This is a genomic window from Pseudomonas sp. p50(2008) (genome assembly GCF_015351605.1).
Classification (GTDB): domain Bacteria; phylum Pseudomonadota; class Gammaproteobacteria; order Pseudomonadales; family Pseudomonadaceae; genus Aquipseudomonas.
In genome coordinates this window covers 573,363-688,705 of record NZ_JACMYF010000001.1, presented here as the reverse complement: position 1 = coordinate 688,705, position 115,343 = coordinate 573,363, and the positions used below count along the sequence as shown (strand labels likewise).

Sequence of the window (115,343 nt, the reverse complement as noted above, 5' to 3'; positions counted from 1 at the left end):
ATTCGTGTGTACACATCTTCAGTCTCGCAGGGTTCGCAGATTACGCCTTGGACTTGCTGATGATGTTACCGGCATGCAATCCGCATTCTTTCTGCGTCGCTTCTTCCCACCACCAGCGACCTTCTCGCTCGTGCTGGTTCGGCAGGACCGGGCGGGTGCAGGGTTCGCAGCCGATGCTGATAAAGCCGCGTTCATGCAGGCTGTTGTATGGCAGCTCAAGCATGCGGATGTAGCCCCAGATCTCTTCGCTGGTCATTTGCGCCAGCGGGTTGAATTTGTACAGGGTGCGTTCCGGGGTGGAGAACGCGGTATCGATTTCCATCACGGCGACAGCGCTGCGGGTGCCAGGGCTCTGATCGCGACGCTGGCCGGTCGCCCAGGCGGTCACGCCAGACAGTTTGCGCCGCAGCGGCTCGATCTTGCGGATGCCGCAGCATTCGCCATGGCCATCCTTGTAGAAGCTGAACAGGCCTTTTTCCTTCACGAACGGTTCAAGTTTCGTGTAGTCCGGCGAGACCAGCTCGATGTCGATCTTGTAGTGCTCGCGCACCTGATCGATAAAACGGTAGGTCTCGGGGTGCAAGCGGCCGGTGTCGAGGCTGAACACTTTGACGTTCTTGTTCAGCTTCCAGGCCATGTCCACCAGCACCACGTCTTCGGCACCGCTGAAAGATATCCACAGGTCATCGCCAAACTCGGCGAACGCGAGTTTCAGGATGTCCTGTGCAGATTTATTGGCATAGGTCGTGGCGAGTTCCACGACATCGAACGATGGGCTCATCAGGGCGGCTTCCTACAGGTCGGTGGCGCTGGGCGCTCTATATGGGCCAGATGGTAACAAAATCCTGCAGTCGCTGGCGCGCCCTCTGCGTTGCGCCGGCCCGTGCGAGTCGCTAGAGTTCGGCAGTCTTTTTACTCGCTCGACTCAATAAACAATACAAATGGGAGTGTCTTGTGGAAATTGCCTGTCTGGATCTTGAAGGTGTATTGGTCCCGGAAATCTGGATCGCCTTCGCCGAAAAAACCGGGATTGAATCCCTCAAGGCCACTACCCGGGACATTCCCGACTACGACGTGCTGATGAAGCAGCGCTTGCGGATTCTCGACGAGCACGGCCTCAAGCTTTCCGATATCCAGGAAGTGATCGCCACGCTCAAGCCGCTGGACGGCGCCGTCGAGTTCGTCAACTGGCTGCGTGAACGCTTTCAGGTGGTGATTCTGTCGGATACGTTTTACGAGTTCTCCCAGCCGCTGATGCGTCAATTGGGCTTCCCGACCTTGCTCTGTCATCGTTTGATTACCGACGATACCGGTCGGGTGACGAGCTACCAGTTGCGTCAGAGAGACCCCAAGCGCCAGTCGGTCCTGGCCTTCAAGAGTCTCTACTATCGTGTGATCGCGGCGGGGGATTCGTACAACGACACCACCATGCTGGGTGAGGCGGATGCGGGGATTCTGTTCCATGCGCCGGACAACGTGATTCGCGAGTTCCCGCAGTTCCCGGCGGTGCATACCTTTGAAGAGCTGAAGCAGGAATTCATCAAGGCTTCCAATCGGGCGCTCAGCTTGTAATTACGGCCGCTGATCGTTCCCACGCTCTGCGTGGGAATGATCAGGAAAGCTAGAGGTTTTGCAGGGTGTCGAGCAGTACCTTCACCTTGGTAATCGACTCCTGATACTCCGCTTCCCACTGCGAATCCGCGACGATCCCGCCACCGCCCCAGCAACATACCTGTCCATCCTTGACCAACAAACTGCGAATCGCGATGGAGCTGTCCATCTCGCCACACACGTCCAGGTACAACAAAGAACCGCAGTACAACCCGCGCCGGGTGGGCTCCAGCTCGTCGATGATCTGCATCGCGCGAATTTTCGGCGCGCCGGTGATCGAGCCGCCGGGAAAGCTGCCGGCAATCAAGTCCAGCGCATCCCGATCGTCCGCCAGATCACCGGTGACGCTGCTCACCAGGTGGTGCACGTTCGGGTAGCTTTCCAGGCTGAACAACTCCGGCACCCGCACCGAACCGATGCGACAGGTCCGTCCGAGGTCGTTGCGTAGCAGGTCGACGATCATCAGGTTCTCTGCCCGGTCCTTGGGGCTGGCCAGTAGCTCGGCGGCATTCGCCGCGTCTTCAGCGGCAGTCAGGCCCCGTGGTCGGGTGCCTTTGATCGGGCGGGTTTCAACCTGGCGTTCACTGACTTTAACGAAGCGTTCTGGGGACAGACTGAGGACCGCACCGCCGTCGGGCAGGCTCTGGAACCCGGAAAAAGGCGTCGGACAGGCCGCGCGTAACGCGCAGTACGCCGCCCATGGATCACCTGAGCACTGTGCCCGGAACCGCTGGGCGAAGTTGACCTGGTAGCAGTCACCGGCCTGGATGTAGTGCTGGATGCGCGCCAGCGCCTGGCGATATTCATCAGCACTCAGGTCGGCGCTCATCGGGCCGTTTAGCTTGAATGGCTCGACGGCATGAGCCGCAGGCTGGCTGAACAGTGTGATCAGCCGTTGGCGCTCGGTATCGTCCAGTTTCGGGTGAAACACCAGCTGACTGGTCGCGCAATCGTGGTCACTGATCAGCGCCCATGCGTACACACCAAAACGCGCGTCGGGCAGGTTCAGGTCGTCCTGTGCCTGGCTTGGAAGGTTTTCCAGGTGCCGGCCGAAGTCGTAACTGAGGTAACCGATCAGGCCCCCGGCGAAGGGCAGGTCCAGAGGGACAGTCGCTTCACCGAGTTGTGCCAGCTGGTCGCGCAGGCGTTGCAGGAAATCGCTGCCGCTTTCGTCAGGCAGCACCGCCAATTCTTCCAGCGGCCAGGCGCTGAGCAGGTCATAGCGACCGCGATCAGCGATGGGCCGGCCACTGTCGAGCAGCACGGCACCGGGGGCGTGACGAATCACCGCGAAGTACTCGGCGGGGTTGGCGCAATAGGGCAGCGGGTGTACGGAACAGGTCAACATGGGAGGGGCAGATCAGCCAGCGAGGCGGGGTGGCGATTGTAGTCCTCTCGGGGAGTTGCTCCTAGAGGGGATGTCGGGAAAAGACACCTCAGGAGCGGCTAACGACACCTGTGGCGAGGGGATTTATCCCCGTTGGGCTGCGAAGCGGCCCCAAAAAAAAAGGGCCTGCTACGCTGGCCAACGGGGCGGTGCGACGTTTCGCTAAATCCCCTCGCCACACAGCTTTCGGTTCAGCCCTCGACGCCAGGAATATGCCCAAACATCTCCTGGACGAACGCAACCCGCTCTTCAACCGTCTCGGTCACACCGCGGGCCTTCAGGTCCTCCAGCCGCGCCTCGACCGCATGGGTGCGCAGCGTCAGGCCGCAATCGTTGGCAATCTGAATGTTCAACCCAGGCCGGGCATTCAGCTCAAGAATCAGCGGACCCTTTTCCTGGTCGAGTACCATGTCCACACCGATGTAACCCAGCCCGCACAGCTCATAGCAACCGGCCGCGAGCTTCATGAAACCGTCCCAGTAGGGCAGTTGCACGCCGTCCACTGCGTTGGTGGTGTCTGGGTGTTTGGTGATGATGTTGTTCAGCCAGGTACCGCGCAAGGTCAGGCCGGTGGCGAGGTCGACACCCACGCCGATGGCGCCCTGGTGCAGGTTGGCCTTGCCGCCGGACTGGCGCGTGGGCAGGCGCAGCATGGCCATGACCGGATAGCCCATCAGCACGATGATGCGGATATCCGGCACGCCTTCGTAGCTGATGCTCTTGAAGATCTGGTCCGGGATCACCCGGTATTCGATCAGCGCACGGTCACGGTGGCCACCCAGGGAGTACAGGCCGGTGAGGATGCTGGAGACATGGTGCTCGATTTCCTCATGACTGATGATCTTGCCGGACACCGTGCGATAGCGGCCCTCGAAGCGGTCGGCAATCACAATGATGCCGTCTCCGCCCGCGCCTTGGGCCGGTTTGATCACGAAGTCGCTGCGTCCGCCGATGATTTCGTCGAGCTTGTCGATTTCTTTCTCGGTCGAAATCACGCCATACAGTTCCGGCACATGGATGCCGGCAGCGGTGGCGCGTTCCTTGGTGATGATCTTGTCATCGACAATCGGGTACAGGCTGCGCTTGTTGTACTTGAGTACATAGTCCGCGTTGCGCCGATTGATCCCCATGATGCCCCGGGCTTCCAGGGCTTTCCAGGTCTTCCAGAAACCGAACATCAGGCGTCAGCCTTCTTCAGGAACGCCTTGAAACGAACCAGTTCAGTCAGGCGGTAGCCGCGATAGCGACCCATCGCCAGCATGAAGCCCACCAGAATCAGCAGGATCGCCGGGAAGGTGAACACGAAGTACACCAGTTCCGGCACGCTCATGATCAGGTGCGCCAGGGAAGCGGCGAACAGCGTGCCGATCGCCACTTTCATGGCATGACCGCCGCCACGTTCTTCCCAGGTGATCGACAGGCGCTCAATGGTCATGGTCAGGATCACCATCGGGAACAACGCCACCGACAGCCCGCGTTCGAGTCCGAGCTTGTGGCTGAACAGGCTGATCGCCGCGATCAGCACCACCACGAACGTCAGGACCACGGACAGCCTCGGCAACATCTGCAGCTTCAGGTGTTCAAGGTAGGAACGCAGCGACAGCCCCAGCGCCGTGATGATGGTGAACAGCACGATCCCGAAGCCGAGCTGCGTCTCCCGGAAGGCGAGGGCAATCAGCACCGGGGTAAAGGTACCCAGGGTCTGCAGGCCGATCAGGTTGCGCAGGATCAGGATCACCAGCACACCGATCGGGATCATCACCATGATCATGAACGTTTGCTGGGTCTGCAGCGGCAGGCCGTACAGCGAGTACTCGAGGAAGTTGGCGTCGGTGTTTTCGTCCGTCAGCTTGGCCAGGCGAATGGCGTTCATTTCACTGTTGTTCAGGCTGAACGTCACGTTGGCTTTTTTGCCGCCATCGACGGTGATCAGGTTTTCGTCACCGGTCCACCACAGCAGGCGGTCAGTCGGCAGGCCCTGTTCGCCGGTTTCCGGGTTGAAGTAAAGCCAATCGGTGCCGTTGAAGCTGCGCAGCCACAGCTCAGGGGTTTGCGGTTGGTCAGCCACCAGGCGAATGGTATGGACTTTTTCTATCGGCACATGGGCGATGGACAGCAGCAATTCGACGATGCGCGCCTTGTGCACGGTGGACGGATCGCCGCCCAGCAGCAGTTTCACGTTGTCGTCATTAACGTTGTTGACCCGCTTGATCGCTTCGCCGATGAAGGTTTCGACGTCAGCCGAGTGCTGGCGAATCGGCGCGAGCAGGGCCTCGGCGGCGATTTTTTCCGGACCTTCCACCACGATGCTGTCGCGGAACGTCGGGCCTTTGATCTTGGCTTTCTCACCGGTGTAACGCTTGGTCAGCACCAGGCGGTAATACAGCGTCTGGTTGCCCTTGGCCCGGCGTGCCGACCAGGTGACCTTGCGGTTACCGTCGACACGGTTCACGGCCACGCCGTAGTTATTGGAGATAAAGCTCTCGTTGAGGCTGACGTAATCGCGGCTCAGCGGCGGCACGAACATCTGGATCTTGACCGGGTCTTTGGCACTGGCGACGAACTCGACCTTGGCGTCGATGTTCCACAAGTCGTCGGTGGCGTCTTCGGTCACGGGAATGCCGAGTACGAAAATCTGATAGGCCGTAACTGAAATGCCCAGCACCACCAGGATGGCGATCAGCATTTTCAGATGGAGGGTAAGAGAGCGCATTGGAATTACTCTGCGGTATGTGCGTCGGTGGCGCAGGCGGGTTTGCCAGCAGCGTATTTAAGACTGGGATCGACCAGCGCATCGAAGCGCTTCAAGGCTTCGGAGCCGATCAAGAGCGGGTATTGGAAGGCGCTGCGGTCGGTTAGGTTCACTTCGATGCTGCGTAAAGCCGAGCCCATGCAGATATCCAGCTCGATCACCGGACGAGCGGTGTACTTCTTGCCCTCTTCGGGGTCGTAGTCGCCGGCGCGCCGCTTGATCTTGCTGACGCGTGCCAGCGGTCGCTCGATCGGGTGCGAATGCGCGGCATCGATGGCCAGGTAAAAGCGCACCCAGGACTCGCCATTGCGTTTGAAGCGCTTGATGTCGCGGGCACTTAATGAGGCGGTTTTCGCGCCGGTGTCGAGTTTGGCGGCGACTTCCAGGTTGATACCATCCAGAGACGCGTATTCATTAAGGCCGTACACAGTCTTTTCCCCTGCCACAGCGAAACCGGGCAGGCAAAGAAGATAAAGGAATGTCGGGAAGGGCTTGAGTCTCATAAATCCTGGTGCGCAGCGGTCCGTGTTTCGATTCAAGGCCCTGGCATCGCTGCGCAAGCTCCCTCGTATGCCTGTCAGCCAATGATGACAGGCAGTGCAGATGTCACAAACAAATGCGGGCGGCATTCTAGCACGGTGGTTTTATGGCGCCACCGCTGGCAGGGGGCTATAACCTTCCTTGTGCCGGTTTGGCATGCTAGAGGCGTTTATTAGACGATTGTCGACAATCTGTATTTTTCCTTTGACTGTTAGTCCTGTTTTCGCTAGTTTTTGCGGCATCCGCTTTCAAGGTGTCGACAATATGCTGGATCAACTCGATCCCCCGGTCATGGCTCAAGACGATTCGGAGACGCTCTCCGAGAACGTCTTCCGACGCATTCAGGCGGCCATCGTCAAGGGCGAAATTGCCCCCGGTAGCAAAATCTCCGAGCCAGAGCTGGCGCGCACCTACGGCATCAGCCGCGGCCCGCTGCGCGAGGCCATCCACCGCCTGGAAGGCCAGCGCCTGCTCGTGCGCATACCGCATGTCGGGGCGAGGGTGGTGTCGCTCAACCACGCCGAGCTGGTGGAGCTCTACGAAATCCGCGAATCCCTGGAAGGCATGGCGTGCCGGCTGGCCGCCGAGCGCATGAGCGTCGAAGAAATCGACGAACTGCGCCGGGTGCTGGAAACCCACGAACGCGACGCAGCGTTTCAGGCCGGTGTCGGCTATTACCAGCAGGAAGGCGATTTCGACTTTCACTACCGAATCATTCAGGGCAGCGGTAACCGCACCCTGACCCAGATGCTGTGCGGCGAGCTCTATCAGTTGGTGCGCATGTACCGCATCCAGTTCTCCACCACGCCCAACCGTCCGCGGCAGGCGTTCGCCGAACACCACCGAATTCTCGATGCCATCGCCGACCGTGACGGTGAACTGGCCGAGTTGTTGATGCGCCGTCACATCGGCGCCTCCAAACGCAATATCGCCCGTCACTACCAGGACGGCGCTAACCCGACAGCCACAGAACGAGGTGAGTCATGAGTTCCAACAAGAGCACTCCAGGCCAGCGTTTCCGCGATGCGGTCGCCAGCGAGCATCCGCTGCAAGTCGTTGGCGCGATCAACGCCAACCACGCATTGCTGGCCAAGCGCGCCGGTTTCAAGGCGATTTACCTGTCGGGTGGCGGGGTAGCTGCCGGCTCCCTGGGCGTGCCTGACCTGGGCATTACGGGCCTGGATGATGTGCTGACCGACGTGCGCCGTATCACCGACGTTTGCGATCTGCCGCTGCTGGTGGACGTGGACACCGGTTTCGGTTCCTCAGCGTTCAACGTGGCGCGCACCGTGAAGTCGATGATCAAGTTCGGCGCCGCAGCGATCCACATCGAAGACCAGGTCGGCGCCAAGCGCTGTGGCCATCGTCCAAATAAAGAAATCGTGTCCCTGCAGGAAATGGTCGACCGCATCAAAGCGGCCGTCGATGCGCGCACCGATGACAGCTTCGTGATCATGGCGCGCACCGACGCCCTGGCGGTGGAAGGCCTGGAATCGGCACTGGATCGCGCTGCGGCGTGCATCGAGGCGGGCGCCGACATGATTTTCCCGGAAGCCATCACTGAACTGGACATGTACAAGCTGTTCGCCAACCGCGTGAAAGCGCCGATCCTGGCCAACATCACCGAGTTCGGCGCAACGCCGCTGTACACCACCGAACAACTGGCTGGCGCCGATGTGTCCCTGGTGCTGTACCCGCTGTCGGCCTTCCGCGCGATGAACAAGGCCGCGGAAAACGTCTACACCGCGATTCGCCGCGACGGCACGCAACAGAACGTCATCGACACCATGCAGACTCGCATGGAGCTTTACGATCGCATCGACTACCACACCTTCGAGCAGAAGCTCGATGCGTTGTTTGCTGCGAAGAAGTAATCAACACCGCACTTTTGTAGCAGCTGCCGAACCTGCGAGGCTGCGTCCGAGGCCGAAGGACTCGCCAAACCGGGCAAACGCGCTTGCAGGTTTTACGAATGCAGCCGGACGCAGGCTTCGCCAGCTGCTACAGAGATGCACTGTGAACCTGATGAATAAAAACGTGCCGATTCCCTAATAAATTCAAGATTGGAGGCAGAAATGGCCGAAGCAAAAGTACTCAGTGGCGCCGGGCTCCGTGGCCAGGTTGCCGGGCAAACCGCACTGTCCACCGTGGGCCAGTCGGGTGCAGGTCTGACCTATCGCGGTTACGACGTTCGCGAACTGGCGGCAGACGCGCAGTTTGAAGAAGTCGCTTACCTGCTGCTCTACGGCGAGCTGCCGACCAAGGCGCAACTGAACGAATACATCGCCAAGCTGAGCAAACTGCGCGACCTGCCGCAAGCACTGAAAGAAGTGCTGGAGCGCATCCCCGCTGACGCCCACCCGATGGACGTGATGCGCACGGGTTGCTCGTTCCTCGGCAACCTGGAGCCTGAGAAAGACTTCTCCGAGCAACACGACAAGACCGACCGTCTGCTGGCCGCGTTCCCGGCGATCATGACCTACTGGTATCGCTTCAGCCACGAAGGCAAGCGCATCGATTGCGTGAGTGACGAGCAGTCCATTGGCGGTCACTTCCTGCACCTGCTGCACGGCAAGAAGCCGAGCGAGTTGCACGTCAAGGTGATGAACGTTTCGCTGATCCTGTACGCAGAGCACGAGTTCAACGCTTCGACCTTCACCGCACGTGTTTGCGCGTCGACCTTGTCCGATCTGTATTCCTGCATCACCGCTGCCATCGGCTCCCTGCGTGGTCCACTGCACGGCGGCGCCAACGAAGCTGCGATGGAAATGATCGAACGCTTCAGCTCGCCGGAAGACGCCGTCAAAGGCACCCTCGGCATGCTCGAGCGCAAGGACAAGATCATGGGCTTCGGTCACGCGATCTACAAAGACAACGATCCGCGCAACGAGGTGATCAAGGGCTGGTCGAAAAAACTCGCTGACGAAGTGGGCGACACCGTGTTGTTCCCGGTTTCCGAAGCCATCGACAAGACCATGTGGGAGCAGAAAAAACTGTTCCCGAACGCCGACTTCTACCATGCCTCGGCGTACCACTTCATGGGCATTCCGACCAAGTTGTTCACACCGATTTTCGTTTGCTCGCGCCTGACCGGCTGGGCAGCGCACGTGTACGAACAACGCGCCAACAACCGCATCATCCGCCCGAGCGCCGAATACACCGGCGTCGAACAGCGCAAGTTCGTGCCAATCGAACAACGCTGAATGGTGAGGGCCGGCTGAACCGGGAACCTGTAGGAGCCGAGCTTGCTCGCGATGACAGACTGACATTCAACATTGATGTCGACTGATACACCGCTATCGCGAGCAAGCTCGGCTCCTACAGGGGACCGTCCTCACTTCAAATACCAGGCCCCACCTTTTGAAACTACCGTGACCGAGTCCTGACGATGAACACTGAATTCCGCAAACCACTGCCTGGCAGCCATCTGGATTACTTCGACGTCCGTGCGGCTGTCGAAGCCATTCAACCTGGCGCCTACGACACCCTGCCGTATACCTCCCGCGTGCTGGCGGAAAACCTGGTGCGTCGCTGTGACCCGGCCACGCTCACCGAATCCCTCAAGCAATTCATCGAGCGCAAGCGCGACCTCGATTTCCCCTGGTTTCCTGCTCGCGTGGTGTGCCACGACATCCTCGGCCAGACCGCTCTGGTCGACCTCGCCGGCCTGCGTGATGCCATCGCCTTGCAAGGCGGTGATCCGGCGCAAGTGAACCCGGTAGTGCCAACTCAACTGATCGTCGACCACTCCCTGGCCGTTGAGCGCGGTGGCTTCGATCCAGAGGCGTTCGAGAAAAACCGCGCCATCGAAGACCGTCGCAACGAAGACCGTTTCCACTTCATCAACTGGACCAAGAAGGCGTTCAAGAACGTCGACGTGATCCCGCCGGGCAACGGCATCATGCACCAGATCAACCTGGAGAAAATGTCTCCGGTGATCCAGGTGCGTGACGGCGTAGCGTTCCCTGATACTTGCGTCGGCACCGACAGCCACACCCCGCACGTTGATGCGCTGGGCGTGATCGCCATCGGTGTCGGTGGTCTGGAAGCCGAGAGCGTGATGCTCGGTCGTGCATCGTGGATGCGTCTGCCAGAAAGCGTCGGCGTTGAGCTGACCGGCAAGCTGCAACCGGGCATCACCGCCACCGACATGGTGCTGGCACTGACCGAGTTCCTGCGTAAGCAAAAAGTGGTCGGTGCATGGCTGGAATTCTTCGGTGAAGGCGCTTCCGCGCTGACCTTGGGCGACCGCGCAACCATCTCCAACATGGCCCCGGAATACGGCGCCACTGCCGCGATGTTCTACATCGACCAGCAGACCATCGACTACCTCAAACTCACTGGCCGTGAAGACGAGCAGGTGCAGCTTGTAGAGCACTATGCCAAGACCACAGGTCTGTGGGCTGACAGCCTGAAAGGTGCGCAATACGAGCGCGGGTTGACCTTCAACCTGTCCTCGGTGGTGCGCAACATGGCAGGCCCGAGCAACCCGCATGCCCGCGTCGCGACGTCCGATCTCGCGGCTCAAGGCATCTCCGGACAGTGGGATGACGTGCCGGGCCAGATGCCGGATGGCGCGGTGATCATCGCCGCCATCACCAGCTGCACCAACACCAGTAACCCGCGCAACGTGATCGCCGCTGGCCTGCTGGCGCGCAACGCCAACAAGCTCGGCCTGACCCGTAAGCCATGGGTGAAGTCGTCCCTGGCGCCGGGTTCGAAAACCGTCGCGCTGTACCTTGATGAAGCCGGCCTGACCGACGAACTCGAGCAGCTCGGATTCGGCGTGGTGGCGTTCGCGTGCACCACCTGCAACGGCATGTCCGGCGCACTGGATCCGGTGATTCAGCAAGAGATTATCGACCGCGATCTGTACGCCACCGCCGTACTGTCTGGTAACCGCAACTTCGATGGCCGGATTCACCCGTACGCCAAGAATGCGTTCCTCGCTTCGCCACCGTTGGTGGTGGCTTACGCCATCGCCGGGACCATCCGTTTCGATATCGAAAAAGACGTGCTGGGTCTGGATGCCGAAGGTCGGGAAATCCGTCTGAAAGACATCTGGCCGAGCGACGAAGAGATCGATGCGGTGGTCAAGGCATCGGTCAAGCCGGAGCAGTTCCGCCAGGTCTACATCCCGATGTTCGCCATCCACGAAGACACCGGCCCGAAAGTGACGCCGCTGTACGACTGGCGCGAGATGAGCACCTACATCCGTCGTCCGCCGTACTGGGAAGGCGCATTGGCCGGTGCACGTCCGCTCAAGGGCATGCGTCCGTTGGCGGTACTGCCGGACAACATCACCACCGATCACCTGTCGCCGTCGAACGCGATCATGCTCGACAGCGCCGCCGGTGAATACCTGGCGAAAATGGGCTTGCCGGAAGAGGACTTCAACTCTTACGCGACTCACCGGGGTGACCACCTGACCGCGCAGCGCGCGACCTTCGCCAACCCGAAACTGTTCAACGAAATGGTCGTGGAAAACGGCAAGGTCAAGCAGGGCTCGCTCGCTCGCGTCGAGCCGGAAGGCCAGGTCATGCGGATGTGGGAAGCCATTGAAACCTACATGGACCGCAAGCAGCCGCTGATCATTATTGCCGGCGCTGACTACGGTCAGGGCTCGTCCCGCGACTGGGCCGCCAAAGGCGTGCGTCTGGCGGGTGTGGAAGCGATTGCCGCCGAAGGCTTCGAGCGCATTCACCGTACCAACCTGGTGGGCATGGGCGTGTTGCCGCTGGAGTTCAAGCCGGGCACCAACCGTCACACCCTGGCCATCGATGGCAGCGAAACCTACGACGTGATCGGCGAACGCACGCCGCGCGCCGAACTGACGCTGGTGATCAATCGCAAGAACGGCGAACGCGTCGAAGTGCCGGTGATGTGCCGCCTCGACACCGCCGAAGAAGTCTCGATCTATGAAGCGGGCGGCGTGTTGCAACGCTTCGCCCAGGACTTCCTCGAAGAGTCGGCGGTCGCCGTCTGACACACGCAGCACAGACACGGGACCTTGAGTCCCGTGTCTTCTTTCAAGGTCAGGAGTAACGAGCACCATGGCTCACGCACAGCAGATCAAGATACCTGCCACCTACATGCGTGGCGGCACCAGTAAAGGCGTGTTCTTCAGCCTGCAAGACTTGCCGGAAGCGGCACAGTTTCCGGGCCCGGCCCGCGACGCATTGTTATTGCGCGTGATTGGCAGCCCGGACCCGTACGACAAGCAAATCGACGGCATGGGTGGCGCAACGTCCAGCACCAGCAAAACCGTGATCCTGTCGAAAAGCATGAAGGCCGACCACGACGTCGACTATCTGTTTGGTCAGGTGTCCATCGACAAACCTTTCGTGGACTGGAGCGGCAACTGCGGCAACCTGTCGGCGGCAGTCGGTTCGTTCGCCATCAGCAACGGTTTGGTGGACGCCAGCCGAATCCCGCACAACGGCGTTGCCGTGGTTCGCGTGTGGCAGGCCAACATCGGCAAGACCATCATCGCCCATGTGCCGATCACCAACGGTGAGGTGCAGGAAACCGGCGATTTCGAGCTCGACGGCGTGACCTTTCCGGCCGCCGAAGTGCAGGTCGAATTCATGGACCCGGCGGCGGAAGAAGAGGGTGGTGGCGGTTCGATGTTCCCGACCGGCAACCTCGTGGATGACCTGGAAGTACCCGGTGTCGGGACCTTCAAGGCGACCCTGATCAACGCGGGCATTCCGACGATTTTCGTCAATGCCGAAGACATCGGTTACACCGGCACCGAATTGCAGGGCGCCATCAACGGTGACCCGAAAGCCCTGGCGATGTTCGAGACCATTCGGGCCTATGGCGCGTTGCGCATGGGGCTGATCAAGGACCTGGACGAAGCGGCCAAGCGTCAGCACACCCCGAAAGTCGCGTTCGTTGCCAAACCCGCCGAATATGTTTCTTCCAGTGGCAAAGTGATCAAGGCCGGTGATGTGGACCTGCTGGTGCGCGCGTTGTCGATGGGTAAGTTGCACCATGCAATGATGGGAACTGCAGCAGTCGCCATCGGCACGGCCGCTGCGATTTCCGGCACGTTGGTGAACCTTGCAGCGGGCGGCACCGAGCGCAATGCCGTGCGTTTCGGTCATCCGTCGGGCACCTTGCGCGTCGGCGCCGAAGCCAGTCAGGTCAACGGCGAATGGACCGTGAAAAAAGCCATCATGAGCCGCAGTGCGCGGGTGCTGATGGAAGGTTACGTCCGTGTGCCAGGTGATTCTTTCTAAACCCCACACCAAGCCAATGTAGGAGCGAGCCTGCTCGCGATTGCGGAGTGTCAGCCGACATCGATGTTCGATGTGTTGACGCCATCGCGAGCAGGCTCGCTCCTACAGTTGAATGCACTTCAAAACAAGAAATGGGTAAACAACCGGAACTGCCCCTGAACCGAGGTCCCATCAACGAACCACTTCACGAGTGAATCGAACATGAGCGCCAACGTCGACCAGAACAACCGCCCCGACTACGACACTGTCCTGCAGGACATTGCCGATTACGTCCTGAACTTCAAGATCGAGTCCAGAGAAGCACTGGACACTGCCCGCAATTGCCTGATCGACACCCTCGGTTGCGGCCTTCTTGCCCTGCGTTTCCCCGAATGCACCAAACACCTGGGCCCCATCGTCGAAGGCACCGTCGTGCCTTTTGGCGCTCGGGTGCCCGGCACCAGCTACCGCCTCGACCCGGTGAAAGCCGCATGGGACATCGGCTGTATCGTGCGCTGGCTCGATTACAACGACACCTGGCTCGCTGCCGAATGGGGCCATCCGTCTGATAACCTTGGTGGCATTCTCGCGGTCGCCGATCACCTCTCGCAAAAGCGCCTGGCCAATGGCGACGCACCGCTCACCGTCCGTGCCGTGCTCGAAGCCATGATCATGGCTCACGAAATTCAGGGCGTTATCGCACTGGAAAATTCCTTCAATCGCGTGGGTCTCGATCACGTCATTCTGGTGAAAGTGGCGTCGACCGCGGTCACCGCCAAGCTTATGGGCGCAAATCGCGAGCACCTGTTGTCGGCGTTGTCCCACGCGTTCGCCGATGGCCAGGCCCTGCGCACTTATCGGCACGCGCCGAACGCCGGTTCACGAAAATCCTGGGCAGCCGGCGATGCCACCAGTCGGGGTGTGCGCCTGGCCGATATCGCCATGCGCGGCGAGATGGGGATTCCCGGTGTCCTGACCGCCCGGCAGTGGGGCTTTTACGACGTGCTGTTCAGCCACACCAACAATGATCTGGCGCTTAAACCGCAAGACAAACGTGCCTTCAGTTTCTCGCGTCCGTATGGCAGCTACGTCATGGAAAACGTGCTGTTCAAGATCAGTTTTCCCGCAGAGTTCCACGCGCAGACGGCCTGTGAAGCGGCCGTGACCTTGCATCCGCACGTGCGAAATCGCCTGCATGAAATCGACAGGATCGTCATCACCACCCATGAGTCGGCGATTCGCATCATTTCCAAGGTCGGCCCGCTGGCCAACGCGGCTGACCGCGACCATTGCATTCAGTACATGACCGCGGTGCCGTTGGCGTTCGGCAATCTGGTGGCCGAACACTACGAAGATGATTTCCACGCGGCGCACCCGATCATCGATGTGCTGCGCGACAAGATGGTCATCGTCGAAAATCCGCAGTACACCCGCGAGTACCTGGAACCCGACAAACGCTCCATCGCCAATGCGATCCAGGTGTTTTTCAAGGACGGCTCGAGCACCGAAAATGTGTTGGTGGAATACCCGATTGGCCACCGCCGTCGACGCGCCGATGGTATCCCGCTGCTGGAAGACAAGTTCAAGGCCAACCTGGCGACGCGGTTTACTGCTCAGCGCAGTGCCGAGATCTTTGCCTTGTGCAAGGATCAGGCTGCGCTGGAGAAAACCCCCGTCAACCGCTTCGTGGACTTGTTCGTGATCTGACGCCAACCCCTCCCCGGTGGGAGCAAAGCTTGCTCCCACCGGGGGCGATTTTCAGCTCTTTAGCCACTTTTCCACAGGCATTTTGGTGATGGCGAATCCCGCCAGCAGGATCGCCGAATACAGGATCAATTCCCGCGAAATACTGTGCCCTTCATACCAGGCGCCGATGATCACGGCGAACACCGGGAAAATGATGAAAACAAACGACAAAATGATCGGGCTCAGCCGTTTGAGCAGCAGGAAATAAACAATGAATCCACCCACCGACGCCACCAGTCCCAGGTAGAGCAGGGCGCTCCATGAGCGCAGGCTTATGTCGGAAAATACGGGGGATTCAAATTGCAGGCCGGCCACAAATAGCATCAGCCCGGCAATACCGATGGGCAATGTGTTGTAGGTGATCACGCTGATGGCGCTGCCGTGTTTTTTGGTCACCACGTAGCACAGCGCATGCATCACCGCCGCGCCTAGAATCGCCAGCACACCCAACAGCTCCGCGTGATCCAGATGCAGGCCCTGGCCGCGAATGATCATGAACAGGCTGCCAAAGCCGATGGCGATCCCCAACACTTGTGACGGATAGATTTTCTCCCGCAGAAACAGTGCGGAAAAAATCAGGATGAACACGGGCATGCAACTGAACAGCAGCGCTGTCAGTCCGGACGAAACGTGCATCTCGCCGTAGTTCAGCAAGTAGTAGGGCAGGCTGAAATACGACAGCGTGACGAACACGAAAAACCAGCGACTTTTCTTCGGAAACAGCAGCGGCTCACGACGCATCAGCGCAAAACTCAAGAACAACGGAAAGGCAATCAGGAAGCGCAGGCCCGCAGCCGTCAGTGGCGGCACACTTTCGACCGCAATCTTGATCCCCAACCAGGTTGTGCCCCAGCTCAGGCAAACAATCAGGAACAGCGCACTGGTCACCCATGCGGCCATCCGTTGTTTCGCAGTGCTTGAAGTGGCAGGTATGGCAATGGACATGATGTAGCTCCCCTGAAAGCTGGAATTGACCTGATGGCGGAATAGGTCTATCCCTGATTGAACCTGTTTCAAGCACGCTATTCGGGGTTGCAATGACTGTCAAAGTAAGTATTGCCATGGTGTCAATCCTGCGCGACGGCCTCGCCAATGGGGTGGGCGTGAAATACAAACGCCTGGCCGACGCTGTTCAGAAAGGAATCGAAGAAGGGTTGATCGATGCGGGTAGCAAGCTGCCGCCCCATCGGCTGCTGGCCGATAGCCTGGGTGTCACCATCGGCACGATCAGCCGAGCCTATGGCGAATTGGAGCGAGTGGGATTGGTCGTCGCTCGTGTAGGAGACGGCACTTACGTCCGTCAACGTGGGATGGAACGGCCGAGAGACAGCGGGTTTCGTAATGTCAGCGATGAACCGCAAGTCTTCCTCGATATGAGTCGGAACCAACCAATCCCGGGGCAGGACGCTGGCTTCCTGAGCCAAAGCCTGCAAGCGCTGGCCAATGATCCACGCACCTTGCAGCAGTTGACCGGGTATACCGCTGAGAGTGGTCTACTGAGGCATCGGGAGGCCGGTGCGCGGTGGCTGAGTCATCAGGCATTTGTCCCGAGCGCCGAACAAGTCGTGTGCGTCAACGGCGGCCAGCACGGCCTGTTATGCGCGCTGATGGGCTTGCTCAAGGCTGGCGACACCCTGGTGACTGAGCATCTGACTTACCCAGGATTGATTGGCGTCGCTCGCCAACTGGGGATCAAGCTGATTGGCGCCGAGATGGACGGCGAAGGATTGCTGCCCTCGGCGCTGGAGGACATTTGCCGTCAGCATCGGGTGTCTGCGTTGTATTGCACGCCGACCCTCCAGAATCCAACCGCTGCAGTGATGTCCGTCCCACGAAGGGCGGCGATTGCCGAAGTATGTCGGCAGTACAATTTGTTGATTTTCGAAGATGAGGCTCACGCCGTTTTGGCACGACAACGCCCGTTGCCGCTAAGTGATTTCGCCCCGGAGCGCTCGGTGTTGATCGGCAGCCTGAGCAAAGCGGTTTCGGCGGGTTTACGGATCGGTTTTTTACATGCGCCACAACCGTTGATCGGGCGTTTGCACGCGGCGGTTCGTGGGACAAGCTGGATGGCGAATCCATTGGCAATGGAGGTGGCGAGCCGATGGATAGAAAACGGGACCGCCGAGCAGCTGTTGGGTCAGCAGATTGCGGAAATTTCCCGGCGCAAAGAGCTGGTCAGTGGCGCGCTGGAGGGGCTGGTCTATACGTCCCATGCCCACAGTCCGCACTTCTGGATCGAGGTGCCCGAGCCTTGGCGGGCCTCGCAAATCGCCGCTGAGCTCAAGGAAAAAAACTATCTGGTGGCGACAGCGGAGGCGTTTGCGGTGGGGCATGCGGCGGTGCCGCAATGTATTCGGGCGAGTGTGTGTAATTCGGCAGGGGATGATCGGTTGCTGGTCGGTGGATTTCAGGCGTTGGCAGCGGCACTCAACGAGACTGTGTGATCGTTCATCTTCGGAACGCCGCCCGGGGCGGCGTTCCGACGATGGCGGCCTGGCAGGCAAAACAGAATTATTTGAAGCGCCGCTCCACGCCTTTCTCCACCAGAATTTTCGCCGAGATCTCCTCCACCGAAAAATGCGTGGAGTTGATGTGCGGAATGTTCTCGCGGCGGAACAGGTTTTCCACTTCGCGCACTTCGAATTCGCACTGGGCGTAGCTCGAGTAACGGCTGTTGGGCTTGCGCTCATTGCGAATCGCGGTGAGGCGGTCGGGGTCGATGGTCAGGCCGAACAGCTTGTGCTGGTGGGCGCGCAGGGCCGCCGGAAGTTGCAGGCGTTCCATGTCGTCTTCGGTCAGCGGATAGTTGGCCGCGCGAATGCCAAATTGCATGGCCATGTACAGGCAGGTCGGTGTCTTTCCGCAACGCGACACGCCGACCAGAATCAGGTCGGCCTTGTCGTAGTAGTGCGTGCGTGCACCGTCGTCGTTGTCCAGGGCAAAGTTCACCGCCTCGATGCGCTCCATGTAATTGGAATTGGTGCCGATCGAATGGGATTTGCCGACGGTATAGGAAGAATGCTCGGTCAGTTCCTGCTCGAGCGGCGCCAGGAACGTCGAGAAAATGTCGATCATGAAACCATTGGAGGTTGCGAGGATCTCACGGATGTCCTGATTGACGATGGTGTCGAAAATGATGGGCCGGAAGCCGTCGGTTTCGGCGGCTTTGTTGATTTGTTGTACCATGGCCCGCGCTTTATCCACGTTGTCGATGTACGGTCGCGTGAATTTGCTGAAGGTAATGTTTTCGAACTGCGCCAGAAGGCTTTGGCCGAGGGTTTCGGCTGTGATGCCGGTGCCGTCGGAAATAAAGAAAGCAGATCGTTTCATTTGCACCTTGGGCCTTAAGCTAGTGACGAATCTTGGATATGATAGGCGCGATTTGCTGGCCGCCAGTGGCCCGCATTCTCACTTATTTTCCAGGTCCAGGCCATACAGCTGGCAAACGCTCCTTTTGAGCAGCCGGCTTCTGAGCTTTTCCAACACAGTTAGTGGAGAGATCACCTTGGTAGAGTACGTAGTTTCCCTCGACAAGCTCGGCAAAGACGACGTTGAGCACGTGGGGGGCAAGAACGCATCCCTGGGCGAGATGATCAGTAACCTTGCAGGTGCCGGTGTATCGGTGCCCGGTGGCTTTGCCACGACAGCTCAGGCTTATCGTGATTTTCTGGAACTGAGCGGCCTTAACGATCAGATCCATGCCGCCCTCGACGCCCTGGACGTCGACGATGTCAACGCCCTCGCCAAGACCGGCGCCCAGATCCGTCAATGGATCATGGAAGCCGAGTTCCCCGAGAAGCTCAACGCCGAGATTCGCACCGCGTTCGCCACGCTGTCGGCCGGCAACCCTGACATGGCCGTGGCCGTGCGTTCTTCCGCTACCGCCGAAGACTTGCCGGACGCCTCCTTTGCCGGTCAGCAGGAAACCTTCCTGAACATCCGTGGCGTCGAAAACGTCATTCGCGCTGCCAAAGAAGTGTTCGCGTCGCTGTTCAACGATCGCGCCATTTCCTACCGTGTGCACCAGGGCTTCGATCACAAGCTGGTGGCCCTGTCGGCCGGTGTGCAGCGCATGGTTCGTTCCGAAACCGGCACCGCTGGCGTGATGTTCACCCTCGACACCGAGTCGGGCTTCCGTGACGTGGTGTTCATCACCGGCGCTTACGGCCTGGGTGAGACCGTTGTTCAAGGCGCGGTGAACCCGGATGAGTTCTATGTCCACAAAGGCACGCTGGCAGCCGGTCGCCCGGCCATCCTGCGTCGCAACCTGGGCAGCAAGGCCATCAAGATGATCTACGGCGAAGTCGCCACGGCCGGCAAATCGGTCAAGACCATCGACGTCGACAAGGCTGATCGCGCACGGTTCTGCCTGAGCGACGCCGAAGTCAGCGAACTGGCCAAGCAAGCGATGATCATCGAGAAGCACTACCAGTGCCCGATGGACATCGAGTGGGCCAAAGACGGCGACGACGGCAAGCTCTACATCGTTCAGGCCCGTCCTGAAACCGTGAAGAGCCGCACCCAGGCCAACGTCATGGAACGTTACCTGTTGAAAGAAACCGGCACCGTGCTGGTTGAAGGTCGCGCCATCGGCCAGCGCATCGGCGCCGGTAAGGTCCGCATCATCAAGGACGTGTCCGAGATGGACAAGGTCCAGCCAGGCGACGTACTGGTTTCCGACATGACCGACCCGGACTGGGAACCGGTCATGAAGCGCGCCAGCGCCATCGTCACCAACCGTGGCGGCCGTACCTGCCACGCGGCGATCATCGCTCGCGAGCTGGGCATCCCGGCCGTGGTCGGTTGCGGCAACGCCACCCAGCTGTTGAAAGATGGCCAGGGCGTCACCGTTTCCTGCGCTGAAGGCGATACCGGCTACATCTTCGAAGGCGAGCTGGGCTTCGACATCAAGAAAAACTCCGTCGATGCCATGCCTGATCTGCCGTTCAAGATCATGATGAACGTCGGCAACCCGGACCGCGCCTTCGACTTCGCGCAACTGCCGAACGCAGGTGTGGGCCTGGCCCGTCTGGAGTTCATCATCAACCGCATGATCGGCGTGCACCCCAAGGCGCTGCTGAACTACGCCGGGCTGCCGCAGGACATCAAGGACAGCGTCGACAAGCGCATTGCCGGCTACGACGATCCAGTCGGTTTCTACGTCGAGAAGCTGGTTGAAGGCATCAGCACCCTGGCTGCTGCGTTCACACCGAAAAAAGTCATCGTGCGTCTGTCGGACTTCAAGTCCAACGAATACGCGAACCTGATCGGCGGCAAGCTCTACGAGCCGGAAGAAGAAAACCCGATGCTGGGCTTCCGTGGCGCTTCGCGTTACATCAGCGAATCGTTCCGTGACTGCTTCGAACTCGAATGCCGCGCCCTCAAGCGCGTGCGCAACGAGATGGGCCTGACCAACGTCGAAATCATGGTGCCGTTCGTCCGCACTCTGGGCGAAGCGAGCCAGGTCATCGATCTGTTGGCGGAAAACGGTCTGAAGCGTGGCGAAAACGGCCTGCGCATCATCATGATGTGCGAACTGCCGTCCAACGCCATCCTGGCTGAAGAATTCCTCGAGTTCTTCGACGGTTTCTCCATTGGCTCCAACGACCTGACCCAACTGACCTTGGGCCTGGACCGTGACTCCGGCATCATCGCGCACCTGTTCGATGAGCGTAATCCGGCGGTCAAGAAGCTGCTGGCCAACGCCATTGCCGCGTGCAACAAGGCTGGCAAGTACATCGGCATTTGCGGTCAGGGTCCTTCGGACCATCCGGACCTCGCCAAATGGCTGATGGAGCAGGGCATTGAAAGTGTTTCGCTGAACCCTGATTCCGTACTGGAAACCTGGTTCTTCCTGGCTGAAGGTCAAGCGCAGGGTTGATAGTGTGAACGGGCCGCTCACTGTAGGAGCAAGGATTGCCCGCGATGGCGTCATCAAAATCGCCATCGCCAGCAAGCTGTGCTCCTACGGGGGGTAGCCGTTTTTGAGTTTCAAGTAGGGCGGGCTCCTCTGGATGCCGCCCTTTTTTGTGCAAGAGCATTATGCAAAGCAGCAGCAACCTATTTCCTGTCGCCCTGATCAGCGCCGAGCGGCGCGGTGATCTGAGCGAAGACGTCTATCGTTTGAAACCCGCCAACAGCCCTGACGGCACCGTCGAGCTGGCGGTGACGCGGCTCGGCATGGCGGACGAGTCGTCCGTGCGCGGCGTGCCGGTCATTTTGCTCCATGGCAGCTTTTCCAATCGTCGGTTCTGGTTTTCCCCGAAAGGGCTGGGTCTGGGTGCGTATCTGACACGCCTCGGTTTCGACGTATGGATTCCGGAGATGCGCGGTCACGGCCTGTCTCAGCGCAACCAGAACTATCGCAAGAACCGTGTTGCCGACTACGCCCGTTACGATCTGCCTGCCATCGGCGCGTTCGTGCACGAGCAGAGTGGTCAGGCGCCGCACTGGATCGGCCATTCGCTGGGCGGCATCACCCTCGCGGCGGCGCTGGGTGGGCAGTACATTGACGAGTCTGTCGTGGCTTCTGCAGCGTTTTTTGGTACTCAGGTCAGCCGCACCTACTGGCCGCTGAAAATTCCGCCAGTGGAGTGGAGCGGACGCTTCATTCTCAAGCGTTTTGCCCAACTGTCCGGTTCTCGCCTCAAGCGCGGTCCGGAAGACGAGCCCATCGGTCTGGCCCTGGAAAGCATGCGCTGGTACGGCCTGTTCGGGCGTTTTGGCGACGCGGACAAGGACTGGTGGGCAGGGCTGGCCGACGTTCACGTGCCGGTGCTGACCGTCAGTGCCGCGGGCGATCATCAGGACCCGACGTGGGCTTGCCGCAAGCTGTTCGATCAGATCGGCTCCGAGAACAAGCAATTTATCAACCTGGGCCGTGAACAAGGCTTCGGCGACAATTTCGGTCATGTCGAGATGCTGGTCAGCAAAGCGGCCCAGGCCGAGGTCTGGCCGCTGGTGGCGCGATGGCTGGCGGATCAGCAGGCACCTTTAACGGGTCAGAACCCGGATCTGGCCACGGCAAGCTGACGCCAATGCTCTAACAAGGGCATTTCGCTCTGATCGGCTTGCGGCTAAGATATGACGCATCAAGCTGTTCCGGTCACTTTGCGACATCCTCGATTGTCTTCCTCTTTACAGGAGTTTCTCGATGAACCATTACATCACGCCTGACTTGTGCGACGCCTATCCAGAGCTGGTACAGGTGCTGGAACCGATGTTCAGCAATTTCGGAGGCCGTGATTCCTTCGGCGGCGAGATCGTTACCGTCAAGTGCTTCGAAGACAACTCGCGGGTGAAGGAACAGGTCGAACTCAAAGGCGATGGCAAGGTGTTGGTTGTCGACGGTGGGGGTTCACTGCGTCATGCGCTGCTGGGCGACATGCTGGCTGAAAAAGCCGCCAAGAACGGTTGGGAAGGGCTGGTGATCTACGGCTGCATCCGCGACGTCGACATCATCGCGCAGACCGATCTGGGCGTGCAGGCGCTCGCCAGCCACCCGAGAAAGTCCGACCGACGCGGTCTCGGCGACCTGAACGTTGCGGTGACGTTCGCTGGCGTCACCTTCCATCCGGGCCACTACATCTATGCGGACAACAACGGCGTGATCATCTCGCCGAGCCCGCTGAAAATGCCTGAATAGGCACCGTTGGTTCTGGTTTCGAGAATGGGGTGAGGATGTTCGAGGAAGAAAACGCGCAATGGGGGCTGGTGCATGCTCTGGTGCTGGATGGAAAAGGCGGTGCGCGTTCGATAGCCCGGACTGAACTCGACGAGTTGCAGCTGCAGGCCCATGAAAGCCTGTGGTTGCACTGGGATCGCAGTCACCCGCAAACCCAGACCTGGCTGCGTAAAGACAGTGGTCTGAGTGAATTCAGCTGTGACCTGCTGCTTGAAGAAAACACCCGGCCGCGGCTGTTGCCGTTGCCGGATTTCGAGTTGCTGCTGTTTTTGCGCGGGGTCAACCTCAACCCGGGTGCCGAGCCGGAAGACATGGTCTCGGTACGGATTTTCGGATCGGCGCAACGGGTCATTTCCCTGCGTCTGCGTCCTTTGCGAGCCACTGACGAGTTGCTGGTACAGCTTACTGAAGGCAAAGGCCCGAAAACCGCCTCCGAACTCATCCTTTATATGGCGCAGTACCTCACCAACAAGGTGCAGGATCTGGTCAGTTGCCTCTCGGAAGTGGTCGATGAGGAAGAAGAAAAACTGGATGCCGACGAACGGTACACTCCCGAACACGGCGCCATTTTGCAGATCCGTCGCAGGGCAGCAGCGTTGAAGCGATTCCTTGCTCCGCAGCGCGATATTTTCGGTCAGTTGACGCGTATGAAACTGCCCTGGTTTGTCGACGACGACGGTGATTACTGGAACGAGCTGAACAACAGCCTGACCCGTTATCTGGAAGAGCTGGAATTGACGCGGGAGCGGGTGGGGCTGGTCCTGGAGGCTGAAGACCGGCGTTTGAGCGTGCGCATGAACCGCACGATGTATCGCTTCGGGATCATTACCGGGATCTTTTTGCCGATGAGTTTTCTGGCCGGTCTGTTGGGCATCAACGTTGGCGGAATTCCATTCTCCGCGAGCCCTTATGGCTTCCTGATTGCGTGCCTGATGATGGTCTCGGTGGCGCTCGGGCAATGGTGGTTATTCCGACGTTTGCGTTGGGTCTGACTATGCGCCATGTGACCCGGCCAAATTTGATCGCGTCTTTCACAGACATCACGAGAGGTGCGTATGCACGATCCGTTTGAACAGTCTTTGCGCGACATGCTCAAGGCATCACCGTCCACCCGGGACGACGATGCTTGCCTTGGCCGTGTACTGAAAACCGCCAACCGCCAGGTCGGTGCCGGTGATCTGTTCAGCCTGCTGGGCCGCTGGTTGCCCGCGCTGATGATCGCCCTGAATAACGGATCGGCCCACATTTCGCCGGTTTCCCGTCACCGCAAACCTACTGTTCGCACTGCTGATAAGGCTGATTGAATATGGAACTTGATCTCTGGACTCAGAGCCTCGTCACTGCAATGACTGCGTTGTGGACCAAGATTGCGAACTTCATCCCGAACCTGTTCGGCGCACTGGTTGTGCTGCTGTTGGGCTTCGTGGTGGCCAAGTTGCTGGACACTTTGCTCTCCAAATTGTTGGCCAAACTGGGCCTTGATCGCCTGATGGGAGGCACCGGGCTGACCAAGCTGCTCTCCCGCGCCGGCCTGCAGGTTCCGATCTCGACACTGATCGGCAAGATCGTCTATTGGTTCGTTCTGCTGATTTTTCTTGTTTCTGCTGCGGAATCTCTTGGACTTGAGCGAGTCTCAGCTACGCTAGATATGCTTGCGCTGTATTTGCCGAAAGTATTCGGCGCCGCGCTGGTGTTGCTGGTAGGGGTTTTGCTGGCGCAACTGGCCAATGGCCTGGTGCGTGGCGCGGCTGAAGGTGTAGGGCTGGATTATGCGTCGGGCCTGGGGCGAATCGCTCAGGGCCTGGTCATCATCATCAGTATTTCGGTCGCGATCAGCCAGTTGGAGGTCAAGACTGACCTGCTCAACCATGTGATTGTGATTGTATTGATTACCGTTGGTCTGGCTGTAGCGCTGGCCATGGGATTGGGAAGCCGGGAAATTGCCGGTCAGATTCTTGCGGGAATCTATGTGCGTGAGTTGTATCAGGTTGGGCAAGAAGTGCGTGTTGGCGAGGTCGAAGGTCAGATCGAAGAGATCGGCACGGTTAAAACCACATTGCTGACCGACGAGGGTGAGCTAGTCTCTCTCTCCAATCGGATTCTCCTGGAGCAGCATGTGAGTAGCCGCTAATCCGGCAAACCCTGCTAATGTATGCCGCCGCGAAATGTCCTGAAAAGGCTGCGGCGGACATTGACCTGACTGTCGGCCCGACTTGTTTTGAATAAAGCTCAATCGCTCTCCACGCGCTACGACCCCCGCGAGCTCTCTGATGAGGAGTTGGTCGCGCGCTCGCATACCGAGCTGTTTCACGTAACGCGCGCCTATGAAGAATTGATGCGGCGTTACCAACGAACATTATTTAACGTCTGTGCACGATATCTTGGGAACGATCGCGACGCAGACGATGTCTGTCAGGAAGTGATGTTGAAGGTGTTGTATGGACTGAAGAACTTCGAGGGGAAATCGAAGTTCAAGACATGGCTATATAGCATCACGTACAACGAATGCATCACACAGTATCGGAAGGAACGGCGAAAGCGTCGCTTGATGGATGCTTTGAGTCTTGACCCCCTCGAGGAGGCGTCTGAAGAAAAGGCGCCGAACCCGGAGGAAAAGGGCGGACTTGATCGCTGGCTGGTGTATGTGAACCCGATCGACCGCGAAATTCTGGTGCTACGATTTGTCGCAGAGCTGGAATTTCAGGAGATCGCAGACATCATGCACATGGGTTTGAGTGCGACAAAAATGCGTTACAAACGTGCTCTAGACAAATTGCGTGAGAAATTTGCAGGCGTTGCTGAAACTTAGTTCAGCGCAAATATCTCTTACGTGTAGGCAAGTTCTGATAGACTTGCCGCCGAGTTGTCCCCCGGTTTGCGGGACTGCTTCACAATCACCAGATGGGGATTTAACGGATGAAACTGAAAAACACCTTGGGCTTGGCCATTGGTTCTCTTATTGCTGCCACTTCGTTCGGCGCTCTGGCACAAGGCCAAGGCGCAGTTGAAATCGAAGGCTTCGCTAAGAAAGAACAATTCGACAGCGCTCGTAACTTCAAGAACAACGGCAACCTCTTCGGCGGTTCCGTAGGTTACTTCCTGACCGACGACGTTGAACTGCGTCTGGGCTACGACGAAGTGCACAACGTTCGTTCCGATAGCGGCCAGAACATCAAGGGCGCCAACACCGCTCTGGACGCTCTGTACCACTTCAACAACCCAGGCGACATGGTCCGTCCATACGTCTCGGCTGGTTTCTCCGATCAGAGCATCGATCAGAACGGCTCGAACGGTCGTAACCGTTCCACCTTCGCCAACGTTGGCGGCGGTGCCAAGCTGTACTTCACCGAGAACTTCTACGCCCGTGCTGGCGTTGAAGCTCAATACAACATCGACCAGGGCGACACCGAGTGGGCTCCTAGCGTCGGTATCGGTGTGAACTTCGGTGGCGGCTCCAAGCCTGCTGCTGCTCCAGTTCCAGCGCCAGCTGAAGTCTGCTCCGACAGCGACAACGACGGCGTTTGCGACAACGTTGACAAGTGCCCGGACACCCCAGCCAACGTAACTGTTGACGCTGATGGCTGCCCTGCAGTTGCTGAAGTTGTTCGTGTAGAGCTGGACGTTAAGTTCGATTTCGACAAATCTGTTGTTAAAACCAACAGCTACGGCGACATCAAGAACCTGGCTGACTTCATGAAGCAGTACCCATCCACCACCACTACTGTTGAAGGTCACACTGACTCCGTCGGTCCTGACGCTTACAACCAGAAGCTGTCTGAGCGTCGTGCAAACGCCGTTAAGCAAGTTCTGACCAACCAGTACGGTGTTGAATCGTCCCGCGTTCAGTCTGTTGGCTACGGCGAATCCCGCCCAGTTGCTGACAACAAAACTGAAGCTGGTCGCGCTGTAAACCGTCGCGTAGAAGCGCAGGTTGAAGCTCAAGCTAAGTAATTAGCTCGCAGCTCTGAGAAAAGCCCGGCTTAGGCCGGGCTTTTCTTTGTCTGCGATTTGGGTTTTCGGGCGGGGATCAGGCGGTTGGGTGGCGCGAAAAGAACGCAGGCTGGGTACCTTCGACAGCTGCTAAAAAGCAGTTGAGCCCTCCTGCAGGAGAGGTGAGTACCGAGGCTGCGATCTCTTGATCTGGTCACAACCTGCCACAGCACCGATGACCAGGATAGCCGGGCTCCTGAGCTCGAACGCCAGGGCGTCGCCCTCCATTGCTGTCAGATCGCTGCGACATTCCCGCTGCTCTGGCAGTGACGCATTTTCAATCATCGCCACCGGCGTATCCGCCGCCATTCCCCCCGCGAGCAATTGCTCCCGAATCTCGCTCAGCTTCGCCACCCCCATGTAAATCACCAGCGTTGTGCCCCCTTGTGCCAGTGCCTGCCAGTTCAATCGGCTGCCGTCCTGGGTATGGGCAGTCACCAGTGTCACGCCTCGAGCCACTCCGCGCAGGGTCAACGGAATGTCGCATTGCGTCGCGCCGGCGAGACCGGCAGTGATGCCATTGACCAACTCGACTTCTAGACCGCGTTCACGTAGCCACTGGGCTTCCTCGCCCCCTCGACCAAAAATGCACGGATCACCGCCCTTCAGCCGCACCACGCATTTGCCTTGGCGCGCATAACGCAGCATCAAACGATGAATAAAGGCCTGAGGCGTGGAGCGACAGCCACCGCGCTTGCCCACGGGGATGATCCGCGCGTCTGCGCAATGCTCCAGCACAGCGACATTGACCAGATCATCGATCAGCACCACATCCGCTTCCCTCAATGCCCTTACGGCCTTGAGCGTCAGCAATTCCGGATCGCCCGGGCCCGCACCCACCAGCCAGACTTTTGCGTTCATAGGGTTATCCTCAAGAAAATGAAAGTGATCGGCTGCGACAAGACATCGGCGTTAGCCATGCAGCGTCCACAAAAAGATCGCCAGATTCACAGCCAACGAGACCAGTGCCAACGTGCGCCAGACCTTCAACGGCTCGCGCTCCAGCAACGGCCTGGGCCGCACGCTCAAGCTGTGCCGTTCTCCCTGTTCCAGCAGCAACAACCATTCTTCTGCCGTTTCAAACCGATGTTCCGGGGCCTTCGCGACGGCGCGTTCAAGACTTTGCGCAATCCACTCGGGCAGATCGGGCCGATAGCGGCTGGCGCTGACCGGCGCGCCAAAACGCGGACGCTGAAACGCTTCGATTTCACCGTAGGGGTAGTGTCCGGTAAGCAGGAAGTACAACGTTACGCCCACTGAATAGAGGTCCTGTTGCGGCGTCGGGGGTGTTCCACCAAAGGCTTCAGGCGCGATGTAGCTTGGCGTTCCTGGCAGCGCTGAAGGCAGGTCTTCGGACAAGCCCGAACAGTAGGCGAGGCCGAAATCCAGCAAGCGCAATTCTCCGTCGTCCCCCAGCAACAGGTTCTCGGGCTTGATGTCGCGGTGCAGGATTTGCCGTCTATGCAGCATGCCGACCGCTCGCAGCAGCCGTTCAGCCAGTTCCAGCCATTGAGCGAGCGGAACGGGGCCGACGTCAGCGTGCAGTTTTGCCAGGGTCGAACCGGAATATTCACGCATCACGTAGTACAAATGCTGACGCTGGCTGACCCCATGGACTTCAGGAAAATGCCGTCCGGCGACGCGCTTCAGAAACCATTCTTCCGAGAGCAACGCCTGACCGGCCTGGTGATCATCATGCAGTCGCCCCGGCAAGGTTTTCAGCAGCCAGGGCTGGTGTTGCCCATCACGTACCCGATAGAGCAACGACTGCTGGCTCTGGCCAATGACCCCGTCGACTTGCCAGCCTTCAAACGTCTGCCCCGGCTTGAGTGCCGGCGGCAGGGGCCATTGCTGCAAATGAATCAACGCATCGCCAATGCTGGTTTCACCCAGGGCATCGACCCGCACCACCAGGGCGCTGGCATTGTCCTGGCTGCCGGCCAGGTGCGCAGCGTTGACCAGGGTTTGCGCAGCGCTGTGCAAATCCGGTTGATCACGCAGAACCGCAGCGATCACGGTGTCACCGAGTACGGCCCAGACACCATCGCTGAGCAACACGAAGCACTCATCAAGGCGCAGTTCACCGTCAAGAAAATCAACAACCAGGTGCTGATCAAGCCCCATGGCGCGCTTGAGCACGTGCTGCATGCCCGGTTGATCCCAGACATGATCTTCACTGATCCGCTGTAGCTGCCCGGCGTGCCAGCGATAGACTCTGCAGTCGCCGACGTGCGCCAAGGTAAACCGCCTGCCGCGCAGCACCAGCGCACTGACAGTGGTCAGAAGCGGTTGGCCCCCACCATTTGCCTGTAGCCACCGGTTCTGCGCCTGCAACAGGCGATCCAGGGACTCGGCGACGCCCCAGGTTTCGGGGGTGGCGTAGTAATCCAGCGCCAGAGCCTGCAAGGTAGAGCGCGCCGCGAGACCGCCATCGAGGCACTGGCTGACCCCGTCAGCAATCGCGAACAGAAACCCCTTGCTCGCCGCCAGCGTCGGGTCCGGCGTGACCAGGCGCACGGCGTCCTGATTTTCCTCGCGAGGGCCGATGGCGCTGGCTTCGGCGAAACTCAATTGCAGGCTCATGAAAACGTCAGACCCGCGCCGCCGTCACTGCGGCCGAACCCCAGGTCGTTCTCCAGCGACGTTTCACCCCGTGCAGACCAAACCAGGCGAGCACGCCCAGGCTGGCGAACAACCACAACGCCAGCTGATAGCTACCGGTGCTTTGCTTGATCGCGCCCATGCCGGCTGCCAGTGCAAAGCCGCCAATGCCGCCGGCCATGCCGATCAAACCGGTCATCACGCCGATCTCCCGGCGAAAACGCTGTGGCACCAATTGGAACACCGCGCCGTTGCCCGCACCCAAACCGAGCATGGTGCAGACGAACAGGGCCAGGGCCGCATAGGAGCTCGGCAAGTTGAAACCCACTGCTGCAATGCAAATTGCGGCCACCGTGTACATCCCCAGCAGGGTGCGAATACCGCCGAAACGATCCGCCAGCGCCCCGCCCAACGGACGCATCAAACTGCCGCCGAATACGCAGGCGGCGGTGTAGTACCCGGCAGTGACCGGGCTGAGGCCGTATTGATCGTTGAAGTAGCCGGGCAGGGCGCTGGCCAGGCCGATGAAGCCGCCGAACGTCACGCTGTAGAAAAACATGAACCACCAGCTGTCCCGGTCACCCAGCGCTTTGAAATAGTCCGACACCGACTTGGCTTTCGGTCGCTCTGGCGCGTTCTTCGCCAGCCACGCGAAGACGATGAGCGTCAGGATCAGCGGGATCAGTGCGAAGCCGAATACGTTGCTCCAGCCAAACGCCGCTGCCAGCACCGGAGCGATCAATGCCGCGAGCACCGTGCCGGAGTTGCCCGCACCGGCAATGCCCATGGCCTTGCCTTGATGTTGTGGTGGATACCACTGCGAAGCCAGCGGCAGGGCCACGGCGAAAGACGCGCCGGCCATGCCGAGAAACAGGCCCAGGATCAGCGCTTGCTCGTAAGTGTGAATGCCGAGTTTCCAGGCGCCGAATAACGCGCAAATGACGATCACCTGACCGATCAGCCCTGCAATTTTGGGTGACAGTCGATCAGCCAGCAGCCCCATCACAAAGCGTAAAACCGCCCCGGCCAGAATGGGTGTCGCAACCACCAGCCCGCGCTGTTGAGTGGTCAGGTGCAGGTCTGCGGCGATCTGCACGGCCAATGGCCCGAGCAAGTACCAGACCATGAAGCTCAGATCGAAATAGAGGAAGGCCGCGAACAGTGTCGGGGTATGGCCAGATTTCCAGAAGCTTGAATTCATCGCGCACCTCAGCTGTTAAAAGGAGTCATGAGCTAACAGATGGCACGCCGCAAAACGGCCGCACCACCGGCCCCTTTTTCAAGGGGCCAAAACAAAAAAACGCCGCTACCGGATTTGCCATGGGCAAACAGGGTGAGCGACGTCTTTGTCGTAGGTGGGGCAACCGCCGTTGGTTACCTGTGAGAATTACTTAGCGAGATTTGTGCCAATAAGCTGAGACCGTGTGGTTTCCATCGCGAGCAAGCTTTGCTCCCACACCTTTTGTGATCACACCAATCCCTGTGGGAGCAAGGCTTGCCCGCGATGAGGCCCTCACAGTCACCACAAAACCTCAACCCAACAACTCACTCATCGCAATAATCTGCTCCGCCACCTGAATCAGCTTCTGCTGCCGGCTCATGGCCTGGCGGCGCATGAGGGTGTAGGCGTCCTCCTCGTTACAGTCCTTCATCTTCATCAACAACCCTTTGGCCAGCTCTATACGCTTGCGCTCGGCCAGTTGCTGGTCTCGGGCATGCAGTTGAGCGCGCAGCGCCTGATCGCTCTCAAAACGCGCCATGGCCACGTCCAGGATGGGTTGCAGGCGTTGTGCGTGAATGCCCTCGACAATGTAGGCGCTCACGCCGGACTTGATCGCCTGACGCATCACGCCGGGATCGTGCTCGTCGGTAAACATCACGATCGGCCGCGGCTGGTCACGACTCACCAGCACCACTTGCTCCATGACATCGCGGCTCGGTGACTCGGTATCGATCAGAATCACATCCGGGCGCACCGTTTCGACGCGTGAAGGCAAGTCAATGGTCAGCCCCGACTCGTCGATCACCTCGAACCCGGCTTCAGTCAGGGCCGCTTTCAGGCGGCCGACTTTTTTCGCGGTGTCGTTGATCAGCAGGATACGCAACATGTTCGCAATCTCCTGTCAGCGGCTGGCAAATCGGTGCGAGCTATTGCTCATGGCGTGCAGTTTGAAGCTGCGGGCATAACCCGCCGGGTCAGAGCCGTCCCAGTGCTTGCCGTCGATCAACTGGCTGCTGCGCATGTCGTTGTCCCCGACCGCGACACCTATACCAAGGGCTGCCTCGCGATACACGTCCAATTGCTGTACCTGACTCGCCACCGCCAGGTAGTCCGGATCGTCATGCAACAAGCCCCAGCGACGGAACTGGGTCATGAACCACATGCCATCGGACAGATACGGCAGGTTCACCTCACCCCCGGCATGGAAACGCAAGGCATGCGGGTCTTGCCAGCGATGACCGAGGCCGTCGTCATAGTCGCCAAGCAAACGCGGCTCGATGCAGTCCAGCGGTGCATCCAGATACTGCGGGGCACTGAGCAATTGCGCGGTACTGCGGCGGTTGTCGGTGCTGGCCTCAATGAAACGGCTGGCCGCCAGAATCGCCTTTACCAAAGCCCGGGCCGTATTGGGATATTGCTCAACGAATGAGCGGGTGCAGCCGAGCACTTTCTCCGGGTGATCGGGCCAGATGGTCTGGGTCGTCGCCAGAGTGAACCCCAGGTTCTGTTTGACCGCACTGGCGGACCACGGCTCGCCCACGCAGAATCCGTCGATGCGTCCCGCTTGCAGATGCGCAACCATTTGCGGTGGCGGCACCACCACACTGTCGACGTCCTGCAAGGGATGAATGCCCTGACTCGCCAGCCAGTAATACAGCCACATCGCGTGGGTGCCGGTTGGAAATGTCTGGGCAAACGTGAGTTTTGGGCGACTTTGGTGCACGTGGCGATCCAGTGCTTCAGGACTGGTCACGCCCAAGGCCTGCAAGCCATGGGAAAGATTGATGCTCTGACCATTCTGATTCAGGCCCATCAGCACGGCCATGTCGGTCGACGCCACGCCACCAATCCCCAGGTGAACCGCATAAATCAAACCGTACAGGCTGTGCGCGGCATCCAGTTCACCACTGACCAGTTTGTCCCGAAGGTTGGCCCAGGACGCCTGGCGCTTGAGGTTCAGGGTGAGCCCGTACGGCTGGGCGAAGCCCTGTGTCGCGGCGACCACCACTGAAGCGCAGTCGCTCAGCGCCATGAAACCGAGGTTGATGTCGGTCTTTTCCGGGGCGTCGCTACCGTTGACCCAGGCCAGCGGGCCAGCTGATGGTTCATTCATCGAGTGTGCACCTTCCAAAAAAATGGCGTCGTCCAGGCTTCCTGCGCGAGCAAGGCCGAGTGACGACGCCATTGTCCTTCCACTCATTCCGACGTTGGCATGAGCGCTGATAAAGGTGTTGGTGCAAGGCATATGCCAGCGAGCGGTCCATCAGCATTTCATCAGGATTTAAAGCGCTGCGTCTCGCATCCTGCCGCCCATTCCAACGCTGCGTTGCAAAGGAGGCCGGTGTGCAGATCCAGTGCGATTGCCCCATGACATTGCCCGATGTTCGCCTCAATGATCGGGTGCTGCACCTGCGTGTCGCCGATGAACCTGTGCGCCTGACATCAAACAACAGCCCATTGTCCTGTTCGCTGCCCGCGGGTTGGCAGGGATTGATCGTGATGGACGGCGCGGCAGAGCTGAGCGGCGGCGATGTACAGGTGTGCGCGATGGCAGAGGCCACCCTGGTGAAGCTGCAGGTCTTTATCGACCTGGGAGATACGCTGATCACCAAGGTCTCGCGCCCGTTTCCCTGGGCCGTGCTGGCGGTGGCCGATGAAACCGCCCGATGCGACAAGGCGCTTGAGCGCTGGTACATCGAACAGGCGCTGGCCGGGAGTTCCGCTTACCAGGCTTTTGCCCGCCAGCTACGAAACAACGAGAGCTACGGGCTGGTTCGATTCCTGGTCGAGCAGGGCACCCACAGCGAAAAGCTGTCTGCACTGGCGCAGCGTTATGGCGTCTCGGTATCGCACTTTCGCCGGTTGTGCCAACACGCGCTGGGGAGTGCGGCGAAGCCTGCATTACGCGGCTGGCGAGCGGCTCAGGCGCTATTGAACATGAGTCTTGAAGACGGTTCGCTGACAGATGTGGCACTGGAATTCGGCTACGCCTCGTCTTCACATTTCTCCAAGGAAATCCGCGAGCTGGTGGGTTTCTCACCCAGCAGTCTGGCGGACATCACCGACCTTTCAAGCAAGTGAACCGATGATTTCTCGCTTTTTCCCCGTGTTTTTTTTACCGGCGCTATTAAGCGCTGCACTGACCCTCGCGCCAATGCATGCGGGAGCTCGGGACAATGCCTACGTGGCTCGCGAGCAAAGCGTTCGGACCTTCTTTACAGAGTTGTCCGGCCCTCTGGGTAAAACGGTTGTGGTGAGCAAGGCCGCCGCCGCGAAGCGGATTTCCGGTGAGTTCGAACTGGGCTCGGCGCAGAAGACCTTCGAAAGAATCGCCGCTCAAATGGGCCTGATCTGGTACAGCGATGGCCAATCGATTTACGTGTATGACGGCTCGGAAGTCAAAAGCTCGATGGCGTCTTTGCAAACCCTGACCGTCAACCGACTCCAGGGCTTCCTGAAACAGTCCGGGCTGCACGATGCCCGCTACCCGATGCGTCATGACGGCCTGCGCACGTTCCACATTTCCGGGCCTCCCATCTACGTTGACCTGGTGATGCAGGCCGCGCAGCTGATGGATAACCAGCGTTCGGATTTGCTGCTCGGCAAACAGCAGATCGGCGTCATTCAGGTGCAAAACACCTTTGTCGGCGACCGTAAATACGAATTGCGCGATGACCAGGTCACGATTCCTGGCCTCGCGACCGTGATTGAGCAACTGCTGCGGGGCGAGAAGAGTGAGGTCGAACCCCAGTTGGCGCAAAACACTGCGCAGACGTCACAGGGCCTGATGCCCGCGTTTCCCCTGGAAGGCCTCGCCACTGCGTCTTCATCGGATGACCCTGCAGCACCGCGCATTCTTGCGCGGGAGATGGCGGCGGGGAATATCCGGGTGGTGGCCTATCCCGACACCAACAGCCTGCTGGTCAAGGGCCTGCCGGAACAGGTGCGTTTTATCGAAAACCTGGTGACTGCGCTGGACACGCCGAAGCGGCATGTGGAGTTGTCACTGTGGATCATCGATCTGCACAAGGACGAACTCAATCAGCTGGGCATCGAATGGCAAGGCGCGGTGAAAGTCGGTAGCCAGTTTTCCGCGTCCCTCAATGCCGGCTCGGCGACCACGCTCGACGGCGTGTCGTTCGTCGCGCAGATCATGGCGCTGGAGCGTACCAGTCGCGCCAACGTCGTTGCGCGTCCCGTGATCCTCACCCAGGAAAACGTCCCGGCGATTTTTGACAACAACCGCACCTTCTATGCGCCCTTGGTTGGCGAACGCACGGTCGAGTTGCAGCACGTGACTTACGGCACATTGATCAACGTATTACCGCGTTTCGCCAAGGTCGACGAGATCGAGATGTCGCTCAATATCGAAGACGGCAACGAAGTCGAAAGCGCCGGTGATGGCGAGCGCCCGAATGCCTTGCCGACGGTTGGCCGCACGCGCATCAGTACGGTGGCGCGAGTCCCTCATGGCAAGAGTCTGCTGGTTGGCGGGTTTACCCGCGACGATCACAGCGAGCAGATCGGACGTATCCCGGTATTGGGCTCGATCCCGTGGATCGGAAGGCTGTTCAGTTACCGCCAGAACCGCTCGGCGAATACCGTGCGGGTGTTCCTGATTCAGCCCAAGGAAATCACCAGCGAACTGCAACCGGACAGCCTCGACCCAGCCACACGCTTGATGACTCCAGAGCAGCATGAGCGCCTTCGGCGTTCCTATTTACGCGCAGGACAGAACTGATGTTGCCGATTGGATCAGCCGGCGGACGGGCCGCGCAAGCCCGACTGAACAGCGAAAAAGCCGCTGAACACCCTCAGCCGCAACCCAATGCCGACGTGGAAACAGACGAGACCGGCACGTCCGCTGCTACCCAGCGCTTTGTGCAGATGAGCGATGAAATGTCGGCAGCATTGGCGCAATTTCGAGGCCGGCGACATTTTGAGCTCAAGTCCGAGTCGATGACCGAAAGCTTTGAACGGGTGCTGGATGACGACACTGTCAGCAAGGCTCGGCAGCTGTTCAGTCTGGCGCGGCTGGGGGACAAACCCGTCGCGTGGTTGCTGCAAATGGCGCGCAGCCTGTTCCCTGATGACAGTGACCTGGCCCTGGTGCTGCGTGAGCTGCTACGTCGTAAAAAACTCGACGCGGGCACGCGTCAACGGCTCGAAACCCTGTTGCAAACGGTGCTCGAACAGGGCTCGCCAAAGCGCATGAAGGCCGGCATCAACGCTGCCTTGAAGGCGCGAATGTTCGGCAAGGCGATTGCCGTGCGGGCGGGGTTCCTGCGTGAAACCTACCGGGATTTTCTGGAATCCGACGACGGTCCGGTCAGTTGCTATCAGGACTGGATCGCGACGTATGGCGAGGCCCGGCGCATGACCGTCCTGGCATTTATCGAGGCAGCCTTGCTGACCGACATCAGTGCTCAGGACCCCAGTTGCTCGCGCAGGGAATTCGGCGAGTTGCTGACCCGGCTGACGGCTCTCAAGCGCCTGCGCTCGGCGGAAACCGGGTTTATCACAAGCGTGCTGGGTGACCGGCTGATCTGCCAGCACAACGCTGAGGAGCGTGACTGGCTGGTGTTCCTTCTCGGCCTGCTGACGTATCCCGATGAGCTCGACCAACTGTTACTCGGTGCTTTGGGCGAAAGCGTTGTTCTGAGCCAGCACCGTGAGCGCTCGGCGCTGCTGCAAGTGATACGCCGGCTCAGCCTGCAGCTGCCACTCGAGTTGTTTTGCGATGAAGAAGCACCGCAGCGTCTGGCGCAGTTGTTCAGTCAATTGGCGGACATACCCTTCGCCCACGAATGCATCGAACGACGTCGCCTCGCCGCTGGTTTTCAAGGACTCTGACTCTCCATGTTCAATCAATTTCTACGCAACGTCAGCGCGCGCCCGGAACTGCTGATCCTGACGTTGATGGTGATGATCATCGCCATGCTGATCATCCCGCTGCCGACCGCGCTGGTGGATTTCCTGATCGGCCTCAACATCGTCATTTCGCTGCTGGTGTTCATGGGTTCGTTCTACATCGAACGCATCCTCAGCTTCTCCACATTCCCGGCCTTGCTGCTGCTGACCACGCTGTTTCGCCTGGCACTGTCGATCAGCACCAGCCGTTTGATCCTGAGCCAGGCCGACGCCGGGGACATCATTGCCTCGTTCGGTGAGTTCGTGATCGGCGAAAGCCTGGTGGTTGGCTTCGTCATCTTCTCAATCGTCACCATCGTCCAGTTCATCGTCATCACCAAGGGCTCGGAACGGGTCGCCGAAGTCGCTGCTCGCTTTTCTCTGGACGGCATGCCCGGCAAGCAGATGAGCATCGACGGTGACCTCAAGGCCGGTGCCCTGACCGCTGAAGAAGCCAAGGAAAAACGTAGCGTACTGGAGCGCGAAAGCCAGCTGTACGGCTCTTTTGACGGCGCAATGAAGTTCATCAAGGGTGACGCGATCGCCGGCATCATCATCATTTTCGTCAACTTCATCGGCGGCATGGCCATTGGTGTCGGGCAGATGGGCATGGACATGTCCACGGCCCTGTCGACCTACACCTTGCTGACCATTGGCGATGGTCTGGTGGCGCAGATTCCTGCATTGCTGATCGCCATCGGCGCCGGTTTCATCGTCACCCGGGTCAATGGTGATGACAGCAATCTTGGGCGCAACATGCTCGCACAGATGCTCGGTAACCCATTTGTACTGGGGGTGACGGCGGTGCTGGCGGTGGGTGTGGGGTTGTTGCCGGGCTTTCCGTTGATCACTTTTTTACCGATTGCGGTGGTGTTGGGGCTGGTGGTGTTTTTCCGGCACCGCAAGGCTTCAAGACTTACCGGGCCACCGGTTGAATCCAGCGCCTCTGTCGCCACACCAGGGGAGGCGTCAACCGAACTGGGCCTGTTGGAAGACATCGACAGCATTGCCACCGAAACCGTCCCGCTGATGTTGTTGGTGCCCACTTCACGCCTGCACGAGCTCGACACCGCTCGCTTGGCGGTGCGCTTTCGCAGCCAGTTTTTCGTCGACTACGGACTGCGGATTCCCGAGCCCCAGATACGCGGCAGTGACGCTTTATCCGCGCATCAGGTGGCTGTGCTGATCAATGAAGTGCGCGCCGACCAATTCGACATTCATTTCGATCATTGGCGGTTACTCGACTATTCGCCGGAACTGGAGCCGTTAGGTTTTTCACTGGTACGAGGCGCCGACGGTCATCAGCGAGGGGGGACCTGGGTTACCGCCGATGACAGGGAGCGGGTGCAGCAGCTGGGCTATCAACTGCGACCGGCCTACGACGAATGCTACCGCTGCCTGGTGACGTTGCTGGCGCGCAACATCCAGGAGTTTTTCGGTGTGCAGGAAACCAAGCAGCTGCTCGACGAGATGGAAAACCGTTACCCCGACCTGCTCAAGGAAGTTTACCGCCACGTCACCGTGCAGAAGATCGCCGAGGTCCTGCAACGGCTGATCGGCGAGCGTATTTCCGTGCGCAACATGAAGCTGATTCTCGAGTCACTGGCCCATTGGGCCTCGCGAGAAAAGGATGTGTTGGCCCTGGTCGAGCACGTCCGTGGCGCGATGGCGCGCTACATCAGTAACAAATTCGCCCACGGCAATGACCTGCGCGTGCTGTTGCTGTCGCCGGAGTTTGAGGACGTGGTGCGCAAGGGCATTCGGCAAACCTCGGGCGGCAGCTTCATCAATCTCGAACCCGCCGAAGCGGAAGAGTTGATGGACCGCCTGAGCGTCGGTCTGGACAGCCTGCACATTGCACAAAAGGACATGGTGGTGCTGTGTTCGATTGATGTGCGGCGCTACATCAAGAAGCTGATCGAAGGAAAGTTTCGCGAACTGGACGTGATGTCGTTCGGCGAAATTTCCGAAACGATCTCGGTCAACGTTATCAAGACGCTGTAAGGAAACGATCTTTATGAAACACCTGGATATTGCCGAACTGTTGCGCGAAGCACTGCGGCACAGTGGCTGCACCGACAAGCAGTTGGGGCACTTCGACAGTCACAGCACTATCGAAATGCACATGAAGGATTTGCCCGCTATCAACGTCGTTTATGTGGATGAAGAGGTGTGGGTATGGGCCAGTGTGACGGAGATAGGGCCTCAGCTTCTGAGGCATGCAGCCGCCGATTTGCTGCAGATTTTACTTCAGGGCTGCCCCTGGTCCCGCAGTGGGCAATTGCACCTGTGCGATGTGGAAGGACAGCTTGAACTGCGACTTCTGAGCAATGAAAAGGCCCTGAGCGACGGCGAGCATTTCGCCCAGGCCCTGGACCACTTCGTTGCGGTGCTGGAAGAACTGTGCGGCATCCTGCGCCTATGAATGCCTGGCTGGAGCGCCGCGCCGCGCACCCGTTGCGCCTGAGCGGCCCCTTGATCGAGGCGGCATTGGTCGACGTGGTCATCGGCGAAGTGTGCGAGGTGCGTCAACACTGGCGATCATCGCAACTCGCAGCACGAGCCCAAGTCATTGGCTTCAAGCCAGGCGTGGTAGTGCTCAGTCTGCTGGGGGATGCCCGAGGGCTTTCCCGGGAATCGATGATTGTGCCGACAGGCTCGGTGCTGCGCCTTGCCTGCGGTGATGCGTTGCTCGGCAGCGTGGTGGACCCTCACGGCAACATCGTTGAACGCCTGGCGCCGACTTCTGCCGTTCGCGAACAGGACTACCCGGTGGACGCCGAGCCGCCTGCGTACCACCAGCGTCGGCCAGTCGCCGTGTCACTGACCACCGGCATCCGCGTCATCGATGGTTTGCTGACCTGCGGCGTCGGTCAGCGCATCGGTATTTTTGCGGCCGCTGGATCGGGCAAGACATCGTTGATCAACATGCTGATCAGCCACACCGAAGCAGACGTCTTCGTCATTGGCCTGATCGGCGAGCGGGGACGCGAGGTGACCGAGTTTGTCGAGCATCTGCGCCAGTCCGACAAGCGCGCACGCTGCGTGGTGGTGTTCGCGACCTCGGATTTTTCCTCGGTGGATCGTTGCAACGCAGCGCTGCAGGCGACGACCATCGCCGAGTATTTTCGTGACCAGGGACAACGCGTCGTCCTGCTGCTGGACTCGTTGACCCGCTACGCCCGGGCTCGCCGTGATCTGGCGTTGGCCGCTGGCGAAGCGCCGGCTCGACGCGGCTACCCGGCGTCGGTGTTCGATGCCTTGCCGCGCTTGCTGGAACGGCCCGGTGTGACCGCCAAAGGCAGCATCACTGCCTTCTACACGGTACTGCTGGAAAGTGACGATGAACCGGATCCGATGGCCGAAGAAATTCGCTCGATCCTCGATGGGCACGTCTACCTCAGTCGTGATCTGGCCGCCAAAGGGCATTTTCCAGCCATCGATGTGCTGCGCAGCGTCAGCCGCGTCGCGACGCAAGTGACCAATACGCAGGTCCGGCAACTGGCGTCTTCAACGCGAGACGTTCTGGCGCGCCTTGAGCAGCTGCAGATCTTTCTCGACCTCGGGGAATACACCCCGGGCGCCAATGCAGCCAATGACCACGCCATGCAGCGCCGCGAGGCCTTGGACCGGTGGCTGCGTCAGCCGACGGACGAATGCAGCGAACCGGAAGTGACCCTGCGGAGCCTCAATGAACTCATTGCCTGATACACGCCGATTGTTGAGTTTCAGCGAGAGGCGCCAGCGACGTTTCGAGCAGGTGTTGATGCGCACGCAGCAGCAGTTGCAACCGCTGCGTCAGGAGCTCGCGGATTTCGCCGAGCAGGCCGCCGCGCTGCACAACCTTCTGGCCAGCCATCGCGCTGAAGATTGCACGCTGGATCACGGGCAACTGCTGGCGCTGTTGCGACGTCAGGCCATCATCCGCCGGCAGATTCATGTGCTGCAGCTGGAGCGCGACCGCGTGGAGCAGCAGTGCAGACAGGTCGATGAAACGTTGCAAACGCAACGCGAACAACTGCGTTGCGCTCGGCAAAAACACGACAAATATGAACGGGTTGTTCAGCAAATGACGCGTGCGCAGAAGCTTGAACGTGTGCGCCGGGAAGATCGGGAAGTGGAAGACATGGCCGGAGTGCAGCGATGAGTGAAGTGTCCGTGGTGCCGCAGTTATCGGTCCTACCCATTGAGTCAGGTGCTGAGGGGGACGTTGAAACGCTCGAAGAAAAGCTCGTTCCGGTTGAGGAGGAGCAATTGCCACAAGGCGTGGCGGACCTGGTCGCAGCAATGCTCTGGCGTCAACGACCGTTGACCGCAATGTTGCGCGGGGAAACACTCCAGGGCCGTGCGCCAGATCAGGGCGCGGGTGAGCGTCTGTTGCAAGAGCCGCGCACACAGCCGGTGGCCCTCGAACAACTGCTGACACTGCAACGTCTGCACCTGGCGGTCTCGCAGGTCGACAGGCGCGTGATGCCCGCCCCAAAACCTGAGGTGGCGATGCCTGCACCGCCACCGATCGAAGTCAGGGTAACGCTCAATGAGCCCGTGACGGCTGATCTACCCTTGCCGCCAAGCGAGCCGGCAATCCCCGATCGCCCCATTGAATCCCCTTCGAAAACACAGCCTTTCGCTCATGGCCTGAGCAACACCCCGACAGTGGTTTTGCCCGCCACAGCGCCGGTCCCGGTCCCGGTCCATAGCGCGGCGCCAGTCCCAGGCCCTGCATCGCTGCCGTTGCCACTGCCATTGCCCAACATTGCCCAGGAAAAAGCCCCGCCGCCGAACCGTGATTTTCTCCAGGTTCCGTTCCACAAAGGCGCTACCAACGGTCAAGTCACGATCACCCGGCTGCCGGGTGAGTCAGTACAAAACCTGGTGCTCAGCCCCAGCAGTGCTCAAGTCTTTGAACACCTGCGCGAGCCATTTGAACAGGTCCGCAATGCCCATTGGCAGCTGAACGACAACCCGAATCAACAACAGCATCAAGGGTCACACCCATCGCCTGATGACGACCAGGAAGAACCATCGGAAACCCTTCCGTGAGAGCGCTCGCATTACGCCGCGTCGATGAACTGATGCATGCCCGAACCCAGGCTGTGCAGCGCTGGCTGAGCGCGGGCCACCGCGTCGGATTGGACGTGCCTCAGGCGCTGTCTGGTTATCTACGGTTTAGCGTCAAAGGCGAGCGGGGCGGCTGGCAGGGCCTGATTCTGGCACGTGACTGGCTGCATCATTCGCTGCCGCAATTGGCGTCACTGCTGACGGTCGAGTCCTCGCTGACGAGCATCGCCTCTTTGTTTCGAGCGGTCCCTCGACCGCTGCCCCAGATGCTGGACGAACTGCACTGCGCCAGTCTTTTGGACATTGAATTGATCGAACCACAGGTCTTGCCCGTGCAGGCGTTGCCCTGGATCGAAACCGTTGCGGGTCGGCTGTGGGTGGCGGTTCTGCCACCTGAGCCGTTGCGACAAAAATCACCGCAATCACGTACATGGCTGAGGGATTTGCCGCTACGCCTGCAACTGATTCTGGGGGGCAGTGACATCAGCCGCGCAAGCCATGCACGCCTTGCGCAGGGTGACGTGCTGCGGATCACTCAACTCACTCACCAGTGTCGGCTGGCGAACTACAGCATCGGCGTTTTCTCGTTCAAGAAAGAGGGGTTACACATGGAATTCACGGTTGACGATCCAAGCCGACTACCTGGCAGCGACGGCCAGCTGGAGCAGCTACCGGTTCGTCTGGAGTTCGTTCTGGCCACCCACGACATCGAACTGGGCACCCTGCAAAACATTATCGCCGGCCAACTTATCCCGCTGGCCGCTGGCACCGAAATGCACATCGATGTGCGTTGCAATGGCAAGCATGTAGCGTGCGGCGAACTGGTGCAGCTGGACGGTCAACTGGGTGTCGAATTGCTCGAGGTTTATCGGACTGTCACCGATGAATGACGTCTCACTGATTGCGTTGCTGGCCTTTGCTTCGCTGCTGCCATTCCTGGTGGCAGCGGGCACCTGTTACATCAAGTTTTCCATCGTGTTTGTCATCGTGCGCAACGCGTTGGGCTTGCAGCAGGTGCCGTCGAACATGGCCCTTAATGCGATCGCACTGATGCTCGCGATTTTCGTGATGACGCCGGTCATGAAGCAGGGCTACGGCTATTACAAGGACGAGCAGGTGGCTTTCACCGACATTGAGTCCGTGGTGAGTTTTGCCGAGAACGGCCTGGGTGGCTACAAGGACTATCTGCGCAAATACACCGATCCGGAACTGGCGCTGTTTTTCGAGCGGGCGCAAATGGCGCAGGATGAAACCGAAGCAAGCCTGCCTGACGATGAGGCGCTTGAGCCGTCGCTGTTCGCCTTGTTGCCGGCCTATGCGCTGAGTGAAATCAAAAGTGCATTCAAGATCGGTTTCTATCTGTACCTGCCCTTCGTCATCGTCGATCTGGTGATCTCCAGCATCCTGCTGGCTCTGGGCATGATGATGATGAGTCCGGTGATCATCTCGGTACCGATCAAACTGGTGTTGTTTGTGGCGCTGGATGGCTGGGCGCTGCTGTCTACCGGGCTGGTCAAGCAATACCTGACCCTGCTGACATAGGCGCGCGCGATGAACGATCTGGTTTATGCCGGCAACAAAACCCTGTACCTGATTCTGCTGATGGTCGCCTGGCCGATCATCGTCGCGACGGTGGTCGGGCTGGTGGTCGGTCTGGTTCAGACCGTCACTCAATTGCAGGAGCAAACGCTGCCCTTCGGCTTCAAATTGATGGCGGTCGCCGGGTGTCTGTTCCTGTTGTCCGGCTGGTACGGCGAGACCCTGCTGGATTTCAGCCGCGAAGTCATGCGCCTGGCGTTGAGTTAGGCCCATGACGGTGACACTGTTTTTCGATCTGTACGCGCTGATGGCCGCAGCGGTGCTGGGGGTCGCTCGGCTGGCTCCGATTTTCTTTATGTTGCCGTTCCTGAACAGTGGCGTGCTGACCGGTGCGCCGCGTCAGGCGGTCATCGTGCTGGTGGCGCTGGGGTTCTGGACGTACGTCGGCGTACCACTCCCCGCGCTCGATGGACTGGCGTTCTTTGGCCTGGTGTTGCGCGAGGCCGGTATCGGTGTGTTGCTGGGGTGCCTGTTGTGCTGGCCATTCTGGGTGCTGCACGCCATGGGCAACCTGATCGACAACCAGCGCGGTGCGATGCTCAGCAGCACGGTAGATCCGGCTAACGGCGTCGATACCTCGGAACTGGCGAATTTTCTGCAGCTGTTTGCAGCAGCGGTCTACCTCGAAGGCGGAGGCATGTTGTTGATGCTGGAGACCGTGGGCCACAGTTACCGCATCTGCGCGCCGGTAAATGGCTGTGTCGTGAACCTACCCTCGATCATCAGTTTGCTCGATGCCCTGGTCAGCAAGACATTGGTGATCAGCTCCCCGGTGGTTGCCACGTTGCTGATCAGCGAGGCGCTGCTGGGATTGCTGTCGCGCTATGCGCCGCAAATGAATGCCTTCTCGGTATCGCTCACGGTCAAGAGCCTGGTGGCGCTCGTGGTGTTGATGCTGTATTTCGGCGCGCATCTGCCGGATGAAATCCTGCGCATGGGGGTTAAATCCCACTCGTTGGAGCACTACCTGGAAGCGGAGGGCCGTGATGTCGTCCAGCGCCTCCAAGACTGAAAAGCCCACCAGTAAAAAGCTGCGCGATGCCGCGCGCAAGGGTCAGACCTTCAAGGCCAAGGACCTGGTGGTCACCTGCCTGACGATGTGTGGCATCACCTACATGGTGTTCAACAGCTCGCTGCTGGAAGTCATGGAGGTCTATCGGCGCATCATCGCCAGTGACTTTGATGCCGACCTGCAAAAGTACTCGGCGACGCTGGTGCTGGTGGGTCTGAAGGCGTTACTGCCCCTGCTGCTGGTGTGCGTCCTGACCAGCGCGTTACCCGCGTTGCTGCAAAGCGGTTTTGCGCTGGCCAGTGAAGCCTTGAAGCTCAATCTCGGCGCATTGAACCCGATCAATGGGTTCAAGAAACTGTTCAGCCTGCGCACGGTAAAGGACACCGTCAAGGCGCTGCTGTACCTCGGCAGTTTCGCCCTGGCGTTGTGGATAGTCTGGGTCACCCAACGGCAACTGCTGTTCGCCCAGTTGTATGCCCAGGCACCGGATCTGTTCGCGATCTGGGGGCGTTTACTGCTGGTACTGCTGCTGTCGTTTCTGGGGTGCGCGCTGCTGATCGTGGTACTTGATGCGCTCAGCGAATACTGGTTGTTCATGAAAGACCAGATGATGGACAAGGACGCAGTCAAGCGCGAACACAAGGAGCAGGACGGCAATCCGCAGATCAAAAGTCGCCGACGTGACTTGCACAGGGAGTTGCTGTCGGAACAGGTCAAGTCCGATGTGCGCAACTCGCGCATGATCATCGCTAACCCGACGCACATCGCAATCGGCGTGTACTTCCGTCCTGAAATCACCCTGCTGCCCTTCATCTCCCTGATGGAAACCAACCAGCGCGCGCTCGCCGTGCGGGCGTATGCCGAGGAGGTGGGTGTACCCGTCATCAACGACGTCGCTCTGGCACGACGGATCTTCAAAACCCACCAGCGTTACAGCTTCCTCCAGGTGCAGGAAGTCGAAGAAGTCCTGCGCCTGCTGATCTGGCTTGAACAGGTCGAACAAGCCTGATCCCACCCATTTTCCTTCCACCCGAACGCCGACATGAGCGCTATTTGGCAGCGTGCAGGCCGGCGCTTTGGCTCAATGCAGGCGTCAGCGGCGCTGACGTTTTTTCAGGAGTGTGGCTGATGAGTCGCGACAAACAACACGATGAACAAATGGCGCTGCAGATCGTCGATGCAGTGCTGGCGGGCGCGCCGTTGAAGGACGTGCAGGGCATCAGTGATGAACACATGGATGGCTTGTATGCCTTTGCCTACCAGTTCTATGAGCAGGGGCGGCTGGACGATGCGGAAAAGTTCTTTCACTTCCTGTGCATCTACGACTTTTACAACAGCCATTACTGGATGGGCCTGGCCGCCGTGCACCAGCTCAAACACAACCATCAGAAAGCAATCGACCTGTACGCCATTGCGTTCGCTCAAGGCAAGAATGAGTACCGGCCAATGCTCTATACCGGCCAGTGTCAACTCGCTTTGGGCAGGGTCGGCAAAGCTCGGCTGTGTTTTGAGTATGTACTCGAGCAGGCCCCTGAAGACGATCTGCGAAAACAGGCCCAGGTCTATCTGGATGCCTTGAGTCGAATAGAAAAAGACTGTTCGGAGGACACTGAACATGAGTGAAATAAGAAGCACATCCATGCCGTTTTCAACAGGTGCACACGGACGTGCCGAGGCGTTTGAAATCTACGGGAAAGCTGCCAGTCAGGCGGCTAGAACGGTTGATTACCAGAAGGCCGGTCAAGAGACACTGGCGGGTTTGATGTCGGTGAACTACGCGGGAGAGCATGGTTCCTCCGCCACGGTTTCGGGGCGCCCACAGCTTCATGCGCCACCTCCGAGAGCGGATGGCAACAAGCAGGAAACCAACGGTGACCTGTTCACGCTGTTGATGGCGATGATCAGTGAGTTGTTCAGCGAGGTTGACGTCAACAAACTGAAAAATCGCCTGTCAATGTTGCAAGCCATGGCCGGCGCGAAACAGCAAGGTCATGACAAGCTGAGCGCTGAATACCGGGCCGCTGTCGATGCGTTGGCGGCCGCAGAAGATGCCGTCGGCGGCAGTCAGGAAAAGCTTGAGAAACTGCATGAGCGTGTACAGCACTTCCAGGGGCTGCTCAATGACAGTGAAGCTCGTCTGGCCGAACTTGATCCAGAGTCGCCGGAACATGAAAAAGAACTGGCGCTTCGCGATCTGCTCAAAGGCGATCTGGCGAGCCACACGCAGACCTTGCAAAAAGCCGTCGATGCACACGTGAAGCTGATCGAGAGCGCTAACGCTGCGGCAAAAACCTTGCAGGGCGCGACGGTAAAAGTGCAAGAAGCCGGGCTAGGTGGTCCTGCGATCAAAGAGGCGCAGGAAAAGGCACTGAGCAGCAGCGCGCAGGCATTGCTCAACCGATTGAAGATCATCGAGCTGTTGGGTGAGTCGGCGCAGAACAAGGAAGAACTTAATCAGGAGCTGTTCCTTGAGCTGCAAGCCAGGCTTCAGGAACACATGAAGCTGGAGTCGGATAAGTACCTGGAAGAGGTGCGCAAAGCCGAGGCCCTGCAAAAAACCATGGGCTGCATCGGTACCATTGTGGGCGCCTTGTTGACCGTTGCGACCATCGTCGCCGGTGTGCTTACGGCCAACCCGATGCTGATCGCGGTGGGCGTCATCGGTGCTGCGTTGATGATTGCCGATGCGGTGATCAAGGAGAACACAGGGGTGTCGTTCATGGCCGAAGCCATGAAACCCCTGACCACCGTGATGCAGGAGGCCATCAAGCTGTTTACCGACCTCTACACCAGGCTCTTGATCGGCCTTGGTGTTGACCCTGAAACGGCGAAGGACATCGCGCAAATTGCCGGCATGATCCAGGGGATCGCCGCAACCTTGGCGGCCGTTGTGCTGGTGGCTATTGTCGGGGTTGCGGTGATCGGACCAATCGTCGGTGCAGTCGCTTCGAAACTGGCGTCAGTGGTTGCTCAGGCTGCGCCTGCGGCGATGCAGGCGCTCAAGCAAGTGGCATCGTCGTTGGGCAATACACTGACCCAGTTGCTGACGCAGCTGCGCAGCTTCATCAGTTCTGAACCTGTGGCCCTGGCTCGCTACGCGGCCAATCTTGAAATCGCCCAGGCGGTCACAGAGTTCGGCAGCGTGGCTGTACAGGGAGGGTTGCAGGTCGCCAGCGGCAATCATCAGGCCAAGGCCGCTGAGCATTTGGCAGATGTGCGGGTGCGCATGGCGATCAGCGAAGAAATCACCTCCTATCTGACTCGCCTGGTCGAGGACTATGGCACTTCGATGCGGGATAGAACCCGACAGATCGAACAGGTCTTTGCGGACATGCAGCGTAGCCATTCGGTCAATCTGCAAATGGTGCGTCACGTTTGAAATCAGAGATAGAAGGAGTTCGTCATGTTTTCGATTAGCGCTGCACAGCCTCCGGCTCAGACCAGGGAAATTGATCCGCTGGATGCGGGTCTCAACGAGCTGGTCGCCCAAGAGCAGCATTCGAAAGATCGCAAAAACATAGCGTTGAGTGACCCGGGGTTGCTTGAGGTCATCGCGAAGAACCAGATTCTTGAGACCCGCGGCGTCACCCCGACAGCGGCCCAACTGGAAAGCGCGATCAATGCTTACCCACCCTCGGCGTCCGATTGGCAAGACTTCGTCGCGGCCACCCTCATACAAAAGGAAGAGGTGCGCGACAGCCTGGCGTTCGACCCCGGCGCCTGGGAGAAACACGCCAATGTATTGGTTGCCGCCATCATCGCGCTGAACATCGCACGGGTGACCAACGCCGAGCTGCGCGGGCACTTCAGCATCATGGCTGCCGATGCCGCCAAGTCTCAGGGTGCTGCCATTGTGGAGTCGGGAAAAGCGGCACTGTACAGCGCCATTACAGCCGCTGTGGTGTCCGGTGCAATCGCCGGCTTTGCCATGGTTAAAACCTTTCAGGGACAGAATCTCAAACATGCGGATATCAACCTGCATAAGCGCAACTCCCTGGATGCCAACACCATCGAGCGAGACTTGAAGCGCGATCGGGCGATCGATGAGTGGAATCCCGAGACAACTTACAAAATTCAGGTGTTCGACGATTTCGGCAGGCCAAAAATCGTGGACTTCAAACCCCAGGGGTCTGTCCTGACACCTAAAGAGCAAGCCTGGTTTAACGCTGAAATCCTCAAGGCCCAGAAGGTCGGTCAGACGTCGGATTGGCTGAGCCAGATCGGCGCGAAAGGCATTGAAAAGAAACTCGAAATCGGTCGCGCGCTCAATGCGATGTCCATGAGTCTGAGCCAGGTGGTGTCGAGCATCGTCCGCATGAAGGAGCACGCTGCGAGGGAAGAGGAGGTGCTGCAGCAAAGCGCGCAGAACACGCAGAAAAGCCTGAGCGATGAGGTCGGCCAGAAAGACTCGGCTGATGCGGCGTTGCTGCAAAAGTTGATGGACATGGTGATGCAGCTTTTCCAGTCCCGCATTGAAGTCATAGGGAAAGTCTGAGCATGAGAATACCTGATAACTTGCAGCCTCCCGGGCGCCCATTCAACGACTGCGGCGACGGAATGAACGCTGGCGCACCGGTTGAGCTACCGTCTGATGTTCCAGTGGGATTCACGCTTGCCCAATCGCTTGATCGATCGTTGGCAGTGCTCGCACGCCACCTTGAAAGCATGCTCAGGTGTCAGCCGAACATCATGAAAGTAGCGGTTGAACTGTTGAGTGGCGGTACGGCAGAAAGTGCAATTGCAGAGTTTGTTGAGCAGGTTGAGCTCAAGCGCATGCGATCTAAACTTTGGGCTCAGAAGTTTAGTGACTGCTGTTCGGTGATGAGGGGGGTGATCGGCACGCTGACAGATCAGCAGCATCAGCAGGTGGTACACGAGCAAAACCGTATCTTGAGTGAACTGCACAACATTCCCGATCCCGTTCCCGCAGAGGTGGCAGATGCATTTGATGCCATTATCAATTCGCCGAACGACTTCTTTGACAAGCTGCTTGAACTGATCAACCTGATCAAAAACGGTTATCTGGCCGGTTATGAGCACCTGATTAAGGCTTACTCGGATTTCTTTTCAGACTTCAATAAAGAAATCACTGCAAAGATGAAAGAGTGGATCGAGGGCGCGAATGACGGCAAAGAGGTCAAGCTGAATGCGGGTCAGATGCGCTCGGCGTTGCAGGCGCTTATTCAGAAGTACTCACATCCAAACCCGGCATCCGTATTGTTTCCGGCGCCTGGCATGGACGGAGCAACCAGAGAAGAAGCCGACAACTGGCGCAAGGCGCTGGGGCTTCCGGAAAGCTGCCTTAAGCGAAACGCCGATGGCACTTACAGTGTGGTCATGGACATGGGGCCCCTGACGGTCATGTTGGGCAGCCTCCCGACAAGTGGAACTTGGGTCACTTGGGACACTGCAAAATTTCAGGCATGGCAAACCGGATTTAATGCACAGGAAGAACGATTGAAAAACACGTTGCAATCGTTCACGCAGAAGTATTCAAACGCCAATTCTTACCATGACAATTTCAACAAGACGCTGTCGTCGCACCTGAACCAGTTTGCCGACATGTTGAAGGCGATGTTGAATTTCTAAAGTGGTAGGTTGGCGTTAAAGAAGAAGATACTACTATTAACGTGAAGCATAATGTCTGCTCGTTTGAGTTGTTATTGTGCCTTTGTAATTTTTTTTGCGGGTGTCGAGGATGCAGAAGAGTGATCAGGAAATCGAGCGGAAAGTAATTGAAATATTAAATGAGTGTTTTTTTGTGGGCCGGAACGCGATTGAGACAAACTCGCGTTTAGTGGAGGATTTATATATTGATTCTATGGGTATTGTGGAAATTATAATTAAGTTGAATGAAAAATTTTGTACGGAATTGCCACCTCTTGAAGTGGCACAGTGGTGTAGCGTTTCAGATATTTGTTTTTCTCTGATGGCGGATAGAGATAAGCGATGCAGATGAGGAGTCAACAAGAGTTAAAATATTTCGAGTAGATTGGTTGAGTTGTAAAAGATGTGGTTGGCTATTGGTGAGTGTTTTTTTACGGATACATGGATATGACACCTGCTGGGTTGTTAGTGCGAGAGATATGTGAATATTTAAATGTTGATGTTCATTCGAGTGATTTAGGGGTGGTCTTAATCGAAAAGGACGGGCAGCAATGGCGTATTGATGCTGCAGAAATTGGGCAGCGCCTAATTATTTCTAGTGACCTTACTACACTAGAGCTCGAAGGGTTTGCCGCTGATTACTATTTGAGTATGAATGCAAATTTGGAACTGATGAGAGGAGCTTGGATTGGGCTTGGTTTGGATAAGGTTTTAAGGTTGTATCATCAAGAGTCGCTGCAGGGTTTGATTGCTCCGCAAGTCGTTAAGATATTGGAGCGTTTGGTTGGGCTGCATCGGCATATCATTGAAAATAAAATTTGAAAATAACATTGTTTAGAAGGTGGTGCGGTGCCAAATGCATTGAGGTCGACTGTTTATACTGCTGTTAATTTGAATTTTATTGGTAAGACGGAAAGTCTTGATGGTTCTCACGAGTTATTTGTGAGGAGTGAGCCTGGTTCACCAATAGCCGAATGTGCGCTGGAATTTCCAGAATTTGACATTACAGCAGATCATGTGAAATTTACCGCTGGATGGAAGTGTGTATCCTTTCTAAATTACGAGAGTAGCCTGCAAGAGAACGTGGGGGCTTCTTGTTTTAATATTCCTAGTCCTGGAACACGGGAAGTTTTTTTTCAAAAGATATTCAAGGACTCGGTATTTGATAGTCAAGGGGTTCGTAAAGAGATTGGATTTGAGATTCTGAAGCAGGCGCGGCAAGTCAGTCAGAGAATGGATTCTTATGTATCCACGAAAAATATTGTTGAAAACCAACTTTTTTGTATGGATTATCAAACGTTTCAAGGTTTGACCTATCTGCATCCGCGTGACGAATCATACAAGTCTGTGCTGTCTGATAGTGAAAAGGATATTAACGTTTTTCTTCCGGGATACGCTACTGGCGACAGATATACTTTGATCTCTGCAGCCCTTATCGAGCCTCGTCTGAAAATATCTATTGGCTATAGCGAAAATAATCAATCTGAAAAAGTCAGTGCGGAAGAGGCAGTGGCTGTCATAAAAGAAGCGTTGCTGGCAAATGGTGAGCCGTACCCTGATGAGCGCATCTCATTACTTTCTTATAACGGACCCAGTCTAAAAAATGCTAGAGAAAGCCTCGATGAAGCTGCGACGCGCGAACATTTTTTATATCAGTCTGGTTATTCATCTCCATTGGCAGACTCAAAATATGTGGATGCGCATATGTTCCATATATCCGTTACTACGGAAATTTTGAATCGTTATTTTAGTGGTGAGAATGAGTTTGATAAGCAGAGTAAGCATTTAGATATTCGCCAAAAACTTCATGCGTTGGTATCTCCTGAGGACAAGGCAATTATTAATAGGCTTGCAGATGATGTGGTTGAGAGTCAAGGTATTAAAAAAGGTTCGATAGCGTTATGGGTTGCTGATCGTGAATATGCAAATGAACGAGAGGCGGAAGCAATTTCCAGACCCGCCATGTTCGAATTGATTGCAGATGCGTTTGAACAAAGTGGTCGTGATGTTTATTTTATTGCTGATACTTATTTTAATAATGAAAAAAAGAATGATGGGGCCGAGGTGGTAGTTAATCGACAACCGTATCGCCCTACCTCGAGACCTCATGTTGGGCGGTTTTGGGCGGCTGAAATCGACGGAGAACGCTTGTTGGCGCCGAGGCAAAATCAGTGGTACTTCATGGATCGCCTGTTGCAAACTATTGGTGGGGGGCTGGTAGGTATACGAAGTGGGGCATTAGAGCCATTTGCGCTTATGGGGCATAATATAGTTTATCTTGAGCATAAAGGGATGTTCACACCTGAGAGGCACGCCAGTTGGCAGGGTAACATTCCATATAATCGGTTGATAATAACAAATACAGTTGGTTATTTAGAAGGCAATACTGAGTTGAAGCTGAGAAACCTTATTCAGCAAAATCTTTCTCGTGTGGTGGTTGAAAGAGACAAAACTGATACAGGCAGGGAACTCGCTCGGCGCACTGAAAAGGAGATTGGTTCTATTATGGATGATATTCATGATGGCCAGATAAGTAGAAAAGAAATGCAGTTGCTGGTGACCATGGCCAAGACGGGCGACACGGCTATAGGTGCTGCCAAAAAAATATGGCCAGAGCATGTCGCGCTGTGCGTAAAACAATAGTCGAAGTTTTAATATTGCATTTGAACTTGTAAGGAGAGCACGTGGCGTCGTAGTTAGACGCCATGAGCATCGGTTTCTATTTGGCTGTGTCGCACTCAGCTCCGGAAACCGGCAAGTAATAGGTCCTACGAAGACAGTCGCTTTTGCCTACGCCTTTATAAGGTTTTTCCTACTTATTCATCCCGCTCGACTTCCTATAGTCCCGTCGCTTGTCATCACCAAGCCTGGCGACGCTCAGGCTTGATCGCGATTCAGTACTTTCTATAGAGATTCTCCGCGTATGGACAGTGCAACTGATCAAACGCCGTTCAGGTCGTTCGTTTTTGGCCAATGGCTGCTGCAAAGCGATGGAACGCTGATGCAAGAAGGTAAAGGAATACACGTCCCTCCCAAAGAACTGAGTGTGCTGCGGCTGCTGCTCGGATCGGCCGGCACGGTGATCAGTAAGGATCATCTGCTGGATGCCGTATGGCCCGAGGCCGATGCTGCCGAGGAGTCGTTGACGCGTTGCATTTACGCATTGCGCAAGTTGCTCGAGAAAAACAAGGGCTTCATTGCCACGGTCTACGGTCAGGGTTACAGGTTCAGTTGTCCTGTGGTTGAGCTCCGGTCACCTGACGAGTCGGCACTCGCGGCGCCGTCGCTCGCGGTTCTGCCCTTTCGTGGCATGGACGAGGGTGACGCCCTGGACTTGCAAGAGGCGATGATTCGGCAGTTTTCTTCGATTTTCGACACCGTTGTACGGGTTATGCCAGCCAGCCTGACGGCGGCTTATGACTATCCCGTTGACGCGCAATACCTGGTGTCGCGGTTATCCCCGGATTATTACTTGAGCGGCCGCTGTATTCGGCAGGGTGAGTTGGGGCAATGGTCGATCGAGCTGATTCGTGGCGGTGATCATGCGCTGATTCATGGGCAGGTTTTAGAGGGCGGTGGCCTGGATACGCATCTGGGGGAGTTGGCCTGCCAAATTGCGCAGCGATTGCCCGGAGTACGCATTGTGGGCACGGCTTGTACATCGTACCCGGCTGCAGTGGCCTACCTGAACGGTGTGTGCAGTGTGCAGCGGCACACCCCTCAAAGCCTGCGCGACGCGATCGTGCAGTTTCGGCAGTGCTTGCAGTTGACGAGTCGCTATACGCCGCCTCTTTGTGGGTTGGCTGATGCCTGGTTGGGGCAGGCAATGCTGGGTGTCTGTGAGCAGGAACTCGCGGTCGAAGAGTCGGAGTCGGCCATCTCCAAAGCGTTGTTACTGGACCCTTGTTGCACGCAAGCCTTGTCTCGTCTTGCCCTGCTCACCAGTTTGCGTGGTTGCGAGGATGCGGCGCAGGTGCTGTTCCGTCGATGCTTGCTGGCCTCCGATCAGGCAGACATTCATTACTTTCACGCCTGGCATCACTGGTTCTGGCGGCGTAACGATCAAGCGACCCTGTGCATTGAAAAGTGCTTGCGGCTGGACCCCGATTGCGTGCGGGCGCAGGTCCTGCAAGTGCGTATCGCGATGACAGGCAACCCGCAAAACGCGGCGCTGATGGCACGCCAGCGTCTGCAGCAAGGCGCATCGGGGCATCCCTTGCTGGTGATGTTGCATGCGGCGACATTGGCGTATTTCGGTCAGTACGAGGCCGCCTGGTATGAGCTTGAACGGGCCGCGTTAACTGACATCGCAGTCGGCGAGCAAGGCCTGGCCGCCTGGAATGTACTCTTCGGGGTCAACCCGCTCACTGCGCGCAATCAGTATGCGAACTGGCTGCGTTCGGCGCGCTCTCGAACGGTCGCTGTGTTGCCTTTGCCGCTATGGCCTGGCGGGGTGGAGGGAGCGTTGGTCTCACCACGCTGGAGATCGTTGCAGCGGCAAACACCGGTCTCCAATTCTCCTGTACGGCAGGTGGCTTCGTTCGGCAGTGGAATGCGTCAGGCATGACATGGCAGCGAGCAATAGGTTTGTTGGTGTTTACCTGTCTTGGGATCGGGCAGGCGCACGCGTTCTGTTGGGGGAGGGCCGGTCAGTTGCACGGGATCGAGCCCGAACTGCTTCAGGCCATTGCCGACGTGGAATCGCAGCAACGCGCAGACGCGATGAACACCAATGCCGACGGTAGTCGCGATATCGGGCTGATGCAGATTAACAGCTGGCACCTGCCTCGTTTGCATACCCAAGGGATTACCGAGCAGCGGTTGCTGGATGAGCCCTGCCTCTCGGTTGAAGTAGGCGCTTCGGTGCTGGCCGGTTTTATTTCCCGATACGGCTACAACTGGACGGCCGTCGGCGCGTACAACGCCGGCAATGCTCCGGACCGCCAGACAGCACGCCTTCGCTACGCGCAAAAGGTTTGGCAGCGTTATCAGGTGTTGACTCGCAAGGTCGCCGCCACAGGCGTGGAAGGGTAATTCTGATCGAGAGCATTCGCGATCAGCAGAATTCGATCAGGATCATCCAGCTTGATGTTTTTAGGATGGGGGCTCACTCACGGTCTGGAGTCTGAATGGTGACGGATATGCCGGTTCCCCCATTGCAACCTTGTGTGCTGCGGATTTTGAACGGTCCGTTGCAAGGGTGCGAGTTCCCGATCAGTGAGCCACGCACTTTGTTCATCGTCGCACCGCTGAACCTTCTGGGAGACGCGAAATGCCCGCTCAGCGTGCCAGCGGATGCGATCTTCGTTCCTCTGGAACACGGAGGATGCAATTTCGAAGTGCTGCTGGATGAAAGCGGCGTGCAGGTGCGACTGCTCGATGAGTCGGCACAAGCGCGGCACCTTGTTTTTCAGCGCAGCGAACACGTGGGCGGTTTGCACATAGGTTTACATGCGCACGATCAGCGTTGGGAGCCTGAGCATGTTGCTTTACAGCCTGGCCCCTTGCATCAGGACGTCGCTCGTCGGTGGCCGCGAAAAACCTTCGTGAAATGGCTCAGTGGCGGGTTGGCGCTGAGCTTGCTGGTGGCCTCGGTCGGCGTGTGGTCGGTACCGGTGCACGCCCCCGAAACCGATGTACGCCAACTCATCGCCGGCGCCAGCGCCGAGGTTGAGGTCGTGCATGGGCGCGACAAAACGGTGTACGTCTTTGTGGCTTCCGAACGGGACGCTGGCTGGAGCCGGCAGGTGCTGATGCGCAATAACCTGCTGAGCGCCAAAGTGCTGGTGATGGATCAGGAGCGTCGTCGGCTGGAGAAGCTGCTGGTCGACCATGATCCGCAACTGGCCTGGCACTCACTGGACCTGAAGAACCCCTCGATTCCGCGGCTGCTGGTCAGTGCGCAGCGCAATGTGCTCTCGCCTGATGTTCAAACACGGTTGCTTGAGGTCGTGCTCCAGGCGGCGCCCTATGCCCGGGATGTGGCGGTGCAGATGCAGGATGACCATTTGCTGGCCGATCTCGCCGAACAGGGTTTGCAACGTCTGTCGCTGGGGTTCAACCGTGTTGAGTACGGTGACAGTGTCACGTTCGCCGTCGCAGGCAACTTGCAGGATTCCGAGTTGGCGGCGGCGCGCCATTACGTCGACGGGTTTTACCGGCAATGGGGTGATCGCTACGTGCACTTCACTGTCGAGCTCAAAGACGATTCGCTCAAGGGCAAGTCGTTCCAGACCGGCCCTCAGGGCTTCATCAAGACGACTTCATCGTCTTGGCATTTTCCGACAAAACTGTAGAAGGTGATTTATGGCTGGCCCTGGTATCGACTTCCCGATTCAATTCCCCGATGACTTCCTTGGTCGTCAAGCCGAAGCATTCGAAAACGGTGCAAAGACCCTCAAAGAGGCGCTGGATGCAGCGCTGGTTGACCTCGAGAACGACGCGTCCGATCCAGGAAAACTCGCGGCTTACCAAGCGGCGTTTTCCTCCTATACCGTGTTCCGAAACGCCCAGACCAACACGATCAAGGGCTTCAAGGACATCGACATGGCGATCATCCAGGCGGCTCGCTGATTTTTCCCGACGGGTCATCGTCGCCTGGCGATGGCCATTTTTGATGAGTGTCGTGCATGTCTATCCAAAGCCTCTCTTCTTCTTTTGTCGATCGGACCGCAATCGCCGAATTGCGCGGCCCTCAGGAAGGTCCGACGGTGTCCCTGGAAAGTCGTTTACTCGACGCCTTCGCCAGTTCCGCGGTGACCAGTGGGCAGGAGGTTTCTTCGATCAACCGGCTGATTGAGAGCCCCGATATCACCAGCCCTGAAGCGTTGGCCCGGCTGCAGGAACAAATGGGGCAGTACAACGTGGACATCAATTTACTCAACGTTCTGGTGCGCAAAGCCGTGAGTACGGCCGAAACGCTGTTGCGCGCGTCATGAAGGCAGGCGCGCTGCTGATGTTGATATGCCTGGCGCTGGTGGGGTGTCGTCAGCCCAGCCTGCTTGAAGGGCTTGACCAGCAACAAGCAAACGAAGTGCTTTCGGTGCTACAGCGCAACAACATTACGGCGACCAAAGTGGACGCTGGCAAAGCCGGCTACTCGGTGAAAATCAACAAGGTCGACTTTTCGGCGGCCGTCGACTTGCTCAACCTCTATTCATTACCCTCCAGACCTCGCATGCAAGTAGCGGAAATGTTCCCCAGTGACTCGCTGGTGGCTTCCCCTCGAGCCGAGAAAGCCCGGCTTTACTCAGCGTTGGAGCAGCGGATCGAACAGTCGCTGGGGGTGCTGGAAGGGGTGGTGTCGGCGCGGGTGCATGTCAGTTACGACCTGGATGCCGGAGAAGGAGGGCGGAAGGCTGCGCCCATTCATCTCTCCGCCGTGGCGGTTCATGAGCGAGATGTCGAGCCGCAATTGTTGATCTCTGACATCAAGCGCTTCCTGAAAAACAGCTTTGCCGGCGTTGAGTACGAAAACATATCAGTGGTCCTGACTAAACGTTCGCCGACACAGCATGTCGCGCCGCTAGTGAGTGCGGCAGTGAGTGATTCGCGCTGGTTGTGGGTCATGGCTTTTGTAGCCGTGCTGTTTTTTATCGGTGCGGGTGTATTCGGGTATCGGCAGTTGAATGGAGTGATCCGTGACGTCAAGCGCTGAGCGTTGGCAGCGGATTCTCACCGAACCGCTGGATTACCTGCACGCGCAGCGGCTGACTGTTCCTTCGGGTTTCGAGGCAGCTGATGCCCGGCGGGTAATCAATCAGATCCTGTTTGAAGGACTTCCGCAGGCAGGTCCGTGGCCCGCGATGCCGCAGACCGCTATCGCGCACATGTGGATTCGGCAGTGGCGACAACTGCCCCGAATCGCTTCGTTGATGGGGGCCTGGCGGCTGTTCCCCCAGCTGGCGCGAGGCGGTGCTTTGCAGCATTTGCCGAGGTCGTTGCGCACCTTCGCCAGTTGCAATCCTGGCGCTCGCGTCAGCCTGCCGATCCCGTCTTCGGCCTCGCCGATCCAGCAGGTTGAAGCTGCCGGTTTCAACGCATTGTCAGGTTGGTCGGCTGACCTGCCGCTGCCGTTGTTCGATCGGCTGGCTTTGCAGTTTTCTCCACAGGTGGTTGACCTGCACAAGCAATGGCCTGTCGCGAAACCCGACCCGACCCTTTTCTTTTTGGCGGTGCAGCATGCTCGACTCCATCCGAACCCTGACTGATCTGCCCTGTTCGAGTGAGGCACGCATGGCGCGCGAAGACATCGTGGCGGCGCGACAGCGTCGTGTCCTGGCTGACCAGGCTCGGGGCTGGGCTCGAGAGTGCGTTGATCAGGCTCGCGATCAGGCCGAAGCGGTCCGTGCCGAGGCCTTTCATCAGGGTTACGCCGAGGGTGTAATGCGCGCGGCGCAAGACCTGGCGAGGGGGCTGCTCGAATCGCAATCGCTGGGCGAGCAGCTGCGCAGGGATCTCGCTCAGGCTTCTCGCCAGCTGCTCGGCGAGCTGCTGAGTCGCGGCGAATGGCTGGACGAGATGCTCGCACGCTGGCTGGCGAATCAAGCGAGCCACACAGACCAGGTTTTGCAGGTGCTGGTACCCCTGCGCTGCAAACCTCAAGGCAGTGATCTGCGCCAGCGGTTGCAGGCCATTTGGCCCGGCGCGTTGGTGCTTGAGTATCAACCGCAAGAGCGGTATGTGGTGCGCCTTGCCGATCAGTTGCTCGAGTTCGATATCGAGACGACGTGCCAGCGATTGCACCCCAGGTTGTTGTCCCTTTTGGAAAGCTTGCCAGCGTCGGCGCGTGCCCTCGACGACGCGTCGATCCAGCGACTCAATGATTTGTGCAGGGGTTTTGGAGCGGGGACACGATGAGTATCGACGCGATCGTGGGCTCACGAAATGTTCAGAACAGCGGTATTGGCGAAGTTGAAACGCTGGAGTCACGTGTGTTGCGTACCAATCCGGACATTGCCGGAGGAAGGCGCCCGGACCCCGAGTTTGACCGGCTCTACCATCAGCTGCTCAGCATGGAAGGGCAGGGTGAGAAGGCGATCTATGACTACTTGAGGTCGTTACGGGGAGAGGACGGCGTCACGCCTGCTTATCCCAGTGCCAAAGCGCTTTTGGCGGTGACGCTTCAGGTGTTGGTCAAGCTGAAAGAGGAAGGGCTGGAAAAGAGCCAGCTGTTCAAGGAAATCAAGGGCGCCAACGGGTTGGCGTTCGCTATGGATGTATTCGTCAAGAGCTACATGCGTGATGTGTTCCAGCCGATGGAAGACGATGCGTGGGAGAAGAGTGAGTGGTGAGGGGGGGCCGAATGGCCCGGGAAAGTACTTCTTAAAATAGAGAGATCACAATGTTAAATTCGGTTAGCGGGTCGACAGGAACTATCTTTAAAGCCTCTGAAGGCGTTGAAACCGCCGCCATCAACCCGATTCGCAGCCAATTGATAGACGCGCTTGACTTAGCGTGTCCGAACTTCGAACTGAGCGCTTTGGGCACTTCAAGGCAAATCGGAATCGGGATGCAGGTGTTTGATCGCGCGGTGCAGCGTCAGTTAAACATTTGCCAGGCAGATCTGGGCGAAACAGCGCAACGTCTTGCGGATGACATCAAACTCTTCATTCAAGGAGACTTGCCATCGCAATCGCAGCACGAGGATTTGTTTGTGCGAGCTGCCGAATTAAACAGGGCGGATATTCAGCAAACCCCTGTAAGCCGAATGGAATCGTTTCTTGGCGCGGCTTTAGAGTCGCTTGGGAGCGCTCGGGAGCCATTACTCAATCTGCTTAACATCACCGCTCGTACAGGCCTGATCGTCGCGGCGACCACGGTGCTGCGCCAGGTCGCCAGTTATTACATTGAGCAAGCCATTCAGGAAGGCGACTCGCCCCAAGCCTCCCAGGCATGGGCCGTCGCAGCCGTCACAATGATCGGTCCGGCAATGAGCCTGATGGGGGCGATACGCGACGAATGTGCCGGAACCGCAAACCTGCAAACCCGGCTTGGGCGAGTGTGTATGGCCAGCATCACCATGGGGTCGTTGATTGCGGCGCATTTGACCGGTGCATCTTCCTCCATGCTCACCAGCGCAATTGCAACGAATGTGTACACCGTCGCTCGAGATGTCACGAATGCGTTCTTTTCTTTGCAGAGCAATGCCGGCGACGCCACGACGAGCGCTACTGCGGTAACGACGGTGTCCTACGGGGCCGTGCAGTTTCTGCTGGCGGAGGTCGGTGCCCTGATGCCACCAAGTGGTGCCGGACGGTTTTCGGCCGACCTCGGTTACAGTTTGGGAGCGGATGTAATTCAGGGTGGCCTCAACGCGGCAGGCGCGGTCATTGACGATTTCATTTTCATCCTGTGCCGAAGCTGGCCCTTGCTGTCCCCGACAGCGGGTCTGGATTCAGCATTGTCGGATCCGGAGTCCTTGCAGCGCAGTGTCCTGGAAGTACGCGCAGGAGCACGCTTGCCTTCACGTGAACAGCTGGCTGATGCTCTTCTGAACGTCAATGCGTCCCGAACATCAGCCTTTCAGGCGATCAATCTTGTTGTCGGGGCGGTGGCAGTCGATTTGGCGCTTTCCGACTATGGTGAAACCAGTCAGGGCCATATCTTGAATATCTGCCTGATGGGAATGCTGATGCTGATCTACTTTCCGTTTATCTGGACGTGTTCACAGCGCAGTGACCGGAGCTGGTCACCTGAACAACTGAGGGAGCAGCCTACGCCATAGTGCCCTCTTGTTTGGGGTGGATCGGGCGCTCGTTTGATGCAGTCCCTCGCGCACGCCCCTCCACCCCGGCTATAATCGCCGCCACTTTTCCCAGCCCAGAGTCAAACCCGCCCATGTACACCCTGGCCCGTCAGCTGTTGTTCAAACTCTCCCCGGAAACCTCCCACGATCTGTCCCTGGACCTGATCGGTGCCGGCGGACGTCTGGGGCTTAACGGCTTGCTGTGCAAGGCTCCGGCGAAAAAACCGGTAACGGTCATGGGGCTGGATTTCCCGAACCCGGTGGGGCTGGCGGCTGGCCTGGACAAGAACGGCGCGGCCATCGACGGTTTTGCCCAGTTGGGTTTTGGTTTCGTCGAAATCGGCACCATCACTCCGCGTGCGCAGCCGGGCAATCCGAAACCACGGATTTTCCGTCTGCCGGAAGCCGAGGCGATCATCAATCGCATGGGGTTCAACAACCTTGGCGTCGATCATCTGTTGGCCCGTGTGGCGGCGGCGAAGTACAAGGGTGTGCTGGGCATCAACATCGGCAAGAACTTCGATACCCCGGTTGAACGGGCCGTCGATGACTACCTGATCTGCCTGGACAAGGTCTACGCCCACGCCAGTTACATCACCGTTAACGTCAGCTCGCCCAATACGCCGGGCCTGCGCAGCCTTCAGTTCGGTGATTCGCTCAAGCAACTGCTGGCCGATCTGGCCACACGCCGGGCTGAGCTGGCGCTGCGTTACGGCAAGCATGTGCCGCTGGCGATCAAGATAGCGCCGGACATGACCGACGAAGAAACCGTTCAGGTTGCGCAAGCGTTGATCGAAACCGGAATGGACGCCGTCATCGCGACCAACACCACCCTGAGCCGCGTTGGCGTCGAAGGCATGGAACATGGTGACGAGGCGGGCGGTCTGTCTGGTGCACCGGTACGTGAGAAGAGCACCCACACCGTGAAGGTACTGGCGGCGGAATTGGCCGGTCGTTTGCCGATCATCGCCGCAGGCGGCATCACCGAAGGCAAGCACGCGGCAGAGAAAATCGCCGCGGGTGCGAGTTTGGTGCAGATCTACTCGGGTTTCATCTATAAAGGCCCGGCATTGATTCGTGAGTCGGTGGATGCGATCGCTGCTTTACGTTGATCCTTGTGGGCGCTGGTTTGGTGAGGGGATTTATTTGTGGTTACGGTGAATTTGCAGGCATAAAAAAGGGCTCCTCGAGGGAGCCCCTGGGCCGGAGCCCGCCGCCCGGATGGGGCGTGCGTGGTTAAGGTGTTCAGTAATCAGATTGTCGTGTCGGAGTGTTAGGCCCTGTAAATTAGCCGACGGCGTGAAGTTCGTTGAGTCTGTGGATTCCCGCAGTGCCGGTCATACCGTCCCAGTTGTCGCCGCGTCCTTCTCGCCAGCCGTTAATCCAGGCTTGGCGTACCGACGGTAGAGTAAATGGGCAAAGCTCACGGGATTTGCCACCAACGCCATATTGATATCCGCGCAAAAATGCTCTTTCCAACGGATCACGCTTAAGTCTTCTCATAGGGTGTTGCCCTCACTTGTTGACTGTATTTATCGCGTCGACCTCTATTGAGGTCTGGCAGAAAAAACTCCTGCCGTTGGGGGCTCGCTGCCGGCGTCGCGAGCCAAGTTGTTGACGTCGTTGCGGCGTCAACCTGTGTTGAGTTCTAACCAATGCGTCACATCGAGGGAATGATCGTTTTGTCATAAGGACGTAACCATTAAGGTGGTATAGCCATAAGTAACGCGATGTTTACACGCGTTTATTGACCAAACCCCGGTATGATCGGCCCCGCGCAGGATGACGGTGCTAATCCTTTAACGAGAACGCCTCGCGTTGCGATGAGGCATTATTCGACGAAGGGTCACCTTATGACATTTTGTTTCCCCAACTTTTTTACCTGTCTTTGCATCTAAGCTCTTTTAACCGAGCAGCAAGGGTGGGACGGCACACCTTCGTGCCACGCGGGCGTTCTTTTAGAAAAACGCCTGATTGAAAACCGGACCGGCAATGCGTTGCCCGTTCACTCGCCAAAGGCTTTGAAATTCCAATGTCCGACCAATTTGAAATCTTCCTCACTTGCCCAAAAGGCCTTGAAGGCCTGCTTATCGAGGAAGCCGTCGGGCTTGGCCTTGAAGAAGCACGTGAACACACCTCTGCCGTGCGCGGCATGGCCACCATGGAAACCGCTTATCGTCTGTGCCTGTGGTCGCGTCTGGCGAACCGGGTGCTGCTGGTGCTCAAGCGTTTCCCGATGAAAGACGCTGAAGACCTTTACCACGGCGTGCTCGATATCGAGTGGCAAGACCACATGCTCAACGACGGCACCCTGGCGGTCGAGTTCAGCGGTCACGGCTCGGGCATCGACAACACCCACTTCGGCGCCTTGAAAGTCAAAGACGCCATCGTCGACAAACTGCGCACGCCGCAAGGCGATCGTCCATCGATCGACAAGCTCAACCCGGACTTGCGCATTCACCTGCGCCTGGACCGCGGCGAAGCGATCCTCTCTCTCGACCTCTCGGGCCACAGCCTGCACCAGCGCGGTTACCGCTTGCAGCAAGGTGCTGCGCCGCTGAAGGAAAACCTCGCGGCAGCGATCCTGATCCGTTCCGGCTGGCCTCGCATTGCAGCCGAGGGCGGCGCACTGGCTGACCCGATGTGCGGTGTGGGTACGTTCCTCGTCGAAGCGGCAATGATTGCCGCTGATATGGCACCGAACCTGCGTCGCGAGCAGTGGGGCTTCACGGCCTGGCTGGGTCACGTCCCGGCCCTGTGGAAAAAACTGCATGAAGAAGCCTCCGAGCGTGCGGCTGCCGGTCTGGCCAAGCCACCGCTGTGGATTCGTGGTTATGAAGCTGACCCGCGCCTGATTCAACCGGGCCGCAACAACGTCGAACGTGCCGGTCTGAGCGAGTGGATCAAGATCTACCAGGGCGAAGTCGGCACGTTCGAGCCGCGCCCGGACCAGAACCAGAAAGGTCTGGTCATCTGCAACCCGCCGTACGGCGAGCGTCTGGGCGACGAGGCGAGCTTGCTCTATCTCTACCAGAACCTCGGCGAACGCCTGCGTCAGGCATGCCTGAACTGGGAGGCCGCCGTGTTCACCGGCGCCCCGGACCTGGGCAAGCGCATGGGCATCCGCAGCCACAAGCAATATTCGTTCTGGAACGGCGCCTTGCCGTGCAAGTTGCTGCTGATCAAGGTCACGCCGGATCAGTTCGTCACAGGCGAGCGCCGCACCCCGGAACAACGCCAGATAGAGCGCGAGCAGGCTGAAGTCGAAGTCGCCGGCAATGACGTGGCACCGGGCAAGTACGAGAAGTACAACAAGAACGGCAACCCGATCAAACCTGTTCCTGTGGTGATCGAGCAACCGCGCTTGAGCGAAGGCGGGCAGATGTTCGCCAATCGTCTGCAAAAAAATCTCAAGGCCCTGGGTAAGTGGGTCAAGCGTGAAGGTATCGACTGCTACCGCGTCTACGATGCCGACATGCCTGAGTACTCGATGGCCATCGACCTGTATCAGGATTGGGTCCACGTTCAGGAATACGCCGCGCCGAAATCCATCGATCCGGAAAAAGCCTCGGCGCGCATGTTCGATGCCCTGGCTGCCATTCCCCAGGCCCTGAACGTCGACAAGAGCCGTGTCGTGGTCAAGCGCCGCGAACGTCAGAGCGGCACCAAGCAGTACGAGCGTCAGGCGGCTCAGGGCAAGTTTGTCGAGGTCAACGAAGGTGGCGTCAAGCTGCTGGTGAACCTTACCGATTACCTCGACACCGGCCTGTTCCTCGATCACCGGCCAATGCGCATGCGGATTCAGAAAGAGGCGGCCGGCAAGCGGTTCCTCAACCTGTATTGCTACACCGCGACCGCCAGCGTCCATGCAGCCAAGGGTGGCGCGCGCAGCACCACCAGTGTCGACCTGTCGAAAACCTACCTGGACTGGGCGCGCCGCAACCTGTCGCTGAACGGTTTCTCTGACAAGAACCGTCTGGAGCAGGGCGATGTGATGGTCTGGCTGGACGCCTGCCGTGACGAGTACGACCTGATCTTCATCGATCCGCCGACGTTCTCCAACTCCAAGCGCATGGAAGGCATCTTCGACGTGCAGCGTGACCAGGTGCAGCTGATCGACCTGGCCATGGCACGCCTGGCGCCGGGTGGGGTGTTGTACTTCTCCAACAACTTCCGCAAGTTCGAACTCGAGCCCAACCTGAGCGAGCGCTACGCGGTAGAAGAAATCACCGCCAAGACCATCGACCCGGATTTCGCCCGTAACGGCAAGATCCACCGCGCCTGGAAAATCATGGCTAGTTGAGTAATGCAGGGTAGTTAAGTCGTAGCGCACACCTGTAGCAGCTGGCGAAGCCTGCGTTGGGGCGCGAAGCGGCCCCGATTTTCAGGGAGACATCAAATCGTCCAGAAAGCGACCGCTTCAGTCGAGCGCGACCCCGGAGCCAACGCAGGCTTCGCCAGCTGCTACAGGGGTATGTGTTACTGCTAATTTTGTTGCATCCACAGAGCCTTGTTTTTAAAAGGCTCTTGGCTCCTCTCAATGCTGGTCAAATTAGTGGCTAATAGCTATAACTCAACTCAGGGCCATTGAGCTTTCCCGGCGCTTGGCGTTTTGAGTCTGCCTCTATGTCGTTGCACGTCATGCGCCCAAAGATCCTGGGTTTCATCAGTGAAGATGCTTCGGCCTGGCTGGTCGCGCTGCTGGTATTGCTCGTCGGCGGCATTCTCACAGGGCTGCTGGCCTGGTCGACACTGAATCTGTTTCACCATCAATTGCGGCAACGCTTCCAACTGCTCGCCAGTGAACGTTACAGCCGTATCGAAGAACGTTTTGAAGATCAGGAACAGCGCCTGGACGGGTTGCGCCGGTTCTTTGCCAATTCCGGCACGGTGTCCCGCGAGGAATTCGACGGTTACGCCAGGCCACTGTTGCATCGCACCCAAGCCTATTCATGGGCGCCGCGGATCTCCCGTGCCGCGCGGCCTGCGTTTGAACGCGAGGTGCAGGAAGAAGGGTTGAGCGAGTTTCGTGTCCGCGAACTGGATGCCACCGGGCAGTTGCAAACGGCTGCTGAGCGGGACGAGTACGCTCCGGTGCTGTACACCCAGACCCAAAGCCGTCTTCCCACCCCTCTGGGATTCGATTTGCTTGCGCAACCGTTGCGCCGCGCCACGCTGGAGCGGGCCGACAGCCATGGTGGCCTGGCGGTGTCGCAACCGCTGTATCTGCTGGGGATTGAGCCGACCTATGCCCGGGGAATCCTGCTGGTGGCACCAGTCAGCCGGCAGCTGGCGGCGGGGGGTATGCCGGATGGTTACGTCATGGCCGTTATCAGCATGCGCCAACTGCTTGCAGACGGATTGCCCGAGGATAATCACGATTTCCTCTCGGTGCGCATTCTTGATCTGTCCACCGGGGATCAGCATGAAGTGCTGTATGAGTCGAGCAATACGCCCGCCGTCAGCGAACTGTCATCGACGCAACTGATCCGTCTGGCCGACCATGATTATCAGGTTGAAATGCGGCCCAGTACCTCGTTTCTGCAGGCCAACCATTCTTCGGTGAGCAGCCTGGTGGTGTTGGGCAGCTTACTCAGTCTGCTGCTCAGCGCCTTGCTTTACGTGTTGGTCAGCCAACGTCAGCGGGCGCTGAAACTGGTCGAGCAACGGACCCAGGAACTGCGTGCCCGCGAGCAGGAGTTGCGCGGCACCCACGGCCAGCTGCGTGGCGTACTGAACGCCGCGACGCAGGTAGCGATCATCGCCACCGACCTGCGCGGCGTCATCACCACCTTTAATGCCGGTGCCGAACACATGCTTGGCTACTCCAGTGCCGAAGTGGTGGGGCACATGACGCTGGAGAATCTGCACTTGCCCAGGGAGCTGGCGGCGCGTTCGGCGGAGTTGAGCGCGCGGTATGGCAAACCGATTCCCACCTGTCAGGCGATGCTGGTCGAGGGCGGTGAGGAGGGCGGTCATGAAGCGCGGGAATGGACGCTGGTGCGCAGCGATGGCAGTCACCTTGCGGTGAACATGTTGGCGACGCCTGTGCTCGACGAACTGGGCCTGTGGGTCGGACACCTGGCGATCTGCATCGACATCACCGAACGCAAGCGCGTTCACGAAGCACTGGCCGCGCGTGATCTGCTGTTGAAGAAACTCAGTGCCCACGTGCCGGGCGGGATCTACCAGTTCAAGATGGAATTCGACGGGCGTTTCAGTGTGATCTACGCCAGTGACGGGATTCGAGAGATCTACGAACTCGAACCGGATGTGCTGCTGCTCAACGCCGAAGCGATCTTCACCCGGATTCATCCGCAGGACACCACGCGGGTGCGCGCCTCGATCCGCGCTTCGGCGGACAACCTGAGCCCGTGGCGCGAGGAGTATCGCGTGCAATTGCCCCTGCGTGGGCTGCGCTGGGTCCGTGGCGAAGCGACCCCTGAGGAACTGCCCGGCGGCGGTGTGCTGTGGCATGGCTACATTTCAGACATCTCCGACCTCAAGCGCGTGGAAGAAGAACTGCGGGCGCTGTCGGTGACGGATTCCCTGACGGGTATTCACAACCGCCGCTACTTTCAAGAGCGCCTGACCACCGAAATGGCCAGGGTCGAGCGTGGTGGCGGCGAGTTGTCGGTGATCATGCTCGATGTCGATCACTTCAAACGGATCAATGACCAGCACGGTCACGCGATTGGTGACCGGGTGCTGCAGGCCGTGTGCGAGCGTATCGGCGCTCGCCTGCGTCGAACGGATGTGTTTTGTCGTTTGGGAGGCGAGGAATTCATGGTGCTCTGCCCGGACATCGGCGGCGAGCACGCGCATGTGCTGGCGTTACAGCTATGGCAGGCGTTGCGCAGTTCGCCGATTGACGGCGTCGGGATCGTTACGGCGAGTTTCGGTGTGGCCAGCTGGCGAGCCGGGGAGGGCGCGGACGCGCTGTTGCTGCGGGCGGATTCAGGAGTATATGTCGCGAAACAGGCGGGACGGGATCGGGTAGAGGCAGAAATAACCTGAATGTGGACTCAAACCCTGTAGGAGTGAGCCTGCTCGCGATTGCGGAGTATCATTCAACTTTTATGTCGACTGATACACCGCTATCGCGAGCAGGCTCACTCCCACAATTGTTTTTGTGGCAGGTCTATCCGGTTACAGCACCGACGCCGTCTCTGGCAGTTTCGGCTGGCGATACAGGTCCAGCAGCACCTGATCCAGCACCGACGATGCGCCGAAGGGAGCCTTGTCGTTGAGGATCGCGACCACCGCCCAGGTATTGCCGTTGATGTCGCGGCTATAGCCGGAGATCGCTCGAACGGTATTCAGGGTGCCGGTCTTGACGTGCGCTTCACCGCGCATTGCGGTGGTCTTCAAGCGCTTGCGCATGGTGCCGTCGGTGCCGGCAATCGGCATCGAGCTGATGAACTCTGCGGCGTACGGGCTGCGCCAGGCGGCCTGCAGCATCGCCGCCATTTCCCGGGCGCTGACTCGCTCGGCGCGGGACAGGCCGGAGCCGTTCTCCATGATCAGGTGCGGCGCGGTGATGCCTTTCTTCGCCAGCCACTGCCGAACCACGCGCTGGGCAGCCTTGGCGTCGTCGCCATCGGCGTCGGTGCGGAACCGCTGACCCAGGCTCAGGAACAGCTGCTGGGCCATGGTGTTGTTACTGTATTTGTTGACGTCGCGGATAATTTCCGCCAGGTCCGGCGAATAAGCCCGGGCCAGCAATTTGGCATTTTTCGGCGTAGGCGCCAGAACGTCCTTGCCCTGAATGCTGCCGCCCAGCTCTTTCCAGATGGCCCGGACCGCACCGGCGGTGTAGGTCGCGTGGTCCAGCAGCGACAGGTACGTCTGGGAGCTGCAGCCATCGCCCAACTGGCCGCCAACCGTCACGGTCACGCTGCCATCGGGTTGGGTCACCGGGTTGTAGCGCACGCCGCCGGTGCACTGCTTGGAGTTGATGGCCTTGACCTGGTTTTCGATACGGATCGAGGCAATCGGTGGCTCGACCGACACCAGTACCCGGCCGTTGTCATTGCGGGCCACAAAGCGCAGCGCCTTGAGGTTGACCATCAGCGAATCGGGTTTGACCAGGAACGGCTTGTTCTCGTCATTGCCGTCATCGTTGAACTCGGGCAGTTGCGGTTGCGTGAAGAAATTGCGGTCCAGCACCAGGTCGCCGGTGATCTGCGTGACGCCATTGGCGCGCAGGTCTCGCATCAGCAACCAGAGTTTTTCCATGTTCAGCTTCGGATCGCCGCCACCTTTAAGGAAGAGGTTGCCGTTGAGAATGCCGCCGCTGAGGGGGCCGTCGGTGTAGAACTCGGTTTTCCACTGGTGGTTCGGGCCGAGCATTTCCAGCGCCGCGTAAGTGGTGACCAGCTTCATGGTCGACGCCGGGTTGACCGAGACGTCCGCATTGAAAATGGTCGGTGTGCCCGGGCCGTTGAGCGGAATCAGCACCAGGGACAGGGCGTTGTCCTGCAGTTTGCTGGCCTTGAGGGCCTTTTCAACGTTGGGAGTCAAGCCGGTATTAATGGGCGCAGCGGCAAGCGGGAGGGCCAATGGGAGAAGTAAACCGGCCAGCAACAATGGACGCAAAGATTTGATCATATGAAATAGAACCCTACAGCCGAGGGGAAAAAGACGAGGGCATGAAGATAAATTCCCTCAGTAGTCATGAAAGTGTCGGCATTATGCCCCAAGGTGTAGGGGCTTGTGCCGTGACCTGGCCCGCTAATAAGCTATTTTTTTACCGACGGTAGGTCGCCGCGCCCAGAGAGTCGGGCAATTGGCGGCTTAAACTGCTAAAGTGCCGCCCGTTATTACTTATGAGGATTGTTCCAATGGCGACTAACCGTTCCCAGCGTCTGCGCAAAAAACTGTGCGTCGATGAATTTCAAGAGCTGGGTTTCGAACTGAACCTGGATTTCAAAGAAGATTTGGCTGATGAAGCCATTGATGCTTTCCTCGATGCGTTCCTGCAAGAAGCCATGGAAGCCAACGGTCTGGGTTATGTTGGCGGCGACGACTTCGGTCTGGTTTGCCTGCAGAAACGTGGCTCGGTATCCGAAGAGCAGCGCGCTGCTGTTGAAGCCTGGCTCAAAGGCCGCAGCGAACTGACCGAAGCAACCGTCAGCCCGCTGATCGACGTCTGGTACCCGGAAAAGCCGATCAATCCGGTAGCGTGATGTTAGAAAAAACGGCGACCCAAGGGTCGCCGTTTTTTTATGCCTGCTTTTTGCAGGAGCGAGCTCGCTCGCGATGGACGTTAACGATTACGCGTTTTTTCTGAATAAACGCGGCGTCCTCAAGTCCATCGCGAGCAAGCTCGCTCCTACAGGGGATCAGGCTTTACGCCAATTCAAGATCACTAACGTCACCACCCCCGCCACAATCCCCCAAAACGCCGAACCGATGGAAAACAGCGTCAGCCCCGACGCCGTCACCATGAAGGTGATCAGCGCCGCTTCGCGCTCCTTCACTTCGCTCATGGCAATGCTCAGGCCATTGATTATCGAGCCGAACAACGCCAGCGCCGCAATCGACAGCACCAGTTCTTTGGGCAGCGCGGCAAACAGCGCCGCCAGTGTCGCGCCGAACACACCGGCGATCCCGTAGAAAATCCCGCACCAGACCGCCGCCGTGTAGCGCTTGTTGCGATCTTCGTGGGCATGGGGGCCGGTGCAGATTGCTGCGCTGATGGCCGCCAGGTTGATCCCGTGCGAGCCAAACGGTGCCAGCAGCAGCGAGGCGATGCCGGTGGTGGTGATCAGCGGTGACGCGGGCACGTTGTACCCATCGGCGCGCAAAACCGCGATCCCTGGCATGTTTTGCGAGGTCATGGCCACGACAAACAGCGGAATGCCGATGCTGATGGTGGCAGCCAGGGAGAAGTGCGGCGTGGTCCATACAGGCGTCGCCACTTCCAGGTGGAAGCCACTGAAGTCCAGTAACCCCATGAACCCTGACAGGGCCGTACCGATCAGCAATGCAGCCAGCACGGCATAACGCGGCGACAGGCGCTTGATCACCAGATAAGTGAAGAACATCCCCAAGACCAGCGCCATGCGATGCTGCGCCGCGACAAAGATTTCACTGCCGATCTTGAACAGAATCCCCGCCAATAACGCAGCCGCCAGGGAGGCCGGAATCTTTTTGACCAGGCGCTCGAAGCTGCCGGTCAAACCACAAATCGTGACCAGGACGGCGCAGGTGATGTAGGCGCCGATCGCTTCGCCGTAGCTGACACCGCCGAGGCTGGTGATCAGCAGCGCTGCGCCGGGCGTCGACCAGGCGATGGTGATGGGCGTCCGATAACGCAGGGACAAGCCGATCGAGCACACCGCCATGCCAATCGAGATCGCCCAGATCCACGACGAAATCTGCCCGCTGGTCAGGCCGGCGGATTGGCCGGCCTGGAACATCAACACCAGGGAGCTGGTGTAGCCGGTCATCATGGCGATGAAACCGGCAACGATCGCCGAAGGTGACGTATCGGCCAGAGGGCGGAGCTGCGTGTGCGTGGCGTCGTTCATGACGGGGTGTTCCTTTGTTCTGATGAAGATGTCCGTAGCAACACGGAATACTGTGGGAGCAAGGCTTGCCCGCGATAGCGATCTCGGGAATGCCATCGCGAGCAAGCTTTGCTCCTACAAGGACGCGTTTGGCTGCGGATTCTGCGATCAAGCCTAAACTCAAACGTAACCCTGCGTTGCAATACAGCGGAGGCAACAAACAGCCGTACAGTCGTGTTGCCACCATCCATTGTGTACAATCGCGGTGTTTTTTACGCGATACTTGCCAGCGACCCACTGTGCCGTATTACAGTCACGGTCAATTCGCCGCAGTTCTCCCGACTCGAGTGCCCATGAACGAACAGTTGCAGCCCCTCAAGAAACAACCGCGAGCAGGCAAAGCCGGCCGCAGCGGTACCCAGGACGATATTGTCTACGCGCATATCTTCGAGGCCATCCTCGAGCAGCGTCTGGCGCCCGGCACCAAGTTGAGCGAAGAAGCGCTGGGGGAAATTTTCGGGGTCAGTCGCACCATCATTCGCCGTGCGCTATCGCGCCTGGCCCATGAAGGGGTTGTGCTGCTGCGTCCCAATCGCGGCGCCGTCGTTGCCAGCCCGAGTGTCGAAGAGGCACGGCAGGTGTTCCTGGCCCGGCGTCTGGTGGAGCGAGCGATCACCGAACTGGCGGTTCAGCACGCGACAGCCGAGCAGATCGCCGAGCTGCGTCAGATGGTCAACGACGAGCGCGACAGTTTTTCCCGTGGCGATCGCGGTGCAGGTATCCGTCTGTCGGGCGAGTTCCACCTGAAACTGGCTGAAGCGGCAAAGAATGCACCGCTGATCAGCTTCCAGCGCAGCCTGGTGTCGCAGACTTCGTTGATCATTGCACAGTACGAAAGCGGCAATCGTTCGCACTGTTCATACGACGAGCACACCCAGTTGATCGATGCCATCGAAGCGCGCAATGGTGAGCTGGCGGTGGATTTGATGATGCACCACATGGATCACATCGACAGCAAGCTCAACCTTGACGAAGAAAGTGCGTCGGATGATTTGCATGCGGTGTTCTCGCATTTGTTGCAGACCAAGAAGCCTGGGCGGCCAGCGGCCAAGCTTTAAAAGATCGCAGCCTCGTTTCACTCGACAGCTCCTACAGGAGTACGAGTACCTCTGTAGGAGCTGCCGAAGGCTGCGATCTTTTGATCTTTCTGGCAGGCAATAAAAATCCCCCGGGCTGAAAAGCGGCGGGGGATTTTTTATGCCTGAAGACTTAGCGCTGATGCACCAGCGCACCCGCCGCATAGGTCTGCAGCACCGTCCGGTCATCGCCCAGCGTCATCAGTACAAACAACGTCTCGGCAATGTTGTTGGCCTGCTTCAAGCGATAGCTGAGCAGCGGCGTAGCGTTGTAATCCAGCACCAGGAAATCCGCGTCGGTGCCCGGCAGCAACGTGCCGATCTTGTCTTCCAGACGCAGCGCACGGGCACCGCCCAGGGTCGCCAGGTACAGGGATTTGAACGGGCTCAGTCGTGCGCCTTGCAGCTGCACGACTTTGTACGCTTCGTTCAGGGTTTGCAGCAGCGAGAAACTGGTGCCCCCGCCCACATCGGTGCCGATGCCGACATTGAGTTTGTGTTTCTCGGCCATCGGCAGGTTAAACAGGCCGCTGCCGAGGAAGAAGTTCGAGGTCGGGCAGAAAGCGATGGCCGAACCGGTTTCTGCCAGTCGCGCGCACTCGTCATCGCACAGGTGCACACCGTGGGCGAACACCGAGCGCTCGCCGAGCAGTTGGTAGTGATCGTAGACGTCGAGATAGCCTTTGCGCTCCGGGAATAGCTCCTTGACCCACTCGATCTCTTTCAGGTTTTCGCTGATGTGGGTCTGCATGTAGAGATCCGGATACTCGCTGAGCAATTGACCGGCGAGGGTCAACTGTTCCGGCGTACTGGTCGGGGCGAAACGCGGCGTGACCGCGTAGTGCAAGCGGCCCTTGCCGTGCCAGCGCTCGATCAGTGCCTTGCTTTCCACGTAGCTGGATTCAGCGGTGTCGGTCAGGTAGTCCGGCGCATTGCGGTCCATCATCACTTTGCCGGCGATCATGCGCAGGTCCAGCTGCTCGGCAGCCTCGAAGAACGAGTTCACCGATTGCGGGTGCACGCTGCCGAAAACCAGTGCCGTGGTGGTGCCGTTGCGCAGCAATTCCTTGATGAAAATGTCCGCGACTTCGTCGGCGTGAGCCTTGTCGGCGAACTGGCTTTCGCAGGGAAACGTGTAGGTATTGAGCCAGTCCAGCAGTTGCTCGCCGTAGGCGCCGACCATGCCGGTTTGCGGCAAGTGAATGTGGGTGTCGATGAAACCCGGGGTGATCAGGGCGTCCTGATAGTGGGTGATGTCGATATCGGCCGGCAGGGTCGGCAGCAATTCGCTGGCGTGGCCTATGGCGCTGATCTGGCCGTTATCGACCACCAGCAAGCCGTCCTCGAAATACTCGTAGGAGGCTTCGATGCCCACTTCGGCGGGATCGGCGATGCTGTGCAGGATGGCGGCGCGGTAGGCTTTTCGAGTCAGAGGCATTGTCGTTCTCAATTCGTGGCTTTCAGGTTTGAAGCGTGGCTGCGACGTGATGCTGGCAGCAGCTTGGCAATCGGTTCGGCGCTGGACGTTTGCTGGCCGAAATTGGCGTTGTACGTGGCGATGATTTCGCCGGCGATGGAGATGGCGATTTCCACAGGCAACTTGCCTTTGACGTCGCCGATGCCCATCGGGCAGCGCATGCGTTGCAGCACGGCGCTGTCGAAACCGCGATCACGCAGGCGATGTTCGAACTTCACCCGTTTGGTCTTCGAACCAATCAGGCCGAAGTAGGTGAAATCGTTGCGCTTGAGGATTGCGGCGGTGAGTTCGAGATCGAGCTGGTGATTATGGGTCATGACGATGCAGTAACTGCCGGCGGGCAAATCGTCGATTTCATCCACCGGTTCTTCGGCGACGATCTTGCGCACGCCGTGGGGCATCTGCTCAGGGAACTCCGCATCCCGCGAGTCGATCCAGCGCACGCGACAGGGCAGGCTCGCCAGCAGCGGCACCAGTGCACGGCCCACATGGCCGGCGCCGAACACGGCGATCTGCGCCTGGACCTGGCCCATGGGTTCAAACAGCAACACGGTCACGCCGCCACAGCATTGGCCCAGGCTGGCGCCGAGGCTGAAGCGCTCCAGGTGCGTGTCCTGCTTGCCACTGGCGAGCATTTCGCGGCCGATCTGCATGGCCTTGTATTCCAGGTGCCCGCCACCGATGGTGTCGAACGTCTGGTGGGCACTGATGACCATTTTCGAACCGGCATTGCGTGGCGTCGAGCCGAGCTCTTCGATGATGGTCACCAACACGCAGGGTTCACCGCGGTTTTGCAGGTCGGCGAGGGCGTCAATCCAGTTGTACATGTTTCACCTCGACATCTGTGTAGTCAGTTCGGGCCTCATCGCCAGCAGGCTGGCTCCCACCTTTGGATCTCTGTTAGCCACAGAATGTGTGCTCACTAAAAATCCACTGTGGGAGCTAGCCTGCTAGCGATTGGAGGCGACTCGGTCTTAAAGCGAAGCCAACTCCGGCTCTGCCTCAACCGCCTTCGCCACCTTCAACTGACGCATCTGCTCACAGCCCCACAACACCCGCTCCGGGGTCGCCGGCGCGTCGATGTGCGGTTGATGTTTGTAGTCGCCCAGACTCGCCACTGCATCCTTGATCGCACACCACGCCGCGATGCCGAGCATGAACGGTGGCTCGCCCACTGCTTTGGAGTGGAACACCGTGTCTTCCGGGTTCTTGCGGTTTTCCACCAGCTTCACCCGCAGGTCCAGCGGCATGTCCGCGACCGCCGGGATCTTGTAGCTGGCCGGGCCGTTGGTCATCAGTTTGCCCTTGTTGTTCCACACCAGCTCTTCCATGGTCAGCCAACCCATGCCCTGGATGAAACCGCCCTCGACCTGACCGATGTCGATGGCCGGGTTCAGCGAGGCGCCGACGTCGTGAAGAATGTCGGTGCGCAGCATTTTGTACTCGCCGGTCAGGGTGTCGATGATCACTTCACAACAGGCTGCGCCGAACGCAAAGTAATAGAATGGCCGACCTCGTGCCTGACTTCGGTCGTAGAAGATTTTCGGGGTCTTGTAGAAGCCGGTGCTCGACAACGAAACCTGGGCGAAATAGGCCTGTTGGATCAGCGCTTCGAAGGTCAGGATGTGATCGCGAACCCGCACGTGGCCGTTGTGGAATTCCACGTCCTCTTCGCTGACCTTGTATTGACGGGCAGCGAATTCGACCAGGCGTTTCTTGATAATTTCGGCGGCGTTCTGCGCGGCTTTGCCGTTCAGGTCAGCACCGCTGGAAGCTGCAGTCGGCGAGGTGTTCGGGACCTTGTCGGTGTTGGTGGCGGTGATTTGCACGCGGTCGATTTCGACTTGAAAGACCTCTGCCACGACTTGCGCAACCTTGATGTTCAAGCCCTGACCCATTTCGGTGCCGCCATGGTTCAGGTGGATGCTGCCATCGGTGTAAATATGGATCAGCGCACCGGCCTGGTTGAGGAAACTGGCAGTGAAGGAAATGCCGAATTTCACCGGGGTCAGCGCCAGGCCTTTTTTCAGGATCGGGCTGTTGGCGTTGTAGCGGCGAATCGCTTCGCGACGCTCGGCATACTGGCTGCTTTCCTCCAGCTCGGCGGTCATTTCCTCGAGCATGTTGTGCTCGACGGTCTGGTAGTAATGGGTGACGTTGCGCTCGGTCTTGCCGTAGTAGTTGGCCTTGCGCACCGCCAGCGGATCGAGGCCCAGATGGCGGGCAATCGCGTCCATCACTTCTTCAATGGCGACCATGCCTTGCGGGCCGCCGAAGCCACGATAAGCCGTGTTCGATGCGGTGTTGGTTTTGCAGCGGTGACCGTTGATGGTTGCATCGCCCAGGTAGTACGAGTTGTCGGCGTGGAACATCGCGCGGTCGACAATCGAGGCCGACAGGTCTGGCGAGCAGCCGCAGTTGCCGGCCAGTTCCAGGGCGATCCCGTGCAGGCGACCGGTGCTGTCGAAGCCGACGTCATACTCGACGTAAAACGGGTGGCGCTTGCCGGTCATCAGCATGTCTTCGACACGCGGCAGGCGCATCTTGGTCGGCTGGCCAGTGAGGTGCGCGATCACGGCACAGAGGCATGCCGGGCTCGCCGCCTGGGTTTCCTTGCCGCCAAAACCACCGCCCATGCGACGCATGTCGACGACGATCTTGTTCATCGACACGTCCAGCACCTCAGCGACCAGCTTTTGCACTTCGGTGGGGTTCTGGGTCGAGCAGTAGACGATCATCCCGCCGTCTTCAGTCGGCATCACCGAAGAGATCTGGGTTTCCAGGTAAAAATGCTCCTGGCCGCCAATGTGCAACGTGCCTTGAATGCGATGTTCAGCGCCCGCCAATGCACTGGCCGAATCACCCCGCTGATGGGTATGGCTGTCGAGCACGAAGTGACGTTTGCGCAGGGCTTCGACGACATCCAGTACCGGTTCGAGGTCTTCGTATTCGATGATCGCAGCCATGGCGGCTTTGCGTGCGGTTTCCAGGTCTTTCGCGGCCACGGCGAGCACCGGTTGACCGACGAACTGCACGTCATCGATGGCCAGCAGCGGATCGCCGGGCAGCAACGGGCCGATGTCTTTCAGGCCCGGGACGTCTTCATGGGTGATTGCGATGCGCACGCCTTCGAAGGCGTAGCAGGGCTTGGTGTCGATGCTGATGATTTTCGCGTGGGCGCGGTCCGACAGCCGGGCGTAAACGTGCAGCTGGTTTGGAAATTCCAGACGGTCGTCGATGTACTGCGCTTCACCGGAGACGTGCTTGGCGGCGCTGTCATGCTTGACGCTGCGGCCGACGCCACTGGTCAGGTCCTTGGCAAACAGTTCAGCCAGTTCGGCTTGGGTCTTCTCTATAGCGTGATGATTAGACATAAGCGGTCACCCGAGTCTCGATGTGCGGTGTTTGCAGTTCGATGAAGTATTTGCGCAGCAGGTTTTGCGCGCTGAGCAGGCGGTATTCCTTGCTGGCGCGGAAGTCCGACAGCGGCGTGAAGTCTTCGCCCAGGGCGGCGCATGCACGTTCGACGGTGGCGTGGTTGAACGGTGAACCGAGCAAAACCGCCTCACAGCTTTTCGCACGTTTTGGCGTGGCCGCCATGCCACCGAAGGCGACGCGGGCATCAGCGATCACGCCGTTTTCGATGCGCAGATTGAACGCAGCGCAGACCGCTGAAATGTCATCGTCCAGGCGCTTGGAAACCTTGTAGGCGCGGAACAGTTGTTCGACGCTGGCGCGGGGCACAATGATCTTTTCGATGAACTCGCTTTCCTGACGCGCCGTGACCCGGTAATCGATGAAGTAATCTTCCAGCGCCATCGTGCGACGGGTTTCGCCTTTGCACAGAACGATCTGCGCGCCCAGGGCGATCAACAGGGGCGGCGAGTCACCAATCGGCGAGGCGTTACCGATGTTGCCGCCGAGCGTGCCCTGGTTGCGAATCTGCAAAGAGGCGAAGCGCTGCAGTAAATCGCCAAAGTCCGAGTATTCGGATTTCAACGCTTCGTAGCAATCGGAGAGGGCGGTCGCGGCGCCGATTTCCAGACGGTCGTCGAAGCGTTCGATGCGCTTCATTTCGGCGACGTTGCCGACGTAGATCATCACCGGCAAGGTGCGGTGGAATTGCGTGACTTCGAGCGCCAGGTCGGTACCGCCCGCCAGCAGGCGAGCTTGTGGGTATGCATCATAGAGGTCGGCCAGGTCGGCCACGGTCAGCGGCACCAGGCAGCGCTTGTCACCGCTGTTGAGTTCGCCGATGTCGGTGGGTGCGATGGCTTTCAGGCGGGCAATGGTGTCGGCTTCGCGGGCGTCGAATTGGTCCGGCTGTTTACCGCAGCAAGACTGCTCGGCGGCTTCCAGGATCGGGCGATACCCGGTGCAGCGGCACAGGTTGCCGGCCAGGGCTTCGTGGGCTTTGTGCGAGTCTGGTTGGTCGCTGTTCTTTTGCAGGGCGAACAGTGACATCACGAAGCCTGGGGTGCAGAAGCCACACTGCGAACCATGGCACTCGACCATGGCTTTCTGCACGCTGTGCAGTTCGCCTTTGTGTTTGAGGTCTTCGACGCTGATCAGCTGTTTGCCGTGCAGCGACGACACAAAAGTCAGGCAAGAGTTGAGGCTGCGATAACGAATGTGCTCGCGGCCCTCGTCATCCGTTTGCAGCTCGCCAACCACCACGGTGCAGGCACCGCAGTCACCGCTGGCGCAGCCTTCTTTGGTGCCGGGTTTGCCCACATGGTCGCGCAGATAATTGAGCACGGTCAGGTTTGGGTCCAGGGCGTGCTCGCTACGGAGTTCCTGGTTAAGTAAAAACTGGATCACGGAAGGCCTCGCAGACTCATTATTGTTGTTAACCGCTTTGAACCGAATTTATCAGGTCTGACTTTTCGGTCAATGATTTTCTGACTTAAAGGTCAGGAAAACCTGTTTTGGCGATCAACAACGCGTTCCATCAGTATTGACCCTCTCGGGATAGCCTGCTTTTTTGCGGGAATCGTGCCAAAAACCGCTGAGTGGGCACTCCGCCACAACCCCTCATGTGCGCTACACTGCGCCGCCTGTGCAGATCGAAAGAGTTTGAAGGACAATCATGACGTTCAAGGCGCCGGATAGCCTCGCCGAGCAAATTGCTCACCACCTCGCCGAACGCATCATTCGCGGTGAAATGAAGCCCGGGGAGCGGATCCAGGAACAAAAGGTCACGCTGGCCCTCAATGTCAGTCGCGGCTCGGTCCGTGAGGCCTTGTTGATCCTCGAGCGTCGCCACCTGATCGCGATCCTGCCGCGACGGGGCGCGCACGTGACCGAGTTGACGGCGCACAAGGTTCAGAGCCTGTGCACATTGATGAGCGAGCTTTATATCCTGCTCGGCAATGCAGTAGCTGCCGGCTGGAAAGTCCAGGCCGACATGGCGCCGTTCGTGCAGATCCAGCAGCGCCTGACCGACAGTTTCGAGCGCCAGGACATCCGCACCTTTGTGGATGACAGCTTCAATGTGATGCGCGCTGCGTATCCGTTCGCCAATAACCCGTATTTGCAGGAAACCGTCGAAAATCTGCAGCCGGCCATGAGCCGTGCGTATTTTCTCGCCCTGGATCAGCGCAAGGCATCGATGAGCGAGTTCCTTGAGCTGTTCGAGCGCTTGCTCGCCGCCGTGCTGGCGCGCGACTTTGCGCAAATCCGTGAAGTGCTGACCGCCTATGGCCAACGCAGCTGCGATCTGGTGGTTTCCGCCCTGACGGACGCCTAAGCGTGCGGCTCAAGTGCATCAAGCTGGCGGGGTTCAAATCCTTCGTCGACCCGACCACGGTGAACTTCCCCAGTAACATGGCGGCGGTGGTCGGGCCCAATGGTTGCGGCAAGTCGAACATCATCGACGCCGTTCGTTGGGTGATGGGCGAGAGCTCGGCCAAGAACCTGCGCGGCGAGTCGATGACCGACGTCATCTTCAACGGCTCCACCAGCCGCAAGCCCGTGAGCCAGGCGAGCATCGAACTGGTGTTCGACAACTCTGACGGCACGCTGCTGGGCGAATACGCCGCCTATGCGGAAATCTCCATTCGCCGCAAAGTGACCCGCGACAGCCAGACCACCTATTACCTCAACGGCACCAAATGCCGTCGTCGCGACATCACCGACATCTTCCTCGGCACTGGCCTGGGGCCGCGCAGCTACTCGATCATCGAGCAGGGGATGATCTCCAAGCTGATCGAGTCCAAGCCTGAGGACCTGCGCAATTTTATTGAAGAAGCGGCGGGCATCTCCAAGTACAAGGAGCGCCGACGCGAGACCGAAAACCGCATTCGTCGCACCCACGAAAACCTCGAGCGCCTGACGGACCTGCGCGAAGAGCTGACGCGTCAACTCGAGCGCTTGCATCGCCAGGCCGAGTCGGCCAGGAAGTATCAGGAATACAAAGGCGAGGAGCGTCAGCTCAAGGCCCAACTGTCGGCCTTGCGCTGGCAGGCGTTGAACGATCAGGTCGGCCAGCGCGAGGCGATCATCGGCACCCAGGAAGTCACCTTCGAAGCCCTGGTCGCCGAGCAGCGCAACGCCGACGCGAGTATCGAACGCCTGCGTGACGGGCACCACGATCTGTCCGAGCGCTTCAATCTGGTGCAAGGGCGCTTCTATTCGGTCGGTGGCGATATTGCCCGGGTCGAACAGAGTATCCAGCACGGCCAGCAACGGTTGCGCCAACTGCAGGACGATCTCAAAGAAGCCGAACGCGCGCGCCTGGAAACCGAATCGCACCTGGGCCACGACCGCACGCTGCTGCTGACCCTCGGCGAAGAGCTGGACATGCTCACGCCAGAACAGGAAGTCACCAGCGCAGCCGCTGAAGAAGCCGCTGCCGCGCTGGAAGAATCCGAAACCACCATGCACGGCTGGCAGGAGCAGTGGGACACGTTCAACCTGACGGCTGCCGAGCCCCGTCGCCAGGCCGAAGTTCAGCAGTCGCGCATCCAGCAGCTGGAAACCAGCATGGAGCGTCTGGCCGATCGTCAGAAGCGTCTCGGCGAAGAGCGTGCGTTGCTGTCGGCGGACCCGGAAGACGCCGCGATCATGGAGCTCAGCGAGCAGTTGGCCGCCAGTGAAGCGACGCTGGAAGACTTGCAGGCCAGTGAAGAGGCCCAGGTCGAACGCCTCGAACAACTGCGCCAGGAATTACAGCTCGCGCTACAGAATCAGCAACAGGCACAGGGTGATCTGCAGCGTCTGAACGGACGCCTCGCATCCCTCGAGGCCCTGCAGCAAGCTGCGCTCGACCCTGGCACCGGCACCGCTGAATGGCTGCGTGAGCAACACCTGGCGGACCGTCCCCGTCTGGCCGAAGGCCTCAAGGTTGAAGCCGGTTGGGAGTTGGCGGTGGAAACCGTTCTGGGTGCCGACCTGCAAGCAGTGCTGGTGGATGATTTTGGTGATTACGACCTGGCCGGGTTCGCCCAGGGCGATCTGCGCTTGCTCAGTCCGGCCAGTGACGGGCTGCGTGTTGCCGGCAGTTTGCTCGACAAGGTTGAGGCGCTGATCGATCTGTCGCCTTGGCTGGGGCAGGTCAAACCGGTCGACAACCTCGAACAGGCCCTGGCCCAGCGCAGTCAACTGAGCGCCGGCCAGAGCCTGATCAGTCGCGACGGTTACTGGGTCGGCCGGCACTTTCTGCGCGTGCGTCGGGCGAGTGAAGCGGAAAGCGGCGTGCTGGCTCGGGGTCAGGAAATCCAGAGCCTGAGCATTGAGCGTGAAGAGCGCGAAGCCACGGTCGAAACCCTGGAAACCCAGCTGCAAAATCTCAGGGCACAGCAGCGTCAGCAGGAGAACGGCCGCGAACATTTGCGTCGCCTGTTGCAAGACGAAGCGCGTCAGCAAGGTGAGCTGAAAGCCCAGTTGTCCGCCGGCAAAGCCAAGGTCGAGCAATTGACCCTGCGCCGCACACGGCTGGACGAAGAGCTCACCGAACTCGCAGAGCAACGTGCCCAGGAACACGAAGAAATCGGCGAGGCGCGCCTGCAATTGCAAGAGGCCCTCGACAGCATGGCCCTCGACACCGAGCAACGCGAGCAGCTGATGGCCCAGCGCGACAGCCTGCGCGAACGGCTTGATCGCGTGCGGCAGGAAGCCCGCCAGCATAAGGATCATGCGCATCAGTTGGCGGTGCGACTCGGTTCGCTCAAGGCTCAGCACGATTCAACACGGCAAGCATTGGAACGACTGGAAATGCAGTCCGAACGCCTGACCGAAAAGCGCGAGCAATTGAGCCTCAATCTGGAGGAGGGCGAGGCACCGCTGGAAGAGCTGCGCCTCAAGCTTGAAGAGTTGCTAGACAAGCGCATGACTGTCGACGAAGAACTCAAGACCGCGCAGATCGCCCTGGAAGACGCCGACCGCGAATTGCGCGAGGCCGAGAAGCGCCGCACCCAGGCCGAGCAACAATCCCAGCTGATTCGCAGTCAACTGGAAATGCAGCGCATGGAATGGCAAGCGCTGACGGTGCGTCGCAAGACCCTGCAGGATCAGTTGCTGGAAGATGGCTATGACCTGCACGGCGTGCTCGCCACGCTGACGGCAGAGGCCAACGAGAAAGACGCCGAAGAAGAACTCGAACGCATTGCTGCACGGATTCAGCGCCTGGGTGCGATCAACCTCGCGGCCATTGACGAATACACGCAGCAATCGGAGCGTAAGCATTATCTGGATGCGCAAAACGACGATCTGGTCGAAGCGCTCGACACCCTCGAGAACGTGATTCGCAAGATCGACAAGGAAACCCGTAACCGCTTCAAAGATACCTTTGATCAGATCAATGGCGGTTTACAGGCACTTTTTCCAAAAGTTTTCGGTGGCGGACGCGCGTATTTGGAACTGACGGGCGAAGATCTACTCGATACAGGGGTAACGATCATGGCGCAGCCGCCAGGAAAGAAGAACAGCACCATCCATTTGCTCTCCGGTGGCGAAAAAGCCCTGACCGCATTGGCCCTGGTTTTTGCGATCTTCAAGCTCAATCCCGCGCCGTTCTGCATGCTCGATGAAGTGGATGCGCCTTTGGATGACGCGAACGTTGGACGCTATGCACGGCTGGTCAAAGAGATGTCCCAGACAGTGCAGTTCATCTACATCACCCACAACAAGATCGCCATGGAAATGGCCGATCAACTGATGGGGGTGACGATGCACGAACCGGGCTGTTCGCGACTGGTGGCGGTGGATGTCGAGGAGGCGATGGCGTTGGTGGACGCCTAGCAGCGTAGCCACAAGCGGCAAGCTTTGAGCGGTCAGTGACGAGCTTGCGGCACCTGGCTTGGAGCTTGTAGCAGCGAAGCCCTGTAAAGTTGCCTTTGGTCGTGCTAGTTTAATATCAATTTTTCGTATGCGTGGGCAAAACGCCTGTCAGAACATAGAGTTGGCGCCACGTTTTAAAGCGGTTTGCGAGTTGTAAACCCCTTATTTTTCAGCATTTTTTATAGAGGCACGGGATTACATGGAAATCGGTCTGCGCGAGTGGCTGATCGTCATCGGCATTATTGTCATTGCCGGTATTCTTTTTGATGGCTGGCGCCGTATGCGCGGCGGCAAGGGAAAACTGAAATTCCGTCTTGACCGAAATTTATCCAATCTGCCGGACGAGGACACCAGCGCCGAGCTGTTGGGCCCGCCCCGCGTCCTGGACACCCATAAGGAACCGCAGCTGGACGAGCATGATCTGCCGTCGGTGAGCATGCCGGCCCGTGACGCCCGTGAATCGGGTGCCAAGCGTGGCAAGCGTGGCCATGGCGAGCCGTCCCAGGGCGACCTGAACCTCAACCTCGACCTGGACGGCGGTCCGAGCTTCAGCAGCCGTGACGACGATTTCCCGGACGACACCAAGCCGGCGCACGCCAGCAGCGAGCGGGATCAGCCGCAAGCCGAGGAAGTGCTGGTAATCAGCGTGATCTGCCGTGACGCGGCCGGCTTCAAAGGCCCGGCGCTGCTGCAGAACATTCTGGAAAGCGGCCTGCGCTTTGGTGAAATGGATATCTTCCATCGCCACGAAAGCATGGCTGGCAACGGTGAAGTGCTGTTCTCCATGGCCAACGCCGTGAAGCCGGGGGTGTTTGACCTGGACGATATTGACCACTTCAGCACGCCGGCGGTGAGCTTCTTCCTCGGCCTGCCAGGCCCGCGTCATCCGAAGCAGGCCTTCGAAGTGATGGTGGCGGCGGCGCGCAAGCTGTCCCAGGAATTGAACGGCGAATTGAAAGACGACCAGCGCAGCGTGCTGACCGCCCAGACGATCGAGCATTACCGTCAGCGCATCGTGGAATTTGAACGTCGTGCGCTGACCCAGAAACGATAGAGGCAAAAAGATCGCAGCCTCGTTTTACTCGACAGCTCCTACAGGGACCGCGTTCTTTTCTGTAGGAGCTGTCGAGTGAAACGAGGCTGCGATCTCTTGATCCAGATAAGATTGAGCAGCCTAGGCTGCTCTTTTGCTTTATGAGAGAACACCCATGACCGCCGCCAAAACCCGCATTCTAGAGCTGCGCACCGAGCTCGATCAGCACAACTATCGCTATCACGTGATGGATGAGCCGAGCATTCCGGACGCGGAGTACGATCGCCTGTTCCACGAGCTCAAGGCCCTTGAAGCCGCGCATCCGGAACTGGTCACCAGCGACTCGCCCACCCAGCGCGTTGGCAGCGCGGCATTGTCGGCGTTCACCCAGGTGCGTCATGAAGTGCCGATGCTCAGCCTCGGTAACGCCTTTGAAGAAACCGACATGCGCGAGTTTGATCGTCGGGTCACCGAAGGTCTGGATCTGCCGGTCGGTGACCTGCTGGGCGGCGGTGCGGCGGTTGAATACAGCTGTGAGCCCAAGCTCGATGGCCTGGCGGTCAGCCTGTTGTATCAGGATGGCGTACTGGTGCGCGGCGCGACGCGTGGCGACGGTACGACCGGTGAAGACATCAGCGTCAACGTGCGCACCGTGCGCAACATCCCGCTCAAGCTGCAAGGCAGCGGCTGGCCGGCGACCCTGGAAGTCCGTGGCGAAGTGTTCATGTCCAAAGCCGGCTTCGAGCGGCTCAACGCCACTCAGCTGGAAGTCGGCGGCAAGACCTTCGCCAACCCGCGCAATGCCGCCGCTGGCAGCTTGCGCCAGCTGGATTCGAAGATCACCGCCAACCGTCCTCTGGAATTCTGCTGTTATGGCATCGGCCAGGTCTCGGCCGACATCGCCGACACCCACATCGGCAACCTCAAGCAGCTGCAACAGTGGGGCATGCCAATCAGCCGCGAGCTGAAGCTGGCCCACGGTATCGACGAATGCCTGGATTACTACCGCGACATCGGCGAACGTCGCAACAGCCTGGCTTACGAAATCGACGGCGTGGTGTTCAAGGTCAACAGCATCGCCTCCCAGCGCGAGCTGGGCTTCCGTGCGCGCGAGCCGCGCTGGGCCATCGCGCACAAATTCCCGGCGATGGAAGAGCTCACCGAACTGCTCGACGTCGAGTTCCAGGTCGGACGCACCGGCGCGGTCACCCCGGTGGCGCGCTTGAAACCGGTCAAGGTCGCGGGTGTGACCGTGGCCAATGCGACCTTGCACAACATGGACGAAGTCGCGCGACTGGGGCTGATGATTGGCGATACCGTGATTATCCGCCGCGCGGGCGACGTGATCCCGCAGGTGGTGCAAGTCGTCACCGAGCGCCGCCCCGAAAACGCCCGGGCGGTGCAGATTCCCGAACAATGCCCGGTGTGTGGCTCGCACGTCGAGCGCACCCAGCTGGTCAAGCGCAGCAAGGGCCGCGAGACGGTCAGTGAGGGCGCGGTGTATCGCTGCGTCGGTCGCCTGGCCTGTGGCGCACAGCTCAAGCAGGCGATCATCCACTTCGTCTCGCGCCGTGCCATGGACATCGAAGGCCTGGGCGACAAGAGCGTCGAACAGTTGGTCGACGAAGGGCTGGTGAGCTCGCCGGCAGATCTGTATGCCCTCAAGTTCGAGGACATCGTCGACCTCGAAGGCTTTGCCGAGCTGTCGAGCAAAAAACTCCTCAGCGCCATCGAAGACAGCAAGAAGCCGAGCCTGGCGCGTTTCATCTACGCCCTCGGCATTCCCGATGTCGGCGAAGAGACGGCCAAGGTCCTGGCGCGCTCCCTGGGTTCCCTGGAGCGCGTGCAGCAAGCCTTGCCGCAAGTGCTGACGTACCTGCCGGACGTCGGCCTGGAAGTGGCACACGAGATCCACAGCTTCTTCGAGGACGCGCACAACCGCCAGGTCATCGCCGAATTGCTCAAGCACGGCCTGGAGATTCAGGACCAGGGCGAACTGGGCGCCGAATTCTCCGCCAGCACCACCCTGGGCGGGTTCCTCGACAAGCTGCACATCCCCTCGGTGGGCCCGGGCGGCGCACAGAAGCTGGCCGACAAGTTCGGCTCGCTGGAAGCGGTGATGAATGCCGACTGGCTGGACATGCGCCAGGCCTTGCCGGAAAAGCAGGCGAACGCGGTGCGGGAGTTTTTCGCCATTGAAGACAATCGCCAGCGCGCGTTGAAGGCCGAGGCGCAGTTGAACGAGTTCGGCATGCACTGGCTGAGCGAGAAAAAAGTCGTCGAAGGCTTGCCGCTGGCCGGGCAAACCTGGGTCCTGACCGGTTCGCTGGAACTGATGAGCCGCGATGTGGCCAAGGACAAGCTGGAAAGCCTGGGCGCCAAGGTCGCAGGCTCGGTATCGGCCAAGACCCATTGCGTGGTGGCAGGACCGGGTGCGGGTTCGAAGCTGGCCAAGGCCAACGAGCTGGGGCTCAAGGTGCTGGACGAAGAGGCGTTTGTCGGGTTCCTGAAAGACCACGGCGTCCCGATCTGACAAACAGGATCAACAGATCGTCCGATCGCGGCCCGAGCCTGCGGCAGCTCCTACAGGGCGCTCACACCACCCCCGTTGGAGCTGCCGGAAGGCTCGAGCCGCGATCGGACGATCTTTTGATCCACCCAGCAAACTCCGGGAACGATATCCCAGCCCCAATGATCTAGTCTTGGCCAGCCCCAGGGAGAGATCGCCATGTACCGCTTCTTCGAACAGCTCAGTTCCCGCATCGCCGCGCCTTTTATCAGCGAGACGTCCCGCAACAGCAAGGTCTGGCAGTGCCGCTGCGGGCAGTCGCTGTTCTTCAGTAACAGCCAGTGCCTGGCCTGCTCAGCAATGCTGGGCTATCAGCCGGAAAAAAGCCGCCTGTCCTCCCTGCAACCCGGCCCGCAGCCCGACACCTGGCTGCTCGACGCCGAGCCCGAGGCAGGGCTGCTGCGCCGTTGCGCCAACCTCGACTCCCCAGCCGCCTGCAACTGGCTGCTGCCGGCCGATGACCACAACGCCCTGTGCATGGCCTGCAGCCTCAACCACACCATCCCGGACCTGACCATCACCGAGAATCACGAACGCTGGCGCAAGGTCGAGACGGCCAAGCGCCGTCTGGTGGCGCAACTGGTCAGCCTGGGGTTGCAAGTGATTCCCAAGACAGTCGACGAAGACACCGGCCTGGCATTCGACTTCATCGGCGTCGATCTCGAAGGGCAGGCGCCCACCACCGGGCACGCCAACGGCCTGATCACCCTGGACATCAAGGAAGCCGACGACGCCCATCGGGAAAAAATCCGGGTGCAGATGCACGAACCTTACCGCACGCTGCTCGGGCACTTCCGCCACGAGGTCGGTCATTACTACTGGGACCGCCTGATCGCCAACAGCCACTGGCTGGAGCCGTTTCGCAATCTGTTCGGCGACGATCGCGCCAGCTACGCCGAGGCGCTCGATCGCCATTACCAGCAGGGCGCCCCCCTGGACTGGCAGCAACACTGCGTCAGCGCCTACGCCACCATGCACCCCTGGGAAGACTGGGCCGAAACCTGGGCGCACTACCTGCACATGATGGACGCCGTGGACACCGCATTGGGCTTTGGCATGAGCGCCCGGGAGATGGATTTCGACTACCAGCCATTTCCGCTCGACACCCTCTACGACCCCCAGCATCCCGGTGGCCCGGCGTTCCTGTCCTTCGTTAACGCCTGGATCGAACTCGCCGGCATGCTCAACGAACTGTCACGCAGCATGGGCCAGCCGGATTTCTACCCCTTCGTCCTGCCACCAGCGGTGATCGCCAAGCTGCACTTCATCCACCTGGTGATCCAGGAGGAGGGTGGCAGGGCGGATGAGGTATTGGCGCAAGCATAATTCCGGCTGGTGCTGCCGAAGGCTCGGGCCGCGTTCGGACGATCTTTAAGGGCTAACGCATGTCATTGACCGGACTCATTTTTTTTTATCCTGTTGAACGGTTGTAACTTCGTCTCAGATAGGTACAATGGCGCGGCTCGCCGACAGGTGAGTGCCGTTATGGTGACCCCATCGGTCCCCCCGCAACGATTACCCGTGAACCTGGTCAGATCCGGAAGGAAGCAGCCACAGCGGGAACATTGTGTGCCGGGGTGTGGCTGATGGGGTTACCACCTATCTCCAAGTCGTTGCGCCTGCAACGATGCTCCAGTCAAAAACCTCAAATGCGCCAGCGCCCAGATCACCTCAGCGGTGAACTCTGACGGGCAAGCGTGCTTGCAGTGATTTCTGTGCGACCCGATACAGAGTTGCCTTAGGAGCATTGCATTCTGCAGCAACGCCAAACACCCCAGTCCGTGGATTCAGGCGTCAGGGTTGGATGAATTCCCTGGTGGCGTTTTTAGCCCAAACAGGCGATCAGCTATCCGCCGACCCCGCTCGAGCCCTTCCTCCGTCAACCAAATAGACTTGTTCCTGTTTACCGGATCAGTGATTAAACCTTGTTGATGCAATCGGTTCATGATCTCGAAATCGAATCCTTTCCAGGTGTTACCGTCGTTGAAACTGAAGGCTGCCAACAGGGCAAGCACAGCGTCTTCAACCAGTTTGTCGTCGTACTCCATGATTGCTGCTCCCCTCATATTCAATGAGTGTCTTCAATGAGCGTCGTCACGCGGTGACTGGTGCTCCACAATCCGCTTCGACCTACCTAAGATTAGTGCGGTTAGCAGGTCAACTCCAGCGAGCAGATATGGAACAGGCACTCAACGGCGCATCGCGCGCGCGACGCGTCTGCAGACTTGCTGGAGGATGAGTTCAAGCCGATCTGGCAATATCGCGCCCTAGGGCTTGCCGATATACAGCCGAATGATGTCATCGATCTCACCGGACATTTTCATCCGCAACAAGGTGCGCAGGATGCGTTGCACTGGCACCTTGGGGTCATTACGTACATAACACCCCACCCGCTGCTCCTGCAGCACAGCAACACTTTGCAACTGTTGCTCCGGCAGCAAGCGCTGGTTGAACCAGTCCATCGTCCACTGGTTGCTCACCGCGTAGCGATAGCGTCCTGCCAGCAGCTTTTCCAGTACCTGTTCCTGGTTGCGCGCGTCTTCGCGGTCGAGCTTGCCGGCGTCGAACAGCGGTTGCAGGGTCGGGTAGACGTAGCCGCGCACCGTGCCGATCGACTGGCGCGTCAGATGGGCCGGGTCGGCGGAAGTCAGCGGGTCAGGGCGGCTCAGCAGCACATCGGGCTGAACCCACAGCGGAATGCTCCAGATATAGTCGCCGGACTGATTGGGCAGCCAGGACTGCGCGGCATAACAGCGCACATCGATCTCGCCATGCTCCATGGCGCTCTGCACCCGGGCCCGGGGCAGTACGTGAAATTCCGCAGGCACGCCCACCTGGGTCGCAAGGCTGAGCATCACGTCGTACAGGATGCCCTGGGTCGGGCGACCGTGCTCAAATTGCACCATCGGCATGGTCCAGCTGTCGGGCACCACGAAGCGCAGCGGCGCCTCTGCGGCCGCCCCGGTCAAGCTCACGAACAACAATGCCCCCAAGGCCAACCGCATAAAAGCTCCGGTACGTCTGAAACCTGAGCCGTTGAAAGCTCCCCCTCCCATGCATCTTAGCCAGATTAGACGAGGCATCGGATGCAATTTTGGCCTTGCTCCGCTAGCATTAGCCGCTTGTGTTCCTTCGTGGCGACGGTTTTCGATGAGTTATCAGGTTCTTGCACGTAAATGGCGTCCGCGCTCGTTCCGCGAAATGGTCGGCCAGACCCATGTGCTCAAGGCTCTGATCAATGCCTTGGACAGCCAGCGGCTGCATCACGCCTACCTGTTCACCGGTACGCGCGGGGTCGGCAAGACCACCATCGCGCGGATCATTGCCAAGTGCCTGAACTGTGAAACGGGCATCACCTCCACGCCCTGCGGCGAGTGTTCGGTGTGCCGGGAGATCGATGAGGGGCGCTTCGTCGACCTGATCGAGATCGACGCCGCGAGCCGGACCAAGGTCGAGGACACCCGCGAACTGCTCGACAACGTGCAATACGCCCCGAGCCGTGGGCGCTTCAAGGTCTACCTGATCGACGAAGTGCACATGCTCTCCAGCCATTCCTTCAATGCGCTGCTCAAAACCCTCGAAGAACCGCCGCCCTACGTCAAGTTCATCCTGGCCACCACTGACCCGCAGAAACTCCCTGCAACGATTCTTTCGCGTTGCCTGCAGTTCTCCCTGAAGAACATGACCCCCGAGCGCGTGGTCGAGCACCTGACCCATGTACTGGGTGTCGAGAACGTGCCGTTCGAAGACGATGCCCTGTGGTTGCTGGGTCGCGCCGCCGACGGTTCGATGCGCGATGCCATGAGCCTCACCGACCAGGCCATTGCCTTCGGTGAGGGCAAGGTGATGGCTGCCGACGTGCGAGCGATGCTCGGCACACTCGATCACGGCCAGGTCTACGACGTGCTGCATGCGCTGATCGAAGGCGATGCCAGGGCGCTGCTCGAAGGCGTGCGGCACCTGGCGGAGCAGGGCCCGGACTGGAATGGCGTGCTCTCGGAAATTCTCAACGTATTGCACCGTGTCGCCATCGCCCAGGCGCTGCCTGAGGGTGTCGACAATGGCCATGGCGACCGTGACCGGGTGCTGGCCCTGGCCCAGGCGCTGCCGGCCGAAGACGTGCAGTTCTATTACCAGATGGGCCTGATCGGGCGCCGTGACCTGCCGCTGGCACCGGACCCGCGAGGCGGGTTCGAAATGGTCCTGTTGCGCATGCTTGCGTTCAGGCCGGCCGATAAGGCGGACGCCCCGAGGCAGCCGCTAAAGCCAGTGGGGATCAGCCAGGCCACAGTTGATTCCGCAAATTCAGTGGCTGCCGCGCCGGTTGTTGCGCCGGTAGTCGCTACGGCAGTTGCACCTGTTGTTGCTGCACCCGTTGTTGCTCCAGCACCCGTTCCAGCGCCTGAGCCAGGTGCGCCGGTTGCGGCGCCAGAGCCAGTGGTGGAGCCGGTCGCCATCGAGGAGGTGGTCGACCTGCCATGGAACGACCCGGTCGAGCCCGAGGCCGTGCTGCAGCCCGCCGTCGAGCCGATGCTGGAGACCGCTGGCGAGCAGCCCGAATTACCGCCGATGCCGCTGCCCACGCCAGACAGCGTGGTGCCGGATGCGCCGGAGTGGGCCGCCGCGCCGATTCCCGAGCCGTCCGTGGCAGAAGTCGATGCCGCCACCCCGGGCACCGACCTGGACGACGAGCCGCCGCTGGACGAGGATTACATCGAGCCAGACATCGACTCGGCCTACAGCTACCTGGATGAGCTGGCCAGTGAACACGCTGCCGAGCCTGCGCCCGAGCCAGAACCCGAGCCGGCTGCCATGCCCGCCACCGGCTTGGCCTTGCAATGGCTGGAGCTGTTCCCGAAACTGCCGATCTCCGGCATGACCGGGAGCATCGCTGCCAACTGCACGCTGATTTCCGTCGAAGGCGACAACTGGTTGATGCACCTGGACCCGGCCCACAGCGCCTTGTTCAACGCCACCCAGCAGCGTCGCCTCAACGACGCGCTGAACCAGTACCACGGGCGCACGCTGACCCTGAGCATGGAGCTGATCAAGCCCGAACAGGAAACCCCGGCCCAGGCCGCGTCCCGGCGTCGGGTCAACCGTCAGCGCGAGGCGGAGGAATCGATCCATGGTGATCCGTTCATCCAGCAAATGATGCAGCAGTTCGGTGCGGTGATCCGTAACGATACTATTGAACCTGTCGAAGCCCTGGCCAGTCAGGGCTAATAACTGAAGGCGTTCGGCCACAGGTGCCGGGCGCCGTTTTAATCCAAGTACTTTGAGGTGATTCCCATGATGAAAGGTGGCATGGCCGGCCTGATGAAGCAGGCACAGCAGATGCAGGAAAAAATGGCCAAGATGCAGGAAGAACTGGCCAACGCCGAAGTCACCGGTAAGGCCGGCGGCGATATGGTCACCGTGGTGATGACCGGTCGTCACGACGTCAAGCGCGTGAGCATCGACCCAAGCATGGTTGAAGGCCTGAGCGAAGATGATCGCGAGATGCTCGAAGCCGTATTCGCCGCCGCCGTCAACGACGCCGTGCGCAAGATCGAAGCCAACAGCCAGGACAAGATGTCCGGCATGACCGCTGGCATGCAACTGCCACCGGGTATGAAACTGCCATTCTGATTCGCCAAAGCGCGTCGGTTGAGCTACAAAAAAATGCCAGGCGTTGAGCTTGGCATTTTTGTTTCTGCCGGTTGCTCATGTGCGACCGGCCCGCCGCCTTCGCGGGCAAGCCCGCTCCCACAGGGATTGAGGCGTGCTCCCGTTCATCGCGGGCAAGCCTTGCTCCCACAGGATAGAGGTAGTCCTGTGGGAGCGGGCTTGCCCGCGAAGCAGTCAACTCGGTCTACCTGACGAAATATCGAACGCCCCACCGCCAAAAAGGTCTGCTCCCTATACCCCCCCATTTAACGATCAAGGAGAAGCTCACATGCCAGATGCATTGACCCTCAACCAACGTATCGTCCTGGCCTCTCGCCCTGTAGGCGCGCCGACCCCAGAGAATTTTCGCCTGGAGCGCGAGGCATTGCCCGACCTGGCCGACGGTCAGATTCTGCTGCAGACCCTCTACCTGTCGCTGGACCCCTACATGCGCGGGCGCATGAGTGACGCACCTTCCTACGCTGCTCCGGTTGAAATCGACGAGGTCATGACCGGTGGCGCTGTCAGTCGAGTGGTGCGTTCGCTTAATCCGAAGTTCCAGGAAGGCGACCTGGTGGTCGGCGCAACGGGCTGGCAGAGCCATAGCATCAGCGACGGGCGCAACGTCATCCCGGTGCCCTCCGGCCTCCCAAGCCCGTCGATGGCCCTGGGCGTGCTCGGCATGCCGGGCATGACCGCCTACATGGGCTTGATGGACATCGGCCAGCCACAGGCCGGCGAGACCCTGGTGGTCGCTGCTGCATCGGGCGCAGTGGGCTCGGTGGTCGGCCAGGTGGCGAAGATCAAGGGCCTGCGGGTGGTGGGTGTGGCAGGCGGCGCAGACAAGTGCCGGTACGTGGTCGAGGAACTGGGTTTTGACGCCTGCATCGATCACAAGAGCCCGAGTTTCGCCGAGGACCTGGCATTGGCGTGCCCCAAGGGCGTGGACATCTACTACGAAAACGTCGGCGGCAAGGTCTTCGATGCGGTGTTGCCGCTGCTCAACGCCAAGGCGCGTATTCCGCTGTGCGGCCTGATCGCCGGGTACAACGCCCACGAAGCACCGACCGGTCCGGATCGCCTGCCGCAACTGCAACGCACCCTGCTGACCAAGCGCGTGCGCATCCAGGGCTTTATCGTGTTCGATGACTACGGTGATCGCCAGCCGGAATTCATCAGCGCCATGGCGCCGTGGGTGCGCGATGGCAAGGTGAAGTTCCGCGAGGACGTGGTCGATGGCCTGGAGAATGCCCCTGAAGCGTTCATCGGCCTGCTCGAAGGGCGCAACTTCGGCAAACTGGTGGTGCGGGTCGCTCAGGACTGAGCAATTGACGCTAAAGAGAGGCGCGGGTATAAACCGCGTCTCGTTGATTTGTCGGACGTCTGCCCATGAGCTTCAGCCCTTTGATTCGCCAACTGATCGATGCCCTGCGAACCTTGCCGGGTGTTGGCCAGAAAACCGCACAGCGCATGGCGTTGCAGTTGCTCGAGCGTGATCGCAGCGGTGGCTCGCGCCTGGCATCGGCGCTGAGCCAGGCCATGGAAGGCGTCGGTCACTGCCGGTTGTGCCGCACGCTGACCGAGGACGACCTGTGCCCGCAGTGCGCCGACACTCGCCGCGATGACACCTTGCTGTGCGTGGTGGAAGGCCCGATGGATGTCTACGCCGTGGAGCAGACCGGGTTTCGCGGGCGTTACTTCGTGCTCAAGGGCCACCTGTCGCCCCTGGACGGCCTGGGGCCTGAGGCCATTGGCATTCCGCAACTGCTGGCACGAATTGAAGAGGCGGGCACCTTTACCGAGGTGATCCTGGCGACCAACCCGACGGTGGAAGGTGAAGCCACGGCGCATTACATCGCCCAGCTGCTCAACAACAAAGGCCTGATCGCCTCGCGGATTGCCCATGGCGTTCCCCTGGGTGGCGAACTTGAGTTGGTGGATGGCGGGACGCTGGCGCATTCCTTCGCGGGGCGCAAGCCGATCGCTCTGTAACCTCCGCGATGGCGCCATCGCGAGCTCGCTCCCACATGTTTTGGTTGAAAACCAAGCAAGCGCTCGGTTAACTTCACTGGACCTTCAGTGGAGTTCGCCGATGCCTGCCTTCCAGGAATACTTCGATCCCAGCCACCAATTAGTCCGCGACAGCGTCAGACGATTCGTCGAGCGTGAAATCCTGCCGGACATCGACCAATGGGAAGAAGCCGAAAGCTTCCCCCGTGAGCTCTATCTGAAGGCCGGCCAGGCCGGGATCCTGGGCATCGGTTACCCCGAAGCTTTCGGCGGCTCACACGAAGGTGATCTGTTCGCCAAGGTCGCCGCCAGTGAAGAGCTGATGCGCTGCGGCTCCGGTGGTCTGGTTGCCGGTCTGGGTTCACTGGACATCGGCCTGCCACCCATTCTGAAATGGGCCAGGCCAGAAGTCCGCGATCGTGTTGTGCCCCAGGTGCTCAGCGGCGAGAAGATCAGCGCCCTGGCGGTGACCGAGCCGAGCGGCGGCTCGGACGTCGCCAACCTGCAAACCCGCGCCGTCCGCGAGGGCGATGTCTATCGGGTCAACGGCAGCAAGACCTATATCACCAGTGGCGTTCGCGCAGATTTCTACACCGTCGCCGTGCGCACCGGTGAGCCCGGCTTCGGTGGCGTCAGCCTGCTGCTGATCGAGAAGGGTACCCCCGGTTTTACCGTCGGCCGCCAGTTGAAGAAAATGGGCTGGTGGGCGTCGGACACCGCCGAACTGTTCTTCGATGATTGCCGTGTACCTGCAGGCAATCTGATCGGCGGCGAAAACATGGGGTTCGCCTGCATCATGGGTAACTTCCAGAGCGAGCGCCTGGCCCTGGCCTTGATGGCCAACATGACCGCCCAGCTGGCGTTGGAGGAAAGCCTGAAATGGGCACGTCAGCGCGAGGCGTTCGGCAAGCCCATCGGCAAGTTCCAGGTGCTCAAGCATCGCCTGGCCGAGATGGCCACTGCGTTGGAGGTTTCCCGGGAATTCACCTACCGCCAGGCGGCGAAAATGGCGGCTGGGCAGAGTGTGATCAAGGAGATTTCCATGGCGAAGAATTTTGCCACGGATACGGCAGATCGTATTACTAGCGATGCGGTGCAGATACTTGGCGGGCTGGGGTATATGCGCGAGAGTTTGGTGGAGCGGCTGTATCGGGATAACCGGATCCTCTCGATCGGCGGGGGGACTCGGGAGGTGATGAACGAGATTATCAGCAAGCAGATGGGGCTTTGAGGTTGGCGGTATGGCGACTGACGCCATCGCTGGCAAGCCAGCTCCCACAAAGATCCGCGTCGTATGCAAATCCTGCGCATGACAGATAACCCTGTGGGAGCGGGCTTGCCCGCGATGGCGTCGGAACAGGCGACTTACTTATCAGTCAACGCAAACTGCGTCAGGCAAAAAGTCGGTATCCCCATATCTTCCAGCTTCTGCGACCCACCCAGCTCCGGCAAATCAATAATCGCCGCCGCTTCATGCACCCGCGCACCCATGCGCCGGATCAGGTTGGCCGCTGCAATCAACGTCCCGCCTGTGGCAATCAGGTCATCAAACATCACCACCGAGTCACCCTCGCACAGGCTGTCGGCGTGCACTTCCAGGAACGCTTCGCCATATTCGGTGGCATAACCCTCGGCCAGCACATCAGCCGGCAATTTGCCTTGCTTGCGAAACAGCACCAGCGGCTTGTTCAACTGATAGGCCAACACCGAGCCAATCAGGAAGCCGCGAGCGTCCATCGCACCGATGTGCGTGAAGTCGGCTTCGACATAACGGTGGGCAAAGCTGTCCATCACCAGGCGCAGGGCCGTGGGCGATTGGAACAACGGGGTGATGTCGCGAAAGATCACGCCCGGCTTTGGAAAGTCGATCACTGGGCGGATCAGGGATTTGATGTCGAAGGAGTCGAAGACCATCGTAGAGGTGTCCTGGCAGGCTGCAAACGTCACAGTATAACGGCGGCTGAAGCGTTGCGCTCAACCGCCGTTGCCGTGATCAGCCTTCCAGGGAACCGCCGGCCAGGGCGCACAGCTGAATCGGATCGAGGATGTGGATTTCCTTGCCTTCAGCCGCAATCAGTTCGTTCTGCTGGAAGCGCGTGAACACCCTGGATACGGTTTCCACCGCCAGGCCCAGGTAGTTGCCGATTTCATTGCGCGACATGCTCAGGCGGAACTGGTTGGCCGAGAAGCCCCGGGCGCGGAAGCGGGCCGAGAGGTTAACCAGGAACGTGGCGATGCGCTCGTCGGCGGTCTTCTTCGACAACAGCAACATCATCTGCTGGTCGTCGCGGATCTCGCGGCTCATCACGCGCATCAACTGGCGGCGCAATTGCGGCAATTGCACGGCCAGTTCGTCCAGGCGCTCGAACGGAATCTCGCACACCGAGGTGGTTTCCATGGCTTGCGCGGAAACCGGGTGCTTTTCAGTGTCCATGCCCGACAGGCCGACCAGTTCGCTCGGCAGGTGGAAGCCGGTCAGCTGCTCTTCGCCACCATCACTGAGGCTGAACGTCTTCAGGGCGCCGGAGCGTACTGCATAAACGGAATCGAACGTGTCGCCCTGGCGGAACAGGAACTCGCCCTTTTTCAGCGGGCGGCCACGTTTGACGATGTCGTCCAGCGCATCCATGTCTTCCAGATTCAGCGAAAGTGGAAGGCACAGCGGGGCCAGGCTGCAATCCTTGCAGTGGGCCTGACCATGAGCGCGCAGTTTGACTGGCTCGGACATTTCTTCAATCCTTGTGGGAAAAACACACATAAGACGTAAGGGTAACCCACCAGAGGACTATCCGACCAGCACGCGGCGATTTGACCCAGGTCATTAGATCACCTTGGAAAACCGCTCGCGGTTGTGTTGTCCCAGATAACGGTCGAACACCATGCACACCGAGCGCACCAGCAATCGCCCGGCGGGCAGTACGGTGATGCGATCGTTGTCGAGCTCGATCAGGCCGTCCTTGGCCATCGTCTGCAATTGCGGCCAAAGTTCGCCGAAGTAGCCGCGAAAATCGATGTTGAATGCCTGCTCGATCTCGGCGAACTCCAGGCTGAAGCGACAAATCAGCTGCTGGATCACCGCACGGCGCACCCGATCATCGGCATTGCACAGCAGGCCGCGACTGGTCGCCAGTTGAGAAGTGGCGAGAGCGTTCTGGTAGAGATTCAGGTCGCTGCTGTTCTGGCTGTACAGATCGCCGATCTGGCTGATGGCAGACACGCCCAGGCCAACCAGATCGCAGTGACCGTGGGTGGTGTAGCCCTGGAAATTGCGTTGCAGGGTTGATTCTTCCTGGGCGATTGCCAGCTCGTCGTCGGGCAGGGCGAAGTGGTCCATGCCGATGTAGCGGTACCCGGCGGCGGTCAGTTGTTCGATGGTGCGCTGCAGCATTTCCAGCTTCTGCGCCGGGGTCGGCAACTCGTTGCTGTTGATCCGCCGCTGGGGCATGAAGCGTTCGGGCAGGTGGGCGTAGTTGAACACCGACAGCCGATCCGGCTGCAGCGCGATGACTTCCTCGACGGTGCGGGCAAAATTGTCCGGCGTTTGTCTTGGCAAGCCGTAGATCAGGTCGATGTTGATCGAGCGAAACTGCAGGGTGCGCGCGGCGTCGATCACTGCGCGGGTTTCCTCCAGGCTCTGCAGGCGATTGACGGCTCGCTGCACGGCAGGGTCCAGGTCCTGCAGGCCGATGCTGACGCGGTTGAATCCCAGTTCGCGCAGCAGGCCCATGGTTGACCAGTCGGCTTCACGCGGGTCAATCTCGATACCGTAGTCGCCGGAGTCGTCGTCGAGCAAATTGAAATGCTTGCGCAGTTGCGCCATCAGCTGGCGCAGCTCGTCATGGCTGAGAAACGTCGGGGTACCGCCGCCGAAGTGCAGTTGCTCGACCTTTTGTGTCGGGTCGAGGTGGCAGGCGATCAGCTGGATCTCCTGCTCCAGGCGCTGCAAATAGGCGTGTGCGCGGCCGCGGTCCTTGGTGATGACCTTGTTGCAGGCGCAGTAGTAGCAGATGTTCGCGCAGAACGGCACGTGCACATACAGCGACAACGGCCGCAGCGCCTTGCGGCTATCGCGCAGGGCATGGAACAGGTCGAAGCTGCCGATAGTGGCGTCGAATTGCGCGGCGGTCGGATAGGAGGTGTAGCGCGGTCCCGCCAGGTCATAGCGGCGGATCAGATCGGTGTCCCAACGAATGGCGTCGAGCATCATGCGGGCATTCCCCCGGATAGGCTGGCAGTGTTGGCGAGTCTAGGGGGTGGGGCAATGGGGCATCTTGATTTGCATCAAGAATGGAGAGTTGTCTCGCCGGTGCAGGCCCCATCGCGGGCAAGCCCGCTCCCACAGGGTATCGGTGTACGCAAAATGTGTGATCACCTGTGGGAGCGGGCTTGCCCGCGATGGGCGCGCCGCCGATTTAATGCCCCATCAACCAATGCTGATGCGGCCCCGGCAGGGTCCACAGCCCGAACAATATCACCAGTAACCCCCCGGCCATGCGCACACTGCGCTTGCGCAATAACGCGGTAACGCGTTCGGCAGCCAGCCCAGTGGCCAGCAGCACGGGCCAGGTCCCCAGCCCAAACGCGAGCATCAGCCATGCACTGTCCAGCGCATTGCCCTGGCTCGCCGCCCACAGCAACGTGCTGTAGACCAGGCCGCACGGCAACCAGCCCCAGAGGGCGCCCAGCAGCAAAGCCCGGGGCAGGCTGGAGACCGGCAGGAGTTTGCTGGCAACCGGCTGGATATGCCGCCACAGGCCGCGACCGAGGCTTTCAATGCGGGTCAGGCCGCTCCACCAGCCGGCCAGGTACAGGCCCATGGCGATCAGCAGCAACCCGGCAAGCACCCGCATGAACATCGCCGCCGGGCTGTTGGCCACCGCCCAGCCCGCCAGGCCGATCAGCAGTCCAGCGGTCGCATAACTGAGGATTCGCCCCAGGTTGTACGCCAATAGCAGCCGAAAGCGCCGGCTGCGCTGCTCCTTGGGGATCGCCAGGGTCAGGGCGCCCATCAGGCCGCCGCACATGCCCAGGCAATGACCGCCACCGAGCAGGCCCAGGATCACTGCAGACACCAGCAGGGGTGCCAATTCAAGCATGGGGCGGGGCCTTGTCTTCAGGCTTGTCCACGTGACCGCTGGCCTCGTCGACTGCAGCCGTGTGCTTGGGGTCCTGGTCGTCGAACAGAATGCTGTGGGCTGGGCCGTCGAGGTCGTCGTACTGGCCGCTGTCGACGGCCCAGAAGAAAATGTAGATCGCAATGCCCACGATCAGCAGCGCGGCCGGGATCATCACGTATAAGGCTGGCATGGGTTCACTCCATGCCCGCGCGGCTCAGGCCGGCAGCGGGCGGGTTTGTGGCGTGGCGCTGATGGCCGGCGCGCTCGGCAGGCGAGTCAGGCGCAGGGCATTGAGCACCACGGTCAACGAACTGATGGACATGCCGACCGCCGCCCACACCGGGGTGATCCAGCCGAGGGCAGCGAAGGGCAACATGAGGCCATTGTACAACCCGGCCCACAATAGATTCTCGATGATCACCCGCCGGGTCCGCCGCGCCAGGCTGAACGCCCGCACCAGCGCGTCCAGGCGGTTGGAGAGCAGCACGGCGTCGGCGCTGGTTTTCGCCAGGTCAGTGGCCGAGCCCATGGCGACACTGATGTCGGCGGCGGCCAGCACCGGCACGTCGTTGACTCCGTCGCCGAGCATCAACACCTTGCGCCCTTCGCGGTGCAACTGTTGCAGCACCTGCAGCTTGTCATCCGGGCGCAGGCCGCCCCGGGCTTCATCGATGCCCAGCTCGGCGGCGACGCTGGCGACCATCGGCGAACTGTCCCCGGACAGCAGCAGCGTGCGCCAGCCCCGGGCTTTGCACGCCGCCAACAGCGCCGGCGCATCGGCGCGCAGGCGGTCGTCGAGGACAAACCAGGCCAGGGGGGCATGCGCGTCGCCAAGCAGTAACCACTGGCCGGGTTCATCGGGCATCACCGGCACTGCTGCGCCACTCAGTTCGCAGACAAAACCCGGCTGGCCAATGCGCAGGCGCTGCTCGCCCACCAGGCCTTCGAGTCCCAGCCCCGGCGTGCTGTGCACTTCCTCGGCGGCCAGCGGCGCTCGACCAAACGCCCGCGCAATTGGATGTTCGGAACGGTTCTCCAGCGCCGCCGCCAGGCCCAGGCACTGGTCACTGTCGAGCGCACCGAGGGGGCGGATCGAACGCAGCGCCAGGCGCCCTTCGGTGAGGGTGCCGGTCTTGTCGAAAATCACCGTGTCGATCTGGTTCAGGCCTTCCAGCACATGCCCGCGGGTCAGCAACAGGCCCAGCTTGTGCAAGGTGCCGGTGGCCGCCGTGAGTGCCGTCGGCGTCGCCAGGGACAAGGCGCACGGGCAGGTCGCCACGAGCATGGCCAGCACGATCCAGAAGGCCCGCGATGAGTCCAGCTCCCACCACACCAGGCCGATCACGGCGGCAGCGATCAGCGACAACAGCAAAAACCACTGGGCGGCGCGGTCGGCGATTTCCGCCAGGCGCGGTTTTTCCGCCTGGGCGCGGTCCAGCAGGCGGACGATAGCCGACAGGCGCGTGTCCTGGCCGAGTGCCAGGACTTCAACGGTCAGCGCGCCCTCGACGTTCAGTGTTCCCGCGGTCACCGCATCGCCCAGGGTGCGCGATTGCGGCAGGTACTCGCCGGTGAGCAGGGACTCGTCGACGCTGGACTGGCCGTCGAGAATCCTGCCATCGGCCGGCAGGATAGCGCCGGGATGCACCAGCACCTGATCGCCCAGGCGCAATTCGCTGAGCAGGATGCGCTCGCTCTGGCCGTCCGCACCCAGGCGCAGGCACGAGGCAGGCAACAGGTTGACCAGTTGCGCGGTGGCGGCGGCGGTGCGCTCCCGGGCGCGGCGTTCCAGGTAGCGTCCGGCCAGCAGGAACAGGGCGAACATGCCCACCGCGTCGAAATACAGTTCGCCCACGCCAGTGATCGATGTCCAGATCCCGGCCAGGTAGGCGCTGCCGATGGCCAGCGAGACCGAGACGTCCATGGTCAGGTGGCGGGTGCGCAGGTCGCGCATGGCACCCTTGAAGAATGGCGCGCAGCTGTAGAACACGATCGGCGTGGTCAGAAACAGCGCGACCCAGCGCAGAATAGTGTGCAGCTCGGGGCTCAGGTCGATATTGAATTCGGGCCAGGTGGCCATGGTCGCCATCATCGCCTGGAACCACAGCAGGCCGGCGACGCCGAGTTGGCGCAGGGCCAGGCGGTTTTCGCTGGCCAGTTGTTCACTGGCGCGGTCGGCCTGATAGGGGTGAGCGGCGTAGCCGATGTGGCGCAATTCGCCGAGGACCTGGCTCAGGGGCAACTGCGCATCGGCCCAGCGTACATGCAGGCGATGGTTTGACAGATTGAGCCGGGCTTCGGCGACGCCAGGCAGGGCGCGCAGGTGTTTTTCGATCAGCCAGCCACAGGCCGCGCAACTGATGCCTTCCATCAGCAGGGTGGTTTCGGCCAGCTCGCCTTCATGACGCACGAACGGCGCCTGCACGTCAGCGCGGTCGTACAGCGCCAGTTCGTCCACCAGCTGCACCGGCAGGGCTTCGGGGTTGGCCGATGCTTCGCTGCGATGCTGGTAATAACTTTCCAGCCCCCCCGCCACGATGGCTTCGGCCACGGCCTGGCAACCCGGGCAGCAGAACTCGCGGGTTTGCCCCAGCACAATGGCGGTGAAACGGCTGCCGCCCGGGACGGGGAGGGCGCAGTGGTAGCAGGGGGTTGGTGTGGTCATGGGGGAAATCTAGATCTTCCGGGAGCTGCTGAGAACCCTGTAGGAGCGAGCTTGCTCGCGAAGAACGAATGAGCGCCGCGGGGTATCAGGCTCCCAGCGTTATCGTTGACGTCCATCGCGAGCGAGCTCGCTCCTACAGGGGGGCGCGCAGGCTTTATTTTTTCAGGTCTTCCGCACCCTGCAGCGGCTCGTCGCCCAGCAGCAGGTCCTTGTCATGACTGACCTGTTCTTCTTCGAACATGCGCCAGGTCTTGTCGTTTTCCACGCCCAGCAGCTCGACAAACCGACGCCCTTCAACCTTGTCGTTCACCTGGCCAATGTAGCGACCGGCCTCGGTGTCGCTGTGGGTCAGGGTGATCTTGCGATCCTTTTCCGGCTGGGTCGGCGAGATCAGGTTCAGTTCCAGGGTTTTTGGCTGGCTGTCGCCGGTCAGGTGCAGGTCGACTTCGCCCGTCATCCCGTCCAGGTGCACGCTGGCGCGCAGTTTCAGGGTCTGCGCCAGCAGCTCGCGATCAAGCGAACGGTTGATGCCTTTGCCGGCCTCGTAGTAATTGTCGTTGACCAGGTTGTCCGGGTTGTTCACCGCAATGGTCACCATCGACAGGGTCAGGGTCACCGAGCAGGCCAGGATGGCGATGATGATCCACGGCCAGAGGTGCTTGTACCAGGGGCTCGTCGTATTTGCTGCAGGCATGTTCACTTCTCTCAACGAATTTGTGGGCCGATGAATCGGCTCTTGGCTTCAACGTGGACGCTGTCGTCATCGGCATCCTTGAGGATGAATTTCACCTCGTTGGTGCTCGATGGCAATTGCTCCGGCGCGCTGGACAATTCCACCGGCTGGCTGAAAATTTCCCCGGCAGCGACCTTGATCTCACGCTTGCCTTGCAGCCGCAGGTCCGGCAGGCCGGTCGCTTCAAGCAGGTAGGTGTGGTCACGCTGGTCTTTGTTCATGATCTTCAGGCTGTACACGTTTTCGATCCGCCCTTCGGCGTTCTCGCGGTACAGCACACGGTCCTTGCTGACGTCGAAACCCACCAGCGAACGCATGAAGAAGGCCGCCATCAGCAAGCCGATCATCGCCAGCAACACCACGGCATAGCCAATCAGGCGCGGGCGCAGCTTATTGGTTTTCTGGCCGGACAGGTTGTGCTCGGTGGTGTAGCTGATCAGGCCGCGCGGGTAGTCCATCTTGTCCATGATGCTGTCGCAGGCATCGATGCACGCTGCGCAGCCAATGCATTCGATCTGCAGGCCGTCGCGAATGTCGATGCCGGTGGGGCACACCTGGACGCACATGGTGCAGTCGATGCAGTCGCCCAGGCCCAGGGCCTTGTAGTCGACGCCTTTCTTGCGCGGGCCACGGCTTTCACCCCTGCGCGGGTCGTAGGAGACGATCAGCGTGTCCTTGTCGAACATCACACTCTGGAAACGCGCATACGGGCACATGTAGATGCACACCTGCTCGCGCAACCAGCCGGCGTTGCCATAGGTGGCCAGGGTGAAGAACCCGACCCAGAAATACGACCAGCCATCCGCCTGGCCGGTGAAGAAGTCGATGGTCAGCTCGCGGATCGGCGAGAAATACCCGACGAAGGTCATGCCGGTGACAAAGCCGATCAACAGCCACAGCGAGTGCTTGCTGAGCTTGCGCAGCAGCTTGTTGGCGTTCATCGGCGCCTTGTCGAGCTTGATGCGCTGGTTGCGGTCGCCTTCGGTGACCTTCTCGCACCACATGAAAATCCAGGTCCAGACGCTTTGCGGGCAGGTATAGCCGCACCAGACTCGCCCGGCGTACACGGTGATGAAGAACAGGCCGAAGGCGCTGACGATCAGGATCCCGGACAGCAGGATGAAATCCTGCGGCCAGAACGTGGCGCCGAAGATGAAGAACTTACGCTCCGGCAGGTTCCACCAGACCGCCTGGTGCCCGCCCCAGTTGAGCCATACCGTACCGAAATACAGCAGGAACAGCAGCGCGCCGCCCATCATCCGCAGGTTGCGGAACAGGCCGGTGAAAGCACGGGTGTAGATCTTTTCTCGAGAGGCGTAGAGGTCGACGCTGTTATTCGCGTTCTTGGTGGGTGGCGTGACGTCGTGTACCGGTATCTGGTTGCTCATCATTGCATCCCACGGCAGTGGAAAAATGCCCCGGTCAGTACATGCCGACCGCGGTCAAAAAGAGGTATTGCAGTGGCGCAATGATACGCCTGTAGCTCTAGTCCGAGGGTGCGACCTTTGGTCACGTTGGGAGAATTTATCCGATGGTGTAATGACTTGAATCAATTGACTTGTGAGTCATGGCCGGTTTTCGCAGCGCCAGGGCCCTCCCATGACCGTAAATTCAATCCCCGTAGGAGCTGCCGAAGGCTCGGGCCGCGATCGGACGATCTTTTGATCTTGCCGCTCCGACAGGTGAAGCGTTAAGCGAGCATAGGCCATAAACAAAACGGCCCCGCCAATTCACATGGGCGGGGCCGTTTTTATTGCATCAAAGGTTACTGGGCATCTTCCGCCGGAGCTTTCTCACCGTGAGACAAGCTGTAGACGTAAGCGGCCAGCAGGTGAACCTTGTCGTTGCCTTGCAGCTGTTCCTGGGCAGGCATCTGGCCCTGGCGGCCGTAACGGATGGTCTGCTGCAGTTGGGCGAAGCTCGAACCGTAGATGAACGCGCCCGGGTGGGTCAGGTCAGGTGCACCCATTGCCGGGGTACCTTTACCGGCCGGACCGTGGCACGCCACGCAGTTGGCCGCGAACAGCTTCTGCCCGGCAGCAGGGTCAGCCTTGGCGCCTTCCGGCAGCTTGCGGCCATCGAGGTTGGTCAGCACGTAGGCAGCCACGTCCGCCACGCCTTGCTCGCCAATCACTTCAGCCCACGCCGGCATCACCGCGTGACGACCGCCCATGATGGTGGTCTTGATGGTTTCGGGCTCGCCGCCCCAGCGCCAGTCGGCGTCGGTCAGGTTCGGGAAGCCGTAGGCGCCCTTGGCGTCGGAACCGTGGCACACCGAGCAGTTGGAGGCGAACAGGCGGCCACCCATTTTCAGTGCTTGCGGATCCTTGGCCACTTCTTCGATAGGCATGGAAGCGAACTTGGCGAAGATCGGGCCGAAACGCGCGTCCGACTTGGCCATTTCCTTTTCCCACTCGTGCACGCCGGTCCAGCCGGTCTGGCCGTTGGCGAACGCGGTCTGCTTTTCGTTATCCAGGTAGTTGTAACCTGGCAGCAGGCCTTTCCAGTTGCCCAGGCCCGGGTAGAGCACCAGGTAGCCGAGGGCGAAGATGATGGTGCCCACGAACAGCATGAACCACCATTTCGGCAGCGGGTTGTCGTACTCCTCGATCCCGTCGAAGGAGTGCCCAACCGTTTCTTCCGTCTGCTCGGCGCGCTGGCCCTTGCGGGTGGACAGCAGCAGCCAGGTCAGGGCGAAGATGGTGCCCAGACTGAGGACTGTGACGTACAGACTCCAGAACGTAGTCATTCTTTGTTACTCCTAGAAGCTTGCTCGACGTGCTTGATGGCTTCGGGATCATCCGCGAAAGGCAGCAAGGTAGCGTCTTCAAACTCCGACTTGCGCTTGGGGCTGAACACCCACAGCGCCAGACCGATGAAGGCCACCATCACGACAACGGTGCCCAGGCCACGAATCATCCCGATATCCATCTAAATCACCGTTTGCTTTTGATGATGGTGCCCAGGCCTTGCAGATAGGCCACCAGCGCGTCCATTTCGGTTTTGCCCTTCACAGCATCCTTGGCACCGGCGATGTCTTCGTCGGTGTAAGGAACGCCGAGCGTGCGCAAGACTTCCATTTTCTTGGCGGTGTCTTTGCCGTCGAGCTTGTTTTCCACGAGGAACGGGTAGGCCGGCATTTTCGACTCGGGCACTACGTTGCGCGGGTTATACAAATGCGCACGCTGCCAGTCATCGGAGTAACGACCGCCAACACGGGCCAGGTCCGGGCCGGTACGCTTGGAACCCCACAGGAACGGGTGGTCCCAGACGCTTTCACCGGCGACCGAGTAGTGGCCGTAGCGTTCGGTTTCAGCACGGAACGGGCGGATCATCTGCGAGTGGCAGCCGACACAACCGTTGGCGATGTACACGTCGCGGCCTTCCAGTTCAAGGGCGGTACGCGGCTTCATGCCTTCTACCGGCTTGTTGGTGACGTCCTGGAAAAACAGCGGAACGATCTGGGTCAAGCCGCCGATACTGACGGCGATAACCATGAAGAAGGCCAGCAGGCCAATATTCTTCTCGACTGCTTCATGCTTCATCAGTGAGCTCCAACTACAGCAATCTGTTCGGCAGCTTCCGCTTCAGCCGGGTTCGAGGCACGTACGGTACGCCATACGTTGTAGGCCATTAACAGCATGCCGCTGGCGAAGAACGCACCGCCCAGGGCGCGAACGATGAAGCCCGGGTGGCTGGCTTGCAGCGCTTCGACGAACGAATAGGTGAGGGTGCCGTCGTCGTTGATGGCACGCCACATCAGGCCCTGGGTGATGCCGTTGACCCACATCGAAGCGATGTAGAGCACGGTACCGATGGTCGCGAGCCAGAAGTGCGCGTTGATCAGGCCGATGCTGTGCATCTGCACACGACCGAACAGTTTCGGGATCATGTGGTAGATCGCGCCGATCGAAATCATCGCCACCCAGCCCAACGCACCGGCGTGTACGTGGCCAATGGTCCAGTCGGTGTAGTGCGACAGCGAGTTCACGGTCTTGATGGCCATCATCGGGCCTTCGAAGGTCGACATGCCGTAGAACGCCAGGGAGACCACCAGGAACCGCAGGATCGGGTCGGTGCGCAGCTTATGCCAGGCGCCCGACAGGGTCATCATGCCGTTGATCATGCCGCCCCAGCTCGGAGCCAGCAGGATGATCGACATCGCCATGCCCAGGGACTGGGCCCAGTCCGGCAGTGCGGTGTAGTGCAGGTGGTGCGGGCCGGCCCAGATGTACAGGGTGATCAGCGCCCAGAAGTGCACGATGGACAGGCGATAGGAGTAGATCGGACGCTCGGCCTGCTTCGGAACGAAGTAGTACATCATCCCCAGGAAGCCGGTGGTCAGGAAGAAGCCCACCGCGTTGTGACCGTACCACCACTGGATCATCGCATCCGTCGCACCGGCGTAGGCCGAGTAGGACTTGAAGAAGCTGACCGGCAGGGAAGCGTGGTTGACGATGTGCAGCATCGCCGTCACGACGATGAAGGCACCGTAGAACCAGTTGCCCACATAGATGTGCTTGGTCTTGCGCTTGGTGATGGTGCCGAAGAACACCAGACCGTAGGTGACCCAGACGATGGCCAGCAGAATAGCCAGGGGCCATTCCAGCTCAGCGTATTCCTTGGTGGTGGTGTAACCCAGCGGCAAGGTAACGATGGCGCCGACGATCACCGCTTGCCAACCCCAGAAGGTGAAGGCGGCGAGGCTGTCGGAAATCAGTCGCGTTTGGCAGGTTCGCTGCACGACGTAATAAGAAGTGGCAAACAGTGCACAACCACCGAAGGCGAAAATCACCAGGTTGGTGTGCAACGGGCGAAGGCGTCCAAAGCTCGTCCATGGCAGACCGAAGTTTAATTCCGGCCATACCAGTTGCGAGGCAATGAATACACCAAGCCCCATGCCAAGGATCCCCCAGACCACCGTCATGATGGCGAACTGGCGGACTACCTTATAGTTATAAGCAGTCGGACTGATTGCTGTGCTCATTCTAAGGTTCCACGGTTTGGGTGTTTTATTAGGAGTAAAAATCGGCCGCAAGTATGTAGAAAGCGGGGGGTCATTGCAACGCGCCATGACCTGGGTCAATGCTTTCAAAAGCTGATTCTGCGGCCTTTCCATGCGCCGCGTAAGGACAAAATTGCCCATGGACAAAATGTCGCAGCAGACGAAAGAGGTGAGGGGGTCAGGTCAGATGTAACGGGGTGTGTTCAAACACAACGATCAGGGGACAGCAGGCGATTTGCGCGACAGCCGGTATCTACCAGCCTTTGCGGCCTGTCATCGAGCGAATTCGTCGAACGCATCGCGTCGGGTCGACCTGGAACCGGCTCATGCCAGTCCGCATCTGGGCAAGCTTAGACCCGAATCCGGGGAACCGAAAGGCGTACTAAGGAAGGGTGCGACACTTGGTCGCAAAGGGGCAGGGAACTGCCGCATGCAGGCGAATGCGGCAGTAGAGCGGTCGAGAGTTATTCGCGTTTGCCTTCAGCCTGCAAACGATCGGTATTCAAACCGTGGGACAAGCTGTACACATAAGCCGCCAACAGTTGCACCTTATCGTTGCCCAGCAGCTCATTCTGCGCCGGCATGTGGCCCTGGCGACCATGACGAATCGTTTGCTCGAGCTGCGTCAGGCTGGTGCCGTAGATAAAGCCGGCCGGGTGCGTCAGGTTTGGCGCCCCCATGGCCTCCGTGCCTTGACCATTCGCGCCGTGACAGGCCGTGCAGGTGGTGCTGAACGCTTGCTGGCCGGCTTGCAGGTCGGCCTTGGTATCCGCTGGCAATGGCAGCCCTGCCAAGTCGTGACGCACGTAGGCGGCCACGTTCTTCACGCCGGCTTCACCGAGGATTTCGCCCCAGGCCGGCATCGCCGCCATACGACCGCCCATGATCGTGGTCTTGATCATCTCGGCATCGCCGCCCCAGCGCCAGTTGCTGTCGGCGAGGTTGGGGAAGCCGAACGCGCCCTTGGCATCCGAGCCGTGGCACACCGAGCAGTTGGAGGCGAACAGGCGGCCACCCATCTTCAGTGCTTGCGGGTCCTGGGCCACTTCTTCCACGGGCATCGACGCGAATTCGGCGTAGATCGGCCCAAACTTCGCGTCAGCCTTGTTCATCTCCTTTTCCCACTCGTGCACGCCGGTCCAGCCATCTTCATAGCCGGGCAGAATGCCTTTCCAGTTGCCCAGGCCCGGGTACAGCACCAGGTAACCGATGGCAAACACCAACGTGCCGGCGAACAGCATGAACCACCACTGCGGCAAGGGGTTGTCGTACTCCTCGATGCCGTCGAAGCTGTGGCCCATGGTCTGGTCGACGCTGCCCTTGGTCTCGCCCTTGCGCGTGCCGATCAGCAGCCAGGTCAGGCCGATCAGGCTGCCGATGGTCAGTACGCAGATCCACGTACTCCAGAAAGTGGTCATGACCGGGTACTCCTTGTTGTTGCAGGTTCTGGTGGGCTGTCAGGTTGCGGCTCGTCGGCGAACGGCAGCAGGCGCGCTTCGGCGAATTCCGGATTGCGCTTGGTGTTGAACACCCACAGCGTCAGGCCGACGAAGGCCACGAACACCACGACCGTGCCCAGGCCGCGGATCATTCCAGTACTCATCTCAAACATCACTCACCTCTTGCTCTTGATGGCAGTGCCGAGCACTTGCAGGTAAGAAACCAGGGCGTCCATCTCGGTCTTGCCCTTCAGGCTGGCGACCGCGCCGCTGACGTCGTCATCGGTGTACGGCACGCCAAGGGTACGCATGGTGCGGATCTTGGTTTCGGTATGGCTGCTGTCCACCGCCTGCGTGACCAGCCATGGGTAGGCCGGCATCTTCGACTCGGGTACCACGTTGCGCGGGTTGTACAAGTGCGCGCGATGCCAGTCATCCGAGTAGCGGGCGCCGACCCGGGCCAGGTCCGGCCCGGTACGCTTGGAGCCCCACAGGAACGGGTGATCCCACACGCTCTCGCCGGCCACCGAGTAGTGCCCGTAGCGTTCGGTTTCGGCGCGGAACGGCCGGATCATCTGCGAATGGCAACCCACGCAACCTTCCCGAATGTAGATGTCGCGTCCTTCCAGCTGCAGCGCGGTGTAGGGCTTCATGCCTTCCACCGGCTTATTGGTCACGTCCTGGAAGAACAGCGGCACGATCTGGGTCAGGCCGCCGATACTCACGGCCAGCACCATCAACAGCATGAGCAGGCCGACGTTTTTCTCGATTGTTTCGTGTTTCATCGCGGACTCCTCAGGCGATCTGCGCGGCAGTGGCGACGTCGGCAGGCTGCGAGGCCCGTACGGTGCGCCAGGTGTTGTAAGCCATCAGGAACATGCCGCTCAGGAAGATCGCACCGCCTACCAGGCGCACGACGAAGCCCGGGTGGCTGGCCACCAGGGTTTCGACGAAGGAGTAGGTCAGCGTGCCGTCTTCGTTGATCGCACGCCACATCAGGCCCTGGGCAATGCCGTTGACCCACATCGAGGCGATGTACAGCACGGTGCCGATGGTCGCGAGCCAGAAGTGCGCGTTGATCAGGCCGATGCTGTGCATCTGCGCCCGACCGAAGATTTTCGGGATCATGTGATACAGCGCGCCGATGGAAATCATAGCCACCCAGCCGAGTGCACCGGCGTGTACGTGGCCAATGGTCCAGTCGGTGTAGTGGGAGAGGGCGTTGACGGTCTTGATCGCCATCATCGGGCCTTCAAAGGTCGACATGCCGTAGAACGCCAGCGAGACCACCAGGAAGCGCAGGATCGGATCGCTGCGCAACTTATGCCAGGCGCCCGACAGGGTCATCATGCCGTTGATCATCCCGCCCCAGCTTGGAGCCAGCAGAATCAGCGACATCACCATGCCCAGCGACTGCGCCCAGTCCGGCAGCGCGGTGTAGTGCAAGTGGTGGGGACCGGCCCAGATGTACAGGGTGATCAGTGCCCAGAAGTGCACGATCGACAGGCGATAGGAATACACCGGCCGCTCGGCCTGCTTGGGCACGAAGTAATACATCATGCCCAGGAAGCCGGCCGTGAGGAAAAAGCCCACGGCGTTGTGGCCGTACCACCACTGCACCATCGCATCGGTCGCACCGGCATACACCGAATAGGACTTGGTGAAACTCACCGGCAGCTCAAGGTTGTTGACGATGTGCAGAATTGCCACGGTGATGATGAACGCACCGAAGAACCAGTTGCCGACGTAGATGTGCTTGGTCTTGCGCTGCATGATCGTGCCGAAGAACACCACCGCGTAGGCGACCCAGACGATGGTGATCAGAATGTCGATCGGCCATTCCAGCTCGGCGTATTCCTTGGAACTGGTGTAACCCAGCGGCAGGCTGATCGCCGCCAGCAGGATCACCACTTGCCAGCCCCAGAAACAGAACGCGGCAATTTTTGGCGCAAACAACTGCGTCTGGCAGGTGCGTTGCACCGAATAAAACGAACTGGCGAACAGGGCGCAACCGCCGAAGGCGAAGATCACCGCGTTGGTGTGCAAAGGGCGCAGGCGCCCGAAGCTGGTCCACGGCAAATCGAAGTTAAGCTCGGGCCACACCAATTGGGCCGCGAGAAAAACCCCGAGCCCCATGCCGACGATGCCCCACACCACCGTCATAATGGCGAATTGGCGGACCACCTTGTAGTTGTAGGCGGTACTGATAGAAGTGTTCATGGTTCCCCATCCACGGTTCAGCCGAAGTGAGCACGCGTGCGACAAGGCAGCGCGTCCTTCGCCTGGAGTTATAGGCAGACTAAAAGCGAGGCAAGCATGGACAAAGAGCACAAGGCCAGTATTGACGGGGATCAATGGGCGCGGTGTGTGCAGGATCACGGATGGTTATGGGATGCCGCTGTAGGGCCGGCATCTGCGACGTTGATCCTCGCCCATGGCGCCGGTGCGCCGATGGACAGCGACTGGATGAACGACATGGCTGCGCGCCTTTGTGCGCTGGGCGTCAACGTGTTGCGCTTCGAGTTTCCGTACATGGCGCAACGGCGTGTCGATGGCGGCAAACGCCCACCGAATCCGGCGCCGAAACTGCTGGAATGCTGGCGGGAGGTGTATGCCGTGGTGCGACGCCATGTCGCCGGGAAACTGGCCATTGGCGGCAAGTCCATGGGCGGGCGGATGGCCAGTTTGCTGGCCGATGAACTGGGCGCGGATGCGCTGGTGTGCCTGGGGTATCCGTTCTACGCAGTGGGCAAGCCGGAAAAACCGCGGGTGGAACACCTGGCCGGCTTGAAGACCCGTACGCTGATTGTGCAGGGCGAGCGGGATGCGCTGGGCAATCGGGAGGCGGTCGAGGAGTATGCGCTATCGCCGGGCATCGAGGTGATGTGGCTCGCGGCGGGCGACCATGATTTGAAGCCGTTGAAGGTGTCGGGTTTTACCCATGAGCAACATTTGTCGGCTGCGGCGGACAAGGTGGCCCTCTTTCTCAAGTAGGTTTTACGATGGCGGTCAGGGTCTCGTCGTAAGCAGGCTCGCTTGCACATCTGGAGCGCGTTCCCCCTGTGGTGAATTCTTCTGAGGGCTAGTCTTGATCGCGAAAGGTATGGATGTTCGGCGACCGGTCGCGCCCTGTTCCGAAACATGAAGGCTTCCCTCCTGAGCATTCAACCAGATTTCAGCGCAATCGATGATGCCAGCGTCCTTGCAGGCCTTGGTCAAACTTCCTGCCAGCGCCATGTAATCTTTACCCTGGAGATCTTTGAGCGTGCTTAATTCATTTGCGAGCGTCCCAAATACTTGGTGCGCCGGATACCCGGTACCCGCCCATTGGTGGATATCGGTGCGCAGGTTCTGAATGTGCGCTGGCGTTTGCTGGAACGGCCACACCTGGCGCGCGCTTTTTACATAAATGTCCTCACTCTCCACCAAGGTTGAAGGGTCCATCCCCAAACCCTCGCGAATCATCGGATACAGCGTTGCCTTGACCTCGGATGGCGAACTTTGCGCAGAGAAATCCAGCAATTTCACCGTGCCCCAGGCATCCAGCAGGCGCAATTTTGGGGCGTGTTCAGTGAGGTAGCGGACAAAAGCATCGAGATCCATGCCGGGTTGGCTGATCGTCAAGGGCGCTGTGCGACGGGGTTCAACGAATGGCTTCAACAATTTGGCTACATCGATGGCGGGGACATCGGCATAGATGACCAGGACATGAGAGGGGGTCGGGCCACTTTTATTCATTATTCTCAACAACAACGCTTGCTCGCCGAGCCCGCGTCGGGACAATCCATCAAGGACCAGTTCAGCATGCTCGTGGCAGAACGCCTCCTGTCCTGGATGCCTGGCATAGTAGTGCGCGGTGAATCGGGCGGCGCGACGTTGATAATCGCCCACCGAAGAGAGTTTTGGCAGGGGGGGACCAAGCAGTATTCGGGCGAGCATATTTAGATGATGGCGGGCCGCATGGATACTTCCCTCTGATACGGCAGACCCGTCGGTGCGGTTACTGGGACACAGCTTTAATGCACTGATTGAATTGAATAGTTCATGCATCACTTGCTGGAAGGGATCGAGCAGTACAGGCGAGGATATCGCATGGCCAAGGTTTGCTGGGTTGCCGCTGAGTGCAGCGTCCGTTTTCGTATCGATAACGGTTACCCGGCCAGGTCCAGTTTCTGGACGAGCAGGTGATGCAGTGGATGAGGGCGTAGGGGTAATTGGCACGGCTGATACCCTGAAGGGTTAAGGCTCAAGGCCGTAATATCGGGACTGATATAAAATGATGCTGTCATAAAACGCCTGGAACAGACTATCGCCCAGCGCCATGCAAGGGTTTTTGGGAAAAGCTATCACCCTAGGCCTTGGGGGATCAGAGCGGCCATCGTGGGGCAAGCAGGAATCCCAACTTCCTGTCGCTCAGGAATTGCTCTACAACCGGTACAAAAATGCGCCTGTCCAGCGCCTCCTTGACCGTTCTACCGATCTCGGCACGGGCATCAAGGTCGTCCTCGAGTCCCTGGGCTATTGCTTGGGTTTCGACCCGTACCCCGAAAGTCTCTTCGATCGCTTCATGCCGTGCTCGGGCGGCGCGACCATAAGCTTGAGGTTCGAGACGTTGCAGCACGCTGTGGCAGGGTGCCCACTGCGCCAGCCAGTCGATGAATTGAAGGTTTTCTGCCGTTTTTACCTTCATCTCGGCGACGTCCAACTCATCCTGCGTGACATCGGAAGTCTCGAAGTCATACAGCTGCAGGGTGCCCGACCTTAACTCGAGCGCGTCGTGCAGCAGGCTCTGGAGCGCCAGGTAAAACTCGAATTCATCGCCAAGGTTCAAAGTGTCTACTTTGGCCTGAGCAACCTGCTCAAGCTGTTCCCTGCGAAACATTTTGCGCCCCTCGCACACCAGCTCTGGCAGCGCGTTGTCATAGGTTGCGCTTTTGACATCATGGATCAACGCTGCGGTTTTCATGGCATTGTAGGCGCCCGAGAGGCTGTTCTCGCCGCTTGCCCTGGCGCGTTGGGCGATGGCAAATGACGCTTGTCGCAGCGGCGGTGAAACAGATAAAGCCGTGAGCCATTGAGCAACCTCTTGCTGGAACACCCGATTGTTTCTGCCACTGGCGGTTTCTGCCAGTTCGCTGACAAGAAAGCCGAATGCCTCGGTATTGTCCTCGGTCGATATCACGAACCAGCGATCTGCCTGTAACTCTTGGTGCTCAGGTGAATACCACCTGGCAACCGCTTCATGCAGGAGAAGCCTGGATACGTTGGTGGGTGACCATCGAGGTATTGAGAAGTGAATTCGCGGCCCATGGTACTGGGGATCGTTATTGAGATTTTGCAGTGACTGTAAAGTCCTATCTGAAAGCGGATTATTGCTCACCTCTACCAACGCATGGTCGGGCAGATGCGTGATGCACTCTGGCAAATGGGTCAGTTGATTATTGTTGATTGTTAAGTTTGTCAGCGCTGGGGGTAATAAGTCTGGGAGTTGCTTTAATGAATTCTCAGAGGCCATCAGGTGCTTAAGTTGTTGCGGCAGTCGTGGTAATAGCTGCAAATCGTTATTAGACACCTCAAGATAATTCAAGGTGTCGGGTAATACAGGTAGGGACTTAAAGCGATTGTCCGACATCTTAAGCGTTATCAAGGTGTCAGGTAGGGAGGGAAGTTTGCACAGCTTGTTGTCTTCAATAAACAGATGCTTTACGCACACGGGTAACTCGGGAAGGGTAGTTAATTTCAGGTTGCTTAATTGAAGATCAACCGCTTGGCGCTCCAGGCAGTCTTTTAAATGCGCCGCGGCGAGATCTCTGCGTTCGCCTTCACCCTCGACCGCGTTGTCGTTCCATTCGGCCCAGCGTTGATGGAGGTAGTCGGTGCCCTTGGGAGTATCCAGGGCGCAGTGACGATTCGATTGAGCTGAATCGAAACCTTCAACTGCCAGCGTGTCGGGCCTAGAAGTAAAACCCAGGTGGGGCGGCTGTTAATCGGTGACGTCATTATCCAGTCCGTGGTTGAGTTG

General features: G+C 59.4%; 101 protein-coding genes and 1 other RNA gene. 63 read left to right on the top strand and 39 right to left on the bottom strand.

Annotation, left to right across the window (positions count from 1 at the left end):
- Positions 1-40: 40 nt before the first annotated feature.
- Positions 41-781: a phosphoadenylyl-sulfate reductase gene (locus H7698_RS03065; RefSeq protein WP_150800675.1), complete on the bottom strand. Its 741-nt coding sequence runs from the start codon at positions 779-781 to the stop codon at positions 41-43.
- A gap of 173 nt (positions 782-954) precedes the next feature.
- Here H7698_RS03065 and thrH point away from each other — a divergent pair, with 173 nt between their 5' ends.
- The gene (thrH, locus tag H7698_RS03060) at positions 955-1,572 is read left to right on the top strand and encodes a bifunctional phosphoserine phosphatase/homoserine phosphotransferase ThrH (protein ID WP_194690534.1); all 618 of its coding nucleotides are present in this window, start codon (positions 955-957) and stop codon (positions 1,570-1,572) included.
- Between the two features lie 49 nt (positions 1,573-1,621).
- Here thrH and pabB read toward each other — a convergent pair whose 3' ends face one another.
- The 4 genes from pabB to rloA form a co-directional block, all read right to left on the bottom strand.
- Positions 1,622-2,959, bottom strand: a complete 1,338-nt coding sequence (gene pabB, locus H7698_RS03055; protein WP_194690533.1) for an aminodeoxychorismate synthase component I — start codon at positions 2,957-2,959, stop codon at positions 1,622-1,624.
- A gap of 230 nt (positions 2,960-3,189) precedes the next feature.
- Positions 3,190-4,176 carry an alpha-L-glutamate ligase-like protein gene (locus H7698_RS03050; RefSeq protein WP_162438305.1) on the bottom strand — a complete coding sequence of 329 codons (987 nt, stop codon included), beginning with the start codon at positions 4,174-4,176 and terminating at the stop codon, positions 3,190-3,192.
- On the bottom strand, positions 4,176-5,711 hold the full coding sequence (rloB, locus tag H7698_RS03045; protein ID WP_162438306.1) for an osmotic stress tolerance membrane protein RloB: 1,536 nt from the start codon (positions 5,709-5,711) through the stop codon (positions 4,176-4,178). The genes H7698_RS03050 and rloB overlap by 1 nt, the downstream gene beginning before the upstream one ends.
- Positions 5,712-5,716: 5 nt before the next feature.
- The gene (rloA, locus tag H7698_RS03040) at positions 5,717-6,253 is read right to left on the bottom strand and encodes a retropepsin-like aspartic peptidase RloA (protein ID WP_194690532.1); all 537 of its coding nucleotides are present in this window, start codon (positions 6,251-6,253) and stop codon (positions 5,717-5,719) included.
- Between the two features lie 301 nt (positions 6,254-6,554).
- On the opposite strand from rloA, the gene H7698_RS03035 reads away from it, so the two are divergent.
- The 6 genes from H7698_RS03035 (at position 6,555) to prpD (ending at position 15,220) form a co-directional block, all read left to right on the top strand.
- The gene (locus H7698_RS03035; RefSeq protein WP_162438308.1) at positions 6,555-7,277 is read left to right on the top strand and encodes a GntR family transcriptional regulator; all 723 of its coding nucleotides are present in this window, start codon (positions 6,555-6,557) and stop codon (positions 7,275-7,277) included.
- A complete protein-coding gene (gene prpB, locus H7698_RS03030; protein WP_162438309.1) occupies positions 7,274-8,164 on the top strand; it encodes a methylisocitrate lyase in 891 nt (296 codons plus the stop codon). Before H7698_RS03035 ends, prpB begins: the two co-directional genes overlap by 4 nt.
- 201 nt (positions 8,165-8,365) lie before the next feature.
- Positions 8,366-9,493 (top strand): bifunctional 2-methylcitrate synthase/citrate synthase, encoded by a 1,128-nt coding sequence (gene prpC, locus H7698_RS03025; RefSeq protein ID WP_162438310.1) that lies wholly within the window; start codon positions 8,366-8,368, stop codon positions 9,491-9,493.
- Between the two features lie 185 nt (positions 9,494-9,678).
- Positions 9,679-12,276: a Fe/S-dependent 2-methylisocitrate dehydratase AcnD gene (acnD, locus tag H7698_RS03020; protein WP_162438311.1), complete on the top strand. Its 2,598-nt coding sequence runs from the start codon at positions 9,679-9,681 to the stop codon at positions 12,274-12,276.
- Between the two features lie 67 nt (positions 12,277-12,343).
- Positions 12,344-13,534: a 2-methylaconitate cis-trans isomerase PrpF gene (gene prpF / locus H7698_RS03015; RefSeq protein ID WP_194690531.1), complete on the top strand. Its 1,191-nt coding sequence runs from the start codon at positions 12,344-12,346 to the stop codon at positions 13,532-13,534.
- 201 nt (positions 13,535-13,735) lie between these two features.
- Complete coding sequence (gene prpD, locus H7698_RS03010) at positions 13,736-15,220, top strand: 2-methylcitrate dehydratase (RefSeq protein WP_194690530.1); 1,485 nt, start codon at positions 13,736-13,738, stop codon at positions 15,218-15,220.
- 51 nt (positions 15,221-15,271) lie between these two features.
- On the opposite strand, the gene H7698_RS03005 is transcribed toward prpD, so the two are convergent.
- Positions 15,272-16,159 carry a DMT family transporter gene (locus H7698_RS03005; protein WP_194690777.1) on the bottom strand — a complete coding sequence of 296 codons (888 nt, stop codon included), beginning with the start codon at positions 16,157-16,159 and terminating at the stop codon, positions 15,272-15,274.
- Positions 16,160-16,296: 137 nt separating this feature from the next.
- Here H7698_RS03005 and H7698_RS03000 point away from each other — a divergent pair, with 137 nt between their 5' ends.
- Positions 16,297-17,706 carry an aminotransferase-like domain-containing protein gene (locus tag H7698_RS03000; RefSeq protein ID WP_194690529.1) on the top strand — a complete coding sequence of 470 codons (1,410 nt, stop codon included), beginning with the start codon at positions 16,297-16,299 and terminating at the stop codon, positions 17,704-17,706.
- 67 nt (positions 17,707-17,773) lie between these two features.
- Here the strand turns inward: H7698_RS03000 and ppsR are convergent, their stop codons facing one another.
- Positions 17,774-18,592, bottom strand: a complete 819-nt coding sequence (gene ppsR, locus H7698_RS02995) for a posphoenolpyruvate synthetase regulatory kinase/phosphorylase PpsR (protein ID WP_162438315.1) — start codon at positions 18,590-18,592, stop codon at positions 17,774-17,776.
- A 175-nt stretch (positions 18,593-18,767) separates the two neighbouring features.
- Between ppsR and ppsA the strand changes: the two genes are divergently transcribed.
- From ppsA to H7698_RS02955, 8 genes are all read left to right on the top strand, one after another.
- Complete coding sequence (ppsA, locus tag H7698_RS02990; RefSeq protein ID WP_194690528.1) at positions 18,768-21,143, top strand: phosphoenolpyruvate synthase; 2,376 nt, start codon at positions 18,768-18,770, stop codon at positions 21,141-21,143.
- Between the two features lie 161 nt (positions 21,144-21,304).
- Positions 21,305-22,294: an alpha/beta fold hydrolase gene (locus H7698_RS02985; protein WP_162438317.1), complete on the top strand. Its 990-nt coding sequence runs from the start codon at positions 21,305-21,307 to the stop codon at positions 22,292-22,294.
- Between the two features lie 121 nt (positions 22,295-22,415).
- Positions 22,416-22,907: a ribonuclease E activity regulator RraA gene (rraA, locus tag H7698_RS02980; RefSeq protein WP_194690527.1), complete on the top strand. Its 492-nt coding sequence runs from the start codon at positions 22,416-22,418 to the stop codon at positions 22,905-22,907.
- Positions 22,908-22,942: 35 nt separating this feature from the next.
- Positions 22,943-23,938, top strand: coding sequence for a zinc transporter ZntB (locus tag H7698_RS02975; protein ID WP_194690526.1), 996 nt, complete (start codon positions 22,943-22,945; stop codon positions 23,936-23,938).
- Between the two features lie 63 nt (positions 23,939-24,001).
- On the top strand, positions 24,002-24,250 hold the full coding sequence (locus H7698_RS02970; protein ID WP_162438320.1) for a CrfX protein: 249 nt from the start codon (positions 24,002-24,004) through the stop codon (positions 24,248-24,250).
- A gap of 2 nt (positions 24,251-24,252) precedes the next feature.
- A complete protein-coding gene (locus H7698_RS02965; protein WP_162438321.1) occupies positions 24,253-25,077 on the top strand; it encodes a mechanosensitive ion channel family protein in 825 nt (274 codons plus the stop codon).
- Positions 25,078-25,164: 87 nt separating this feature from the next.
- Complete coding sequence (gene sigX / locus H7698_RS02960; RefSeq protein ID WP_028621383.1) at positions 25,165-25,755, top strand: RNA polymerase sigma factor SigX; 591 nt, start codon at positions 25,165-25,167, stop codon at positions 25,753-25,755.
- Between the two features lie 107 nt (positions 25,756-25,862).
- Complete coding sequence (locus H7698_RS02955; RefSeq protein WP_162438322.1) at positions 25,863-26,897, top strand: OmpA family protein; 1,035 nt, start codon at positions 25,863-25,865, stop codon at positions 26,895-26,897.
- Positions 26,898-27,026: 129 nt separating this feature from the next.
- On the opposite strand, the gene cobA is transcribed toward H7698_RS02955, so the two are convergent.
- The 5 genes from cobA to H7698_RS02930 all read right to left on the bottom strand — a co-directional run bounded on the left by cobA (position 27,027) and on the right by H7698_RS02930 (position 32,872).
- Positions 27,027-27,797, bottom strand: coding sequence for a uroporphyrinogen-III C-methyltransferase (cobA, locus tag H7698_RS02950; protein WP_194690525.1), 771 nt, complete (start codon positions 27,795-27,797; stop codon positions 27,027-27,029).
- Positions 27,798-27,848: 51 nt separating this feature from the next.
- Entirely contained in the window at positions 27,849-29,519 is a 1,671-nt protein-coding gene (locus H7698_RS02945; protein WP_194690524.1) for a bifunctional protein-serine/threonine kinase/phosphatase, read from the bottom strand.
- 7 nt (positions 29,520-29,526) lie between these two features.
- Positions 29,527-30,738 (bottom strand): nitrate/nitrite transporter, encoded by a 1,212-nt coding sequence (locus H7698_RS02940; protein WP_194690523.1) that lies wholly within the window; start codon positions 30,736-30,738, stop codon positions 29,527-29,529.
- A 331-nt stretch (positions 30,739-31,069) separates the two neighbouring features.
- A complete protein-coding gene (locus H7698_RS02935; RefSeq protein WP_162438326.1) occupies positions 31,070-31,645 on the bottom strand; it encodes an ANTAR domain-containing response regulator in 576 nt (191 codons plus the stop codon).
- Positions 31,646-31,660: 15 nt separating this feature from the next.
- Complete coding sequence (locus H7698_RS02930; protein ID WP_194690522.1) at positions 31,661-32,872, bottom strand: CmpA/NrtA family ABC transporter substrate-binding protein; 1,212 nt, start codon at positions 32,870-32,872, stop codon at positions 31,661-31,663.
- Between the two features lie 254 nt (positions 32,873-33,126).
- On the opposite strand from H7698_RS02930, the gene H7698_RS02925 reads away from it, so the two are divergent.
- The 31 genes from H7698_RS02925 (at position 33,127) to H7698_RS02775 (ending at position 61,807) form a co-directional block, all read left to right on the top strand.
- Positions 33,127-33,840 carry a helix-turn-helix domain-containing protein gene (locus H7698_RS02925; RefSeq protein ID WP_194690521.1) on the top strand — a complete coding sequence of 238 codons (714 nt, stop codon included), beginning with the start codon at positions 33,127-33,129 and terminating at the stop codon, positions 33,838-33,840.
- Between the two features lie 4 nt (positions 33,841-33,844).
- A complete protein-coding gene (sctC, locus tag H7698_RS02920) occupies positions 33,845-35,500 on the top strand; it encodes a type III secretion system outer membrane ring subunit SctC (protein ID WP_194690520.1) in 1,656 nt (551 codons plus the stop codon).
- The gene (sctW, locus tag H7698_RS02915; protein WP_194690776.1) at positions 35,497-36,612 is read left to right on the top strand and encodes a type III secretion system gatekeeper subunit SctW; all 1,116 of its coding nucleotides are present in this window, start codon (positions 35,497-35,499) and stop codon (positions 36,610-36,612) included. Before sctC ends, sctW begins: the two co-directional genes overlap by 4 nt.
- A 6-nt stretch (positions 36,613-36,618) precedes the next feature.
- Positions 36,619-38,673: an EscV/YscV/HrcV family type III secretion system export apparatus protein gene (locus H7698_RS02910; protein WP_162438330.1), complete on the top strand. Its 2,055-nt coding sequence runs from the start codon at positions 36,619-36,621 to the stop codon at positions 38,671-38,673.
- Positions 38,674-38,686: 13 nt separating this feature from the next.
- The gene (locus tag H7698_RS02905) at positions 38,687-39,094 is read left to right on the top strand and encodes an Invasion protein B family (protein WP_194690519.1); all 408 of its coding nucleotides are present in this window, start codon (positions 38,687-38,689) and stop codon (positions 39,092-39,094) included.
- The gene (gene sctN, locus H7698_RS02900) at positions 39,091-40,377 is read left to right on the top strand and encodes a type III secretion system ATPase SctN (protein ID WP_194690518.1); all 1,287 of its coding nucleotides are present in this window, start codon (positions 39,091-39,093) and stop codon (positions 40,375-40,377) included. Before H7698_RS02905 ends, sctN begins: the two co-directional genes overlap by 4 nt.
- Complete coding sequence (locus tag H7698_RS02895; protein ID WP_194690517.1) at positions 40,361-40,816, top strand: type III secretion protein; 456 nt, start codon at positions 40,361-40,363, stop codon at positions 40,814-40,816. The genes sctN and H7698_RS02895 overlap by 17 nt, the downstream gene beginning before the upstream one ends.
- The gene (locus H7698_RS02890; protein ID WP_194690516.1) at positions 40,813-41,712 is read left to right on the top strand and encodes a SpaN/EivJ family type III secretion system needle length determinant; all 900 of its coding nucleotides are present in this window, start codon (positions 40,813-40,815) and stop codon (positions 41,710-41,712) included. The genes H7698_RS02895 and H7698_RS02890 overlap by 4 nt, the downstream gene beginning before the upstream one ends.
- Positions 41,709-42,620: a FliM/FliN family flagellar motor switch protein gene (locus tag H7698_RS02885; protein ID WP_194690515.1), complete on the top strand. Its 912-nt coding sequence runs from the start codon at positions 41,709-41,711 to the stop codon at positions 42,618-42,620. Before H7698_RS02890 ends, H7698_RS02885 begins: the two co-directional genes overlap by 4 nt.
- Positions 42,613-43,272, top strand: a complete 660-nt coding sequence (locus H7698_RS02880; RefSeq protein WP_162438336.1) for an EscR/YscR/HrcR family type III secretion system export apparatus protein — start codon at positions 42,613-42,615, stop codon at positions 43,270-43,272. The genes H7698_RS02885 and H7698_RS02880 overlap by 8 nt, the downstream gene beginning before the upstream one ends.
- Positions 43,273-43,281: 9 nt before the next feature.
- The gene (locus H7698_RS02875) at positions 43,282-43,536 is read left to right on the top strand and encodes an EscS/YscS/HrcS family type III secretion system export apparatus protein (RefSeq protein ID WP_194690514.1); all 255 of its coding nucleotides are present in this window, start codon (positions 43,282-43,284) and stop codon (positions 43,534-43,536) included.
- Positions 43,537-43,540: 4 nt separating this feature from the next.
- Positions 43,541-44,341, top strand: coding sequence for a type III secretion system export apparatus subunit SctT (gene sctT / locus H7698_RS02870; RefSeq protein WP_162438338.1), 801 nt, complete (start codon positions 43,541-43,543; stop codon positions 44,339-44,341).
- Positions 44,316-45,350 (top strand): EscU/YscU/HrcU family type III secretion system export apparatus switch protein, encoded by a 1,035-nt coding sequence (locus H7698_RS02865; RefSeq protein WP_194690513.1) that lies wholly within the window; start codon positions 44,316-44,318, stop codon positions 45,348-45,350. The genes sctT and H7698_RS02865 overlap by 26 nt, the downstream gene beginning before the upstream one ends.
- A gap of 119 nt (positions 45,351-45,469) precedes the next feature.
- Positions 45,470-45,964, top strand: coding sequence for a type III secretion system translocator chaperone SicA (sicA, locus tag H7698_RS02860; RefSeq protein WP_194690512.1), 495 nt, complete (start codon positions 45,470-45,472; stop codon positions 45,962-45,964).
- Positions 45,957-47,720, top strand: coding sequence for a type III secretion system translocon subunit SctE (sctE, locus tag H7698_RS02855; RefSeq protein ID WP_194690511.1), 1,764 nt, complete (start codon positions 45,957-45,959; stop codon positions 47,718-47,720). The genes sicA and sctE overlap by 8 nt, the downstream gene beginning before the upstream one ends.
- Before the next feature lie 24 nt (positions 47,721-47,744).
- The gene (locus H7698_RS02850) at positions 47,745-48,836 is read left to right on the top strand and encodes a cell invasion protein (protein ID WP_194690510.1); all 1,092 of its coding nucleotides are present in this window, start codon (positions 47,745-47,747) and stop codon (positions 48,834-48,836) included.
- Positions 48,837-48,838: 2 nt separating this feature from the next.
- On the top strand, positions 48,839-49,930 hold the full coding sequence (locus H7698_RS02845; RefSeq protein ID WP_162438343.1) for an IpaD/SipD/SspD family type III secretion system needle tip protein: 1,092 nt from the start codon (positions 48,839-48,841) through the stop codon (positions 49,928-49,930).
- Positions 49,931-50,039: 109 nt separating this feature from the next.
- A complete protein-coding gene (locus tag H7698_RS02840; RefSeq protein WP_162438344.1) occupies positions 50,040-50,300 on the top strand; it encodes an acyl carrier protein in 261 nt (86 codons plus the stop codon).
- A gap of 89 nt (positions 50,301-50,389) precedes the next feature.
- Positions 50,390-50,770 carry a CesT family type III secretion system chaperone gene (locus H7698_RS02835; protein WP_194690509.1) on the top strand — a complete coding sequence of 127 codons (381 nt, stop codon included), beginning with the start codon at positions 50,390-50,392 and terminating at the stop codon, positions 50,768-50,770.
- A gap of 27 nt (positions 50,771-50,797) precedes the next feature.
- Positions 50,798-52,591 (top strand): hypothetical protein, encoded by a 1,794-nt coding sequence (locus tag H7698_RS02830; protein WP_194690508.1) that lies wholly within the window; start codon positions 50,798-50,800, stop codon positions 52,589-52,591.
- Between the two features lie 358 nt (positions 52,592-52,949).
- On the top strand, positions 52,950-54,515 hold the full coding sequence (locus tag H7698_RS02825; RefSeq protein ID WP_235992680.1) for a winged helix-turn-helix domain-containing protein: 1,566 nt from the start codon (positions 52,950-52,952) through the stop codon (positions 54,513-54,515).
- Entirely contained in the window at positions 54,512-54,982 is a 471-nt protein-coding gene (locus H7698_RS02820) for a transglycosylase SLT domain-containing protein (protein WP_194690507.1), read from the top strand. Before H7698_RS02825 ends, H7698_RS02820 begins: the two co-directional genes overlap by 4 nt.
- A gap of 107 nt (positions 54,983-55,089) precedes the next feature.
- Complete coding sequence (locus H7698_RS02815) at positions 55,090-56,244, top strand: PrgH/EprH family type III secretion apparatus protein (RefSeq protein WP_235992677.1); 1,155 nt, start codon at positions 55,090-55,092, stop codon at positions 56,242-56,244.
- Between the two features lie 10 nt (positions 56,245-56,254).
- A complete protein-coding gene (sctF, locus tag H7698_RS02810; protein ID WP_162438350.1) occupies positions 56,255-56,521 on the top strand; it encodes a type III secretion system needle filament subunit SctF in 267 nt (88 codons plus the stop codon).
- A 56-nt stretch (positions 56,522-56,577) separates the two neighbouring features.
- Positions 56,578-56,886: a type III secretion system inner rod subunit SctI gene (gene sctI, locus H7698_RS02805; protein WP_194690505.1), complete on the top strand. Its 309-nt coding sequence runs from the start codon at positions 56,578-56,580 to the stop codon at positions 56,884-56,886.
- Complete coding sequence (locus tag H7698_RS02800; protein WP_194690504.1) at positions 56,883-57,605, top strand: EscJ/YscJ/HrcJ family type III secretion inner membrane ring protein; 723 nt, start codon at positions 56,883-56,885, stop codon at positions 57,603-57,605. The genes sctI and H7698_RS02800 overlap by 4 nt, the downstream gene beginning before the upstream one ends.
- A complete protein-coding gene (locus H7698_RS02795; protein WP_162438353.1) occupies positions 57,589-58,158 on the top strand; it encodes a secretion system protein in 570 nt (189 codons plus the stop codon). The genes H7698_RS02800 and H7698_RS02795 overlap by 17 nt, the downstream gene beginning before the upstream one ends.
- The gene (locus H7698_RS02790) at positions 58,130-58,807 is read left to right on the top strand and encodes an oxygen-regulated invasion protein OrgB (protein ID WP_194690503.1); all 678 of its coding nucleotides are present in this window, start codon (positions 58,130-58,132) and stop codon (positions 58,805-58,807) included. Before H7698_RS02795 ends, H7698_RS02790 begins: the two co-directional genes overlap by 29 nt.
- Positions 58,804-59,241: a hypothetical protein gene (locus tag H7698_RS02785; RefSeq protein ID WP_194690502.1), complete on the top strand. Its 438-nt coding sequence runs from the start codon at positions 58,804-58,806 to the stop codon at positions 59,239-59,241. The genes H7698_RS02790 and H7698_RS02785 overlap by 4 nt, the downstream gene beginning before the upstream one ends.
- A 50-nt stretch (positions 59,242-59,291) precedes the next feature.
- Complete coding sequence (locus H7698_RS02780) at positions 59,292-60,674, top strand: hypothetical protein (protein ID WP_194690501.1); 1,383 nt, start codon at positions 59,292-59,294, stop codon at positions 60,672-60,674.
- Between the two features lie 113 nt (positions 60,675-60,787).
- Positions 60,788-61,807 (top strand): quinone-dependent dihydroorotate dehydrogenase, encoded by a 1,020-nt coding sequence (locus H7698_RS02775; protein ID WP_194690500.1) that lies wholly within the window; start codon positions 60,788-60,790, stop codon positions 61,805-61,807.
- A 175-nt stretch (positions 61,808-61,982) separates the two neighbouring features.
- On the opposite strand, the gene rmf is transcribed toward H7698_RS02775, so the two are convergent.
- Positions 61,983-62,198 carry a ribosome modulation factor gene (gene rmf / locus H7698_RS02770; RefSeq protein ID WP_003223300.1) on the bottom strand — a complete coding sequence of 72 codons (216 nt, stop codon included), beginning with the start codon at positions 62,196-62,198 and terminating at the stop codon, positions 61,983-61,985.
- Between the two features lie 529 nt (positions 62,199-62,727).
- Here rmf and rlmKL point away from each other — a divergent pair.
- Both rlmKL and H7698_RS02760 read left to right on the top strand, forming a co-directional pair.
- The gene (gene rlmKL / locus H7698_RS02765) at positions 62,728-64,998 is read left to right on the top strand and encodes a bifunctional 23S rRNA (guanine(2069)-N(7))-methyltransferase RlmK/23S rRNA (guanine(2445)-N(2))-methyltransferase RlmL (protein ID WP_194690499.1); all 2,271 of its coding nucleotides are present in this window, start codon (positions 62,728-62,730) and stop codon (positions 64,996-64,998) included.
- A gap of 323 nt (positions 64,999-65,321) precedes the next feature.
- Positions 65,322-67,712, top strand: a complete 2,391-nt coding sequence (locus H7698_RS02760) for a sensor domain-containing diguanylate cyclase (RefSeq protein ID WP_194690498.1) — start codon at positions 65,322-65,324, stop codon at positions 67,710-67,712.
- A gap of 132 nt (positions 67,713-67,844) precedes the next feature.
- Here H7698_RS02760 and dacB read toward each other — a convergent pair whose 3' ends face one another.
- Positions 67,845-69,305: a D-alanyl-D-alanine carboxypeptidase/D-alanyl-D-alanine endopeptidase gene (gene dacB / locus H7698_RS02755; RefSeq protein ID WP_194690497.1), complete on the bottom strand. Its 1,461-nt coding sequence runs from the start codon at positions 69,303-69,305 to the stop codon at positions 67,845-67,847.
- A gap of 233 nt (positions 69,306-69,538) precedes the next feature.
- Between dacB and H7698_RS02750 the strand changes: the two genes are divergently transcribed.
- Positions 69,539-69,883, top strand: coding sequence for a YggL family protein (locus tag H7698_RS02750; protein WP_162438361.1), 345 nt, complete (start codon positions 69,539-69,541; stop codon positions 69,881-69,883).
- Between the two features lie 156 nt (positions 69,884-70,039).
- Here the strand turns inward: H7698_RS02750 and H7698_RS02745 are convergent, their stop codons facing one another.
- Positions 70,040-71,230 (bottom strand): benzoate/H(+) symporter BenE family transporter, encoded by a 1,191-nt coding sequence (locus H7698_RS02745; RefSeq protein ID WP_194690496.1) that lies wholly within the window; start codon positions 71,228-71,230, stop codon positions 70,040-70,042.
- 332 nt (positions 71,231-71,562) lie between these two features.
- Here H7698_RS02745 and H7698_RS02740 point away from each other — a divergent pair, with 332 nt between their 5' ends.
- A complete protein-coding gene (locus tag H7698_RS02740) occupies positions 71,563-72,327 on the top strand; it encodes a GntR family transcriptional regulator (RefSeq protein WP_064378756.1) in 765 nt (254 codons plus the stop codon).
- 151 nt (positions 72,328-72,478) lie between these two features.
- On the opposite strand, the gene guaD is transcribed toward H7698_RS02740, so the two are convergent.
- The 4 genes from guaD to xdhA all read right to left on the bottom strand — a co-directional run bounded on the left by guaD (position 72,479) and on the right by xdhA (position 78,643).
- Entirely contained in the window at positions 72,479-73,783 is a 1,305-nt protein-coding gene (gene guaD / locus H7698_RS02735; protein WP_194690495.1) for a guanine deaminase, read from the bottom strand.
- A gap of 8 nt (positions 73,784-73,791) precedes the next feature.
- Positions 73,792-74,649, bottom strand: coding sequence for a xanthine dehydrogenase accessory protein XdhC (gene xdhC, locus H7698_RS02730; RefSeq protein WP_162440793.1), 858 nt, complete (start codon positions 74,647-74,649; stop codon positions 73,792-73,794).
- Between the two features lie 147 nt (positions 74,650-74,796).
- Positions 74,797-77,196, bottom strand: coding sequence for a xanthine dehydrogenase molybdopterin binding subunit (gene xdhB / locus H7698_RS02725; protein ID WP_194690494.1), 2,400 nt, complete (start codon positions 77,194-77,196; stop codon positions 74,797-74,799).
- On the bottom strand, positions 77,189-78,643 hold the full coding sequence (gene xdhA / locus H7698_RS02720; RefSeq protein ID WP_194690493.1) for a xanthine dehydrogenase small subunit: 1,455 nt from the start codon (positions 78,641-78,643) through the stop codon (positions 77,189-77,191). The genes xdhB and xdhA overlap by 8 nt, the downstream gene beginning before the upstream one ends.
- Positions 78,644-78,911: 268 nt before the next feature.
- Here xdhA and H7698_RS02715 point away from each other — a divergent pair, with 268 nt between their 5' ends.
- The 6 genes from H7698_RS02715 to ffs all read left to right on the top strand — a co-directional run bounded on the left by H7698_RS02715 (position 78,912) and on the right by ffs (position 88,295).
- A complete protein-coding gene (locus H7698_RS02715; protein WP_162440790.1) occupies positions 78,912-79,571 on the top strand; it encodes a GntR family transcriptional regulator in 660 nt (219 codons plus the stop codon).
- 2 nt (positions 79,572-79,573) lie between these two features.
- Positions 79,574-83,062, top strand: coding sequence for a chromosome segregation protein SMC (gene smc, locus H7698_RS02710; protein WP_194690492.1), 3,489 nt, complete (start codon positions 79,574-79,576; stop codon positions 83,060-83,062).
- A gap of 238 nt (positions 83,063-83,300) precedes the next feature.
- Complete coding sequence (gene zipA, locus H7698_RS02705) at positions 83,301-84,155, top strand: cell division protein ZipA (protein ID WP_194690491.1); 855 nt, start codon at positions 83,301-83,303, stop codon at positions 84,153-84,155.
- A gap of 154 nt (positions 84,156-84,309) precedes the next feature.
- Positions 84,310-86,667, top strand: a complete 2,358-nt coding sequence (ligA, locus tag H7698_RS02700; RefSeq protein ID WP_122838108.1) for an NAD-dependent DNA ligase LigA — start codon at positions 84,310-84,312, stop codon at positions 86,665-86,667.
- A 195-nt stretch (positions 86,668-86,862) separates the two neighbouring features.
- Positions 86,863-88,029, top strand: a complete 1,167-nt coding sequence (locus H7698_RS02695) for a zinc-binding metallopeptidase family protein (protein ID WP_122838109.1) — start codon at positions 86,863-86,865, stop codon at positions 88,027-88,029.
- Positions 88,030-88,198: 169 nt separating this feature from the next.
- An RNA gene (gene ffs, locus H7698_RS02690) (signal recognition particle sRNA small type) lies at positions 88,199-88,295 on the top strand.
- A 195-nt stretch (positions 88,296-88,490) separates the two neighbouring features.
- On the opposite strand, the gene H7698_RS02685 is transcribed toward ffs, so the two are convergent.
- Positions 88,491-88,751 (bottom strand): DUF6429 family protein, encoded by a 261-nt coding sequence (locus tag H7698_RS02685; protein WP_194690490.1) that lies wholly within the window; start codon positions 88,749-88,751, stop codon positions 88,491-88,493.
- Between the two features lie 219 nt (positions 88,752-88,970).
- On the bottom strand, positions 88,971-89,708 hold the full coding sequence (locus H7698_RS02680; protein WP_194690489.1) for a substrate-binding periplasmic protein: 738 nt from the start codon (positions 89,706-89,708) through the stop codon (positions 88,971-88,973).
- A gap of 145 nt (positions 89,709-89,853) precedes the next feature.
- Here H7698_RS02680 and dnaX point away from each other — a divergent pair, with 145 nt between their 5' ends.
- From dnaX to H7698_RS02655, 5 genes are all read left to right on the top strand, one after another.
- Positions 89,854-91,929, top strand: coding sequence for a DNA polymerase III subunit gamma/tau (dnaX, locus tag H7698_RS02675; RefSeq protein WP_194690488.1), 2,076 nt, complete (start codon positions 89,854-89,856; stop codon positions 91,927-91,929).
- A 66-nt stretch (positions 91,930-91,995) separates the two neighbouring features.
- Entirely contained in the window at positions 91,996-92,334 is a 339-nt protein-coding gene (locus H7698_RS02670) for a YbaB/EbfC family nucleoid-associated protein (protein WP_028621409.1), read from the top strand.
- A gap of 307 nt (positions 92,335-92,641) precedes the next feature.
- Positions 92,642-93,676 (top strand): NADP-dependent oxidoreductase, encoded by a 1,035-nt coding sequence (locus H7698_RS02665; RefSeq protein ID WP_122838112.1) that lies wholly within the window; start codon positions 92,642-92,644, stop codon positions 93,674-93,676.
- 65 nt (positions 93,677-93,741) lie between these two features.
- A complete protein-coding gene (recR, locus tag H7698_RS02660; RefSeq protein WP_045060282.1) occupies positions 93,742-94,344 on the top strand; it encodes a recombination mediator RecR in 603 nt (200 codons plus the stop codon).
- Between the two features lie 100 nt (positions 94,345-94,444).
- Positions 94,445-95,593, top strand: a complete 1,149-nt coding sequence (locus H7698_RS02655; RefSeq protein WP_194690487.1) for an acyl-CoA dehydrogenase family protein — start codon at positions 94,445-94,447, stop codon at positions 95,591-95,593.
- Between the two features lie 134 nt (positions 95,594-95,727).
- Here H7698_RS02655 and H7698_RS02650 read toward each other — a convergent pair whose 3' ends face one another.
- The 16 genes from H7698_RS02650 to ccoN (H7698_RS02575) all read right to left on the bottom strand — a co-directional run bounded on the left by H7698_RS02650 (position 95,728) and on the right by ccoN (H7698_RS02575) (position 111,541).
- Positions 95,728-96,276 carry an adenine phosphoribosyltransferase gene (locus tag H7698_RS02650; RefSeq protein WP_045060280.1) on the bottom strand — a complete coding sequence of 183 codons (549 nt, stop codon included), beginning with the start codon at positions 96,274-96,276 and terminating at the stop codon, positions 95,728-95,730.
- A 79-nt stretch (positions 96,277-96,355) separates the two neighbouring features.
- Positions 96,356-97,090, bottom strand: coding sequence for a fumarate/nitrate reduction transcriptional regulator Fnr (gene fnr / locus H7698_RS02645; RefSeq protein ID WP_045060279.1), 735 nt, complete (start codon positions 97,088-97,090; stop codon positions 96,356-96,358).
- Between the two features lie 93 nt (positions 97,091-97,183).
- Positions 97,184-98,566, bottom strand: a complete 1,383-nt coding sequence (hemN, locus tag H7698_RS02640; RefSeq protein WP_194690775.1) for an oxygen-independent coproporphyrinogen III oxidase — start codon at positions 98,564-98,566, stop codon at positions 97,184-97,186.
- A 208-nt stretch (positions 98,567-98,774) separates the two neighbouring features.
- The gene (locus H7698_RS02635) at positions 98,775-99,458 is read right to left on the bottom strand and encodes a sulfite exporter TauE/SafE family protein (RefSeq protein ID WP_122838114.1); all 684 of its coding nucleotides are present in this window, start codon (positions 99,456-99,458) and stop codon (positions 98,775-98,777) included.
- Entirely contained in the window at positions 99,451-99,669 is a 219-nt protein-coding gene (ccoS, locus tag H7698_RS02630; RefSeq protein WP_045060277.1) for a cbb3-type cytochrome oxidase assembly protein CcoS, read from the bottom strand. The genes H7698_RS02635 and ccoS overlap by 8 nt, the downstream gene beginning before the upstream one ends.
- A 24-nt stretch (positions 99,670-99,693) precedes the next feature.
- Entirely contained in the window at positions 99,694-102,144 is a 2,451-nt protein-coding gene (locus H7698_RS02625) for a heavy metal translocating P-type ATPase (RefSeq protein ID WP_194690486.1), read from the bottom strand.
- Between the two features lie 154 nt (positions 102,145-102,298).
- Entirely contained in the window at positions 102,299-102,838 is a 540-nt protein-coding gene (locus tag H7698_RS02620) for a FixH family protein (RefSeq protein ID WP_045060275.1), read from the bottom strand.
- A gap of 11 nt (positions 102,839-102,849) precedes the next feature.
- Positions 102,850-104,265 (bottom strand): cytochrome c oxidase accessory protein CcoG, encoded by a 1,416-nt coding sequence (ccoG, locus tag H7698_RS02615; RefSeq protein ID WP_122838116.1) that lies wholly within the window; start codon positions 104,263-104,265, stop codon positions 102,850-102,852.
- Positions 104,266-104,642: 377 nt separating this feature from the next.
- The gene (gene ccoP / locus H7698_RS02610) at positions 104,643-105,626 is read right to left on the bottom strand and encodes a cytochrome-c oxidase, cbb3-type subunit III (RefSeq protein WP_122838117.1); all 984 of its coding nucleotides are present in this window, start codon (positions 105,624-105,626) and stop codon (positions 104,643-104,645) included.
- Positions 105,623-105,808 carry a CcoQ/FixQ family Cbb3-type cytochrome c oxidase assembly chaperone gene (locus H7698_RS02605; RefSeq protein ID WP_003175465.1) on the bottom strand — a complete coding sequence of 62 codons (186 nt, stop codon included), beginning with the start codon at positions 105,806-105,808 and terminating at the stop codon, positions 105,623-105,625. The genes ccoP (H7698_RS02610) and H7698_RS02605 overlap by 4 nt, the downstream gene beginning before the upstream one ends.
- A gap of 5 nt (positions 105,809-105,813) precedes the next feature.
- A complete protein-coding gene (gene ccoO, locus H7698_RS02600) occupies positions 105,814-106,422 on the bottom strand; it encodes a cytochrome-c oxidase, cbb3-type subunit II (RefSeq protein ID WP_009042961.1) in 609 nt (202 codons plus the stop codon).
- On the bottom strand, positions 106,422-107,864 hold the full coding sequence (gene ccoN / locus H7698_RS02595) for a cytochrome-c oxidase, cbb3-type subunit I (RefSeq protein ID WP_122838118.1): 1,443 nt from the start codon (positions 107,862-107,864) through the stop codon (positions 106,422-106,424). The genes ccoO (H7698_RS02600) and ccoN (H7698_RS02595) overlap by 1 nt, the downstream gene beginning before the upstream one ends.
- A gap of 482 nt (positions 107,865-108,346) precedes the next feature.
- The gene (gene ccoP, locus H7698_RS02590; protein ID WP_194690485.1) at positions 108,347-109,300 is read right to left on the bottom strand and encodes a cytochrome-c oxidase, cbb3-type subunit III; all 954 of its coding nucleotides are present in this window, start codon (positions 109,298-109,300) and stop codon (positions 108,347-108,349) included.
- Entirely contained in the window at positions 109,297-109,497 is a 201-nt protein-coding gene (locus H7698_RS02585) for a cbb3-type cytochrome oxidase subunit 3 (protein ID WP_045057424.1), read from the bottom strand. The genes ccoP (H7698_RS02590) and H7698_RS02585 overlap by 4 nt, the downstream gene beginning before the upstream one ends.
- On the bottom strand, positions 109,498-110,106 hold the full coding sequence (gene ccoO / locus H7698_RS02580; protein ID WP_045057425.1) for a cytochrome-c oxidase, cbb3-type subunit II: 609 nt from the start codon (positions 110,104-110,106) through the stop codon (positions 109,498-109,500).
- A 10-nt stretch (positions 110,107-110,116) separates the two neighbouring features.
- Positions 110,117-111,541: a cytochrome-c oxidase, cbb3-type subunit I gene (ccoN, locus tag H7698_RS02575; RefSeq protein ID WP_045057426.1), complete on the bottom strand. Its 1,425-nt coding sequence runs from the start codon at positions 111,539-111,541 to the stop codon at positions 110,117-110,119.
- Positions 111,542-111,637: 96 nt separating this feature from the next.
- Here ccoN (H7698_RS02575) and H7698_RS02570 point away from each other — a divergent pair, with 96 nt between their 5' ends.
- Positions 111,638-112,315, top strand: a complete 678-nt coding sequence (locus tag H7698_RS02570) for an alpha/beta family hydrolase (protein ID WP_194690484.1) — start codon at positions 111,638-111,640, stop codon at positions 112,313-112,315.
- 15 nt (positions 112,316-112,330) lie between these two features.
- Here H7698_RS02570 and H7698_RS02565 read toward each other — a convergent pair whose 3' ends face one another.
- Both H7698_RS02565 and H7698_RS02560 read right to left on the bottom strand, forming a co-directional pair.
- Positions 112,331-113,542: a hypothetical protein gene (locus H7698_RS02565; RefSeq protein WP_194690483.1), complete on the bottom strand. Its 1,212-nt coding sequence runs from the start codon at positions 113,540-113,542 to the stop codon at positions 112,331-112,333.
- Positions 113,543-113,687: 145 nt separating this feature from the next.
- A complete protein-coding gene (locus tag H7698_RS02560) occupies positions 113,688-115,034 on the bottom strand; it encodes an NEL-type E3 ubiquitin ligase domain-containing protein (RefSeq protein WP_194690482.1) in 1,347 nt (448 codons plus the stop codon).
- Between the last annotated feature and the right edge of the window lie 309 nt (positions 115,035-115,343).

Bases quoted from the DNA above. Each gene is read 5' to 3' on its own strand.
- ccoP (WP_122838117.1), bottom strand. From the start codon at position 105,626: ATGACTACGTTCTGGAGTCTGTACGTCACAGTCCTCAGTCTGGGCACC.
- H7698_RS02780 (WP_194690501.1), top strand. From the start codon at position 59,292: ATGTTAAATTCGGTTAGCGGGTCGACAGGAACTATCTTTAAAGCCTCT.
- dnaX (WP_194690488.1), top strand. From the start codon at position 89,854: ATGAGTTATCAGGTTCTTGCACGTAAATGGCGTCCGCGCTCGTTCCGC.
- H7698_RS02905 (WP_194690519.1), top strand. From the start codon at position 38,687: ATGAAACACCTGGATATTGCCGAACTGTTGCGCGAAGCACTGCGGCAC.
- ligA (WP_122838108.1), top strand. From the start codon at position 84,310: ATGACCGCCGCCAAAACCCGCATTCTAGAGCTGCGCACCGAGCTCGAT.
- ccoO (WP_045057425.1), bottom strand. From the start codon at position 110,106: ATGAAACACGAAACAATCGAGAAAAACGTCGGCCTGCTCATGCTGTTG.
- H7698_RS02745 (WP_194690496.1), bottom strand. From the start codon at position 71,230: ATGAACGACGCCACGCACACGCAGCTCCGCCCTCTGGCCGATACGTCA.
- guaD (WP_194690495.1), bottom strand. From the start codon at position 73,783: ATGCCTCTGACTCGAAAAGCCTACCGCGCCGCCATCCTGCACAGCATC.
- sctE (WP_194690511.1), top strand. From the start codon at position 45,957: ATGAGTGAAATAAGAAGCACATCCATGCCGTTTTCAACAGGTGCACAC.
- H7698_RS03035 (WP_162438308.1), top strand. From the start codon at position 6,555: ATGCTGGATCAACTCGATCCCCCGGTCATGGCTCAAGACGATTCGGAG.
- H7698_RS03065 (WP_150800675.1), bottom strand. From the start codon at position 781: ATGAGCCCATCGTTCGATGTCGTGGAACTCGCCACGACCTATGCCAAT.
- ccoS (WP_045060277.1), bottom strand. From the start codon at position 99,669: ATGCCAGCCTTATACGTGATGATCCCGGCCGCGCTGCTGATCGTGGGC.
- prpC (WP_162438310.1), top strand. From the start codon at position 8,366: ATGGCCGAAGCAAAAGTACTCAGTGGCGCCGGGCTCCGTGGCCAGGTT.
- H7698_RS02685 (WP_194690490.1), bottom strand. From the start codon at position 88,751: ATGGAGTACGACGACAAACTGGTTGAAGACGCTGTGCTTGCCCTGTTG.
- H7698_RS02665 (WP_122838112.1), top strand. From the start codon at position 92,642: ATGCCAGATGCATTGACCCTCAACCAACGTATCGTCCTGGCCTCTCGC.
- H7698_RS02955 (WP_162438322.1), top strand. From the start codon at position 25,863: ATGAAACTGAAAAACACCTTGGGCTTGGCCATTGGTTCTCTTATTGCT.
- H7698_RS02760 (WP_194690498.1), top strand. From the start codon at position 65,322: ATGTCGTTGCACGTCATGCGCCCAAAGATCCTGGGTTTCATCAGTGAA.
- H7698_RS02740 (WP_064378756.1), top strand. From the start codon at position 71,563: ATGAACGAACAGTTGCAGCCCCTCAAGAAACAACCGCGAGCAGGCAAA.
- H7698_RS02890 (WP_194690516.1), top strand. From the start codon at position 40,813: ATGAGTGAAGTGTCCGTGGTGCCGCAGTTATCGGTCCTACCCATTGAG.
- ccoP (WP_194690485.1), bottom strand. From the start codon at position 109,300: ATGACCACTTTCTGGAGTACGTGGATCTGCGTACTGACCATCGGCAGC.
- H7698_RS02840 (WP_162438344.1), top strand. From the start codon at position 50,040: ATGCAGAAGAGTGATCAGGAAATCGAGCGGAAAGTAATTGAAATATTA.
- hemN (WP_194690775.1), bottom strand. From the start codon at position 98,566: ATGCTCGACGCCATTCGTTGGGACACCGATCTGATCCGCCGCTATGAC.
- H7698_RS02970 (WP_162438320.1), top strand. From the start codon at position 24,002: ATGCACGATCCGTTTGAACAGTCTTTGCGCGACATGCTCAAGGCATCA.
- H7698_RS02925 (WP_194690521.1), top strand. From the start codon at position 33,127: ATGACATTGCCCGATGTTCGCCTCAATGATCGGGTGCTGCACCTGCGT.
- cobA (WP_194690525.1), bottom strand. From the start codon at position 27,797: ATGAACGCAAAAGTCTGGCTGGTGGGTGCGGGCCCGGGCGATCCGGAA.
- H7698_RS02880 (WP_162438336.1), top strand. From the start codon at position 42,613: ATGAATGACGTCTCACTGATTGCGTTGCTGGCCTTTGCTTCGCTGCTG.
- prpF (WP_194690531.1), top strand. From the start codon at position 12,344: ATGGCTCACGCACAGCAGATCAAGATACCTGCCACCTACATGCGTGGC.
- xdhC (WP_162440793.1), bottom strand. From the start codon at position 74,649: ATGTACAACTGGATTGACGCCCTCGCCGACCTGCAAAACCGCGGTGAA.
- H7698_RS03050 (WP_162438305.1), bottom strand. From the start codon at position 4,176: ATGTTCGGTTTCTGGAAGACCTGGAAAGCCCTGGAAGCCCGGGGCATC.
- H7698_RS02985 (WP_162438317.1), top strand. From the start codon at position 21,305: ATGCAAAGCAGCAGCAACCTATTTCCTGTCGCCCTGATCAGCGCCGAG.
- sctI (WP_194690505.1), top strand. From the start codon at position 56,578: ATGTCTATCCAAAGCCTCTCTTCTTCTTTTGTCGATCGGACCGCAATC.
- H7698_RS02815 (WP_235992677.1), top strand. From the start codon at position 55,090: ATGCCGGTTCCCCCATTGCAACCTTGTGTGCTGCGGATTTTGAACGGT.
- sctC (WP_194690520.1), top strand. From the start codon at position 33,845: ATGATTTCTCGCTTTTTCCCCGTGTTTTTTTTACCGGCGCTATTAAGC.
- sctT (WP_162438338.1), top strand. From the start codon at position 43,541: ATGACGGTGACACTGTTTTTCGATCTGTACGCGCTGATGGCCGCAGCG.
- pabB (WP_194690533.1), bottom strand. From the start codon at position 2,959: ATGTTGACCTGTTCCGTACACCCGCTGCCCTATTGCGCCAACCCCGCC.
- H7698_RS02715 (WP_162440790.1), top strand. From the start codon at position 78,912: ATGACGTTCAAGGCGCCGGATAGCCTCGCCGAGCAAATTGCTCACCAC.
- H7698_RS02875 (WP_194690514.1), top strand. From the start codon at position 43,282: ATGAACGATCTGGTTTATGCCGGCAACAAAACCCTGTACCTGATTCTG.
- H7698_RS02945 (WP_194690524.1), bottom strand. From the start codon at position 29,519: ATGAGCCTGCAATTGAGTTTCGCCGAAGCCAGCGCCATCGGCCCTCGC.
- H7698_RS02695 (WP_122838109.1), top strand. From the start codon at position 86,863: ATGTACCGCTTCTTCGAACAGCTCAGTTCCCGCATCGCCGCGCCTTTT.
- H7698_RS02835 (WP_194690509.1), top strand. From the start codon at position 50,390: ATGGATATGACACCTGCTGGGTTGTTAGTGCGAGAGATATGTGAATAT.
- H7698_RS02850 (WP_194690510.1), top strand. From the start codon at position 47,745: ATGTTTTCGATTAGCGCTGCACAGCCTCCGGCTCAGACCAGGGAAATT.
- H7698_RS03000 (WP_194690529.1), top strand. From the start codon at position 16,297: ATGACTGTCAAAGTAAGTATTGCCATGGTGTCAATCCTGCGCGACGGC.
- H7698_RS02650 (WP_045060280.1), bottom strand. From the start codon at position 96,276: ATGGTCTTCGACTCCTTCGACATCAAATCCCTGATCCGCCCAGTGATC.
- H7698_RS02865 (WP_194690513.1), top strand. From the start codon at position 44,316: ATGTCGTCCAGCGCCTCCAAGACTGAAAAGCCCACCAGTAAAAAGCTG.
- sctF (WP_162438350.1), top strand. From the start codon at position 56,255: ATGGCTGGCCCTGGTATCGACTTCCCGATTCAATTCCCCGATGACTTC.
- rmf (WP_003223300.1), bottom strand. From the start codon at position 62,198: ATGAGAAGACTTAAGCGTGATCCGTTGGAAAGAGCATTTTTGCGCGGA.
- H7698_RS02750 (WP_162438361.1), top strand. From the start codon at position 69,539: ATGGCGACTAACCGTTCCCAGCGTCTGCGCAAAAAACTGTGCGTCGAT.
- H7698_RS02620 (WP_045060275.1), bottom strand. From the start codon at position 102,838: ATGCCTGCAGCAAATACGACGAGCCCCTGGTACAAGCACCTCTGGCCG.
- H7698_RS02845 (WP_162438343.1), top strand. From the start codon at position 48,839: ATGAGAATACCTGATAACTTGCAGCCTCCCGGGCGCCCATTCAACGAC.
- dacB (WP_194690497.1), bottom strand. From the start codon at position 69,305: ATGATCAAATCTTTGCGTCCATTGTTGCTGGCCGGTTTACTTCTCCCA.
- H7698_RS02935 (WP_162438326.1), bottom strand. From the start codon at position 31,645: ATGTTGCGTATCCTGCTGATCAACGACACCGCGAAAAAAGTCGGCCGC.
- ccoN (WP_122838118.1), bottom strand. From the start codon at position 107,864: ATGAGCACAGCAATCAGTCCGACTGCTTATAACTATAAGGTAGTCCGC.
- sicA (WP_194690512.1), top strand. From the start codon at position 45,470: ATGAGTCGCGACAAACAACACGATGAACAAATGGCGCTGCAGATCGTC.
- H7698_RS02775 (WP_194690500.1), top strand. From the start codon at position 60,788: ATGTACACCCTGGCCCGTCAGCTGTTGTTCAAACTCTCCCCGGAAACC.
- H7698_RS02570 (WP_194690484.1), top strand. From the start codon at position 111,638: ATGGACAAAGAGCACAAGGCCAGTATTGACGGGGATCAATGGGCGCGG.
- H7698_RS02605 (WP_003175465.1), bottom strand. From the start codon at position 105,808: ATGGATATCGGGATGATTCGTGGCCTGGGCACCGTTGTCGTGATGGTG.
- H7698_RS02975 (WP_194690526.1), top strand. From the start codon at position 22,943: ATGTTCGAGGAAGAAAACGCGCAATGGGGGCTGGTGCATGCTCTGGTG.
- rloA (WP_194690532.1), bottom strand. From the start codon at position 6,253: ATGAGACTCAAGCCCTTCCCGACATTCCTTTATCTTCTTTGCCTGCCC.
- zipA (WP_194690491.1), top strand. From the start codon at position 83,301: ATGGAAATCGGTCTGCGCGAGTGGCTGATCGTCATCGGCATTATTGTC.
- xdhB (WP_194690494.1), bottom strand. From the start codon at position 77,196: ATGTCTAATCATCACGCTATAGAGAAGACCCAAGCCGAACTGGCTGAA.
- H7698_RS02825 (WP_235992680.1), top strand. From the start codon at position 52,950: ATGCAAGAAGGTAAAGGAATACACGTCCCTCCCAAAGAACTGAGTGTG.
- fnr (WP_045060279.1), bottom strand. From the start codon at position 97,090: ATGTCCGAGCCAGTCAAACTGCGCGCTCATGGTCAGGCCCACTGCAAG.
- H7698_RS02895 (WP_194690517.1), top strand. From the start codon at position 40,361: ATGAACTCATTGCCTGATACACGCCGATTGTTGAGTTTCAGCGAGAGG.
- H7698_RS02680 (WP_194690489.1), bottom strand. From the start codon at position 89,708: ATGCGGTTGGCCTTGGGGGCATTGTTGTTCGTGAGCTTGACCGGGGCG.
- H7698_RS02655 (WP_194690487.1), top strand. From the start codon at position 94,445: ATGCCTGCCTTCCAGGAATACTTCGATCCCAGCCACCAATTAGTCCGC.
- H7698_RS02800 (WP_194690504.1), top strand. From the start codon at position 56,883: ATGAAGGCAGGCGCGCTGCTGATGTTGATATGCCTGGCGCTGGTGGGG.
- ccoG (WP_122838116.1), bottom strand. From the start codon at position 104,265: ATGAGCAACCAGATACCGGTACACGACGTCACGCCACCCACCAAGAAC.
- ccoO (WP_009042961.1), bottom strand. From the start codon at position 106,422: ATGAAGCATGAAGCAGTCGAGAAGAATATTGGCCTGCTGGCCTTCTTC.
- acnD (WP_162438311.1), top strand. From the start codon at position 9,679: ATGAACACTGAATTCCGCAAACCACTGCCTGGCAGCCATCTGGATTAC.
- H7698_RS02790 (WP_194690503.1), top strand. From the start codon at position 58,130: ATGCTCGACTCCATCCGAACCCTGACTGATCTGCCCTGTTCGAGTGAG.
- H7698_RS02940 (WP_194690523.1), bottom strand. From the start codon at position 30,738: ATGAATTCAAGCTTCTGGAAATCTGGCCATACCCCGACACTGTTCGCG.
- prpD (WP_194690530.1), top strand. From the start codon at position 13,736: ATGAGCGCCAACGTCGACCAGAACAACCGCCCCGACTACGACACTGTC.
- rlmKL (WP_194690499.1), top strand. From the start codon at position 62,728: ATGTCCGACCAATTTGAAATCTTCCTCACTTGCCCAAAAGGCCTTGAA.
- H7698_RS02820 (WP_194690507.1), top strand. From the start codon at position 54,512: ATGACATGGCAGCGAGCAATAGGTTTGTTGGTGTTTACCTGTCTTGGG.
- ccoN (WP_045057426.1), bottom strand. From the start codon at position 111,541: ATGAACACTTCTATCAGTACCGCCTACAACTACAAGGTGGTCCGCCAA.
- H7698_RS02785 (WP_194690502.1), top strand. From the start codon at position 58,804: ATGAGTATCGACGCGATCGTGGGCTCACGAAATGTTCAGAACAGCGGT.
- H7698_RS03005 (WP_194690777.1), bottom strand. From the start codon at position 16,159: ATGGCCGCATGGGTGACCAGTGCGCTGTTCCTGATTGTTTGCCTGAGC.
- H7698_RS02965 (WP_162438321.1), top strand. From the start codon at position 24,253: ATGGAACTTGATCTCTGGACTCAGAGCCTCGTCACTGCAATGACTGCG.
- sctN (WP_194690518.1), top strand. From the start codon at position 39,091: ATGAATGCCTGGCTGGAGCGCCGCGCCGCGCACCCGTTGCGCCTGAGC.
- H7698_RS02670 (WP_028621409.1), top strand. From the start codon at position 91,996: ATGATGAAAGGTGGCATGGCCGGCCTGATGAAGCAGGCACAGCAGATG.
- H7698_RS02625 (WP_194690486.1), bottom strand. From the start codon at position 102,144: ATGACCACACCAACCCCCTGCTACCACTGCGCCCTCCCCGTCCCGGGC.
- rraA (WP_194690527.1), top strand. From the start codon at position 22,416: ATGAACCATTACATCACGCCTGACTTGTGCGACGCCTATCCAGAGCTG.
- rloB (WP_162438306.1), bottom strand. From the start codon at position 5,711: ATGCGCTCTCTTACCCTCCATCTGAAAATGCTGATCGCCATCCTGGTG.
- prpB (WP_162438309.1), top strand. From the start codon at position 7,274: ATGAGTTCCAACAAGAGCACTCCAGGCCAGCGTTTCCGCGATGCGGTC.
- recR (WP_045060282.1), top strand. From the start codon at position 93,742: ATGAGCTTCAGCCCTTTGATTCGCCAACTGATCGATGCCCTGCGAACC.
- H7698_RS02910 (WP_162438330.1), top strand. From the start codon at position 36,619: ATGTTCAATCAATTTCTACGCAACGTCAGCGCGCGCCCGGAACTGCTG.
- H7698_RS02930 (WP_194690522.1), bottom strand. From the start codon at position 32,872: ATGAATGAACCATCAGCTGGCCCGCTGGCCTGGGTCAACGGTAGCGAC.
- H7698_RS02635 (WP_122838114.1), bottom strand. From the start codon at position 99,458: ATGCTTGAATTGGCACCCCTGCTGGTGTCTGCAGTGATCCTGGGCCTG.
- ppsR (WP_162438315.1), bottom strand. From the start codon at position 18,592: ATGAAACGATCTGCTTTCTTTATTTCCGACGGCACCGGCATCACAGCC.